Annotated in this window: 107 protein-coding genes, 4 tRNA genes, 1 other RNA gene and 1 pseudogene (1 of these 113 cut by a window edge); 40 read left to right on the forward strand and 73 right to left on the reverse strand. The window is 73.6% G+C overall.

Annotated features, from left to right (window positions below; genetic code table 11):
* Nucleotides 1-254 precede the first annotated feature (254 nt).
* The 7 genes from tyrS to pheS all read right to left on the reverse strand — a co-directional run bounded on the left by tyrS (nt 255) and on the right by pheS (nt 8,876).
* A complete protein-coding gene (tyrS, locus tag FJR00_RS02820; RefSeq protein ID WP_141337390.1) occupies nt 255-1,529 on the reverse strand; it encodes a tyrosine--tRNA ligase in 1,275 nt (424 codons plus the stop codon).
* A 91-nt stretch (nt 1,530-1,620) separates the two neighbouring features.
* Complete coding sequence (locus tag FJR00_RS02825; protein WP_141337542.1) at nt 1,621-2,274, reverse strand: DNA-3-methyladenine glycosylase; 654 nt, start codon at nt 2,272-2,274, stop codon at nt 1,621-1,623.
* A gap of 46 nt (nt 2,275-2,320) precedes the next feature.
* Entirely contained in the window at nt 2,321-3,742 is a 1,422-nt protein-coding gene (argH, locus tag FJR00_RS02830) for an argininosuccinate lyase (protein ID WP_141337391.1), read from the reverse strand.
* 52 nt (nt 3,743-3,794) lie between these two features.
* Nucleotides 3,795-4,307: an arginine repressor gene (argR, locus tag FJR00_RS02835; RefSeq protein WP_377465422.1), complete on the reverse strand. Its 513-nt coding sequence runs from the start codon at nt 4,305-4,307 to the stop codon at nt 3,795-3,797.
* A 117-nt stretch (nt 4,308-4,424) separates the two neighbouring features.
* Entirely contained in the window at nt 4,425-5,204 is a 780-nt protein-coding gene (locus FJR00_RS02840; protein ID WP_141337392.1) for an SDR family NAD(P)-dependent oxidoreductase, read from the reverse strand.
* 22 nt (nt 5,205-5,226) lie between these two features.
* Nucleotides 5,227-7,782 carry a phenylalanine--tRNA ligase subunit beta gene (gene pheT / locus FJR00_RS02845; RefSeq protein WP_141337393.1) on the reverse strand — a complete coding sequence of 852 codons (2,556 nt, stop codon included), beginning with the start codon at nt 7,780-7,782 and terminating at the stop codon, nt 5,227-5,229.
* Nucleotides 7,782-8,876 (reverse strand): phenylalanine--tRNA ligase subunit alpha, encoded by a 1,095-nt coding sequence (pheS, locus tag FJR00_RS02850; protein ID WP_141337394.1) that lies wholly within the window; start codon nt 8,874-8,876, stop codon nt 7,782-7,784. Before pheS ends, pheT begins: the two co-directional genes overlap by 1 nt.
* A 56-nt stretch (nt 8,877-8,932) precedes the next feature.
* On the opposite strand from pheS, the gene FJR00_RS02855 reads away from it, so the two are divergent.
* Nucleotides 8,933-9,799, forward strand: a complete 867-nt coding sequence (locus FJR00_RS02855) for a DUF368 domain-containing protein (RefSeq protein ID WP_141337395.1) — start codon at nt 8,933-8,935, stop codon at nt 9,797-9,799.
* Between the two features lies 1 nt (nt 9,800).
* Here the strand turns inward: FJR00_RS02855 and FJR00_RS02860 are convergent, their stop codons facing one another.
* The 4 genes from FJR00_RS02860 to infC all read right to left on the reverse strand — a co-directional run bounded on the left by FJR00_RS02860 (nt 9,801) and on the right by infC (nt 11,966).
* The gene (locus FJR00_RS02860; protein WP_141337396.1) at nt 9,801-10,613 is read right to left on the reverse strand and encodes a TrmH family RNA methyltransferase; all 813 of its coding nucleotides are present in this window, start codon (nt 10,611-10,613) and stop codon (nt 9,801-9,803) included.
* A 28-nt stretch (nt 10,614-10,641) separates the two neighbouring features.
* Complete coding sequence (gene rplT, locus FJR00_RS02865) at nt 10,642-11,028, reverse strand: 50S ribosomal protein L20 (RefSeq protein WP_141337397.1); 387 nt, start codon at nt 11,026-11,028, stop codon at nt 10,642-10,644.
* A gap of 46 nt (nt 11,029-11,074) precedes the next feature.
* Complete coding sequence (rpmI, locus tag FJR00_RS02870) at nt 11,075-11,269, reverse strand: 50S ribosomal protein L35 (protein WP_075957787.1); 195 nt, start codon at nt 11,267-11,269, stop codon at nt 11,075-11,077.
* A gap of 73 nt (nt 11,270-11,342) precedes the next feature.
* Nucleotides 11,343-11,966, reverse strand: coding sequence for a translation initiation factor IF-3 (gene infC / locus FJR00_RS02875; protein ID WP_075957827.1), 624 nt, complete (start codon nt 11,964-11,966; stop codon nt 11,343-11,345).
* Between the two features lie 342 nt (nt 11,967-12,308).
* On the opposite strand from infC, the gene FJR00_RS02880 reads away from it, so the two are divergent.
* Nucleotides 12,309-12,821 carry a Fur family transcriptional regulator gene (locus FJR00_RS02880; protein ID WP_141337398.1) on the forward strand — a complete coding sequence of 171 codons (513 nt, stop codon included), beginning with the start codon at nt 12,309-12,311 and terminating at the stop codon, nt 12,819-12,821.
* On the forward strand, nt 12,818-14,434 hold the full coding sequence (locus FJR00_RS02885; protein ID WP_141337399.1) for a catalase: 1,617 nt from the start codon (nt 12,818-12,820) through the stop codon (nt 14,432-14,434). The genes FJR00_RS02880 and FJR00_RS02885 overlap by 4 nt, the downstream gene beginning before the upstream one ends.
* 66 nt (nt 14,435-14,500) lie before the next feature.
* Here FJR00_RS02885 and FJR00_RS02890 read toward each other — a convergent pair whose 3' ends face one another.
* The 6 genes from FJR00_RS02890 to FJR00_RS02915 are packed head-to-tail and all read right to left on the reverse strand — an operon-like array spanning nt 14,501 to nt 21,590.
* The gene (locus FJR00_RS02890; protein WP_141337400.1) at nt 14,501-15,292 is read right to left on the reverse strand and encodes an SseB family protein; all 792 of its coding nucleotides are present in this window, start codon (nt 15,290-15,292) and stop codon (nt 14,501-14,503) included.
* Nucleotides 15,289-16,044 (reverse strand): HisA/HisF-related TIM barrel protein, encoded by a 756-nt coding sequence (locus FJR00_RS02895; RefSeq protein ID WP_141337401.1) that lies wholly within the window; start codon nt 16,042-16,044, stop codon nt 15,289-15,291. Before FJR00_RS02895 ends, FJR00_RS02890 begins: the two co-directional genes overlap by 4 nt.
* The gene (locus tag FJR00_RS02900) at nt 16,041-16,712 is read right to left on the reverse strand and encodes a hypothetical protein (RefSeq protein WP_141337402.1); all 672 of its coding nucleotides are present in this window, start codon (nt 16,710-16,712) and stop codon (nt 16,041-16,043) included. The genes FJR00_RS02895 and FJR00_RS02900 overlap by 4 nt, the downstream gene beginning before the upstream one ends.
* A gap of 9 nt (nt 16,713-16,721) precedes the next feature.
* Nucleotides 16,722-19,898 carry a bifunctional [glutamine synthetase] adenylyltransferase/[glutamine synthetase]-adenylyl-L-tyrosine phosphorylase gene (locus FJR00_RS02905; RefSeq protein ID WP_141337403.1) on the reverse strand — a complete coding sequence of 1,059 codons (3,177 nt, stop codon included), beginning with the start codon at nt 19,896-19,898 and terminating at the stop codon, nt 16,722-16,724.
* A gap of 11 nt (nt 19,899-19,909) precedes the next feature.
* Nucleotides 19,910-21,238, reverse strand: coding sequence for a glutamine synthetase family protein (locus FJR00_RS02910; RefSeq protein ID WP_075957794.1), 1,329 nt, complete (start codon nt 21,236-21,238; stop codon nt 19,910-19,912).
* A gap of 4 nt (nt 21,239-21,242) precedes the next feature.
* Nucleotides 21,243-21,590: an MGMT family protein gene (locus FJR00_RS02915; RefSeq protein ID WP_141337404.1), complete on the reverse strand. Its 348-nt coding sequence runs from the start codon at nt 21,588-21,590 to the stop codon at nt 21,243-21,245.
* Nucleotides 21,591-21,630: 40 nt separating this feature from the next.
* On the opposite strand from FJR00_RS02915, the gene FJR00_RS02920 reads away from it, so the two are divergent.
* The gene (locus FJR00_RS02920) at nt 21,631-22,632 is read left to right on the forward strand and encodes a TIGR03557 family F420-dependent LLM class oxidoreductase (protein WP_141337405.1); all 1,002 of its coding nucleotides are present in this window, start codon (nt 21,631-21,633) and stop codon (nt 22,630-22,632) included.
* Between the two features lie 9 nt (nt 22,633-22,641).
* On the opposite strand, the gene FJR00_RS02925 is transcribed toward FJR00_RS02920, so the two are convergent.
* Nucleotides 22,642-22,875, reverse strand: a complete 234-nt coding sequence (locus FJR00_RS02925) for a hypothetical protein (protein ID WP_075957797.1) — start codon at nt 22,873-22,875, stop codon at nt 22,642-22,644.
* Between the two features lie 87 nt (nt 22,876-22,962).
* Between FJR00_RS02925 and map the strand changes: the two genes are divergently transcribed.
* Nucleotides 22,963-23,823 (forward strand): type I methionyl aminopeptidase, encoded by an 861-nt coding sequence (map, locus tag FJR00_RS02930; RefSeq protein WP_075957798.1) that lies wholly within the window; start codon nt 22,963-22,965, stop codon nt 23,821-23,823.
* Nucleotides 23,824-23,871: 48 nt separating this feature from the next.
* Nucleotides 23,872-24,627, forward strand: coding sequence for a polyphosphate--glucose phosphotransferase (gene ppgK, locus FJR00_RS02935; protein WP_141337406.1), 756 nt, complete (start codon nt 23,872-23,874; stop codon nt 24,625-24,627).
* 52 nt (nt 24,628-24,679) lie between these two features.
* Here the strand turns inward: ppgK and FJR00_RS02940 are convergent, their stop codons facing one another.
* Nucleotides 24,680-26,137, reverse strand: coding sequence for a GuaB1 family IMP dehydrogenase-related protein (locus FJR00_RS02940; RefSeq protein ID WP_202876579.1), 1,458 nt, complete (start codon nt 26,135-26,137; stop codon nt 24,680-24,682).
* An 85-nt stretch (nt 26,138-26,222) separates the two neighbouring features.
* Between FJR00_RS02940 and FJR00_RS02945 the strand changes: the two genes are divergently transcribed.
* Nucleotides 26,223-26,888, forward strand: a complete 666-nt coding sequence (locus tag FJR00_RS02945) for an MBL fold metallo-hydrolase (protein WP_141337407.1) — start codon at nt 26,223-26,225, stop codon at nt 26,886-26,888.
* Nucleotides 26,889-26,913: 25 nt separating this feature from the next.
* Nucleotides 26,914-27,293, forward strand: an RNA gene (rnpB, locus tag FJR00_RS02950) — RNase P RNA component class A.
* Between the two features lie 72 nt (nt 27,294-27,365).
* Here the strand turns inward: rnpB and FJR00_RS15660 are convergent.
* Nucleotides 27,366-27,524: a hypothetical protein gene (locus tag FJR00_RS15660; protein ID WP_158068633.1), complete on the reverse strand. Its 159-nt coding sequence runs from the start codon at nt 27,522-27,524 to the stop codon at nt 27,366-27,368.
* On the reverse strand, nt 27,521-28,996 hold the full coding sequence (locus FJR00_RS02955; RefSeq protein ID WP_141337408.1) for an RNB domain-containing ribonuclease: 1,476 nt from the start codon (nt 28,994-28,996) through the stop codon (nt 27,521-27,523). Before FJR00_RS02955 ends, FJR00_RS15660 begins: the two co-directional genes overlap by 4 nt.
* Before the next feature lie 32 nt (nt 28,997-29,028).
* On the opposite strand from FJR00_RS02955, the gene FJR00_RS02960 reads away from it, so the two are divergent.
* Nucleotides 29,029-29,778 (forward strand): YaaA family protein, encoded by a 750-nt coding sequence (locus FJR00_RS02960; RefSeq protein WP_141337409.1) that lies wholly within the window; start codon nt 29,029-29,031, stop codon nt 29,776-29,778.
* Here the strand turns inward: FJR00_RS02960 and FJR00_RS02965 are convergent.
* From FJR00_RS02965 to FJR00_RS02990, 6 genes are all read right to left on the reverse strand, one after another.
* Nucleotides 29,775-31,079, reverse strand: a complete 1,305-nt coding sequence (locus FJR00_RS02965; RefSeq protein ID WP_141337410.1) for a histidine phosphatase family protein — start codon at nt 31,077-31,079, stop codon at nt 29,775-29,777. The genes FJR00_RS02960 and FJR00_RS02965 overlap by 4 nt on opposite strands.
* Complete coding sequence (locus FJR00_RS02970) at nt 31,076-31,813, reverse strand: zinc ribbon domain-containing protein (protein ID WP_075957803.1); 738 nt, start codon at nt 31,811-31,813, stop codon at nt 31,076-31,078. Before FJR00_RS02970 ends, FJR00_RS02965 begins: the two co-directional genes overlap by 4 nt.
* Complete coding sequence (locus tag FJR00_RS02975) at nt 31,810-32,748, reverse strand: Nif3-like dinuclear metal center hexameric protein (RefSeq protein WP_141337411.1); 939 nt, start codon at nt 32,746-32,748, stop codon at nt 31,810-31,812. Before FJR00_RS02975 ends, FJR00_RS02970 begins: the two co-directional genes overlap by 4 nt.
* Nucleotide 32,749: 1 nt before the next feature.
* Nucleotides 32,750-32,822 (reverse strand) — tRNA-Val (locus tag FJR00_RS02980).
* A 75-nt stretch (nt 32,823-32,897) separates the two neighbouring features.
* The gene (locus FJR00_RS02985; protein WP_075957805.1) at nt 32,898-33,362 is read right to left on the reverse strand and encodes a peroxiredoxin; all 465 of its coding nucleotides are present in this window, start codon (nt 33,360-33,362) and stop codon (nt 32,898-32,900) included.
* Nucleotides 33,359-33,793, reverse strand: coding sequence for a DUF3052 domain-containing protein (locus tag FJR00_RS02990; protein ID WP_075957806.1), 435 nt, complete (start codon nt 33,791-33,793; stop codon nt 33,359-33,361). The genes FJR00_RS02985 and FJR00_RS02990 overlap by 4 nt, the downstream gene beginning before the upstream one ends.
* Before the next feature lie 139 nt (nt 33,794-33,932).
* Between FJR00_RS02990 and aceE the strand changes: the two genes are divergently transcribed.
* The 7 genes from aceE (at nt 33,933) to FJR00_RS03025 (ending at nt 43,082) form a co-directional block, all read left to right on the forward strand.
* Nucleotides 33,933-36,692, forward strand: coding sequence for a pyruvate dehydrogenase (acetyl-transferring), homodimeric type (aceE, locus tag FJR00_RS02995; protein WP_141337412.1), 2,760 nt, complete (start codon nt 33,933-33,935; stop codon nt 36,690-36,692).
* An 86-nt stretch (nt 36,693-36,778) separates the two neighbouring features.
* The gene (locus tag FJR00_RS03000; RefSeq protein ID WP_238330271.1) at nt 36,779-37,960 is read left to right on the forward strand and encodes a PucR family transcriptional regulator; all 1,182 of its coding nucleotides are present in this window, start codon (nt 36,779-36,781) and stop codon (nt 37,958-37,960) included.
* 108 nt (nt 37,961-38,068) lie between these two features.
* Complete coding sequence (locus tag FJR00_RS03005) at nt 38,069-39,091, forward strand: ACP S-malonyltransferase (protein ID WP_141337413.1); 1,023 nt, start codon at nt 38,069-38,071, stop codon at nt 39,089-39,091.
* Nucleotides 39,088-40,137: a beta-ketoacyl-ACP synthase III gene (locus FJR00_RS03010; RefSeq protein ID WP_238330272.1), complete on the forward strand. Its 1,050-nt coding sequence runs from the start codon at nt 39,088-39,090 to the stop codon at nt 40,135-40,137. Before FJR00_RS03005 ends, FJR00_RS03010 begins: the two co-directional genes overlap by 4 nt.
* Nucleotides 40,138-40,255: 118 nt before the next feature.
* Nucleotides 40,256-40,504 carry an acyl carrier protein gene (locus tag FJR00_RS03015; RefSeq protein ID WP_075957810.1) on the forward strand — a complete coding sequence of 83 codons (249 nt, stop codon included), beginning with the start codon at nt 40,256-40,258 and terminating at the stop codon, nt 40,502-40,504.
* A 161-nt stretch (nt 40,505-40,665) separates the two neighbouring features.
* Entirely contained in the window at nt 40,666-41,928 is a 1,263-nt protein-coding gene (gene fabF, locus FJR00_RS03020) for a beta-ketoacyl-ACP synthase II (RefSeq protein ID WP_141337414.1), read from the forward strand.
* A gap of 35 nt (nt 41,929-41,963) precedes the next feature.
* A complete protein-coding gene (locus tag FJR00_RS03025; RefSeq protein WP_141337415.1) occupies nt 41,964-43,082 on the forward strand; it encodes a glycosyltransferase in 1,119 nt (372 codons plus the stop codon).
* 122 nt (nt 43,083-43,204) lie between these two features.
* Here FJR00_RS03025 and FJR00_RS03030 read toward each other — a convergent pair whose 3' ends face one another.
* Complete coding sequence (locus FJR00_RS03030; protein ID WP_075957812.1) at nt 43,205-43,720, reverse strand: DUF3145 domain-containing protein; 516 nt, start codon at nt 43,718-43,720, stop codon at nt 43,205-43,207.
* Between the two features lie 408 nt (nt 43,721-44,128).
* On the opposite strand from FJR00_RS03030, the gene FJR00_RS15935 reads away from it, so the two are divergent.
* From FJR00_RS15935 to FJR00_RS03065, 7 genes are all read left to right on the forward strand, one after another.
* A complete protein-coding gene (locus FJR00_RS15935; protein WP_238330273.1) occupies nt 44,129-45,145 on the forward strand; it encodes a C40 family peptidase in 1,017 nt (338 codons plus the stop codon).
* A gap of 132 nt (nt 45,146-45,277) precedes the next feature.
* Complete coding sequence (locus tag FJR00_RS03040) at nt 45,278-45,700, forward strand: CBS domain-containing protein (protein WP_141337416.1); 423 nt, start codon at nt 45,278-45,280, stop codon at nt 45,698-45,700.
* Between the two features lie 30 nt (nt 45,701-45,730).
* Nucleotides 45,731-45,804 (forward strand) — tRNA-Ile (locus tag FJR00_RS03045).
* Nucleotides 45,805-45,879: 75 nt separating this feature from the next.
* The gene (locus FJR00_RS03050; protein WP_075957814.1) at nt 45,880-46,653 is read left to right on the forward strand and encodes an amino acid ABC transporter ATP-binding protein; all 774 of its coding nucleotides are present in this window, start codon (nt 45,880-45,882) and stop codon (nt 46,651-46,653) included.
* A 12-nt stretch (nt 46,654-46,665) separates the two neighbouring features.
* A complete protein-coding gene (locus FJR00_RS03055; protein WP_141337417.1) occupies nt 46,666-47,586 on the forward strand; it encodes a glutamate ABC transporter substrate-binding protein in 921 nt (306 codons plus the stop codon).
* Between the two features lie 91 nt (nt 47,587-47,677).
* On the forward strand, nt 47,678-48,358 hold the full coding sequence (locus FJR00_RS03060; RefSeq protein ID WP_141337418.1) for an amino acid ABC transporter permease: 681 nt from the start codon (nt 47,678-47,680) through the stop codon (nt 48,356-48,358).
* The gene (locus tag FJR00_RS03065; RefSeq protein WP_075957816.1) at nt 48,355-49,296 is read left to right on the forward strand and encodes an amino acid ABC transporter permease; all 942 of its coding nucleotides are present in this window, start codon (nt 48,355-48,357) and stop codon (nt 49,294-49,296) included. Before FJR00_RS03060 ends, FJR00_RS03065 begins: the two co-directional genes overlap by 4 nt.
* Nucleotides 49,297-49,373: 77 nt before the next feature.
* Here the strand turns inward: FJR00_RS03065 and FJR00_RS03070 are convergent.
* From FJR00_RS03070 to dnaG, 3 genes are all read right to left on the reverse strand, one after another.
* Nucleotides 49,374-49,446, reverse strand: a tRNA-Asn gene (locus FJR00_RS03070).
* Nucleotides 49,447-49,537: 91 nt separating this feature from the next.
* The gene (locus FJR00_RS03075) at nt 49,538-50,083 is read right to left on the reverse strand and encodes a hypothetical protein (protein WP_141337419.1); all 546 of its coding nucleotides are present in this window, start codon (nt 50,081-50,083) and stop codon (nt 49,538-49,540) included.
* Between the two features lie 37 nt (nt 50,084-50,120).
* Nucleotides 50,121-52,022 carry a DNA primase gene (gene dnaG / locus FJR00_RS03080; RefSeq protein ID WP_141337420.1) on the reverse strand — a complete coding sequence of 634 codons (1,902 nt, stop codon included), beginning with the start codon at nt 52,020-52,022 and terminating at the stop codon, nt 50,121-50,123.
* A gap of 95 nt (nt 52,023-52,117) precedes the next feature.
* Between dnaG and ligD the strand changes: the two genes are divergently transcribed.
* A complete protein-coding gene (gene ligD / locus FJR00_RS03085; RefSeq protein ID WP_141337421.1) occupies nt 52,118-53,086 on the forward strand; it encodes a non-homologous end-joining DNA ligase in 969 nt (322 codons plus the stop codon).
* A 6-nt stretch (nt 53,087-53,092) separates the two neighbouring features.
* Here the strand turns inward: ligD and FJR00_RS03090 are convergent, their stop codons facing one another.
* Genes FJR00_RS03090 through FJR00_RS03105 form a run of 4 tightly spaced genes read right to left on the reverse strand, consistent with a single transcriptional unit; the run spans nt 53,093 to nt 56,230 of the window.
* On the reverse strand, nt 53,093-54,115 hold the full coding sequence (locus tag FJR00_RS03090; RefSeq protein WP_238330274.1) for an NAD(P)H-dependent flavin oxidoreductase: 1,023 nt from the start codon (nt 54,113-54,115) through the stop codon (nt 53,093-53,095).
* Nucleotides 54,112-55,380, reverse strand: coding sequence for a deoxyguanosinetriphosphate triphosphohydrolase (locus tag FJR00_RS03095; protein WP_141337422.1), 1,269 nt, complete (start codon nt 55,378-55,380; stop codon nt 54,112-54,114). The genes FJR00_RS03090 and FJR00_RS03095 overlap by 4 nt, the downstream gene beginning before the upstream one ends.
* A gap of 33 nt (nt 55,381-55,413) precedes the next feature.
* The gene (locus tag FJR00_RS03100) at nt 55,414-55,971 is read right to left on the reverse strand and encodes a hypothetical protein (protein ID WP_238330275.1); all 558 of its coding nucleotides are present in this window, start codon (nt 55,969-55,971) and stop codon (nt 55,414-55,416) included.
* Nucleotides 55,964-56,230 (reverse strand): DUF2277 domain-containing protein, encoded by a 267-nt coding sequence (locus tag FJR00_RS03105; RefSeq protein ID WP_075958339.1) that lies wholly within the window; start codon nt 56,228-56,230, stop codon nt 55,964-55,966. Before FJR00_RS03105 ends, FJR00_RS03100 begins: the two co-directional genes overlap by 8 nt.
* An 80-nt stretch (nt 56,231-56,310) precedes the next feature.
* Between FJR00_RS03105 and FJR00_RS03110 the strand changes: the two genes are divergently transcribed.
* A complete protein-coding gene (locus FJR00_RS03110) occupies nt 56,311-57,183 on the forward strand; it encodes a sulfurtransferase (protein ID WP_141337423.1) in 873 nt (290 codons plus the stop codon).
* A 25-nt stretch (nt 57,184-57,208) separates the two neighbouring features.
* Here the strand turns inward: FJR00_RS03110 and FJR00_RS03115 are convergent, their stop codons facing one another.
* The 4 genes from FJR00_RS03115 to FJR00_RS03130 form a co-directional block, all read right to left on the reverse strand.
* Entirely contained in the window at nt 57,209-59,914 is a 2,706-nt protein-coding gene (locus FJR00_RS03115) for a DUF4153 domain-containing protein (RefSeq protein ID WP_141337424.1), read from the reverse strand.
* On the reverse strand, nt 59,904-60,614 hold the full coding sequence (locus FJR00_RS03120; RefSeq protein ID WP_141337425.1) for a response regulator transcription factor: 711 nt from the start codon (nt 60,612-60,614) through the stop codon (nt 59,904-59,906). The genes FJR00_RS03115 and FJR00_RS03120 overlap by 11 nt, the downstream gene beginning before the upstream one ends.
* Before the next feature lie 87 nt (nt 60,615-60,701).
* Nucleotides 60,702-61,955, reverse strand: coding sequence for a tRNA dihydrouridine synthase DusB (gene dusB / locus FJR00_RS03125; RefSeq protein ID WP_141337426.1), 1,254 nt, complete (start codon nt 61,953-61,955; stop codon nt 60,702-60,704).
* A 104-nt stretch (nt 61,956-62,059) separates the two neighbouring features.
* Nucleotides 62,060-62,608, reverse strand: coding sequence for a type 1 glutamine amidotransferase domain-containing protein (locus FJR00_RS03130; RefSeq protein ID WP_141337427.1), 549 nt, complete (start codon nt 62,606-62,608; stop codon nt 62,060-62,062).
* 107 nt (nt 62,609-62,715) lie between these two features.
* Here FJR00_RS03130 and FJR00_RS03135 point away from each other — a divergent pair, with 107 nt between their 5' ends.
* On the forward strand, nt 62,716-63,324 hold the full coding sequence (locus FJR00_RS03135; RefSeq protein ID WP_238330276.1) for a LysE/ArgO family amino acid transporter: 609 nt from the start codon (nt 62,716-62,718) through the stop codon (nt 63,322-63,324).
* Nucleotides 63,325-63,327: 3 nt separating this feature from the next.
* Here FJR00_RS03135 and FJR00_RS03140 read toward each other — a convergent pair whose 3' ends face one another.
* Entirely contained in the window at nt 63,328-64,728 is a 1,401-nt protein-coding gene (locus FJR00_RS03140; protein WP_141337429.1) for a glycine--tRNA ligase, read from the reverse strand.
* Nucleotides 64,729-64,791: 63 nt separating this feature from the next.
* On the opposite strand from FJR00_RS03140, the gene FJR00_RS03145 reads away from it, so the two are divergent.
* The gene (locus FJR00_RS03145) at nt 64,792-65,151 is read left to right on the forward strand and encodes a DUF6703 family protein (RefSeq protein WP_237770185.1); all 360 of its coding nucleotides are present in this window, start codon (nt 64,792-64,794) and stop codon (nt 65,149-65,151) included.
* Here the strand turns inward: FJR00_RS03145 and FJR00_RS03150 are convergent.
* Genes FJR00_RS03150 through FJR00_RS03160 form a run of 3 tightly spaced genes read right to left on the reverse strand, consistent with a single transcriptional unit; the run spans nt 65,126 to nt 67,801 of the window.
* Nucleotides 65,126-65,947, reverse strand: a complete 822-nt coding sequence (locus FJR00_RS03150) for a metal ABC transporter ATP-binding protein (RefSeq protein ID WP_141337430.1) — start codon at nt 65,945-65,947, stop codon at nt 65,126-65,128. The two genes, FJR00_RS03145 and FJR00_RS03150, sit on opposite strands and share 26 nt — an antisense overlap.
* Entirely contained in the window at nt 65,944-66,783 is an 840-nt protein-coding gene (locus tag FJR00_RS03155; protein ID WP_141337431.1) for a metal ABC transporter permease, read from the reverse strand. The genes FJR00_RS03150 and FJR00_RS03155 overlap by 4 nt, the downstream gene beginning before the upstream one ends.
* 16 nt (nt 66,784-66,799) lie before the next feature.
* On the reverse strand, nt 66,800-67,801 hold the full coding sequence (locus FJR00_RS03160) for a metal ABC transporter substrate-binding protein (RefSeq protein ID WP_141337432.1): 1,002 nt from the start codon (nt 67,799-67,801) through the stop codon (nt 66,800-66,802).
* 72 nt (nt 67,802-67,873) lie between these two features.
* On the opposite strand from FJR00_RS03160, the gene FJR00_RS03165 reads away from it, so the two are divergent.
* A complete protein-coding gene (locus tag FJR00_RS03165) occupies nt 67,874-68,314 on the forward strand; it encodes a Fur family transcriptional regulator (RefSeq protein ID WP_075958348.1) in 441 nt (146 codons plus the stop codon).
* On the opposite strand, the gene FJR00_RS03170 is transcribed toward FJR00_RS03165, so the two are convergent.
* Both FJR00_RS03170 and recO read right to left on the reverse strand, forming a co-directional pair.
* Nucleotides 68,311-69,126 (reverse strand): isoprenyl transferase, encoded by an 816-nt coding sequence (locus tag FJR00_RS03170; RefSeq protein ID WP_141337433.1) that lies wholly within the window; start codon nt 69,124-69,126, stop codon nt 68,311-68,313. The genes FJR00_RS03165 and FJR00_RS03170 overlap by 4 nt on opposite strands.
* Nucleotides 69,127-69,128: 2 nt before the next feature.
* Nucleotides 69,129-69,860, reverse strand: coding sequence for a DNA repair protein RecO (gene recO / locus FJR00_RS03175; RefSeq protein WP_141337434.1), 732 nt, complete (start codon nt 69,858-69,860; stop codon nt 69,129-69,131).
* Between the two features lie 131 nt (nt 69,861-69,991).
* Here recO and FJR00_RS03180 point away from each other — a divergent pair, with 131 nt between their 5' ends.
* Nucleotides 69,992-70,627, forward strand: a complete 636-nt coding sequence (locus FJR00_RS03180) for an alpha-ketoglutarate-dependent dioxygenase AlkB (RefSeq protein WP_141337435.1) — start codon at nt 69,992-69,994, stop codon at nt 70,625-70,627.
* Here FJR00_RS03180 and ptsP read toward each other — a convergent pair.
* From ptsP to hrcA, 11 genes are all read right to left on the reverse strand, one after another.
* Nucleotides 70,593-73,151 (reverse strand): phosphoenolpyruvate--protein phosphotransferase, encoded by a 2,559-nt coding sequence (gene ptsP / locus FJR00_RS03185; RefSeq protein ID WP_238330277.1) that lies wholly within the window; start codon nt 73,149-73,151, stop codon nt 70,593-70,595. The two genes, FJR00_RS03180 and ptsP, sit on opposite strands and share 35 nt — an antisense overlap.
* Nucleotides 73,148-73,774 carry a dihydroxyacetone kinase subunit DhaL gene (gene dhaL, locus FJR00_RS03190; protein WP_075958351.1) on the reverse strand — a complete coding sequence of 209 codons (627 nt, stop codon included), beginning with the start codon at nt 73,772-73,774 and terminating at the stop codon, nt 73,148-73,150. Before dhaL ends, ptsP begins: the two co-directional genes overlap by 4 nt.
* A gap of 10 nt (nt 73,775-73,784) precedes the next feature.
* Nucleotides 73,785-74,789, reverse strand: coding sequence for a dihydroxyacetone kinase subunit DhaK (gene dhaK, locus FJR00_RS03195; protein ID WP_141337436.1), 1,005 nt, complete (start codon nt 74,787-74,789; stop codon nt 73,785-73,787).
* A 54-nt stretch (nt 74,790-74,843) separates the two neighbouring features.
* Nucleotides 74,844-75,782, reverse strand: coding sequence for a GTPase Era (gene era, locus FJR00_RS03200; RefSeq protein ID WP_141337437.1), 939 nt, complete (start codon nt 75,780-75,782; stop codon nt 74,844-74,846).
* Nucleotides 75,772-77,121, reverse strand: coding sequence for a hemolysin family protein (locus FJR00_RS03205; RefSeq protein WP_141337438.1), 1,350 nt, complete (start codon nt 77,119-77,121; stop codon nt 75,772-75,774). Before FJR00_RS03205 ends, era begins: the two co-directional genes overlap by 11 nt.
* Nucleotides 77,118-77,624, reverse strand: coding sequence for an rRNA maturation RNase YbeY (gene ybeY, locus FJR00_RS03210; protein WP_075958353.1), 507 nt, complete (start codon nt 77,622-77,624; stop codon nt 77,118-77,120). Before ybeY ends, FJR00_RS03205 begins: the two co-directional genes overlap by 4 nt.
* Complete coding sequence (locus FJR00_RS03215; protein WP_075958354.1) at nt 77,621-78,676, reverse strand: PhoH family protein; 1,056 nt, start codon at nt 78,674-78,676, stop codon at nt 77,621-77,623. The genes ybeY and FJR00_RS03215 overlap by 4 nt, the downstream gene beginning before the upstream one ends.
* Before the next feature lie 49 nt (nt 78,677-78,725).
* Nucleotides 78,726-80,096: an MFS transporter gene (locus FJR00_RS03220; protein ID WP_141337439.1), complete on the reverse strand. Its 1,371-nt coding sequence runs from the start codon at nt 80,094-80,096 to the stop codon at nt 78,726-78,728.
* The gene (locus FJR00_RS03225) at nt 80,093-80,860 is read right to left on the reverse strand and encodes a 16S rRNA (uracil(1498)-N(3))-methyltransferase (RefSeq protein ID WP_141337440.1); all 768 of its coding nucleotides are present in this window, start codon (nt 80,858-80,860) and stop codon (nt 80,093-80,095) included. The genes FJR00_RS03220 and FJR00_RS03225 overlap by 4 nt, the downstream gene beginning before the upstream one ends.
* Before the next feature lie 4 nt (nt 80,861-80,864).
* On the reverse strand, nt 80,865-81,992 hold the full coding sequence (gene dnaJ / locus FJR00_RS03230; protein WP_141337441.1) for a molecular chaperone DnaJ: 1,128 nt from the start codon (nt 81,990-81,992) through the stop codon (nt 80,865-80,867).
* Nucleotides 81,993-82,113: 121 nt separating this feature from the next.
* Nucleotides 82,114-83,136 carry a heat-inducible transcriptional repressor HrcA gene (hrcA, locus tag FJR00_RS03235; protein ID WP_141337442.1) on the reverse strand — a complete coding sequence of 341 codons (1,023 nt, stop codon included), beginning with the start codon at nt 83,134-83,136 and terminating at the stop codon, nt 82,114-82,116.
* 97 nt (nt 83,137-83,233) lie between these two features.
* On the opposite strand from hrcA, the gene fumC reads away from it, so the two are divergent.
* From fumC to FJR00_RS03250, 3 genes are all read left to right on the forward strand, one after another.
* Nucleotides 83,234-84,640 carry a class II fumarate hydratase gene (gene fumC, locus FJR00_RS03240; RefSeq protein ID WP_141337443.1) on the forward strand — a complete coding sequence of 469 codons (1,407 nt, stop codon included), beginning with the start codon at nt 83,234-83,236 and terminating at the stop codon, nt 84,638-84,640.
* Between the two features lie 118 nt (nt 84,641-84,758).
* Nucleotides 84,759-85,622, forward strand: a complete 864-nt coding sequence (locus tag FJR00_RS03245; protein ID WP_141337444.1) for a DUF3097 domain-containing protein — start codon at nt 84,759-84,761, stop codon at nt 85,620-85,622.
* A 51-nt stretch (nt 85,623-85,673) separates the two neighbouring features.
* Nucleotides 85,674-86,135, forward strand: coding sequence for a DUF4870 domain-containing protein (locus tag FJR00_RS03250; RefSeq protein ID WP_238330278.1), 462 nt, complete (start codon nt 85,674-85,676; stop codon nt 86,133-86,135).
* A 381-nt stretch (nt 86,136-86,516) separates the two neighbouring features.
* Here FJR00_RS03250 and hemW read toward each other — a convergent pair whose 3' ends face one another.
* Nucleotides 86,517-87,740: a radical SAM family heme chaperone HemW gene (gene hemW / locus FJR00_RS03255; RefSeq protein WP_141337445.1), complete on the reverse strand. Its 1,224-nt coding sequence runs from the start codon at nt 87,738-87,740 to the stop codon at nt 86,517-86,519.
* A 77-nt stretch (nt 87,741-87,817) separates the two neighbouring features.
* Between hemW and ppk2 the strand changes: the two genes are divergently transcribed.
* Complete coding sequence (gene ppk2 / locus FJR00_RS03260) at nt 87,818-88,708, forward strand: polyphosphate kinase 2 (protein WP_075958359.1); 891 nt, start codon at nt 87,818-87,820, stop codon at nt 88,706-88,708.
* Nucleotides 88,709-88,733: 25 nt separating this feature from the next.
* Here the strand turns inward: ppk2 and trmB are convergent, their stop codons facing one another.
* The 3 genes from trmB to FJR00_RS03275 all read right to left on the reverse strand — a co-directional run bounded on the left by trmB (nt 88,734) and on the right by FJR00_RS03275 (nt 91,911).
* Entirely contained in the window at nt 88,734-89,513 is a 780-nt protein-coding gene (trmB, locus tag FJR00_RS03265; protein WP_238330279.1) for a tRNA (guanine(46)-N(7))-methyltransferase TrmB, read from the reverse strand.
* Entirely contained in the window at nt 89,510-91,378 is a 1,869-nt protein-coding gene (gene lepA, locus FJR00_RS03270; RefSeq protein WP_141337446.1) for a translation elongation factor 4, read from the reverse strand. The genes trmB and lepA overlap by 4 nt, the downstream gene beginning before the upstream one ends.
* 104 nt (nt 91,379-91,482) lie before the next feature.
* Entirely contained in the window at nt 91,483-91,911 is a 429-nt protein-coding gene (locus FJR00_RS03275) for a GNAT family N-acetyltransferase (protein WP_141337447.1), read from the reverse strand.
* A gap of 176 nt (nt 91,912-92,087) precedes the next feature.
* Between FJR00_RS03275 and aceB the strand changes: the two genes are divergently transcribed.
* The 4 genes from aceB to FJR00_RS03295 all read left to right on the forward strand — a co-directional run bounded on the left by aceB (nt 92,088) and on the right by FJR00_RS03295 (nt 98,094).
* Entirely contained in the window at nt 92,088-93,713 is a 1,626-nt protein-coding gene (aceB, locus tag FJR00_RS03280) for a malate synthase A (protein ID WP_075958362.1), read from the forward strand.
* Between the two features lie 75 nt (nt 93,714-93,788).
* On the forward strand, nt 93,789-95,339 hold the full coding sequence (locus FJR00_RS03285) for an FAD-linked oxidase C-terminal domain-containing protein (protein WP_083664167.1): 1,551 nt from the start codon (nt 93,789-93,791) through the stop codon (nt 95,337-95,339).
* Nucleotides 95,339-96,628: an FAD-binding oxidoreductase gene (locus FJR00_RS03290; protein ID WP_141337448.1), complete on the forward strand. Its 1,290-nt coding sequence runs from the start codon at nt 95,339-95,341 to the stop codon at nt 96,626-96,628. The genes FJR00_RS03285 and FJR00_RS03290 overlap by 1 nt, the downstream gene beginning before the upstream one ends.
* The gene (locus FJR00_RS03295) at nt 96,628-98,094 is read left to right on the forward strand and encodes a (Fe-S)-binding protein (protein ID WP_337678381.1); all 1,467 of its coding nucleotides are present in this window, start codon (nt 96,628-96,630) and stop codon (nt 98,092-98,094) included. Before FJR00_RS03290 ends, FJR00_RS03295 begins: the two co-directional genes overlap by 1 nt.
* A 109-nt stretch (nt 98,095-98,203) precedes the next feature.
* On the opposite strand, the gene FJR00_RS03300 is transcribed toward FJR00_RS03295, so the two are convergent.
* Nucleotides 98,204-100,012, reverse strand: coding sequence for an L-lactate permease (locus FJR00_RS03300; RefSeq protein ID WP_141337449.1), 1,809 nt, complete (start codon nt 100,010-100,012; stop codon nt 98,204-98,206).
* Between the two features lie 162 nt (nt 100,013-100,174).
* Between FJR00_RS03300 and FJR00_RS03305 the strand changes: the two genes are divergently transcribed.
* Both FJR00_RS03305 and FJR00_RS16200 read left to right on the forward strand, forming a co-directional pair.
* Nucleotides 100,175-100,939: an IclR family transcriptional regulator gene (locus FJR00_RS03305; protein WP_141337450.1), complete on the forward strand. Its 765-nt coding sequence runs from the start codon at nt 100,175-100,177 to the stop codon at nt 100,937-100,939.
* On the forward strand, nt 100,936-101,424 hold the full coding sequence (locus FJR00_RS16200) for a type II toxin-antitoxin system PemK/MazF family toxin (RefSeq protein WP_158068667.1): 489 nt from the start codon (nt 100,936-100,938) through the stop codon (nt 101,422-101,424). Before FJR00_RS03305 ends, FJR00_RS16200 begins: the two co-directional genes overlap by 4 nt.
* On the opposite strand, the pseudogene FJR00_RS03315 reads toward FJR00_RS16200, so the two are convergent.
* From FJR00_RS03315 to FJR00_RS03340, 6 genes and pseudogenes are all read right to left on the reverse strand, one after another.
* Nucleotides 101,414-102,562, reverse strand: a pseudogene (locus FJR00_RS03315) (MFS transporter); the annotation flags it as partial. The gene FJR00_RS16200 and the pseudogene FJR00_RS03315 sit on opposite strands and share 11 nt — an antisense overlap.
* Before the next feature lie 124 nt (nt 102,563-102,686).
* Nucleotides 102,687-102,759, reverse strand: a tRNA-Ala gene (locus FJR00_RS03320).
* 142 nt (nt 102,760-102,901) lie between these two features.
* Nucleotides 102,902-103,555: a histidine phosphatase family protein gene (locus FJR00_RS03325; RefSeq protein ID WP_141337452.1), complete on the reverse strand. Its 654-nt coding sequence runs from the start codon at nt 103,553-103,555 to the stop codon at nt 102,902-102,904.
* Nucleotides 103,552-103,938 carry a ribosome silencing factor gene (gene rsfS / locus FJR00_RS03330; RefSeq protein ID WP_075958367.1) on the reverse strand — a complete coding sequence of 129 codons (387 nt, stop codon included), beginning with the start codon at nt 103,936-103,938 and terminating at the stop codon, nt 103,552-103,554. The genes FJR00_RS03325 and rsfS overlap by 4 nt, the downstream gene beginning before the upstream one ends.
* Nucleotides 103,935-104,507 (reverse strand): nicotinate-nucleotide adenylyltransferase, encoded by a 573-nt coding sequence (gene nadD, locus FJR00_RS03335; RefSeq protein ID WP_237770208.1) that lies wholly within the window; start codon nt 104,505-104,507, stop codon nt 103,935-103,937. Before nadD ends, rsfS begins: the two co-directional genes overlap by 4 nt.
* Nucleotides 104,508-104,521: 14 nt before the next feature.
* Complete coding sequence (locus tag FJR00_RS03340) at nt 104,522-104,749, reverse strand: hypothetical protein (protein WP_141337453.1); 228 nt, start codon at nt 104,747-104,749, stop codon at nt 104,522-104,524.
* A 38-nt stretch (nt 104,750-104,787) separates the two neighbouring features.
* On the opposite strand from FJR00_RS03340, the gene FJR00_RS03345 reads away from it, so the two are divergent.
* Nucleotides 104,788-105,801 (forward strand): glycosyltransferase family 2 protein, encoded by a 1,014-nt coding sequence (locus FJR00_RS03345; RefSeq protein WP_141337454.1) that lies wholly within the window; start codon nt 104,788-104,790, stop codon nt 105,799-105,801.
* Here FJR00_RS03345 and FJR00_RS03350 read toward each other — a convergent pair.
* From FJR00_RS03350 to FJR00_RS03375, 6 genes are all read right to left on the reverse strand, one after another.
* Complete coding sequence (locus FJR00_RS03350; RefSeq protein ID WP_141337455.1) at nt 105,789-107,072, reverse strand: glutamate-5-semialdehyde dehydrogenase; 1,284 nt, start codon at nt 107,070-107,072, stop codon at nt 105,789-105,791. The two genes, FJR00_RS03345 and FJR00_RS03350, sit on opposite strands and share 13 nt — an antisense overlap.
* A 73-nt stretch (nt 107,073-107,145) precedes the next feature.
* Nucleotides 107,146-108,270: a glutamate 5-kinase gene (gene proB, locus FJR00_RS03355; protein ID WP_075958370.1), complete on the reverse strand. Its 1,125-nt coding sequence runs from the start codon at nt 108,268-108,270 to the stop codon at nt 107,146-107,148.
* An 84-nt stretch (nt 108,271-108,354) separates the two neighbouring features.
* Nucleotides 108,355-109,860 carry a GTPase ObgE gene (obgE, locus tag FJR00_RS03360; protein WP_075958371.1) on the reverse strand — a complete coding sequence of 502 codons (1,506 nt, stop codon included), beginning with the start codon at nt 109,858-109,860 and terminating at the stop codon, nt 108,355-108,357.
* A gap of 129 nt (nt 109,861-109,989) precedes the next feature.
* A complete protein-coding gene (gene rpmA / locus FJR00_RS03365; protein ID WP_075958372.1) occupies nt 109,990-110,256 on the reverse strand; it encodes a 50S ribosomal protein L27 in 267 nt (88 codons plus the stop codon).
* 45 nt (nt 110,257-110,301) lie between these two features.
* Nucleotides 110,302-110,616, reverse strand: a complete 315-nt coding sequence (gene rplU / locus FJR00_RS03370; RefSeq protein ID WP_141337456.1) for a 50S ribosomal protein L21 — start codon at nt 110,614-110,616, stop codon at nt 110,302-110,304.
* Nucleotides 110,617-110,781: 165 nt separating this feature from the next.
* Nucleotides 110,782-112,327, reverse strand: the 3' portion of a protein-coding gene (locus FJR00_RS03375; RefSeq protein WP_238330280.1) for a ribonuclease E/G. It continues 1,262 nt past the right edge of the window; the window shows 1,546 of its 2,808 coding nt (coding positions 1,263-2,808); its start codon lies beyond the right edge, outside the window; it ends in the stop codon at nt 110,782-110,784.

Genomic DNA, 112,327 nt, shown 5'->3' on the forward strand with positions numbered 1-112,327 from the left:
CACACCACCAGAAACCCACACAACCGTGCGAGCCTCATCCGGGGCAACCTCTCCAGGTTATTCCCTCCATCGCTGCGGAGTCAACTCCGCGGGCGGTTCGAGACCGCCTGGACGATGAGGGGTGCCGACCCGGGACCGGCCACCGTTCCCGGTGTCCGTGCCTCCCTGTCGGTGCGGCGAGAGATAACTTTAGGCACGCGGACCGCGGAACACAAATCCGCAGGTCAGACGCCTGATCGCGGCGCGGTGGGACCTCAGGGCGTGGCTGGGCCGTCGCTGCGGCGGACCGCGGCGAGGTTCTTCCGGCCACGGCGCAGGAGCACGACCTCGCCGTGGAGGAAGTCCTGCTCCCGGAGGGTGCGCTCGACGTCCTCCACCTTGGCGTTGTTCAGGCTGACGCCACCCTCCGCCATCAGACGCCGGGCGGCGCCCCTGCTGTCCGCCAGGCCGGCGAGCACGAGCGCCTCCACGAGGCTGGCGCCCACGGGCACCTCGGCGCCGGGCAGCTCGGCCGTCGCGTCGCGCAGGGTGCCAGCGTCGACGGTGGCGGGATCCCCCCGGCCGAACAGGACCCGGCTGGCGGCCTCGACCTGAGCGGTGGCCGCCTGCCCGTGCACGAGGGTGGTGACGTCGGCGGCGAGGGCGCGCTGGGCCTCGCGCAGGTGCGGACGTTCCCTGGCGGCGACCTCCAGCTCGGCGACCTCCGCCTCGTCACGGTCGGTGAACACCCGTAGGAGCTTGCCCACCTCGCTGTCCGCCACGTTGATCCAGTACTGGTAGAACGCGTAGGGGCTGGTCATGTCGGCCGCGAGCCAGACCGCGTTGCCGGCGGACTTGCCGTACTTCTCGCCGTTCTCGTCGGTGATGAGCGGTGTGGTCAGCACGTGGGCCGTCCCGCCCTCCGCCCGGTGGATGAGGTCCACGCCGGCCGTGAGGTTGCCCCACTGGTCCTGCCCGCCCGTCTGCAGGGTGCAGCCGTGCTCGCGGTAGAGGTGCAGGTAGTCCAGCGCCTGCAGCAGCTGGTAGCTGAACTCCGTGTAGGAGATGCCCTCCTGGCTCTCGAGCCGGGCGGCGATCGCCTCCTTGCGGATCATCTGGTTCACCCGGAAGTGCTTGCCCACGTCGCGGAGGAAGTCGAGCGCGCTCAACGGCGCGGTCCAGTCGAGGTTGTTGACCACGACCGCCGGGTTGTCCCCCTCGAAGTCCAGGAAGGGCCGGACCTGCTCACGGATCCGTTCCACGTAGTGGGCCGTCGTCTCCTTGGTCTTGAGCACCCGCTCGGACGTGGGCCTCGGATCGCCGATGAGGCCCGTGGAACCGCCCACCAGGCACAGGACGCGGTGCCCGGCCCGCTGCAGGTGGCGCAGGACGATCAGCTGCACGAGGTTGCCGAAGTGCAGGCTGGGGGCGGTGGGGTCGAACCCGCAGTACACCGTCAGGGTGTCGTCCAGCGCCTCGCGGAGGCCGGCCTCGTCGGTGGTCTGGGCCACCAGCCCCCGCCACTGCAGCTCGTCGAGGATGTTGGTCACGCTCGCAGGTCCTTCCGGTGGGTGTGCTGTGCGGTGTCCCTGACGGCGGCACGGGGTGAGAGTGGTGTCATGGGACGGGTGCGGGCCCAGCCTACGTGCGGGGCGGGTCGGTCCCGGCCCGGCCGGGACGCCGTCGGGCCGTCCCGGGACGGTACGCGGACACGGTCGGGTCCCCGTCGATCCAGAAGCGCCACGGATGGAGCCGCCCGTCACCGCCCTCCCCCGCGACGCCCACCCGTGGGCCCTGGCGCACCGGCCCCACCTCGCCGTCCGCGACCCGCAGCTCCACCGGGCTGCCGGGGTCGAACAGGTCGAGGCCGTCGTGCTCGCGGCCGAGGCCGAGCGCGGAGGCCAGCCGAGCCGGTCCGCGGGCCAGGTCCCGGGCCGGGTGCGGCCGGGCCCGGCCCGCGTCGCGTCGGGCGCGCGCGGACTCCATACCCGCGACGACCTCCCCGGCCCGCAGCAGCACCGCGCTCGCCTCCCCGTCGGGGCCGCACACCACGTTGCAGCACCAGTGCATCCCGTAGGAGAAGTAGACGTAGAGGTGCCCGGGCGGGCCGAACATCACCTGGGTGCGTGGCGTGGGGCCGCGGAAGGCGTGCGAGCCCGGGTCGCGGGTGCCCGCGTAGGCCTCGACCTCGGTGAGCCGGACCGTCACCCCGCCGGCGCTGACGTGGGCCCCGAGCAGGGCGGGCGCGACCTGCAGGACCGGTCCTGCCAGCCAGTCGCGGCGCGGCTGCACCATCGGGGGCAGGGGCGGACGCGCACCCGGCGCTCCTGCCCCGACGTGCTCAGTCACGCACCTGCGGAACGTCCTGGACCCAGTGCCGGTGCCGCGCAACCTGCTTGAGCAGATGGGCGTGCTGCTCGCTGACCCGGGCCGGGGCGGTGCCCCCGTGGGCGTTGCGGGAGGCCAGCGACCCCTCGACGGTGAGCACCCCGCGCACCTGCGGGTCGAGGTGCGGGCTGATCGCCGCGAGGTCCTCGTCGGAGAGCTCCTCCAGGCCGATGCCGCGCTCCTCGCACACCCGGACGCAGCCGCCCGCGACCTCGTGGGCGACCCGGAAGGGCACTCCTTGGCGCACCAGCCACTCGGCCACGTCCGTGGCGAGGGAGAACCCCTGGGGGGCGAGCTGCGCCAGCCGGTCGATGTCGAAGGTCAGGGTGGCCACCATCCCGGCGACGGCGGGCAGCAGGACCTCGAGGGTGTCGACCGCGTCGAAGACCGGTTCCTTGTCCTCCTGCAGGTCGCGGTTGTAGGCCAGCGGCAGCCCCTTGAGGGTGGCCATCAGCCCGGCGAGGTCGCCGATCAGCCGGCCGGCCTTCCCCCGGGCCAGCTCGGCCACGTCCGGGTTCTTCTTCTGCGGCATGATGCTGGACCCGGTCGAGAAGGCGTCGTCGAGGGTGACGAAGCCGAACTCGGCGGTGGCCCAGAGGATGACCTCCTCGGCGATGCGCGACAGGTCGACCGACACCATGGCCGCCACGAAGGAGAACTCCGCGGCGAAGTCCCGGGAGGCCGTGCCGTCGATCGAGTTCTCGCTGGGCCGGTCCATGCCCAGGTCGTGGGCGATCGACTCCGGGTCCAGCCCCAGCGAGGACCCGGCCAGCGCCCCGGACCCGTAGGGGGACACGGCCGCCCTGACGTCCCAGTCGGCCCAGCGGTCCACGTCGCGCAGCAGGGCCCACGCGTGCGCCTGCAGGTGGTGGGCCAGCAGCACCGGCTGCGCGTGCTGCAGGTGCGTGCGGCCCGGCATGGCCGTCGTGGGGTGGGCCGCAGCCTGGTCGAGGAGCGCCTGGACGACGTCGAGCACCTTGGCCGAGAGCAGGCGGGCCTGGTCCCGCAGGTACATCCGGAACTGGGTGGCGACCTGGTCGTTGCGGGAACGGCCCGCCCGCAGCCGCCCGCCCACGTCGGGCCCGATCCGTTCGATCAGCCCGCGCTCGAGCGCGGTGTGCACGTCCTCGTCGTCCGGCGCCGGGACGAACTCCCCGGACCGCACGTCCTCGCCGAGCTGCCGCAGTCCGCCGAGCATGACGCCCAGGTGCTCGTCCGAGAGCAGCCCGGCCCGGTGCAGGACCCGGGCATGGGCGCGGGACCCCGCCAGGTCGTACGGCGCCAGGCGCCAGTCGAAGTGCGTGCTCTTGCTGAGCGCCGCCAGGGCGTCGCTGGGGCCGCCGGTGAAGCGACCTCCCCACAGGCTTGCCGTCATGGCCCCATCCTCCCCCATGACCGCCCGTGCCCGCCCGGCCCCCCGCGGCACGTCATGGGCCGACGTCCCCCAGGTCGGCGATCGAGAGCAGCCGCTCGGCGGTCTCCGGCCCGCCGTCCGGAGCCGTGGTGATGACCAGGATGGTGTCGTCGCCGGCGATGGTGCCGAGCACGTCGGGGTCGTCGCTGCGGTCGATCGCCGCCGCGAGGTACTGGGCGGCTCCCGGAGGCGTCCGCAGGACGACCTGGTTGCCGACCGCGCGGGCGCTCACGAGCAGCTCCTGCAGGAGACGGACCAGGCGGGCCGAGACCTGCTGGGCGTCCTGAGCGGGGCGGGGCGTGGTGTCCCCGCCCTCGCCGGGCACGGCGTACACGAGCTGCCGGCCGCGGCGCACCTTGACCGCCCCCAGGTCGACGAGGTCACGCGACAGCGTCGCCTGAGTCACGTGGATGGCGTCCTCGGCGAGGAGGTCCAGCAGCTGCGCCTGCGACCCCACCGCGTGCCGTTCGAGCAGGTCAGCGATCCGCTGGTGCCGGGCCGCCCGCGTCATCGGAATGCTGGTCACGGCGTGACTATACAAGAGCATGCATGAGTATGCGGTCACTCGCCGCCGTGCCGTCGTCGGCCGTGCGGTCGTGGGCCATGTGCCGGTGGCACCGTGCCGCCGTGGGCCGTGCGGGCGTCAGCCGCGGAGGGGGTCGTCCTCGCCCCACGGGCGCAGGCGGAGCATCCGCTCCCCCTCGCCCAGGCCCGCCCGGGAACGTGCGCGCAGCAGGTCGAGGTCGTCCGTGCCCGCCCGCAGGAAGCGGCCGCTGAACCCGTCGAGCTCGCCGTGGGCGATCGCCAGGACCAGCGCCTTCACGTCCTCCGGGTCGGTCCAGTCCGTACGCCCCTGGTGCATCCGCATCGAGTGCGTCATGTCGGACTCGATCACCCCCGGAGCGAGGTCGAACGCACGCACCCCGTGCTCCGCGCCGGCCAGCGCGACGCCGCCCGTCAGCCTGGCGAGGGCGGACTTGGAGGCGTGGTAGGAGGTCAGCACGTCGCTCTCCCGCGTCCCCGAGCCGGAGTTGAGGTTAACGACGCGCCCTCCCCCGCCGGCGATCATGTGCGGCACCACCGCGCGCATGAGCAGGAACGGCCCCTTGACGTTGGTGACCATGACCTGCCACCACTCGTCGACGTCGGCCTCCCACAAGGGCTGCTCGGTCTCGACCAGGCCCGCGTTGTTGACGAGCAGGTCGATCCGGCCGTGGCGGTCCACCACCTGCCGGACCGCCTCCTCGACGGCCGCGGCGTCGGTGACGTCGCACGCCAGCCCCTCGGCCCCGTCGGTCACCTGGCCCGAGCGGGAGAGGCCGACGACCGTCCAGCCGTCGTCGAGCAGCGCGGCGACGATGTGCGCACCGATGCCGCGCGAGGCACCGGTGACGAGGGCGACGCGGGCGGGAGGAGCGCTCATGCACCCCAGCCTAGTCGGCGGGTCAGCGCTGGGCGGCGCCGTGGTCCTGCGTGGCGCGGGCCACGGCGGCGTCGCGGGCGGTGTTGACCTCCTCGGTGGTCAGGGTGCGGTCCGGGGCCCGGAAGTGCATCCGGAAGGCCAGCGACTGCTGGTCCGGCCCGACCTGGTCGCCGACGTAGACGTCGAACAGCTCGATGCCCTCCAGCAGGTCCCCCGCTCCGGCGCGCAGCGACTCCTCCACGTCCCCGTACCGGGTCGACAGGGGGACCACCAGTGCTACGTCGGAGGCGGCAGTGGGGTGGGTCGACAGCGGGCGCGCCTGGGTGCGGTGGTCGCTGGCCCGGAGGAGCACCTCCAGGTCGAGCTCGGCGGCGGCGGTCCGGTCGGGCAGTCCGAGGCGCTGGACCACCTTGGGGTGCAGCTCGCCGGCCCAGCCGACGGTCGTGCCGTCGGCGAGCGTGAGCTCCACGCAGCGCCCGGGGTGGAAGGGTGCCCGGTCGGCCGGCCTGCGCCGGACGGGGACACCGAGGGTGTCCGCGACCGCGTGCGCCCAGGCTGCGACGTCGGTCACGTCGACGTGCCGGCCGCTGCCCCACCAGCCGGCGCGGTCGGCCTGGCCGGCGGCCATGAGCGCCACGTGCCACGGCTGGGTCGGCACGGCGTCGCGGATCGCCGCGAGGGTCTGGTCGTCGGGACGCTCGCCGACCCCCGGCACGGGCGCCTTGGCGGCGTGGTCGGGCAGGGTGACCGTGTCGATCTCGAAGAGGGCGACGTCGCGGTTGCCGCGGGAGACGTTGCGGCGCAGCGCCTCGGGCAGCGTCTGCAGCAGCTCGGTCCGCATCAGCGGTGCCTCGTCGGAGAGCGGGTTGGCGAGGCGCAGCGCCGCGCGTCGCGGGTCGTCGGCCGGCAGGGCGAGCTCCTCGAACCTGCTCTCGCCGACGAAGGGGTAGGTCAGCACCTCCTGCAGGCCGGATCCGGCCAGGGCGGCCGCCACGGCCCGGCGGGAACGCTGCGCGTGGGTGAGGCCGCGCCCGCCGGTGGCCCGCGGCACGACGGAGGGGATCTTGTCGTAGCCGTCGATCCGGGCGACCTCCTCCACCAGCGTGGGCGCGTCGGTCAGGTCGGGCCGCCAGGTGGGCGGGACGACCGTCAGCATGCCCTCGCCCTCGGCCCGGACGTCGCAGCCGATCGCCTCGAGCAGCTCGACGACCCGCGCGGCCGGGTAGTCCACCCCGACGTAGCGCGTCGGCAGGTCCACCTCCATCCGGATCGGCGCCATGCCCGTGGTCGGGCGCTCGTCACGGTCGGTGATCGCCGGGTCGGCGGTGCCACCCCCGTGCTCGACGAGCAGGTCGACGGCGAGCTGGGCCGCCGCCGCGGCCACCGCCGGGTCGACCCCGCGCTCGAACCGCTTGGCCGCCTCGCTCGAGAGGCGGTGGCGCCGCGAGGTGCGGGCGACGGTGCGGGGGTCGAAATGGGCCGACTCGATGAGCACGTCGGTGGTCGTCCCGGGCGTCACCTCGCCGTCCTCGCCGCCCATCACGCCGGCCACGGCCAGGATGCGCTCCCCGTCGGGGCCGCAGGTGATGAGCAGGTCCTCGGGGTCCAGCTCGCGGTCGACGTCGTCGAGCGTGCGCAGCCGCTCACCCGCCCGCGCCCGGCGGACCACGATCGGGCGCTCCAGCGTGGCCAGGTCGAAGGCGTGCAGCGGCTGGCCCAGCGCGAGCATGACGTAGTTGGTGACGTCGACGGCCAGGCCGATCGGGCGCATGCCGGCCTCGGTCAGGCGGCGGGCCATCCACTCCGGCGTCTGCCGGGTCAGGTCGAGTCCCCGCACGACCCGGGCCACGTAGCGGTCGCAGCCGGGCACCTCGCCGTGGGGGCGGTGCTCGTCGCGCAGCTCCACGGCATACCCGTCCCCCGTCGCCGGGTCGACCGGCAGGTCGGCGGGGTCACGGTATGCCGCGCCCGTCGCGTGGGAGTACTCCCGGGCGATGCCGCGGATGCTGAAGCAGTAGCCGCGGTCGGGGGTGACGTTGACCTCGACGACCTCGCGGTCCAGGCCGAGGACCCCGACGAGGTCGTCGCCGGGCGTCAGCCCCAGCTGCTCGACCCGCTCGTGGCCGAGCAGACGTGGGAGCACGATGATGCCCTCGTGGTCGTCGCCGATGCCCAGCTCGCGGACCGAGCAGATCATCCCGGCGGACACGTGGCCGTAGGTCTTGCGGGCGGAGATGGTCATCGGACCCTGCGGGGTCGGCAGCACGCCTCCGGGCAGGATGACCGCCACCAGGTCGCCGACCTCGAAGTTGTGCGCGCCGCACACGATGCCCTGGGGCTCGCCGGTGCCGTTGGCGTCCGCGACGTCCACCTGGCACCAGTTGATCGTCCTGCCGTTCTTCTGCGGCTCCGGGTGCTTCTCCAGCACGCGGCCCACGACGAGCGGGCCGCCGACGCCGCTGGTGTGCAGGCCCTCCTCCTCGAGGCCCACGGAGACCAGGGCCGCGGCGATCTGCTCGCCGGTGACGTCCTGCGGCAGCTCGACGTACTCGCCCAGCCAGTCGACCGGAACCCGCATCAGATCTCCATCCCGAACTGCGCGTTGAAGCGCACGTCTCCCTCGATCAGCTCCCGCATGTCGGTGATGCCGTGGCGGAACATCGCGGTCCGCTCCACGCCCATCCCGAAGGCGAAGCCCTGGTAGCGCTCCGGGTCCACTCCGCAGGCCCGCAGGACGTTGTGGTTGACCATGCCGCAGCCCCCCCACTCGATCCAGCCCGTGCCGCCGCACGTCCGGCACCCGGTGTCCTCCCCGCGGCAGACGAAGCAGCGGAAGTCCATCTCGGCGCTGGGCTCGGTGAACGGGAAGTAGGCCGGGCGCAGGCGGCTGACGATGCCGGGGCCGAACATCGCCTCGGCGAGCCGGTCCAGCGTGCCCTTGAGGTGGGCCATCGTCAGCCCCTCGTCGACGGCCAGCCCCTCGAGCTGGTGGAAGACGGGGGTATGGGTGGCGTCCAGCTCGTCGGTGCGGAAGGTCTTGCCGGGCACGGCCACGTAGAGCGGCACGCCCCGCTCGAGCAGGGACCGCGCCTGGACCGGCGAGGTGTGCGTGCGCAGGACCAGGCCGGCGTCGGCCGGGTCGACGAAGAAGGTGTCCTGCATCTGCCGTGCCGGGTGGTCCTTGTCGAAGTTGAGCGCGTCGAAGTTGAACCACTCGGCCTCCACGCCGGGCCCCTCGGCGATCTCCCACCCCATGCCGACCATGGCGTCGGCCATCCGCTCCGCGGTGACCGTCAGCACGTGCCGGCGGCCCAGCGGGCGGCGGGCGGGCACGGCCGTGAGGTCCATCGCCTCCTCGACGAGGATCCGCTCGTCCCGCTCGGCCTCCAGCTCGGCCTGCCGTGCGGTCAGCGCGGCGTTGACGCGGCCGCGCGCCTGCCCGACCCGCTTGCCGGCCTCGGCCTTGGCGCTGGGCGGAAGGGCGCCGATCTCGCGGTTGGCCAGGGCGAGGGGGGAGCGCTCCCCGGCGTGCGCCAGCCGGGCGGCCTTCAGGGCGTCGAGGGAGTCGGCGGCCTCGATCGCCGCGAGCGCGTCGGCGACGGCCTGGTCGACCGCCTCCGGCGCGAGGGCGGCGACCTCGACGGGGTCGTAGCTGGTGTTGGGTCCGGACACCTGCGCAAGTGTAGGCGGCGGCACGACGACCCCCGACGAGCGCCTAGTCTGACGCCATGCCCCCCGTGACGACCTCGGTCCTGCATGCCGCCCGCGGGGCGCTCATCGGCGCCGCCGAGGTGGTGCCCGGCATCAGCGGCGGGACCGTCATGCTCATCGTCGGCATCTACGAGCGGCTGGTCACCTCCGCCGGGCACTTCGTGGGCGGGCTGCGGCTGCTGCCGACCGACCGGCCCGCGGCCCGGGCCGAGCTGGCCCGGGTGCGCTGGGACGTCGTGCTGCCGGTGATCGCGGGCATGGTGCCGGCGGCGTTGCTCACCGCCGCGCTCGTGGCGCCGGTCGCCGAGCGGCACCCGGTGCCCACGCTGGGGCTGTTCCTGGGGATGAGCGCGGCCGCCGTGCTGGTGCCGGCGACCATCGTCGGGCGCGCCTGGTCGTGGCGCTACGTCGCGCTGGCGGCCGTGGTGGCCGTGGCGGCCGCCGTCCTGGTCGGCCTGCCTCCCCAGCACCTGCCGACGCACCCCGCCGTCGTCTTCGCGGCCGCCGCGGTCGCCGTCTGCGCCCTGGCGCTGCCCGGCCTCTCGGGCTCGTTCCTCCTGCTGACCCTGGGCCTGTACGAACCCACCCTGGCCGCCCTCAACGAACGCGACCTGGGCTACCTGCTCGTCTTCGGGGCGGGTGCGGCCGTCGGCCTGGCGTCCTTCCTCCGCCTGCTCCAGCGGTTGCTGGAGCACCACCACGTGCCCACCCTCGTCGTGCTCACGGGTGTGATCCTGGGGGCCTTGCGCGCGCTGTGGCCCTGGCAGGACGAGGACCGAGGACTGCTGGCGCCCGACGGACAGGTGGGGGTCACGCTCGCCCTGGCCGCACTGGGTGCCCTCGCCGTGCTGGTCCTGGCGCTCCTGGGCCGCCGGTCGGGCTGACTCAGACGGCGCCGGTGGCCACCGAGGAGGCGTGCAGGCACACGGTCGCCGCCATCGCCAGGTTGAGCGACTCGGCCCGGCGGATCGGCACCGACACCGCCGCGTCGCACCCCGCGAGCACGTCGGGAGGAAGGCCCCAGGCCTCGTTGCCCATCACCCAGGCGTGCGGGCCGGTGAGGTCGACGTCCGGCAACCGGGTCTGCCCCGACCCGTCGGCCGCGAGCAGGCGGATGCCCCGGGCGCGGCAGGCCTGCAGCACCTCCTGGACGGGGGTGCCCACGCTCACCGGCAGGTGGAAGAGCGAGCCCGCGGTGGACCTCACCACCTTGGGGTTGTAGACGTCGACCGAGGCCGCGCTGACGACGACGGCCGCGGCGCCGAAGGCGTCCGCGGCCCGCAGCACCGTGCCCGCGTTGCCCGGGTCACGCACGTGCGCGAGCACCACGACGAACCCCTGCTCCCCGACCGCCGCCAGCGCCCGCTCCAGCGGGACGTCGACCCGCCGGGCCACCGCCAGCAGCCCCTGCGGGTGCTCGGTCCCCGCCATGACGCCCAGGACGTCCGCGGTGCACTCCCGCACGGCCACCCCGAGGCGCACCGCCTGCTCGACGAGGTCGGCGTGGCGGTCCAGGGCCGCGGGGGTGACGTAGAGGACCTCGGCCGCGCCCGCGGCATACCCGAGCAGCTCGCGCACGGCCTGCGGCCCCTCGACGAGGAAGCGCCCCTGCCGGTCGCGGGCAGCACGACGCCCCAGCGCCGTGACCTGCCGGACGCGCTCGCTGCGGGTGCTGCTCAGCGGCGGGAGGCCGGTCACGGGGCTGGGGCGGACGTGGGGTGTGCGGTCAGGCGGCCGAGTCGGCCTTCTCGCCCTCGGCGGGGACGTTGGCCCTGGCCAGGTCGACGAGCGCGACGAAGGCGGCCTCGTCGTGCACGGCCAGCTCGGCCAGCATGCGGCGGTCGACCTCGATCCCGGCGGCCTTGAGGCCCTGGATGAACCGGTTGTAGGTCATCCCGTTGGCGCGGGCGCCGGCGTTGATCCGCTGGATCCACAGGCGACGGAAGTCACCCTTGCGCTTGCGCCGGTCGTTGTAGGAGTAGACCAGCGAGTGGGTGACCTGCTCCTTGGCCTTGCGGTAGAGCCGGCTGCGCTGTCCGCGGTAGCCGCTGGCGCGGTCCAGGACGACCCGACGCTTCTTGTGGGCGTTGACCGCCCGCTTCACGCGTGCCACGTGATGTCTCCTTGTGTGTGCTGGGAGGTGCGGAAGGTGCTGCGGCTCAGAGGCCGAGCATCTTCTTCACCTTGCGGACGTCGGACGGGGCGACCAGCTTGTCGTTCACGAGACGACGAGCCGCCTTGGAGCTGCGCTCCTGGAACTTGTGGACGTGGCGGGCCCGCTGGTGCATGACCTTGCCGGTCCCGGTCACCCGGAAGCGCTTCTTGGCGCCGCTGTGGGTCTTCATCTTCGGCATGGGCCGATCTCCTTCGTGCGTGGTCCCGCTGCTGCCGCGGGCGTGGTGGTGCGCAGGTGGACGCCGGGGCGTCTCAGGCCTGCTCGGTCTGGGTGGTGCCCGCCTCGGACGCGGCGGGAGCCTCGCCCCCCGGCTCGCCGGTGCGCGACCGCTCGGCCTCGCGGCGCTTCTCCTGACGGACGACCGTCTTCTTCTTGGTCGGCCCGAGCACCATGACCATGTTGCGGCCGTCCTGGCGCGGGGCGCTCTCGACGAAGCCCAGCTCGGCGACGTCCTCGGCCAACCGCTGCAGGAGCCGGAAGCCCAGCTCCGGTCGGGACTGCTCCCGGCCGCGGAACATGATGGTCACCTTGACCTTGTCGCCCCCCTTGAGGAAGCGGACGACGTGGCCCTTCTTGGTGCCGTAGTCGTGGTCGTCGATCTTGGGACGGAGCTTGATCTCCTTGATGACCGTGTTGACCTGGTTCTTCCGGGACTCCCGGGCCTTCATGGCGGTCTCGTACTTGTACTTGCCGAAGTCCATGAGCTTGGCGACCGGGGGACGTGCCTCGGGGGCCACCTCGACCAGGTCGAGGTCCGCCTCGGCCGCCAGCCGCAGCGCGTCCTCGACGCGCACGATGCCGACCTGCTCCCCGTTCGGTCCCACCAGCCGGACCTCGGGAACACGGATCCGGTCGTTGATGCGAGGCTCGCTGATGTGCTTGCTCCTTCGTCCGTCATGACGACCAGGCACCAGAAAGGCCTCCTGGCACCAGGTGCGCAAGAGGCCTGTCCACGGGTCCGTCCGGTCGCGGAAGCGCCGGCGGGTATGCCGTGGACGAACCACGTCATGCCCGTGCACCGAGGTGGTGCGGACCCGGACCCGGCGACCCGGAGGTCGACGCGGGTGGGGGCGGAAAGGCCCCTCTTGCACGTCGGACGCGCGGACGTCCGACTGGTCGATCCATCATGTTAGCAGATCTGCGTCCCCGCCCCGGGCGTCGGAGCGCGGTGCCGGTCTGTACTTGAACGATTCAAGGAAACGTGGTCCGATGGGCCCATGCCGACCGCCCCGATGGACCTGCTGCGCTCGGCCGGTCTGCGGGTCACCGGCCCCAGGGTCGCCGTGCTGGAGGTCCTCGCCGAGCACCCCCACGCCGACGCCGCCCAGGTGCTCGAGCGGGTCCGTGGCGGGTCCGCCGACGGGGCCCCCGGCGTGTCGGTGCAGGGGGTCTACGACGTCCTCTCCACGCTCGACGGGGCCGGGGTCCTGCGTCGGATCCAGCCGGCCCACTCGGTCGCCCGCTACGAGATCGACGGCGGGGACAACCACCACCACGTCGTCTGCCGCGGCTGCGGCCGTCTGCACGACGTTCCCTGCGCGACGGGCAGCGTCCCCTGCCTGGACCCCGCCGGCCCGCAGTCCCTCGGGTTCCTCGTCGACGAGGCCGAGGTCATCTACTGGGGCCTGTGCCCTTCCTGCCGCACGGACGGGGACCACTCCCCCGGCGGCGGGGCGGGGCCCTCCACCCGGACCACCCCGACCATCCACCACTCGAAGGAGAACGCATGAGCGAGACCCAGCACGGGTTCGTCAACCAGCTCCACCACGAGCAGCACCCCAGCACCACGGGGTCCACGACCACCGCGGGCGTGCCCTCGGGCTCGGACCGCAACTCGTTGTCCGTCGGCGCCGACGGACCGCTGCTCCTGCACGACGTGAGCCTCATCGAGACGCTGGCCCACTTCGACCGCGAGAAGGTGCCGGAGAGGCTGCCCCACGCCAAGGGTTCGGGTGCGTTCGGCCGGTTCGTCGTCACCGAGGACGTCTCCCGCTGGACCAAGGCCGCCGCCTTCCAGCAGGGCGCGGAGTCCGAGGCGCTCGTCCGCTTCTCCACCGTCGCCGGCGAGCAGGGCTCCCCCGACACCTGGCGGGACGTGCGTGGCTTCGCCGTGCGCCTCTACACCAGCGAGGGCAACCACGACGTGGTGGGCAACAACACGCCCATCTTCTTCGTGCGCGACCCGATGAAGTTCCCCCACTTCATCCGCAGCCAGCGGCGCCTGCCCGACAGCGGCCTGCGGTCGAACAACATGCAGTGGGACTTCTGGACCTCCACCCCCGAGTCGGCCCACCAGGTCACCTACCTCATGGGCGACCGTGGCCTGCCCAAGACCTGGCGGCACATGAACGGCTACTCCTCGCACACCTACATGTGGGTCAACGCCGAGGGCGAGCGCTTCTTCGTCAAGTACCACTGGCACAGCGAGCAGGGCGTAGAGAACCTGACGAACGAGGAGGCCGGGCAGCTGGCCGGCGAGGACGCGGACTTCCACCGGCGCGACCTGTTCGACGCGATCGAGCGGGGGGACCACCCCTCCTGGACGCTGTCGATGCAGATCATGCCGTACGAGGAGGCCAAGACCTACCGGATCAACCCGTTCGACCTCACCAAGGTGTGGCCGCACGCGGACTACCCGCTCGTGAAGGTCGGCACCCTGACGCTGGACCGCAACCCGGTCAACTTCCACGCCGAGATCGAGCAGGCCGCCTTCTCCCCGTCGAACCAGGTCCCCGGGACCGGGGTCTCCCCCGACAAGATGCTCCTGGCGCGCGTCTTCTCCTACCCGGACGCCCAGCGTCACCGCATCGGGGCCAACTTCCAGCACCTGCCGGTCAACCAGCCCAAGGTGCAGACCAACGCCTACCAGTTCGACGGCCCGATGGCCTTCCTGCACTCGGGCAACCAGCCCACCTACGCCCCCAACTCCTACGACCGCCCCTGGTCGGACGAGACCGGGCCGGTGGAGAACGGCTGGGAGGCCGACGGCGAGCTGGTGCGCTCGGCCTACACCCTGCGCGCGGACGACGACGACTTCACCCAGCCCGGCATCCTCGTCCGCGAGGTGTACAGCGAGGAGCAGCGCCAGCGTCTGGTGGAGACCGTGGTCGGCTCCCTCATGCCGGACGACGTGCGCGAGCCCGTGCTCTCCCGCGTCTTCGAGTACTGGCGCAACGTCGACGAGAACATCGGTCGTCGTGTCGAGGAGGCCTACCGGGCCGCCAAGGGTGACCAGGTCCCCGGCGCCGGCCCCAAGGACGAGGACTCCGGGACGCCCGACGCCGAGGGCGTGCGGCCCGAGGCGTCCGCCTCCGCCCAGCCGGGGCACGCCGCCGACAGCTGAGCGGCACCGCACCCGGCCGTCGACGGGCGCGTCGCTCCTGCCAGGAGCGGCGCGCCCGTCCGGACCTCAGGTCCGTCCCAGCCGGAAGGCCACGGCGTCGATCCGGGCCCGGGCCTCACCGTCGGCGGCGATCCGCTCGCCCACCCCGGTGACGAGCCGACGGATCTCCTCCTGCCCCAGGCCGGGGGCGAGCGTCAGCTCGACCTGCAGGGCCCCGTCGGGACCGGCGGTGCACCGGTGGTCCACCACCGCCTCCTGGTCCGCCACGGCCGCGGCGACGGCGCAGAGCACCTGGTCGTCCTCGTGCGCGGGACCCCACGGCCGCCCCATGGCCAGGGCCCACACCATGGATGGCCGGAGCAGGTATGCCGCGCTCCCCGGCGGGGAGGGCAGGTCCAGGGGGATGACCGAGCACCCTTCCTGCACGGCCGCCAGGGCGGCGCGCTGAGCGGTCACCGGCACCGGGCGGGCGTCGGCGTTCCACGCCGTCAGGGCCGCCACGGAGGTGAAGGCCGGCAGGGCGCGGGCGCCGTCGGGGGCGACGAGCGTCACCGACGCCATGTCGCTGCGGGTGTCGACCGGGACGCCCGAGGAGTCGTCGATCTCCCCCGGCACGGCCACGACGGGCACGATGAGCCGCGCCTGTGCCACGGCGGCGACGAGCTCAGCCGGGTCGACCGGCGGCCCGCCCCCGCCGTCGCCGGCCCGCCGGTGGGCCTGGAGCAGGACGGCCAGTCCCTCGTCGGCGGTGCCGTCGTCCTGGTCGAAACCGGTGCCCGTCAGGGTGCGTCCCTGCCACGGCACCCCGGCGCTGTCGGAGCCCTCCTGCGGGTCGTGGCTGCTGAACCGGTGGGTCATGCGACGGCCTCCTTGGCCTGGGAGAGGGTGAAGGCGCCGTGGTAGAGGGCGGACCCCAGGACCGCCCCCGCGGCGCCGGCGGCGCGGAGTGCACGCAGGTCGTCGAGCTCGGCCACCCCTCCGGAGGCGACCACGGGCGCGAGGGAACCCAGGTGGGCCACAACCCGGCGGACCAGACCGACGTCCACCCCCGTACGGCGTCCGTCGCGTCCGGCGTCCGCGAGCACGATCGCACCCGGGGGTGCCGGGCGCAGGGTCTCGACGAGGACGTCGAGGACCTCCGGCAGGGGCCCCAGGTCCACGCCCGACCCGCGGGCGACCACCCGGTCCCCGACGACGTCCACCCCGACCGCGACCCGCGCGCCGTGCTCGGCGACCAGGGCCTGGAGCGCGGCCGGGTCTCGGAGCGCGCCGGCCGCCAGGTTGACCCGCCACGCCCCGGTCGCCAGGGCCTCCAGGGCCGCCCCGGGACCGTCGAGCCCCCCGGAGAGCTGGGTCGGGACGGGAAGGGCATGGACGAGCCCGGCAAGGTAGGTCAGGTCCGAGCCCCGGCCGAAGGCACGGTCCAGGTCGACGACGTGGATGCGGTCGGCCCCCTCCCCGACCCACCGCCGTGCGACCGTGAGCGGGTCCGCGGGTCCGCCGCCGACGACCTGGACGGCCCGACGGCCGGACACGTCCACGGCGGGCAGCAGCTGGAACGGGCTCCCCGCGCCACCCGGTGCCGGGCTTCCCGCGAGGGCGCCGGTCACTCCAGGACCCCGAGCTCCCGCCGCAGCCGGACGGAGTCGGCGACGGCGTCCTCGAACCACGACACCTGCCGGGCCGACGGGTCGTGCCGCGTGGCCCCGGGCAGGTCGGCGGCCCGCACCGGGTCCTGGAGCAGCCGTGGCCCGGGCAGGCCGAGCGTGGCCATCACGGCCTGCAGCATCGTCACCGGACGTGGCCCGGTCTCGTGCAGCAGGTCGACCAGCTCCTCCCGGGTCCGCGCGGGACAGCCGGCCAGCCGCACGATCTCCCCCGGGCCGGCCAGGTCGAGACCAGGGGGCCGCACCAGACCCACCCCCGGCTCCCACACCACCCACCCCGGGCCCCGCCGGCGACCGGCGGCGTGGACCGTGATCACGGCGCGTCCGCCGGTCTCGGAGAAGCCCAGCGCCGGTCCGGTCCTGGCGGGCACGGGGCGACCGACGAGCAGGAGCGCACCGTCGTCGTACGGCGGCCCCGTGGGGGGACCGGCCGCCGCGACGGCGACGGTCCACCGCCCGACGGGGGCCACGACGAGCGGCACCACGGACCGGGAGACCCAGCCGGCCACCCGCTCCCGCGGCCCGCGCAGGAGCAGGAGCGCCGTCGGTGGGGGGACCGACGCCGGACCTGCTGCGCGGTCGTCCGTCGGACGCGTGCTGGGCGTGGTCACCCGGACATCCTACGAACGCCCCCGGCCGGTGTCCCGCCCCCCGCTCCTGGGTCCCCTGGTGGGGCGGGGGAACCGGGCGGCCGACGGTGGCGGCCCGTCCGCCGCCCGGGAGAACCCGGCGGCCCTGCCCGGCAGGCCCCGGTCCCGGCGCGTGGTCGCCGGCCCTCGGCCTCCGTGCGCCGGCGGGGCGTCCCCGTAGAACAACCGGGCGACGACCTGGCGGGCGTGCCGCGCGGTGCGCCGCCACTCCTCGGCCAGCTCGGACCCGTGCCCGGGAGGCCGCCCCATCACCCGTGACATGCCCTCCGCGTCCCGCAAGGCGCTGGGGACGGAGTCGACCGGCCGGCCCCGCCACATCACGCCGGCGTCGCGCAGCTGGGAAGCCGTCTCCCAGGCGCGCGCCAGCACGACCTGGTCCTCCTGGTCGAGCAGGCCGGCACCCACCGCCGCGTCCAGGGCCTCCACGGTGCTCGTCGTGCGCAGCCCGTCGTGCTCGTGCGCGTGCTGCAGCTGCAGCAGCTGCACGACCCACTCCACGTCGGACAGGCCGCCGCGGCCGAGCTTGAGGTGGGCGCGCGGGTCCGCCCCCCTCGGCAGGCGCTCCGACTCCATCCGTGCCTTCAGCCGACGGATCTCCCGCACCGCCTCGGGCGCGATCCCGCCCGCGGGCCAGCGCAGCGGCTCGACCAGCTCGGTGAAGGCGCGGGCCAGGTCCGGGTCCCCCGCGACCGGACGGGCCCGCAGCAGCGCCTGCGACTCCCACCCCGCCGACCAACGTGCGTAGTAGGTGGCATAGCTCTCCAGGCTGCGCACCAGGGGTCCGGACCGCCCCTCCGGCCGCAGGTCGGCGTCGAGCTCGAGCACGGGGTCGGGACCGGAACGGTCGGACAGTCCCGACCGGAGCTCGCCCACCACGTCCGCCGCCTGGCGGTTCGCCCGTTCCGCGTCCGCACCCGGGCGGGGCCGGTGCACGAAGAGCACGTCGGCGTCGCTGGCGTATCCCAGCTCCCTCCCGCCGAGCCGCCCCATCCCGACGACGAGCAGGTCGGTGACCAGCTCCCCGTCCCGCTCCCGGACCGTGCGGAGGGCGACGTCGAGCGCCCCGCGCAGCGTCGCCTCGGTGACGTCGGTGAGGGCACGGCGCACCTGCGTCCCCGACCAGCCTCCGACCAGGTCCCCCAGCACGACGCGGACGAGCTCGCGGGCCCGCACCGTGCGGACGGCGAGGACCGCCCCGGCCGGGTCGTCCCGGCGGGTCGCGGCAGCGGCCATGCGGGCCAGCAGGGCCTCCTGGTCGGGCACCTGCAGGGCCCCGGGGTCCCCGAGCAGGGCCACCGTCTCGGGCGACCGCAGCAGGAGGTCCACGGCGTAGCGGCTGGTCGACAGCACCCGGGCCAGGCGCTCGGCGGCCGTCCCCTCGTCCCGCAGCATCCCCAGGTACCAGTGGGTCGTGCCCAGCGCGTCGCTGATCCGCCGGAAGGCCAGCAGCCCGGCGTCCGGGTCGGCCCCGTCGGCGAACCAGGCCAGCATCACCGGGAGCAGGTGGCGCTGGATGGTGGCCCGCCGGCTGACCCCTTCCGTCAAGGCGGCGAGATGGCGCAAGGCTCCGTCCGGGTCCCGGAAGCCGAGTGCGGAGAGCCGCTCCCGGGCCGCCTCCGGGGACAGCCGGACCTCGTCGGTGGACAACCGGGCCACGGCGCCCAGCAGCGGGCGGTAGAAGAGCCGTTCGTGCAGCCGGCGCACGTCGCGCTGCACCGCTCGCCACCGCTGGACCACCGCACGGTCGGCCTCCCCCCGCTCGCCGAGCGACCGACCCAGGCGGCGCAGCTCGGCGTCCGCCGTCGGCATGACGTGGGTCCGCCGCATCCGGTGGAGCTGGAGGCGGTGCTCCAGCGCCCGCAGCAACCGGTAGGCCTCGTCGAGGACCCGGGCGTCGTCACGGCCCACGTAGCCTCCGTCCCGGAGGGCGGCCAGGGCCTCCAGGGTGGTCCTCGAGCGCAACGACTCGTCGGTGCGGCCGTGCACGAGCTGCAGCAGCTGGACGCTGAACTCGATGTCCCGCAGCCCACCCGGTCCCAGCTTCAGCTCCCGGTCCCCGTCTCCGGCACGCACGGAACGCTCGACGCGGCGTCGCATCGCCTGCACGTCGTCGACGAAGTTCTCCCGCCCCGAGGCCCCCCACACCAGCGGCTCGACCAGCTCGGACCAGCGCCTGGCCAGCTCCTCGTCGCCGGCGACGTGCCGGGCCTTGAGCAGCGCCTGGAACTCCCAGGTCTTGGCCCAGCGCTGGTAGTACTCCTGGTGGGAGTGCAGCGAACGGACGAGCGGACCGTTCTTGCCCTCGGGACGCAGGGCGGCGTCCACGGGCCACAGCGACCCCTCGGAGGTGGACTGCCCGCAGATGCGCATGACCGCGCTGGACAGGGTCGCCCCCACCGCCAGCGCCCGGTCCTCCGGCGTCCCGTCCCGGGGTGCGGCCAGGAAGATGACGTCGACGTCGCTGATGTAGTTCAGCTCGCACCCGCCGGTCTTGCCCATGGCCACGACCGCGAGCTCACAGCCCTCCTCCCCCTCCGTCTCCGCCCGGGCCAGCAGCAGCGCCCCGCGGAGGGCGGCCCCGGCGAGCTCGGCCAGCCAGGCGGCCACGGTCGGGACGAGCTCGACCGGGTCCTCGCTGGTCAGGTCCTGGGTGGCCACCCGCAGGAGCTGGCGCCGGTAGGCGACCCGCAGCGCCTCCGCCCCGTCCCGCCCGGACGCACCGTGGACCGACTCCTCGACCGCGGACGGGTCGGGGTCCTGACCGTCGACCACGTCGGGCAGGTGCTCCGGATGGCGGGCCAGGTGGTCGGCCAGGGCACCGCTGCCGCCCAGGAGCGCCAGCAGGCGCCGACGCCGCGTCCCGGTGTCCCGGACCACGGGCAGCACCGGCTCGTCGGTCCGGGACCCGTCGGCCGCGGTGGTGCGCGGGTCGAGCAGCCGGACCAGGCCCAGCAGGGCGGCGTCCGGGTCGGCCACCCGGGAGAGGTCGGCCAGCAGTGCCGCCACGTCGAACCCGGGCCCGGCCCGTCCGACGACCTCGGTGAGCAGGCCTCCGGACCGGCGGGTGTCCGCCACCCCGGCGCGCGCCAGCTCGGCCGCCGTCACCGACCCGTCGTCCTCCCCCGGCGGGCCGCCTCGTCGCCGCACGGGTCCGGACCTCACAGGTGGAGCAGGTAGCGGTCGAGCTCGAAGCGGGTGACCTGGGAGCGGTACTCGCCCCACTCCTGCCACTTGTTGCGCAGGTAGAAGTCGAACACCTGCTCCCCCAGGACCTCGGCCACCAGGTCCGAGTCCTCCATGACGGCCACGGCCTCGCCCAGGCTCTGCGGCAGCGGGTCGATCCCGAGCGCCCGTCGCTCCCCGTCGGTCAGGGCCCACACGTCGTCCTCCGCCTCGGGCGGGAGGTCGTAGCCCTCCTTGATGCCGCGCAGCCCGGAGGCGAGGATCACCGCATACGTGAGGTAGGGGTTGCACGCGGCGTCGATCGAGCGGACCTCGATCCGGCGGGAGTGGCCCTTGCCGATGGAGTACATCGGCACCCGGGCCAGGGCCGAGCGGTTGTTGTGCCCCCAGCACACGTAGGCGGGGGCCTCGCCGCCGCCCCAGAGCCGCTTGTAGGAGTTCACCCACTGGTTGGTCACCGCGCAGATCTCGCGGCTGTGCGCCAGCACCCCGGCCATGAACCGACGCCCCGTGGTCGACAGCTCGTAGGAGGCCCCGGGCTCGTAGAAGGCGTTGGCGTCCCCCTCGAACAGGGAGACGTGCGTGTGCATCCCCGAGCCGGGGTGCAGCGCCAGGGGCTTGGGCATGAAGGTGGCGAAGGCCTTCTCGTGGAGGGCGACCTCCCGGACCACGGTGCGGAAGGTCATGATGTTGTCGGCCATGGACAGCGCGTCGGCGTAGCGCAGGTCGATCTCCTGCTGGCCGGGGCCACCCTCGTGGTGGCTGAACTCCACCGAGATGCCCATCTGCTCGAGCATCTCGATCGCCCCCCGGCGGAAGTCGTGCCCGTCGCCCCGGGCGACGTGGTCGAAGTATCCCGCCTGGTCGACGGGCACCGGCCCGACCGCGGGTTCGTAGGGCTCCTTGAACAGGTAGAACTCGATCTCCGGGTGGGTGTAGAAGGTGAACCCCTCCTGACCGGCCGCGTCGAGGGCCCGGCGCAGGATGTGCCGGGAGTCGGTAGGGGCCGGGGTGCCGTCGGGCATGTGGATGTCGCAGAACATCCTGGCGGTCCGTTCCCGCCAGGGCAGCACCTGGAAGGTGTCGGCGTCGGGCTGGACGACCATGTCGGCCTCGTAGACGCGGGTGAAGCCCTCGATGACGCTGCCGTCGATGCCGATGCCCTCGGTGAAGGCCTGCTCCAGCTCCGCGGGCGCCACGGCCACGGACTTCAGCGTGCCCAGGATGTCGGTGAACCAGAGCCGGACGAACCGGATGTCCCGCTCCTCGATGGTCCGGAGGACGTACTCCTGCTGGCGGTTCATGGGCTCATCCTGCCGCATCCTCGAGGTCGGCGGTGGCCCGCCCGTGGTCCTCGGCGAGCCGGTCGAGGTCCGCCCGGTGGGCCCCGATCCGGCAGCCCCGCCCGTCGGGGTGCAGCCCGATGCCCTCCTGCTCCCAGCGTGGCCGGGCCCGGGCCAGCAGGTCGGGGCGCAGGCGGCCGGCGCGGTCGGTCACCCGCCACCACGGGACGGACCCGCCCCACCGGGCCAGGACCGCACCCACCTGACGGGGGCCGGTGCCCACGAGGGCCGCGAGGTCCCCGTAGCTGACGACCCGTCCGGGAGGCACCTGCTCGACGGCCCGGAGGACGCGTTCGACGAGAAGGTCGTCCATCCGCCGGACCCTACCCGGACGCGGCGCCTACGCTGCAGCCATGAGCACCCCCACCATCGGCTACGCCGCCATGCTCGAGCAGTTCCACCCCACGGAGGCCGTGCGGCTCACCGCCCTGGCGGAGGAGCACGGCTTCTCCGGCTGCATGGCCGCCGACCACTTCCAGCCCTGGGTCCCGGCGCAGGGGCAGTCCGCCTTCGTGTGGAACGTGCTCACGGCCGTCGGCGAGCGCACCCGGGGCGACCTGGGCCCGGGGGTCGTCTGCCCGAGCTTCCGGTGGCACCCGGCCATGGTGGCCCAGGCGGCGGCAACCCTCGAGGCGATGTACCCCGGCCGGACCTGGCTGGGGCTGGGCGTCGGGGAGGCGCTCAACGAGCACGTCGTGGGCGGCTACTGGCCGGAGGCCGGTGAGCGGTCCCGCCGGTTGTTCGAGGCGGTGGACCTGATCGCCCAGCTCTTCGCGGCGTCCCGGGAGGGCAGGGACACGCGCTGGTCGGGCGAGCACTTCCGGATGGAGACCACGCGCCTGTGGACGATGCCCGAGCAGGCACCTCCCATCCTCGTGGCCACGGCGGGGCCGGTGAACGCCCGTCGCACCGGCCGGCACGCCGACGGGATCATCACCGTCGGGGCCCCGCACGAGAAGGTCGGGATGCTGCTGGACCGCTTCGCCCAGGGCGCCCGCGACGCCGGCAAGGACCCCGACGGCATGACGAAGGTCCTCCAGCTGCACCTGTCCTGGGCGCCGACCGACGAGGAGGCCCTGGCCAACGCCCTCACCGAGTGGCCCAACGGCGGGATGGCCTTCCCCAAGGCCGACATCCGCTCCCCCCACGAGCTGGCCCAGATGGCCCGGCTCGTGCGGCCCGAGGACTTCGCCGGGCGGATGGTCATCTCCAGCGACCCGGACGTGCACCGGGCGACCGTGCAGGGCTACCTCGACCACGGGTTCGACCGCGTCTACCTCCACAACGTGGGCCGCAACCAGCGGGAGTGGATCGAGGTGTTCGGTCGCGAGGTGCTGCCCGCCCTGCGGCGGTGAGGCGACCGCTCAGCCGTTGAGCGGGTTGGCGTCCCAGTCACGGGCCTGCGGGTCACCCGTGCGCCACGCGTCCTCGGCGGCCTCCTCCTCGTCCCAGCGGGCGGTCCGTTCGGCGGCGATCTCCAACGCCCGGGAGGCCTCCTCCTCGGTCTCGTAGGGGCCCAGGAGGTCGTGGCTGCGCGCCCGCTCCGGGTCGTCGGCCGCCTCCACCTGCCGTGTGCGCGTGTTGAACCAGTACTGCATACCGACTCCTCTCCGGTGCACCCCCGCAGGGGCGCAGCCGTCTGCTCGACCGTGGGCACCCGTGGCGGGGCACCTACACTCGACCCTATGCCGACCAGCATCCCCCTCGCCCCCGGGAAGATCAGCCCGCGCCGCCCGGTCCCGGCCGGCATCGCCCGCCCCGAGTACGTCGACCGGCCGGCACCGGCGCCGTTCCGCGGCACGGAGGTCAAGGACGAGGAGACCGTCGAGCGGATGCGGCACGCCGGGCGCATCGCCGCCCAGGCGCTGCAGCTGTGCGGCGAGATGGTCCGCCCGGGCGTGACGACCGACGAGATCGACCGCGCCGGGCACGAGTTCCTGCTCGACCACGGGGCCTACCCCTCGACGCTGGGCTACCGCGGGTTCCCCAAGTCGCTGTGCACGTCGGTCAACGAGGTCGTCTGCCACGGCATCCCGGACGACCGCGAGCTGCAGGACGGCGACATCTGCAACATCGACGTGACCGCCTACGTCGGGGGGGTCCACGGCGACAACAACGCCACCTTCCTCTGCGGCGAGGTGGCCGAGGAGACACGACTGCTCGTGGAGCGCACCCAGGAGGCCCTCATGCGGGGCATCCGCGCCGCCCGGCCCGGACGGGAGATCAACGTCATCGGCCGGGTCATCGAGAGCTACGCGCGGCGGTTCGGCTACGGGGTGGTCCGCGACTTCACCGGTCACGGCGTCGGCGAGGCCTTCCACTCCGGACTGGTGATCCCGCACTACGACGCCGCCCCCGACTACGACACCCTCATCGAGCCCGGGATGACGTTCACCATCGAGCCGATGCTCAACCTCGGCACGCACGAGTGGGTCGAGTGGGACGACGGCTGGACCGTCCTGACGGCCGACGGCCGCCCCTCCGCCCAGTTCGAGCACACCATCCTCGTCACCGAGGACGGACCGGAGATCCTCACCCTGCCCTGACGACCGGGTCACCCACCCCTCCCAGCCCCCTTCGGAAGGACCAACACCATGGGCCAGCACATCCTCGGAGTCGACATCGGCGGCAGCGGCATCAAGGGCGCTCCCGTCGACCTGGACAAGGGCGCCTTCGCCGACGACCGCGTCCGCATCGACACCCCCGACGACGCGACCCCGGAGGCGGTGGCGGACATCGTGGCCGAGATCATCGAGGAGTTCGACGACATCGACGAGGAGAGCCCGGTCGGCATCACGGTGCCGGCGGTGGTGCATCACGGCGTGGTGCGGACGGCGGCGAACATCGACAGCAGCTGGATCGGCACCGACGCCGACGCGTTGTTCACCCGTCGGCTGGACCGGCCGGTGCACGTGGTCAACGACGCGGACGCCGCGGGGGTCGCCGAGATGCACTTCGGGGCGGGCCGGGGCAACGACGGCGTCGTGCTGCTCACCACGCTGGGCACCGGGATCGGCTCGGCGCTGTTCCGTGGCGGCGAGCTGCTCCCGAACACCGAGCTGGGGCACCTCGAGCTCGACGGGCACGACGCCGAGACCCGGGCCGCCAGCAGCGCCCGCGAGCAGGAGGACCTGTCGTGGGAGGAGTGGGCCGAACGGCTGCAGCGCTACTACTCGCACGTGGAGAACCTGCTGTGGCCCGATCTCATCATCGTCGGTGGGGGGGTCTCGAAGAAGGCCCACAAGTTCCTGCCGCTGCTCCACCTGCGCGCCCCCATCGTGGCGGCCGAGCTGCGCAACGACGCCGGCATCATCGGCGCCGCCTGGCACACCCGGCACCTGGAGGAGTAGGGCGGCGGTCCTCCCCGCCACGACCGCGTCCGACGGGGCCGGCCAGGAGCACCTACCAGGAGGTGTGGCGCGGCCTGCCCTCCTCGAACCCGGCCGCGCCCTGCACCCCGACGACCGACCGCGTGTGGAACTCCCCGATCGTGCGCGCGCCGGCGTAGGTGAAGGCGCTGCGGACGCCGGAGACGATGCGGTCGACGACGTCCTCGACCCCGGGCCGCAGCGGGTCGAGGAACATCCGTCCGGAGGAGATGCCCTCCTCGAACAGCGCCGAGCGGGCGCGGTCGAAGGCCGAGAGGTCCTTCGTGCGCTGCCGCACCGCCCGTGCGGAGGCCATCCCGAAGGACTCCTTGTAGGCGCGCCCCTCCGCGTCGCGCATGAGGTCGCCGGGCGACTCCAGGGTGCCCGCGAACCAGGACCCCACCATGACCGAGGCCGCGCCGCCGGCGAGCGCCAGCGCCACGTCCCGGGGGTGCTTGACCCCGCCGTCCGCCCACACGTGGATCCCGCTCTCGCGGGCCGCCTCGGCGCACTCCACGACCGCGGAGAACTGCGGCCTGCCCACCCCGGTCATCATCCGGGTGGTGCACATGGCGCCGGGTCCCACCCCCACCTTGACGATGTCGGCCCCGGCGGCGGCCAGGTCGTGGACCCCGGCCCGGGAGACGACGTTGCCAGCCACGACAGGGACCCGCACGCCGGTCCGGTCGGCGTGCTCGTCGCGGACCGCGACGACCTGCGGGAGCGCGTCGAGCATCTTCTCCTGGTGGCCGTGGGCGGTGTCCACCACGAGCACGTCGACGCCGATGCCGAGCAGCTCGGTCGCCTTGGCGGGCACGTCCCCGTTGATGCCCACCGCGGCCCCGATGCAGAGCCGGCCGTCACGGTCGACCGCCGGGGCGTAGATCGCCGACCGCAGCAGCCCGGTGCGCGTGACGATCCCGCGCAGCAGGCCGCCGGCCACCACCGGTGCCAGACCGGCCCGGGTCCGTTCGAGCTCGTCGAAGGCGACCCGCAGGTCGACCCCGTCCTCGAGGACCACCCGTGGCTCCTGCATGACCTCGGCGACGGAGGAGAACCGGTCGACGTCCTCGCAGTCGCCCTCGGTCACCACACCGACGGGACGGCCCGCCTCCACGACGACCGCGGCGCGGTGCGCCCGCTTGCCCATGACGGACAGCAGCTGGGCGACCGGGGCGGAGCGCTCGATGACGATGGGGGTCTCGTAGACCGGGTGGCTGCCCTTGACCCGCTCGACGGTGCGCCGCACCTCGGGCAGCGGGATGTCCTGCGGCAGCACGGCCGTGCCGCCCCGCCGGGCGACCGTCTCGGCCATCCGTCGGCCGGAGACGGCGGTCATGTTGGCCACGACCACCGGAATCGTCGTCCCCACGCGGTCCGGGGTGGTCAGGTCGACGTCGAGCCGGGAGGTGACCGCCGAGCGGGAGGGCACCATGAACACGTCGTCGTAGGTCAGCTCGTGCGTCGGCCGCATGCCGTTGAGGAACTCCACGGGGACCCAGCGTACGCACCCCTGGCGTCGGTCCTCCCGCCGTCCTAGCGTGGGGGTGACATCCACCCGAGACGGAAGGCGCATCATGCAGCTGACGCACCTGGGCCACGCGTGCCTGCTCGTCGAGGAGGGCGGGCAGCGGATCCTCGTCGACCCGGGCTCCTTCTCCGACCTCGACGGGCTGCGCGGCCTGACCGCCGTGGTCGTGACCCACCAGCACCCGGACCACCTCGACCCCCGTCGCGGGCCGGACCTGCTGCGGGCCAACCCCGACGCCCGGGTGCTCGTGGAGGCGCAGACCGCCGACCTGCTCGTGCGCGAGGGGCTGGAGGGCCGGGTGGAGCGCCTCGAGCCGGGCGGCCAGGTGGACCTCGACCCGGTCCTCGTGCGCCCGGTCGGTGAGCAGCACGCCGTCATCCACCCGTGGGTGGAACGCATCGGCAACACCGGGGTGGTGCTGGAGGCCGAAGGTGCTCCCGTGCTGTTCCACCCCGGGGACGCCCTGGACGCCGAGCCCGGGCCGGTGGACGTGCTGGCCGTCCCGGTCAACGCGCCCTGGGGAAAGGTCGCCGAGACCCTGCAGTTCGTCCGCCGGATCGCACCGCGACAGGGCGTGGTCCCCATCCACGACGGGCTGCTCAACGACACCGGCCGGTCGATGTACCTCGGGCACGTCGCAGACTTCGGCGCCGACGGCGGGGTCGAGGTGCTCGACCTGCGGGGGGCGGGCGCGACGACGCTGGGGCGGTAGAGGCGGTAGACTGGGTGGTCGAGGATGAGTCGGCCAGGCGGCCGCGTCGGACCCCCGGGTCCGCCGAGGAACGTCCGGGCTCCACAGGGCACGGTGGTGGCTAACGGCCACCCGGGGCGACCCGCGGGACAGTGCCACAGAAAGTAGACCGCCCACCGGTCCGCCGGTGGGTCAGGGTGAAAGGGTGGTGTAAGAGACCACCAGCACGCCAGGCGACTGGCGTGGCTCGGTAAACCCCACCGGGAGCAAGACCAGACAGTGCGTGCTCGAGGGCTACCCGCCCGAGCGCACGGGTAGGTCGCTGGAGGCGGTCGGCAACGGCCGTCGTAGATGGATGGCCGCCACCTCCGCAGGGCCGGCGACGGCGCGGAGGGACAGAACCCGGCGTACCGGTCGGCTCATCCTCGCCCCCGGGACGCACGGAAGGCGCCGCCGGCCTCGGCCGGCGGCGCCTCCGGGACGTCGTGGGTGGGCCGGTCAGAAGAGCGCGCCGGAGACCAGGTCGACGAGCACGAAGACCGCCGTGAAGGCGGCGACCCCGATCGGGATGACCGACAGGACCTTGTTCATCGACCGGGTGTCGGGAGAACCCGTCGGCAACGAGTCGGAGGTCGGGGCGGGCGCACGGAAGCTCATGCGGGCGATTCTGCCACACCGGCGGACGCCACCCCGCCGACCACCCGCAGGTCGACCTGCCCGGAGAGCACGTCGGTGCCGACCACCTCGACCCGGACCTCGGCGCCGGGCTCGGCGCTCCCCTCGGCGAACTCGCTCACCGGCGGGTCGACCAGCTGGACCACGGGGTCGCCACGTCGGCCCACGTCCACCACGACGGCGTCGAAGGTCCCCCCGACGTGGTCGGCCAGGACGGCCGCCTCGACCGCCGACAGGCAGGCCCGCTCGACCGAGCGGGTCCGCCGGTCCGCCTCGGCCATGAGGTCGGGCAGGACCGGCATCGCCGCAGCGGCCCAGCCGGGCACCTCCCGGCCGTGGACGAGCGCCTCGCACACGGCCAGGGAGAACCGGTCGACGAGACGGCGCAGGGGCGCCGTGGTGTGCGTGTAGGGGGCGGCGATGGCCGCCTGGACGACGTCCTCCTCCGCCGGGGCCACGCCGTCCAGCACCGTGTAGCCGGCCCCGCGGAACAGGCTGGTGGCGGCGTTGACGACGGCCAGGTGGGCAGGGTCGTCACGGTCCAGGGTCCGCAGGAACCGTCCGTAGCTGAGCTCCTCCGGCCAGGGCACCCCCAGGGCCTGTGCCTCCCGACGGAAGCGGGCCACGCTGCCCTCGTCGGGTGCGGGCATCGTGCGGAGGATCCCCGTGCCCGCCTCGAGCATGATCTGGGCCGCGACCATCCCGGTGAGCAGCGAGATCTGGGCGTTCCAGTCCTCCGCGGCCAGGAGGGGACGCAGCCTGAGGTGGTAGTGGCCCGCGTCGTCGACCTCCACGTCCTGCTCCGGCATCGGCAGGCTGGCACCGCCCCGGTCGTCCTCGCGCCGGACCCGGAGCTCGCCCACCTCCTTGAGCAGACGCAGGGTGGGCTCGGCCGTCCCGCCGTCCACCAGGCCCTGCACCTCCTCGTAGGTGTAGCGCCGCACGGACCGCACCATCGCGCGGTAGAGGTCGGCGTGGTCCCGCTCCCCCTCCGGCGTCAGGTGCATGTCCCACACGTAGGCGGGCCTCACCTGGTCGGGGAGCAGGCTGGCGGCGTCCTCGCTCAGCTGCGGGGGGTGCAGGGGCACGCGCACGTCGGGGCAGTAGACCGTCATGCCCCGTCGACGCACCTCCTCGTCGAGGGCACCCCCCTCCCGGAGGAACGCCGGGACGTCGGCGATCGCGTAGCGCACCCGGTAGCCCTCACCGGCGCGTTCGATGTGCATCGCCTGGTCGAGGTCCATCGAGCCGGGAGGGTCGATCGTGACGAAGGGGACCTGCGTCTCGTCCCGCTCCGGCAGGTCCGGGTCGGCCACGGCCCGCTCGACCTCGGCGAGCACCTCGGGGGGGAAGCCGGTCGGGAGGTCCTGCTCGGCCCGGGCCCGCGCGAAGGCCCGTTCGAGCAGCTGGGTGTGCTCACCGGTGCCGGTGAGCCGTGTCGCACGCTGAACCATGCCGTCACCCTACGTGGCCTACCCTGCCTGTCGTGCTGATCCTCCTGCCCCCGTCCGAGTCCAAGGCGACCCGGGACCGCGGGGCACCCGCGCGACCGCATACCCTCTCCTTCCCCGAGCTGGCCCCCGCCCGCGCGGAGGTCGCCAAGGCCCTGACGACGGTGAGCGCACGCCCGGACGCGGCGTCGCTGCTCGGGGTCGGGCCGGCCGTCGCCGGCGAGGTCGGGCGCAACCTGCGCCTGGCGGACGCGCCCGCGCTGCCGGCCCGGGAGCTCTACACCGGAGTGCTCTACGACGCTCTGGACCTCGCCTCCCTGGACGCCGCGTCCGCCCGTCGGGCCGCCCGCCGGATCGTCGTGGTGTCGGCGCTCTACGGCGCGGTGCGACCCACCGACCGGCTGGCCCCCTACCGCCTCTCCATGGGGGTGCCGCTGCCAGGGCCGGGGCCCCTGGCCACGTTCTGGCGCCCCCACCTGGGACCGGTGCTCGCCTCGGCGGCCGGCCGCGGCCTGGTCGTGGACTGCCGGTCCAGCACGTATGCCGCCGCCTGGGCCCCGGCGGGCGAGCTCGGCCGCCGGTGGGTCCAGGTGCGGGTGCCGGGTGCGACCCACATGGCCAAGCACACCCGGGGGCTGGTGGCCCGGGCCCTGTGCCGCACCCCCGAGGACCCCCGACGCCCGGAGGCGCTCGTCGAGCTCCTCGAGGAGGAGTTCGAGGTCGCCCTGCACAAGCCGGGGCGGGCCGGGAGGCCCTGGACGATGGACGTCGTCCACCGAGGCTAGGCCGGGGGGCCCTCCAGGGAGCTGTCGAGGATGCGCACCTGCGCCTCCAGCTGGGCGAGGTCCTCGGCGAAGGCGGGGTCGTAGAGGTGGTGGGTGTCGTTGACGAACTCCACCTGGACACCGCCGTCGGCCCAGACCTCGACCGCCGTCAGGGACGTGGGCGCCGTGGCGACCGACCAGGCCCGGGAGTGGTCGATGCCCAGCAGCCGGCCGAGCACCGACATCAGGACCACCCGGTGGGTCGCGACCACCACCGTCCCCCCGCGGGAGATCGCCCGACCCAGCGCCGCGCCCACCCGTCGGTCGAGCTCGCGACGGGTCTCCCCGCCGGGAGGGGCGAAGTCGAGGTCGTGCCGGAGGCGGGCCAGGTCCGCGGCGCTGTCCCGGACGAGGTCGGGCATGGCCCGACCGTCCCAGGAGCCGAACCCCTGCTCGTCCCAGTCCGCATCCTCCTCGCGGGCCACGCCCAGGTGGTCGGCGACGACCTGCCCCGTCTGCCGGGCCCGCCGCAGCGACGACGAGACCACCGTGACGCGCCCCGGGTCCGAGCGGTCCAGCAGACGCCGCACGGCGACGGCGGCGGCCCTGGCCTGCGCCAGCCCGGTGGCGTTAAGGGCGGGGTCGGCGCCTCCGCGTCCGTCGAGCCGGTGGCCCTGGGTGAAGTCGGTCACCCCGTGCCGCACCAGGACCAGCCGGGTCTGCCCCTCGAGGGTCGGCACGGTCTCGTCGGAGACGAACACGTCGGTGAGCGGCACGCGGGCGTCGCCGAAGACCTGCCCCGTGCCGGGCCCTGCCGCGGCGGGCGTCTCCTCCGCCGTCCCGGGTCCGTCCGAGCCCGCGCGCTCGCGCGCGAGGTCGCGGTGGACCGTCCGGCCGTCCATCGCGACGTTGGACAGCGCGTCGGCCGCCCCGTTGCGCTCGCGGGGGATCCAGGTGAACCGGACCGAACCACCTGCGGCCTGGATGCGGTCGACGAGGGCGCGGGCCTGGAGGGCCAGCCGGCGCATGTCCTCGTGCTTGATCTTCCACCGTCCGCACATCTGCTCCACGACCAGCTTGGAGTCCATCCGGACCTCCACGGCCGCGTCGGTGGCCAGGCCCAGGTCGAGCACGGCCTCCAGGCCCGCCACGAGGCCGCTGTACTCGGCGACGTTGTTGGAGGCCGTCCCCAGGGGCAGGGCCCGCTCGGCGAGCAGCTCGCCGGTCCGTGCGTCCTTGACCAGCGCCCCGTAGCCGGCCACCCCCGGGTTGCCCCGGGACCCACCGTCGGCCTCGACCAGCAGGGCGGGACGAAGGCTCACAGGCCGGACTCCTCGGTCCGGACGAGGATCCGGCCGCACTCCTCGCAGCGCAGGACCTCGTCCTCGGGGGCGTTGCGGATCCGGGAGAGGTCGACCGCGTTGAGGTCGAGCCGGCAGCCGCCGCACCGACGCTGCACCAGCGGGGCGGCACCGGTGCCGCTGTGCGCCCGTACCCGGTCGTAGAGGGCGAGCAGCTCGGCGGACAGGTCGGCCACGATCCCGGGACGACCCTCGGCGACCTGCTCCCGCTCGGCCCCGATGCGGGCGGCCTTCTCGTCGCGCTGCACCCTCAGCGCCGCCAGCTTCTCGGCGTGGGTGGCGTGCTCCCGCACGGCCCGGTCGGCGGCCGCCTGGGCCGCCTCGACACGTTCCATGACCTCGAGCTGCTCGTCCTCCAGCACCTCCTGGCGCCGGGCGAGCGAGGCGAGCTCGTGCTGCAGCCCCTGCAGCGACTTGGACGTGCCGCTGCCCTCGTCGAGGCGCGCCTGGTCGCGCGCGGCCCGGTCGCGCACCTGCTGGACCGCCGCCTCGGCCCGGGCCACCTCGCGCTGCAGGTCGGAGACCGCCGTCTCGGTGCGCACCACCTCGGCCTTCAGGTCCGCCTCGGCCGACTCGAGCCGGGCGATGTCCGTCAGCTCCGGCAGCGTGCGCAGCTGGTGGTCCAGCTGGGTGAGCCTGGTGTCGAGGTCGAGCAGGTCCAGGAGTCGGGACTGCATCTGCGGGCTGGCCTTCACGGCATACCTCCGGGTCGGGGGGCGGACGGACCGGCGGGCGGGTGGTCCTCCGCCGGTGGACGTGCGCCCACGACGAAGTCCCAGGGGTCGGTGCGCACGGTGGACAGGGAGAGGCTCACGCTACCGCCGAGCCGCTCGGTGAGCAGATCGCGCACGAGCGGCAGCCACAGCCACTCGCTGGCCCAGTGCCCGGCGTCGACGAGGTACGGCGTCCCCCTCCCCGGCTCCGCACCGCGGGCGCGGGCCTGGGCCCGGGCCTCCTCGCGCGCCTCCAGGGCAGGGTGGTGACGCAGGTCGGCCGTGACGTAGACGTCGGCGTCGCTGGCCCGCGCGGCAGCCAGGGCGGAGTCGCCCGCCCCGCCCAGCACGGCGACCCGGCGCACGAGCGCCCCGGGAGGACCGGCCACCCGCACCCCTCCCGCCGTGGGCGGCATGGCGGCGTGCAGCCGGGCGGCCAGGTCGGCCAGGGTCGTCGGCTCCGGCAGGTCGCCCACCCGGCCGAGGTCCTGCCCCTCTACGACCTGCAGGGGCTGCGTGGCTCCCAGGCCGCAGGCGCGCGCCAGGGCGTGACCCACGCCGGGGTCGGCCACGTCGGCGTTGGTGTGCGCGCAGTAGAGGGCGACGTCGTTGACGACAAGGTCGGTGATGGTGGCGCCCTTCGCCGTGGTCGTGGCCACGGAGTGGATCCCCCGCAGGAGCAGCGGGTGGTGGGTCAGGACCAGGTCCGCCCCGGTCGCGACCGCCTCCGCGACGACCTCCAGCGTCGGGTCGACCGCCAGCAGCACGTGCCGCACCCGCTGGTCCGGGTCGCCCGCGACCAGCCCCACGCGGTCCCACGACTGGGCGGTGTCGGGGGGGTAGAGCCGCTCCAGGACGGACACCACCTCGTGGAGCGGCAGCCCGTCCGGTCCTGCGGTCTCTCTGCTGTTGTCCACGTGGGCCCGGCCGGGCTCGAACCGACGACCTACGCGGTGTAAACGCGGCGCTCTACCAGCTGAGCTACAGGCCCCTTGGGGCGACCATTGTGCCAGCCCCGCGGGACCCCCGGCGTACACGGCGCACCGACGGCCTCCTCGCCTCTGAGCTACAGCCCGCGGACCGCCTCGTGCAGCAGCCCGATCGGCCGCTCCTCGCCCGGGCCGTGGACCAGGCTCCAGGTGACCACCCGGTCGGGGTCCACCAGGAAGGTGCCTCGCGTCGCCGCGCCGGTGCCCTCGTCGAGCACCCCGTAGGAACGGGCGGCGCGACCGTGCGGCCAGAAGTCCGACAGCAGCGGGAAGCGGTAGCCCTCCTGGGCGGCCCACGCGCGCAGCGAGGAGGTGGGGTCGCACGAGACGCCCACGACCTGCACCCGGTCGTTGACGAACTCGTCGATGTTGAGCTGGATCTCGAGCAGCTCCCCGGTGCAGATGGAGGAGAAGGCGAACGGGAAGAACACCACGAGCAGGTGCCGGTCGGCCACGAGCTCCGGCAGCAGCCGCCGTTCCCCGTGCTGGTCGGGCAGGTCCAGCTCGGGCGCGCGGTCGCCCACCCGGGGGACGGTCGTCACCGACGACCCACGAGCCGCTGACCCACCCAGGAGCCCAGGGGCACCGCTCCCGAGGCCGACAGCGAGCACGTGGTGCAGGCCTCCTGCACCTCGTGCGCGGCCACCCGGTCCGGGCGCCCCGCCCCGGGTGTGAGCAGGGCGATGAACCCGCCGTCCTCCAGCGTGGTGAGGGCGTCGACGAGCTCGTCGGCCAGGTCGCCGTCGCCGTCGCGCCACCACAGCAGGACGACGTCGACGACCCCGTCGTAGTCCTCCCCCTCGAGCGGCCCCTCCACGAGGGCCTCGACGGCCGCCCGCAGGTCCTCCTCGACGTCGTCGTCGTCGCCGTACTCCACCACGATCTGGCCGGGGGCGAAGCCCAGCCGTCGGGCGGGCCCGACGAGCGGGCCTGCGTCCGTGCCGATCTCGTTCACGTTCCTCTCACCGTCCATGGTGGGGACTACACAACTAGAGGGTGGGCCGGATGTAAAGGCGGCGCCCGCAGGTTGCCGTGCCGGTGCGGACCGACCGGAGGTCCGGTCGCCCCGGCGTGACAGACTGGCACCGTCACCACGACGGAAAGGTTGCCCCATGTCTTTCGAGCGTCCAGTCGGCCCGATCCTCAACGGGTTGCCGAGCCAGGTCCCGGACACGGACCCCGACGAGACCCAGGAGTGGCTCGAGTCGCTCGACGCCGCGATCGAGGCCGGCGGCCGGGGCCGCGCCCGCTACCTCATGCTCCGCATGCTCGAGCGCGCCCGCGACTCCCAGGTGGGTCTGCCGTCTCTGACGACGACCGACTACATCAACACGATCCCGCCCGAGCGCGAGCCGTGGTTCCCCGGCGACGAGGACATGGAACGGCGCTACCGGGCCTGGATCCGGTGGAACGCGGCCGTCATGGTCCACCGGGCCCAGCACCCCGAGATCTCCGTCGGTGGCCACATCTCGACCTACGCCTCGATCTCCACGCTGTGGGAGGTCGGCTTCAACCACTTCTGGCGCGGCCGTGACCACGAGGGCGGCGGCGACCAGATCTTCTTCCAGGGCCACGCCTCCCCCGGCATCTACGCCCGGGCCTTCCTCGAGGGGCGGCTCTCGGAGAAGGACCTGGACGGGTTCCGGCAGGAGAAGAGCCGCGGGCTCGACGAGGACGTCCAGCCGCTCCCGTCCTACCCGCACCCGCGCAGCATGCCCGAGTTCTGGCAGTTCCCCACCGTCTCCATGGGCCTGGGGCCGATGAACGCGATCTACCAGGCCGCGTTCAACAAGTACCTGCACAACCGCGGCCTGAAGGACACCAGCCAGCAGCACGTGTGGGCCTTCCTCGGCGACGGCGAGATGGACGAACCGGAGTCGCGCGGCCTGCTCCAGGTGGCGGCCAACGACGAGCTCGACAACCTCACCTTCGTCGTGAACTGCAACCTGCAGCGGCTGGACGGGCCGGTGCGCGGCAACGGCAAGATCGTCCAGGAGCTGGAGAGCTTCTTCCGCGGTGCCGGCTGGAACGTCATCAAGGTGCTGTGGGGCCGCGGCTGGGACGAGCTCATCGCCAAGGACACCTCCGGGGCCCTGGTCAACCTGATGAACTCCACCCCGGACGGCGACTTCCAGACCTTCCGCGCCAACGACGGGGCCTTCATCCGCGACCACTTCTTCGGCCGGGACCCCCGCACCAAGGAGATGGTCAAGGACTGGTCCGACGAGGACGTCTGGTGGAAGCTCAAGCGAGGTGGGCACGACTACCGCAAGGTCTACGCCGCCTACGCCGCCGCGCTGCGGCACACCGGCCAGCCGACGGTCATCCTGGCCCACACGATCAAGGGCTACAGCCTGGGCACGCACTTCGCGGGGCGCAACGCGACCCACCAGATGAAGAAGATGACCCTCGACGACCTCAAGGGCTTCCGCGACAGCCTGCGGATCCCGATCTCCGACGAGCAGCTCGAGGCCGACCCGTACAAGCCGCCGTACTACCACCCCGGTCAGGACGACGAGGCGATCCGCTACATGCAGGAGCGCCGCAAGGAGCTGGGCGGCTACCTGCCCAAGCGGGAGCCCGCCAAGGCCGGCGAGCTGAAGCTGCCGGACGCCAAGGTCTACGACGTCGCCAAGAAGGGCTCCGGCAAGCAGAACGTCGCCACCACGATGGCGCTGGTGCGCATCTTCAAGGAGTGGATGCGCGACAAGGAGTTCGGCAAGCACCTGGTGCCGATCATCCCCGACGAGGCGCGCACGTTCGGCATGGACAGCTTCTTCCCCACGGCGAAGATCTACAACGTCCACGGTCAGAACTACACCTCCGTGGACGCCGACCTCATGCTGGCCTACAAGGAGTCGACGAGCGGCCAGATCTGGCACGTGGGCATCAACGAGGGGGGGTCGGTGGCGGCCTTCACCGCAGCCGGCACCTCCTACGACACCCACTCCGTGCCGATGGTCCCGTTCTACATCTTCTACTCGATGTTCGGCTTCCAGCGCACCGGTGACGGCATCTGGGCCGCGGCCGACCAGCTGGTACGCGGCTTCATGATCGGGGCGACCGCCGGCCGGACCACGCTGACCGGCGAGGGGCTGCAGCACGCCGACGGCCACTCCCCCCTGCTGGCGTCCACCAACCCGGCCTGCGTCTCCTACGACCCCGCCTACGCCTACGAGATGGCGCACATCCTGCCCGACGCCCTCGAGCGGATGTACGGCGAGAACGCCGAGGACGTCTTCTACTACCTCACCGTCTACAACGAGCCGATGCGCCAGCCCGCCCAGCCGGAGGACGTGGACACCGAGGGCATCGTCAAGGGGATGCACCGCATCAAGGCGGCGGAGTCCGGCGACGAGGGCCGTCGTGTCCAGCTGCTGGCCTCCGGCGTGGGGGTGCCGTGGGCGCTGGAGGCCGAGGAGCTCCTCCGGGAGGACTGGGGCGTGCACGCCGACGTCTGGTCGGTCACCTCCTGGTCCGAGCTGCGCCGGGAGGCGATGGCCTGCGACGAGGACGCCTTCCTCCACCCCGACCAGGAGCGGCGGGTGCCCTACGTGACCCGGCGGCTGTCGGAGGGCAGCGGCCCGATCGTCGCGACGAGCGACTACATGCGGGCCGTGCAGGACCAGATCGCCCCGTGGGTGCCCGAGGACTACCACGCCCTGGGCGCCGACGGCTTCGGGTTCGCCGACACCCGTGCGGCGGCGCGCCGGTTCTTCCACATCGACGGTCCGTCGATGGCGGTCAAGGCCCTGCAGATGCTCGCCGACCGCGGGGAGCTCGACCCCCAGGTGCCCCGGGAGGCGGCCGAGCGCTACCGGCTGCTCGACGTCAACGCCGGCACCTCTGGCAACGTGGGCGGGGACGCCTGAGCACGGCACCTTCGCACGCCCGGGCGGGGCGGCCGGTGCGACTGCCGGCCGCCCCGCCCCGTGCGTGCGGTCACTAGGCTGGACCGGTGCACCCCTCCCCGCCCCCGGGCTCGACCGGTCGCCCCGAGCCCCTGCAGCGACGCGCAGGAGAGCTGGCGACCCGGGTCACGCGGAGGATGGCCGAGGAGCACGACTGGTTCACGGCGCTGAGCCCCGACGACCGCTCCTGGGTCGGTCTGATCGCCCAGGGGGGGATCACCAACCTGCTCACCTGGTATGCCGCTGGAGCCCCCGAGCGCAGCATATCGGGGGACCCGTTCGCCGCAGCCCCCCGTGCCCTGGCCCAGACCATCTCCCTGCGGCAGGCCCTGGACCTGACCCGGACGGCGGTGGCGACCGTCGAGGACGCCGTCGACGACCTGGTGGGGGCGGAGGAACGCCCCCGCCTGCGGGAGGCGGTGCTGCGCTACTCGCGGGACGTGGCGTTCGCCGCGGCCACGGTGTACGCGAGGGCCGCGGAGCAGCGGGGCGGCTGGGACGCGCGGCTGGAGTCCCTGGTCGTCCACGCGATCGTGCGGGGCGAGGCCGACGACACCCTGGCCTCCCGGGCCGCCGAGCTGGGCTGGGAGGACGTGACCGGGGTGGCCGTCGTCGTCGGGTCCCTGCCCGAGGGCGGGTCCGGACCTGCCCTCGACGGGGTCCGGTCCGCGGCGCAGCGGGCGGGACGGCACGTGCTCACCGCGGCCCTGGGACGCCGGCTGGTGTGCGTGCTCGGCGGGACGGACGACCCCCTGTCCGACGCCAATGTCCTCGCGCCGCTCCTCGGGCGCGGCCCCGTCGTCGTCGGCCCGCGGGTCCCCCACCTGTTCGCGGCCGGCCGCAGCGTGCGCGCCGCCCTCTCGGCCTGCGACGCCGCGCCCGGCTGGCGGGAGGCCCCCCGGCCCGTGGGCGCCGACGACCTGCTCCCCGAGCGCGCCCTGCTGGGCGAGCAGCCCGCCCGCCGGATGCTCAGCGACCGGGTCTACCGTCCGTTGCGGGACCACCCCTCCCCGCTGCTGGAGACCGTCCAGGCCTACCTGGACCACGGCCGCGCCCTCGAGGCCACCGCCCGGTCGCTCTTCCTGCACCCCAACACGGTCAGGTACCGCCTGCGAAGGGTGGCGGACGTCGTCGCCCTCGATCCCCACGACCCCCGGGACGCCTGGGTGCTGCAGGTCGCGCTCGCCCTGGGGCGGATGACGGGTCGGGGCCGCCGGCCCGCCCACTGAGACCACGACCGGCACCACCGTCTTTGGAGGATTCCTCCAAGGGCACTCCCTGGTTCTCGTCGAGAACCCTGAGGCCGATCCGGGTCCTCGGCGGGCAGAGTGGGGGTCGTGCTCGTCATCGTCGCGCCCGGACAGGGCTCCCAGGCCCCTGGCTTCCTCTCCCCCTGGCTGGAGCTTCCCGGCCTCGTGGACCGGCTCGGCCGGCTCTCGGAGGTCGCCGGGACCGACCTGGTGGCTCACGGCACCGTCTCGGACGCGGAGACCATCAAGGACACGGCCGTGGCCCAGCCCCTCATCGTCGGCTCCGGGCTGGTCTGCCTGTCGGCGCTGGGAACGGCGGCCACGACCGAGGGCGCCCCGCTGCTCGACCTGGTCGGCGCGACGGCCGGCCATTCCGTCGGGGAGATCACGGCGGCGGCGATCGCGGAGGTGCTCACCGACGACGAGGCGACGGCCTTCGTCCGCGAGCGGGGACTGGGCATGGCCGAGGCCTCGGCCGCCGCGGCGACCGGCATGAGCGCCGTCGTCGGCGGCGAGCCCGTCGAGGTGCTCTCGACCCTGGAGTCCCTCGGTCTGACGGCGGCCAACAACAACGGTGCCGGCCAGGTCGTGGCCGCCGGCACGCTGGACCAGCTCTCCGCCCTCTCCGACGCCCCGCCCGCACGGGCCCGGGTCATCCCCCTCCAGGTTGCCGGGGCCTTCCACACGCGGCACATGCAGCCGGCGGTGGAGCGGCTGAGCAGGCACGCGCGCGAGCTCGCCCCGATGGACCCGTCGCTGCCGCTGCTGTCGAACGCCGACGGCCGCGTGGTGGACGACGGGCAGGAGGTGCTCCGCCGGCTGGTGCAGCAGGTCTCCAGCCCGGTGCGCTGGGACCTGACGATGGAGACGTTCGTCTCGATGGGCGTCACCGGTCTGATCGAGCTCCCCCCGGCCGGCACCCTGGTCGGTCTGGCCAAGCGCGGCCTGCGCGGGGTGGAGACCCTCGCCCTGCGCACCCCCGACGACCTCGACGAGGCGCGCCGCATGGTCCGCGACCACGGCCGGCCCCGGGACGCCGTCGCGACGGACGGATCCGCCCACCCCCCCACCCAGTCGCCGCGGCTGCACCCTCAGGAGGACACCCCGTGACCCCTACCCGTCCCGGTCGTCCCGTCCCCACGCTGACGAGCCCGCAGACCCTCCGGCACGCCCGGATCCTCGGCCTGGGCGGCTACCGCCCCGAGCGCGTGGTGACCAACGAGGAGATCTGCCGCCACATCGACTCCTCGGACGAGTGGATCCAGCAGCGGTCCGGCATCGTCACCCGCCGGTTCGCCCGGCCGGACGAGACGGTGGTCGACATGGCCGAGGCCGCCTCGCGGCAGGCCGTCGACCGGGCCGGGATCGACCCGGGACAGATCGGCGCGGTCATCATGGCCACGGTCACCCACCCCTACCAGACGCCGGCTGCCGCGCCCGAGCTCGGCCACCGCCTCGGGATCCCCGACCCGGCCGCCTTCGACATCTCGGCCGCCTGCGCCGGCTACTGCCACGGCATCTCGCTGGCCAACGACATGGTGCGCGCCGGGACGGTCGACCACGTCCTCGTCGTGGGGGTGGAGAAGCTGTCCGACTTCACGGACAAGCACGACCGGGGTTCGGCCTTCATCTTCGGCGACGGGGCGGGGGCCGCGGTCGTAGGGGTCTCCGAGACGCCCGGCATCGGGCCCACCCTGTGGGGCAGCCTGGGCGACAAGACCGACGTGATCACCCAGCGCGAGCCCTGGACCGAGCTGCGCCCGGCGATGGAGGACCCCTCCCACCACGGGGAGATCGCCTGGCCCTCCTTCGTCATGCAGGGACAGACCGTCTTCCGGTGGGCGGTGTTCTCCATGGCCCAGGTCGCGATCGACACGGTGGCCGCGGCCGGGATCACCACCGATGACCTGGATGCCTTCGTCCCCCATCAGGCCAACATGCGCATCACCGACGCCATGATCAAGGCGCTCAAGCTGCCCGCCCACGTGCCGGTGGCGCGGGACATCGCCGAGACCGGCAACACCTCAGCGGCCTCGATCCCGCTGGCCATGTCGCGGATGCTCGACGAGCGGGAGGCTCCGCACGGTGGCCTCGCCCTCCAGATCGGCTTCGGCGCGGGCCTGGTCTACGCCGCCCAGGTCGTGGTGATGCCATGACCGTCCGCCCCTGGCCGGACCGGCGCGACGACGTCGCCGGGGACCGGCCTCAGGACCTGACCACCCGAGGCCCGGCGGGACGCACCCGGGTCATCCCCTCACCGAAGGAGCAGCACACATGGCCATGAGCGAGCAGGAGATCCTGGCGGGTCTCGCGGAGATCGTCAACGAGGAGACCGGGCTGGAGCAGGAGGAGGTCCAGATGGACAAGTCCTTCACCGAGGACCTGGACATCGACTCCCTGTCGATGATGACCATCGTGGTCAACGCCGAGGACAAGTTCGGCGTCCGGATCCCCGACGACGAGGTCAAGAACCTCACCCACGTGCGCGACGCCGTCACCTACATCGCCAACAACCAGGGCTGAGCCTGCCGGTCCCGGCGCGACCCGACAGGTCGCGCCGGGACGGCGCGGCACCCGTCGCTCAGGTCCTCCCCGGACCGGGCCGGTGCCCGCACCCCAGCCCACCCCATACCCCGTCCTGTCGGCGGCCCCGCCGCCGCGAACCTGCCCCGGAGGCCGTGCAGATGTCCCCCAGCCCCAGCCCGACCCCCCGCCGCGTCGTCGTGACCGGCCTGGGCGCCACCACCCCCGTCGGCGGCACCGCCCCCGCCACCTGGGACGCGGTCCTGGCGGGCCGGTCCGGCGCCCGTCCCATCCCCCAGGAGTGGGTCGCCGAGCACGAGCTGCCGGTCACCTTCGCGGCGCAGATCCACACCCCGCCGAGCGAGGTGATGCGCAAGGTCGAGGTCCGCCGCAACGACCCCTCGGGGCAGTACGCCCTCCTCGCGTCCAGGGAGGCCTGGGCCGACGCGGGCAGCCCCGAGATCGAGCCCGAACGTCTCGGCGTGGCGGTCGGTTCCGGGATCGGCGGCGTCTGGACCCTGCTCGACCAGTGGGAGAACCTGCGCACCCGCGGGCCCCGCCGCGTGTTCCCGCTCACCGTCCCCATGCTCATGCCCAACGGGCCGGCCGCGGCGGTCTCCCTCGACCTGTCCGCGCGGGCCGGGGCGCACTGCCCCGTCAGCGCCTGCGCCTCGGGCGCGGAGGGGATGGGGCTGGCCTTCTCGATGATCCGCAGCGGACGCGCGGACATGATGGTCGCCGGGGGGACCGAGGCCGCCATCCACCCGCTCCCCATCGCCGCGTTCGCGGCGATGACCGCCCTGTCCTCGCGCAACGACGACCCCGAGCGGGCCTCCCGCCCCTACGACGTGGACCGCGACGGGTTCGTCATGGCCGAGGGTGCAGCCGTCATGGTCCTCGAGGCCGAGGAGCACGCGCTGGCCCGCGGCGCCCGCATCTACGCAGAGCTCGTCGGCGTCGGCATGTCCAGCGACGCCTACCACATCACCGCCGGCGAGCCCGACGGCGCCGGGGCCGCCCGCGCCATGGCCGAGGCGGTGGCCGACGCCGACCTGTCCATGGGCGACATCGGCCACATCAACGCCCACGCCACCTCCACGCCCGTGGGCGACGCCGCCGAGGCGCGCGCCATCCGGCGGGCCTTCGGCGACCACGCGGACCGCATCCCGGTCACCGCCACCAAGTCGATGACCGGGCACCTGCTGGGCGCGGCCGGGGCCCTGGAGGCGGTCCTGACCGTCCAGACCCTGCATCAGCGCCAGGTGCCGGCCACGATCAACCTGGACCGGCAGGACCCCCAGATCGACCTGGACGTGGTCACCGGGGCCCCCCGTGCCCTGCCCGAGGGTGACCTGGCCGCGGTCAACAACTCCTTCGGCTTCGGCGGCGTCAACGTGGCGCTGGCCTTCCGCAGCCGCGGGTGAGGGTCCGGCCGCGGGCCGGGTAGGCTCGCCGTCCCATGCACATCCTCCGCGTCGCCAACTTCGTCAGCCCGACGTCCGGTGGCATCAAGACCGCCCTGCGGGCGTGGGGGGAGCACTACCGGGAGCTGGGCCACGAGGCCTCGCTGATCATCCCCGGACCCGGTCCGGAGATCAGCCAGGAGGCCCAGGGGACCGTCTACCGGGTGCCGGCCACCCCGGTGCCGGGCACCGGATACTCCCTGATGTTCGAGCGCCGGGCGCTGTCGCGACTGATGGATGCGGTGGCACCGGACGCGCTGGAGGTCTCCGACCGGTCGACGACCCGCTGGATGGGTCGCTGGGCTCGGCGTCGGGGCGTGGGGTCGGTGATGATCAGCCACGAGCACATGACCGGGATCCTGGTGCGCCGCACCCCGATCCCGGAGGGAGCGGCCGTCCGCACCGCCGACCTGATCAACCGGCGCAGCGCGCACGACTACGACGCCATCGTCTGCCCGAGCCGGTTCGCGGCGGAGGAGTTCCACCGCAACGGCATCGACGCCCGGGTCGTCCCCCTGGGCGTGGACCTGCACACCTTCCGCCCGAGCCGGGACCTCGCCACCTACCGGCCGCCCGGCCCCGGCGAGCCCCTCCGGCTCGTGCACTGCGGGCGGCTATCCCCGGAGAAGCGGCCCGCGCTGTCCGTGGAGACCGTGCGCGAGCTGGGAAGGCGAGGGCACGACGTGGAGATGACCGTCTTCGGCCACGGGCCCATGCGGGAGGAGCTCATTGAACGGGCCCGCGACCTGCCGGTCGTCTTCCACGCCTACATCACCGACCGGGCCGAGCTGGCCGCCCGGATGGGCACGGCCGACGTCGCGCTGGCCCCCGGCCCGCTGGAGACCTTCGGCCTGGCCGCCCTGGAGGTCCTCGCCTGCGGGGTGCCGGCCGTGTGCCCGGACGAGGGAGCCCTCCAGGAGGTGGTCGGGGACGCCGGCGTGGTGGCCCCGTCCACCCCCGCCGCCTTCGCCGACGGCGTGGAGACGCTGCTCGCGCGGCCCGGGGCCGCCCCCCGTGCCCGTGAGCAGGCCGAGCGGTTCAACTGGCGTGCGTCGGCGCAGGCCATGCTGGACGTGCACGCCGAGGTCGCCGGACGCCGTCCGCGCCCGGCCTGACCCTGCTGCCCCCGGGCCTCACAGGCGGCCCTGGGCGAGCAGGTAGGTGCGCGGCGGACCGTCGTAGGGACGACGTCCCCTCGGACCCGCGGGGCCGCGGACCCACAGGACCCGCGGCCGTCTCAGCCGACCTTGTGCAACCAGGTGACGGGGGCTCCCTCGCCGGCGTGCCGGTAGACCTCGAGCTCGTCGTCCCAGGCGGAACCCAGGACACGGTCGAGCTCGGCCGCGAGCACGGCCGCGTTGCCCGCAGCCTGCTCGACGACCGTGCGCAACCGGTCCTCGTTGACGACGACGTCGCCGTTGGCGGACAGCCGCGCCTGGTGGATGCCGAGGGAGGGCGTGTGCGTCCACCGCATCCCGTCGCTGCCGCGGCTGGCTTCCTCGACGACCTCGTACCGCAGGCCGTCCCAGCCGCGCATCGCACTCGCGATGAGGGCACCGGTGCCCGCCTCACCGGTCCACGAGAACTCGGTGCGCACCAGCCCGGACTCGACCGGTTGGGGCACCCAGTCCAGGCTGACCCGCGTGTCGAGGACCCCCTCCAGGGCCCAGTTGATGTGCGGGCACAGCGCAAGTGGCGCGGAGTGGACGAACACCACTCCGCGGGTCATGACTCGGGGCATGACGACGGACATCCTGGCCTCCTGTGTGGTGAGGGACGTCTTCCCCAACGCCTCGTCACACGCCGGCCACCGGCATCGGACCCACTGTACGGTTGTTCGTCACATTGTGCTCTGTCGTCACTCCAGTATCAAGTGCGGCCGGTCACGACTCACCCAGCCCGGACGGCAGAGGTGATGGACGTCACGGACAGTGCGCTGACCAGCACAGATGCCAAGATGGACGGCTCGAACGGCAGGACGATCCACACGACACGCCGCAGGGACTTGGCCATTTCGTGATCTTTTCGTAACCTGATTCCAGGCGCACCTGTCCCCCGACCCTCCGGTACGCCCCCGCCCTGACCATGGCGCCCAGGTCCTCCCTGTGCCTGCGTGCCCCGCACAACGAGGTCGTGCCCCCCGCACGGCCCCGGAGGTTCTATGAAGTTCACCGGCAAGCACCGACTCTCCAGCACCGCACCGCGCAGCAGCGCCGCCGCACTGATGATCGGCGGACTCGTGGCCGGCACGGTCGCCACGGCGGGCGCGGTCACCCTCAAGCAGGACCCCGGGACGTCGGACGACGTCGCCGCGGCCGTCACCGGTGACCTGGTCGGCGCCGTCCGCGACGCCGAGGCTCCGCCCGCCCCTTCCGAGGAGGCCGCCCAGCTGGCCAGCCTGCGCAGCGCGTCGCTCTCCGAGCTGCGTGACCAGGGCGCCGCGGACCGCAGCGAGGCCCGGGAGGCGCCCGAGGACGCCGCCACCGTGAGCACCCTGCTCGGCGACTCCGGCTTCTCGGCCCGTACGGTCGAGGTGGCCCCCGCCGAGGAGAGCCAGGAGCCCGCCCAGGACGCCCCGGTCCAGGAGGAGGCTGCTCCGGCCCAGGAGCAGCCGGCCCCCGTGCAGGAGCCGGCCCCCGTGCAGGAGCAGACCACCCCCGCGCGGCAGGCGGAGCCCGAGCCCGAGCCGGTGCAGCAGACCCAGGTCCAGGCCGCCCCCGCGCAGCAGGCCGAGCCCGAGCCGGTGCAGCAGACCCGGGTCCAGGCCGCCCCCGCGCAGCAGGCGGAGCCCGCGCCCGAGCCGGTGCAGCAGACCCAGCCCGTGCAGCAGGCGGCCCCCGCCCCGGTCGGCGGGTCCGTGCTCTCGATCGCCGCCAGCTACGTCGGCTACCCCTACGTGCTGTACGGCACCCCGCCGCAGGCCTTCGACTGCTCCGCCTACACCTGGTGGGTGTTCAAGCAGGCTGGTATCGACATCCCCCGCACCGTCGCCGGGCAGGAGGCCGCCGTCACCCGCGTGTCCAACCCTCAGCCCGGCGACCTCGTCTTCTACTACGACTTCTACCACGTCGGCATCTACGCCGGGAACGGCATGACGTACGAAGCCATGAACCCCAGCACCGACGTCCGCTACGGCCCCCTCATCACCTCCAACGTCTGGTACGGCCGCATCGGCTGACCGACCGCCGCTCCGCGAGGACCCCCGACCGACCAGGTCGGGGGTCCTCGTGCGTCCCGGCCGGACCCGAGGGGAGGCGGGATGCGTGGTCGGTGCCGGGCACCCGGCGGCTGCTGCGTGCTAACGTCGAGCATGCGCGTCTCCGACCTGATCAGGAAGAAGGGCTCCTCGGTGGTGACCCTCCCGCCGACGGCCACGGTGGCCGACCTGCTGGAGGCCCTCGACGAGCACCGCATCGGCGCCGTCGTGGTCGTCGACGAGGGCGGCGCCGTCACCGGGATCGCCTCCGAGCGGGACGTCGTCCACCACCTGCGAGGTGGAAGCGGCACCCACTCCCCCGTCACCGAGCTCATGACTGCCGAGGTGCACACCTGCACCGCAGGTGACGACCTCGTGCAGCTGGCGACCGTCATGACCGAGCGCCGGCTGCGGCATCTTCCGGTCGTCGAGGATGGCCGGCTCCAGGGCATCGTGTCCATCGGCGACGTCGTCAAGGCCCGCCTGGACGCCCTCGAGGCGGAGCGGGACATGCTCGAGGACTACCTTCGCCGATGAGCCGACGGCCCGGCTAGGATCGTGCCTCCCGGGCCAGTAGCTCAGCCGGTCAGAGCAGCGGACTCATAATCCGTCGGTCGTCGGTTCAAGCCCGACCTGGCCCACCCAAGGTCACAAGTCGGTGACACTGTCTCCTCAACCGGTGACGCCGCAGGTCACCTGCCGTTAGTGTGCCCGACATGACGGACACCCCCTCCCCGGCCGGACGGGCGCCCGGTGCGCCGCTGGTCGTCCTGACGGACGTGAACAAGCACTTCGGTGACCTGCACGTCCTGCAGGACATCAACCTCACGGTGCACGAGGGTGAGGTCGTGGTCGTGATCGGGCCCTCGGGGTCGGGCAAGTCGACCCTGTGCCGCACCATCAACCGGCTGGAGACCTACGAGTCGGGCACGATCACGATCGACGGCCAGGACCTGCCCCAGGAGGGCAAGGCGCTCGCCCGGCTGCGGGCCGACGTCGGCATGGTGTTCCAGTCCTTCAACCTCTTCTCCCACAAGACCATCCTGGAGAACGTCACGCTCGGTCCCATCAAGGTCCGGGGCCTGAAGCCGAAGGAGGCCGAGAAGCAGGCCATGGCGCTGCTCGAGCGCGTCGGGGTCGCGCACCAGGCCAAGAAGTATCCCGCACAGCTCTCGGGCGGCCAGCAGCAGCGCGTGGCCATCGCCCGCTCCCTGGCGATGGAGCCACGGGTCATGCTCTTCGACGAGCCGACCTCGGCCCTCGACCCCGAGATGATCAACGAGGTCCTCGACGTCATGGTCTCGTTGGCCAAGAGCGGCATGACCATGATCGTGGTCACCCACGAGATGGGCTTCGCCCGCAAGGCCGCCGACCGTGTGGTCTTCATGTCCGACGGCGCGATCGTCGAGGAGAACACCCCCGAGGAGTTCTTCACCAACCCCCAGTCACCCCGTGCCAAGGACTTCCTCGGCAAGATCCTCACCCACTGAAGGAGAACCACCGTGAAGAAGCACTCCCCCTTCCGCATCGCCGCCGTCCTGGCGGCCTCGGCCCTCGTGCTCAGCGCCTGCGGCGACGACACCGGCACCGAGGACGCCGGTGACGGCGGCACCGCCGCCGAGGACACCGCCGACGACGACAGCGGCACCGGCGAGGGCACCGAGGACGCCGCGGCCGCCGGGGGCTCGGGCGAGGGCCTGACCATCGGCATCAAGTTCGACCAGCCCGGCCTCGGACTGCAGGAGGGCGACGAGTACTCCGGCATGGACGTCGACGTCGCCATCGCCGTCGCCGAGGCCCTCGGGGTCGCCGAGGAGGACATCACCTGGCGTGAGGCACCCACGCCGCAGCGTGAGAACCTCCTGACCACCAACCAGGTCGACATGATCTTCGCGACCTACTCGATCACCGACGCCCGCAAGGAGGAGGTCCAGTTCGCCGGGCCCTACTTCGTCGCCGGGCAGGACCTGCTCGTCGCGGCGGACAGCGACATCGAGGGTTTGGACGACCTGGACGGCAAGCTGCTGTGCTCCGTCACCGGGTCGACCTCGGCGACGAACGTCCAGGAGGAGGTCCCCGGCGTCCAGCTGCAGGAGTACGGCACGTACTCCGAGTGCGTCGAGCAGCTGGCCAACGGCACCATCGACGCCCTCACCACCGACGACACCATCCTGGCGGGGTATGCCGCCCAGGACCAGTACGCCGGTCAGCTGCGGGTCGTGGGCGCGCCCTTCAGCGAGGAGCACTACGGCGTCGGTCTGAACAAGGACTCCGAGCGCTGCGAGGAGATCAACGAGATCCTCCAGGGCTTCTGGGACGACGGCACGATGGAGGGCATCATCGAGGACAACCTCGGTGCCGCCGACTACACGGCCAACCCGGACCTGAACCCGCCGTCGGAGATCGGCGGTCACTGCGGCTGAGCCGCGCTGACCCCCCTCCTCCCGGCCGGCACCCCGGGCGACCGCCCACGGGTGCCGGCCGGACCCCGTCCGCCCCAGCCGAAGGATCTCGATGCTCGAGCTGATCAACGACTTCAACGTCCTGGCGGCCTTCTGGATGACCATCCGGCTGGCCCTGTGGTCCTCGATCTTCGCCCTGCTCATCGGCACGGTCGTGGCCATCATGCGGCTCTCGCCCGTCGGCGTGCTCCAGCGGGCGGGGGCGGCCTACGTGACCCTGCTGCGGAACACTCCCCTGACCCTGATCATCATCTTCTGCAGCCTCGGCCTGTGGGGCCAGCTCGGGATCGAGCCGGCCTCCCGTGAGTCGGACACCTTCATCGCCGACCTCAACTTCCGCCTGGCCGTCATCGGCCTGGCCTTCTACCACGCCGCGTTCGTCACCGAGGCGATCCGCAGCGGGGTCAACACCATCCCGGTGGGTCAGGCCGAGGCGGCCCGCTCGATCGGGCTCACGTTCTCCCAGAACCTGCGCCACATCATCCTGCCGCAGGCCTTCCGAGGGGCGATCACGCCCCTGGGCAACGTCCTCATCGCGCTGATCAAGAACACCACCGTCGCCGTGGCGATCGGCGTGGCCGAGGCCGCCTACGCGCTGCGGAACATGATCGAGTTCCGCCCCGACGTCATCCTGCTGAACTTCTTCCTCATCGCCATCGGCTTCGTCATCCTCACCCTGCCCACCGGACTTGCCGTCAGCTACTTCTCCCAGAAGCTGGTGGTGCGGCGATGAGCGCACAGCAGGTCCTCTTCGACGCACCTGGTCCTCGGGCGGTCCGGCTCTACCGGATCATGGCACTGGTCGGCACCGTCGTCGTGCTCGGTGTGCTCGGCTGGATCGGCTGGCGGATGTGGGACCGCGGACAGCTCACGGCGGACAAGTGGATGCCGTTCCTGGAGTGGAGGACCTGGCAGAACTACTACCTGCCCGGCTTCTGGGACACCGCCCGGGCGGCCCTGACCGCCATCGTCGTGTCGATGTCGCTCGCCCTCGTGCTGGCCATGGGCCGCATGTCCGACCTAGCCCCCCTGCGCTGGGTGACGACGGTCTTCGTCGAGTTCTTCCGGGCCGTGCCCGTGCTGATCATGATGATCTTCACGTTCTTCTTCCTGTCCCGTCAGGGCTGGTTCCCCGACGAGCTCAACCCGTTCATCGCCACCGTGACGGGCCTGGTGCTCTACAACTCCTCGGTGCTGTGCGAGGTCATCCGCAACGGGGTGGGCTCCCTGCCCAACGGGCAGCGGGAGGCCGGGCTGTCGATCGGGCTGAGCTCGTCCCAGACCCGCCGCATCATCCTCATCCCCCAGGCGTTGACCGCGATGCTGCCGACCCTGGTCAGCCAGATCATCGTCATCGTCAAGGACACGGCGTTGGGCTACATCATCCTCTACCCCGAGCTGCTGACCCGGGCCCGCCAGCTGGGGTCGGCCGAGGCGAACGTGGTGCCGGCCTACCTCGTCGCCGCAGCCCTGTTCATCCTCATCAACTACGGTCTGGGCCGGGCCGCCGAGGCCATCGAGAACCGCCAGCGCCGACGCTCGCGCAGCGCGGCCAAGGCCGGGCAAGGCAGCGCGACGATGGGCGATGCGTCGGGAGTGGCCGCCGGCGTGGGCATGCACGGCAAGATCGGCACCGGCAGCACCTCGGGAACGGCCGAGGACGGCTACTGAGGGCCGGGGACGGCGCGACAGCCCGAGACGACGAAGGGCCCGGCACCATCTCGGTGCCGGGCCCTTCGTCGTGGGTGCTCCCCCGGTTGGACTCGAACCAACAACCTGCCGGTTAACAGCCGGCTGCTCTGCCAATTGAGCTACAGGGGAATATCGCAGCGAGGACAGACTCTAGCAAAGGCCACGACGGCGTCGAAATCGGTGCCCGGGCGCCGTGGCGTCCGCCGTGTCGTTCCGTCCGTCAGACGAGCTGCGGCGGGTCAGGGTCCAGACCCGCCTGGTCACGCACGTCCCGCCTCGCCTCGTGGACGGCACGAGCGAGGTCCCGGTCGACGGTCCGGGCACCCGGCCCCAGCAGCACCTGCTCCACCAGCTCACGGGTATGGAGCACCTTGCGCACGGTCACCCGTGCGGTGCGCCGGGGCCCCAGGTCGATCGCCCGGGTGAGCACCACGCTGGCGGTCGTCCGGTCCCGCAGCACCACCGGCACCGAGCCGGGGCCGGTCCGGTCGCGCAGCCGCCACCGCCGCGGGTCCGCGCCGTCGACGAAGTCCACGGTCAGCAGCCACTCGTCCGGGTCCCAGGAGCCGGTGTCCACCTCGTGCCAGGGCCGTTCGACCACCGGGTCGCCCTCGGCCGTCCGCTCGAAGAGGCGCCAGGTCGTCAGCACCACCCAGTGGCCGCTGCCGTCCTCCTGGGCGGTCGCCAGGACCTGCTCGCCCCGGGCCAGCTCGGGCAGCGCCCCGCGGGGCACGTCCTTGGGGGATCGCTGCGGATCCGGTCCCACGGACCGGTCCGTACGCGCTCGTCGCCACCATGCCATGTCAGTTCATCCTGTCCTTGAGCTTCGCGTGCTCGCGCTGGAGGGCCATCAGCTCCTCGTCGACCCGCCGGGCCTCCGGGGTTCCGGGCGTCAGCCGCTGGAGCCGGCTGATGGTCTGGGCGATCCGCTGCTCGGACGCCGCGAGCCGCACCCGGAGCACGAGCGAGTCGACGTAGGCCTCGGTGGGCGTCCCGGTCTCCGGGTCGAGCCTGGTCGGCAGCGGGGCCACGGCGAGCTCGTGCACCAGCCCCTGCACGGCTGGCGGTGTCCGAGCGAGCACCGCCCGGGTCCAGCCGGCCACGCTGGCCCCCTCCGCGGCGTAGACGCCGCCCGCCTCCTTGACGGCGTGCCAGACCGCCTGGTGCACCGGTGCCCGCAGCTCGGCCGCAGGCAGCTCGTCCATGTCCGCCGGGTAGATGGCGAGGGGATACTGCAACGCCACCTGGAGCAGGTGCCGCTCGGCGACCTGGACGGGGTCGGACAGGTCGGCCCCGGGCACCCCGTGCTCGGCGGCGACGGGTGGTGCGGCCGTGCGGGACCCGCCGGACCGGGCCGGGGCAGCGGCGGCCCGGGTCACCTCCACGGTCAGCGCCGTGGGGTCCACCCCCATCCATCCCGCCACGTCGCGGACGTACTCGGGGCGCAGCGTAGGGTCCTTGACCCCGGCGAGGATCGGGGCCACGGCCCGCATCGCCTGCACCCGTTCGCTGGCCAGGCCCAGGTCGTAGGGGGCCAGGGTGGTGCGCACCGCGAACTCGAACATCGGGGTGGCCCCGTCCACGAGCGCGCGCACGGCCTCCGGACCGCCCCGCAGCCACAGGTCGTTGGGGTCCTGGCCCTCCGCAGCGACGGCGACGAACGACTGGGCGGCCCACCGCTCGTCGTGCTCGAAGGCCTTCATCGCCGCCTTCTGCCCGGCGGCGTCCCCGTCGAAGGTGAAGATCACCCGGGCCGGCGCGCGACCGGCCTCGTCCCGCAGGATGCGGCGGAGCATGGAGATGTGGTCGCCGCCGAACGCGGTCCCGCAGGTGGCCACGGCGGTGCCCACGCCGGAGAGGTGGGCGGCCATGACGTCGGTGTAGCCCTCGACGACGACCGCCCGCCGTTCGGTCGCGATGGCCCTCTTGGCCAGGTCGAGCCCGTAGAGGACGCTGGTCTTGCGGTAGATCGGGGTCTCGGAGGTGTTGAGGTACTTGGCCGCCACCCGGTCGTCGTCGTAGAGCCGGCGGGCGCCGAAACCGACGGTGTCACCGGCGATCGACCGGATGGGCCAGACGACCCGGCCCCGGAAACGGTCGTACAGGCCCCGGGAGCTGCGGGCGGACAGCCCGCCGAGGACCAGCTCCTCGTCGGTGAAGCCCTTGCCTCGCAGGTGTTCCGAGAGGACCGAGCCGCCGCGCGGGGCATACCCGACCATGAACTGCCGGGCGTGCTCCCCGGTGAAGCCCTTCTCGCGGAGGAAGGCCCTGGCGGCCCGCCCCTCGCCGGAGGAGAGCAGCTGGTCGTGGTAGAACTCCTCGGCCACCCGGTGGGCCTCCATCAGCCGCATCCGCTGGCCGGCCGGCGCCTGGGGCCCGCCCCCGTCCGCTCCCCCGCCCTCCTCGTAGCGCAGCGTCAGGCCCAGCTGCCCGGCGAGGCGTTCGACGGACTCGGTGAAGGTGAGGTGGTCGATCTTCTGGACGAAGTCGAGCACGTCCCCGCCCTCCCCGCAGCCGAAGCAGTGGAAGTAGCCCACGGCCGGCCGCACGGTGAAGGAGGGCGTCCTCTCGTCGTGGAAGGGGCACAGGCCCTTGAGCGTGCCCACGCCCCCGCCCCGCAGGGTCACGTGCTCCCTGACGACCTCCTCGATGGAGGCACGCTCCTTGACGGTCTGGACGTCCTCGTTCCTGATCCGTCCGGCCACGCGCACCTCCTCCTGGGGCTGTCCGGGGCAGTCTAGGCGGCGCCGCCGTCCACGACGCGCGGCGTCCACACCGGCGCCCTCGCTACTGTGGGCCGATGGCCAAGCAGAGCACGCCGGCCACCGAGCTGGAGGTGGACGGGCGGACCGTGCGGATCTCCAACCCGGACCGGGTCTACTTCCCGGAACCGGGCATCACCAAGCTGGACCTGGCCCGCTACTACGTGTCCGTCGGCGGGGGCATCGTCAACGCCCTCCGCGAGCGGCCCTGCATGATGCACCGGTTCCCCGACGGCCTCACCGGGGAACGGGTCCACCAGAAGCGGCTCCCGCGCGGCGCTCCCGACTGGGTCGAGACGGTGCACGTCACCTTCCCGCGCTGGAACCGGACCGCCGACGAGCTGTGCGTCACCGAGGTGGCCCAGGTGGTGTGGGCGGTCCAGATGTCGTGCGTGGAGTTCCACCCCTGGAACAGCCGGAGGGGGCACGTCGAGCAGCCCGACGAGTGGCGGATCGACCTGGACCCGGGCGAGGACTGCGACTTCGCGACGGTGCGTCGGGTGGCCGGCGTCGTGCGGGAGGTGCTGGCCGAGCTGGGGGCCGTCGGCTGGCCCAAGACCACCGGCAGCAGGGGGATCCACGTCTACGTCCGCATCCCGCCGACGCACGGTTTCGGCGACGTCCGTCGTGCCGCCCTGGCCTTCGCCCGGGAGGTGGAACGGCGCACCGACGAGGCGACGACCGTCTGGTGGCGCAAGGACCGCGATCCCCGCGCGGTCTTCGTCGACTTCAACCAGAACGCCCGCGACCACACCATCGCCGCGGCCTACAGCGTCCGTGCCACCCCGGACGCCCGCGTGTCCGCGCCGCTGACGTGGGACGAGGTCGGCGACTGCGACCCGGCCGACTTCACGGTGCTGACGATGCCGGGACGCTACGCCACGGTGGGCGACCTGCACGCGGGCATCGACGAGGCGGTCTTCGACCTCGGGACGCTGCTCGCCTGGGCGGAGCGGGACGAGGCGGAGGGACGGGCCACCCCGGAGGACCCGGGGCCCGGCGCCTGAGCGCGCCTACGGCGCCAGCTCCCGCACGATCTCCCCGGCCGGCCGGTCCTGGCAGGCCCGCCAGCCGCTGCCGGCCCACACGTGGATGCCGTGCACGTCCCCGGCCGCGGCGGCCGCCGTGCGCACCGGCCGGCTCACCTGGTCGAGGACCGGGAAGGCCGGCGGGGCCAGCGGTGCGAACCGGTCGACGAACCTGTTGCGCAGCGCGCCGGCCACCCGCCCGCTGAACGCCCGGGTGGTGACCCGCTCGGTGAGCGAGGGATCCCGGAGGGCGGCCCGGTAGGTGCGCGAGGCCCCCGACTCGGTCGCCAGCAGCAGCGCCGTGCCGACCTGGACGGCCGCGGCACCCGCGTCCTGCGCACGGCGGACGTCCCCGGGGGTGGTCACCCCGCCGGCCGCGACGAGCGGCAGGGACGTCGTCGGACCGACGGTCTCCAGCAGCCCGAGGTGGTCGATCACCGCCGGCTCGACCTCGGGGTCGTGCGAGGCACGGTGGCCCCCGGCCTCCTGCCCCTGCAGGACCAGGACGTCGGCGCCGGCCGCCTCGGCGGCCGCCGCCTCCTGCAGCGAGGTCACGGTGACGTGCACCTCGCAGCCCACGGCCTGCCACCGCTCGACGGTCTCCCGGTCCGGCACGCCGAAGGTGCACGAGACCACGGCCGGCCGGAAGGTCTCCACGAGCAGGACCTTGTCCGCCCAGTGGTCGGTGTCCCCCCAGGACGGCGTGCCCGGCTCGACCCCCAGCCGAGCGGCCTCGTGGGCCAGCGCCTCCCGGTAGACGGCCACGGCCTGCTCGTGCCGGGCCCGGTCCACCGGCCGGGGCACGAACAGGTTGACGCCGAAGGGGCGGTCGGTCAGCTCCCGCGCATGCACCAGGTCGGTGGCCAGCTGCTCGGGGGTGCGGTAGCCGGCGGCGAGCATGCCCAGACCGCCGGCGTCGCTCACGGCGGCCACGAGCAGGGGGCTGCTCACGCCACCGGCCATGGGGGCTCCCACCACGGGGACGTCGAGGGCGTCGAGCACGGTCACGGCATACCTCCGGGGGCGGTGCGGGACAGGACGGACAGGGCCCGGGCGTCGGAGAGGCTGGCCACCTGGTCCAGGACGGCGCGGCGCGCCCCGCCGTCGTCGGTCGCGGCCTCGTAGGCCTCCCGGTGGAGCGGGTCCAGCAGCCCAGGGTCGAGCGTGTAGCGCTCGACGAGCGTGGCCAGCACCTCGCGCTCGGAGTGCATCACCACCCGTCGCTCCTCGCTGAGCATGACGAAGTGCGCGGCGACGGCCTTCAGACCGGCGGCCTGGGCCCGCACGCCGTCGGGGACGACGAGGTCGGCCGCGTAGCGGCGCAGCGGTCCCGGGCCATGCCGGTCACGGGTGGCCGTCTCGACGGTGTGCACGAAGTGCCCGATCAGGCGGGAGGTCATGTCCTTCAGTGCGGCCAGGTCGGACCGGGTCCCGGTGTGCTGCAGCGGGACCCACCCGCTGTCGAGCACGTCGCACAGTCCGTCCCGGACCTGCTCGGGGTCCAGGTCGGGGGCGTACCACCGGTGGGCCAGGTCGGCGACGTCCGCCTGCACGTCGGCCGAGCGCAGTGCCCGTGGGTCCACCCGTCCGGAGGCGATCGCGTCCTCGACGTCGTGCACGCAGTAGGCGACGTCGTCCGACCAGTCCATCACCTGGGCCTCCAGGCACCGACGTCGTGGCTGCCCGGACGGGGCACCCTGCCGGACCCACTCGAAGACCGGCGTGTCGTCGGCGTACACCCCGAACTTGGCGGTCCCGCTGCCGTCGCGGTGCCAGGGGTACTTCAGCACCGCGTCGAGGCTGGCCCGGGTGAGGTTGAGACCGGACGGGCGCCCGTCCGGGTGGGACCTCTTGGCCTCCAGCCGGGTCAGCACCCGCAGCGTCTGCGCGTTGCCCTCGAAGCCCCCGACGTCCGCGGCAAGCTCGTCCAGGACCTGCTCCCCGTTGTGCCCGAAGGGCGGGTGGCCGATGTCGTGGGCCAGGCAGGCGGTGTCGACCACGTCGGCGTCGCAGCCGAGGGCAGCGCCGAACTCCCGCCCGATCTGGGCGACCTCCAGGGAGTGGGTGAGCCGGTTGCGCACGAAGTCGTCGCTGGTGGGCTGGACCACCTGCGTCGTCGCCGCCAGCCGCCGCAGGGCCGCGGAGTGGACCACGCGGGCGCGGTCACGGGCGAAGTCGTGCCGGTCGGCCCGCTTCTGGGCCGGGTCCTCGGCGACCCAGCGCTCCCGGTCGGCGTCGGTGTAGCCCGCCGCTGCCTGCGTTCCCTGGTCCACGACAGCGAGGGTATGCGGTCGACGGGCACCGACCTAGGCCGGGAGGGTCCCCTTCGGGCCACCCCGGTGCGGCTCCGGGGCCGGTCCGGCAGGCCGGCGACCGAGTGCGGCGGCGAGCACGGCGCCGACGGGGCGGACGGGGACGTCCCGGTAGCCCCCGTCGGCGAGCCCCGCCTGGCGTTCGAAGACGCTGCGGGCGGCCCGGTCCCCGGTGCGGATCCAGGACCATGCCATCGAGGCGAGGTAGAGCGGCAGGAAGGGAAGGCCTCCGCAGAACGCCCACTGGGCGCTGTGGACCAGCTCGTGGTCCAGCAGGGAGGGGCGCCGAGCCATGAGCCGGTCGAGGTCGTGCCGGCTGACCACCACGTCGCCGACGGTGAAGGCACCGGCGACGGGGAAGCGCCAACGGTAGTGGTCGGCCAGGAAGCAGTGTCGCGGACCTCGGCGGATCCTGGCCCCGCCGGCCGCGGCCACGCCCAGCCCGAGCGGCGTCGACAGGTTGACCCAGTTCAGGACGTGCCGGAGGCGGTCACCACGTCGGCCTGACCCGGTCGTCCCCGGCGAGCCCGCCCCGTGCAGGGGGTCAGGCATACCGGGCCCTGGCCCGTGCCCGGGCCTTCTCGGCCTCCACCTCCCGGTCCTTCGGCGGCGCGGAGCTCACCAGGGAGTCAAGCAGCTCCCGGGTCGCCCGGGCCACCGCCTCGACCGCCGCCTCGTAGGCGGGCTCGTTGGCCCGGGACGGCCGCGGGGTCCCGGCGACCTTGCGGACGTACTGCAGGGCCGCGGACCGCACCTCCTCGTCGGTCGCAGGCGGCTCGTAGTTGAACAGCGGGCGGATGTTGCGGCACATCCGTCCACTGTGCCACGCCCCACCGTGTCCGGTCAGGGATCCGAGGACCCTGGGGCCCGGGGCGGTGGCAGCATGGGCGCATGACCACGGACCCCTCCCCCGCCACCCCCTCCCCCCTCGTCACGGCCCCCGCTCTCGCCGACGAGCTCGCCGCCGGCGCCGCACCCGCGCTCCTCGACGTCCGGTGGAGCCTCGGCGCGGGCACCGCCGCCAACCGCGCCGCCTACCTGGAGGGGCACCTGCCGGGGGCCGCCTTCCTCGACCTCGAGCAGGCCCTGTCGGACCCGGTGTCCCCCGACGGCCGGGGCGGGCGCCACCCCCTGCCGTCCCGCACGCGGGTGCAGGAGGCCCTGCGGACGGCCGGGGTCCGGGAGGACGCACCCGTCGTCGTCTACGACGCCCGCACCTCGCTCGGTGCCGCGCGGGCCTGGTGGGTGCTGCGGCACTACGGGATCTCCGACGTGCGGGTGCTCGACGGCGGGCTGGAGGCGTGGCGGGCGGCCGGGCTGGCCGTCGAGGAGGGACCGGTGGACACCGGCGTCGGCGACGTGGTCCTGGGTCCGGGAGAGGACGACCTGCTGGACGCCGAGGGGGTGCGGCGCTGGCTGGCCGCGGACCGGCAGCTGCTGGACGCCCGCCCCGCGGACCGCTACCGGGGGGAGAACGAGGTGATCGACCCGGTCGCCGGCCACATCCCCGGCGCCCTGTCGCTGCCGGCCCTCTCGTTGCTCGCCGAGGACGGCACCTTCCTGCCCGCGCCGGCCCTCCGCACCCTGCTGGAGCAGGCGGGTGCCGACCCGGACGCGGCGACGGCGGTCTACTGCGGCTCCGGCGTGCAGGCCGCCCACGCCGCCCTGGCCCTGGAGGCCGCCGGCCTGGGGGCCGGACGCTCCGCCGTCTACGTCGGCTCGTGGAGCGACTGGATCAGCGACCCCGGGCGTCCGACCGCCTGACCGGTCACGGGCGACCGTTCCGCGCCTACCGGCCGTCCTCCCCGATCACCCGCAGGCAGCCCTGGCCCCCCTCCTCCGGCGGGGACTGGGCGTCGAACCCGGCAGGCACGGCCTCCGCGGCCCGTGCCCTCCCGAGGTTCCAGCCCCACAACGGGTCCGGGTCGGTGTCATGGCGCAGGTTGGCCAGCACGCAGGCGGCCAGGTCGTCGGGCAGCCGCTCGGCGATCACGGGGGTGGCGTCGGGGCCGAGCGAGGCGAGATAGACCAGGTCGAGCCGCCCGGTCTGCTCGAAGCGCTCGATGTTGGCGCCCGCGACCCGGGCCTCGGGGTCGGCCACCCCCAGCACCAGCAGCATCGAGGCCCCGGCGAGGAGCGCGGCCCGGGGGACCCAGCGGCCGGAGAGCCGGATCCCCGCCACGAGGACCATGACGACGACCAGCCCCAGCCACAGCTCGAACAGGTCGACCAGGACCCGGGTGACCGTGTAGCCGTAGGCCTCCTGGTAGACCGCCATCCGGAACAGCGCGGAGGCCACGACGACCAGGGTGAGCACCCCCAACGTGCCCAGCAGCCCCCTCAGGAGGATCCGGTCCCCCCGGGTGCGCCGGGGCGCCACGCGGACGGCGAGGCCGATCGTCCCCAGGGTCAGGGCCGTGGCCACCGTGAGCTGGGCGAACCCCTGGTGGACGTACTCGGCGTAGGTCAGGCCGGTGCTGCGCCGGACGAAGTCGTGGCCGCCCCACATGGCACTGGCCTGGGCGACGAGGAACCCCAGGAGCACCGCCACGACCGCACCGACCGGCACGGCCCACTCCCAGGGACGGGTCACCGTCCGTGGCGACGGGCCGGCAGCACGCTCCACCGGGGGCGGGTTGAGCGCCAGGTAGGTCCCGGCGAGCACCACACCGGCGACGAAGAACCACAGGAAGGCACGCAGCACCAGGGTGTCGGCCAGGACCAGGTCGACGTCGGGCAGCAACCGGTCCACCCAGGCCCCGAAGACGGCGTCGCCCGAGGCGAACAGCCCGCCGAAGACCACGAGGGCCACCGCCGACAGCATGACCGTGCGCACGACCGGCCACAGCAGCCGGTGGCCGCGGGTGGTCGCCAGGGTCCGCTGCAGCAGGGGCAGTCCGCGCACCGCCGAGAGCACCCAGGCCGGCGGCCCCAGGAGCAGCGCACCCAGCCGACGGGCACCCGTGAGGGCCGTGGTGACGAGCAAACTCACGACGAGGAGCACGAGCACGGGCAGCCAATCCGCCGCCCGCAGGACGACGAGGGCGCCCAGCCCCACGCTGAGCAGGGCGCTGACGACCGTCCAGGCCGCGCGCCGGCGCACCGAGGACCAGAGCACCAGGGCGCCCCCGGCGAGCAGGACCGTCAGCAGTCCGAGACCGGCGTCGTGATCGGGCAGGACCAGCGCCGCGAACGCACCGATCCCGACCGCACCGACCAGCTGGACCGGCGCGGCGGGCACGCGCTCCGGCGGCCAGAGCCGGCCGAAGATCGGGTCCACCGCGTGGGCGGCGGGCCCGTCGGCGACGGGGACGGCCACGGGGCCAGGCGTCGCCGCCCCGGTGGACGGGCGCTCCGTGCTCCCGTCCACGCCGCTGCGGACGGGGCGGCCGGACGGCGGGCGCACCGGAAGCTCCACCCGCAGGCACGCACCGGGACGTCCGTCCGGGCGCGGGTGCGCCGACACCGAACCGCCGTGCAGCTCGCAGATCCACCGGGCGATGGCCAGGCCCAGCCCCGTCCCGCCGCCGCGGTCGTCGCCGCGGCCGTACCGGGTGAACACCGCCTCGGCACGATCGGGCGGTATGCCGGGGCCCTCGTCGACCACCTCCAGGCGCCAGCGGTCCATGGGCACCGGGTCCTCGGACCCGTCCGGTGACGTCCCCGTCTCGCCGGGGCCACGGACGTGCAGCGTCACCGTGCCGCCGGTCGGGCTGTGCCGGCTCGCGTTGTCCAGCAGGTTGCCCACGACCTGCGACATCCGGGCCGGGTCGACGAGAACCTCCAGGTCCGTCGGCGTCACGACCGTCCGGTGCTGCACGTCCCGGGCACCGAGCCCGGCCTCGGCCACCGCCTGGTTGAGCAGGTCGGCCGCCGAGGTGTGCGTCAGGACCAGGGGCACCGCCCCCGACTCGAGCCGGGTCAGGTCGAGCAGGTCCGTGACCAGGTCGCTGAGGCGTTCGGCCTGGGCGAGGGCCCCCTGGAGGGCCGCGTCGTCCGGCTGGACGACCCCGTCGACCAGGTTCTCCAGCAGGGCCCGCTGGGCGGCGAGCGGGGTGCGCAGCTCGTGGGAGACGGTCTCCAGCAGCTGCCGGCGGGTGGTGTCGGCCCGGTCCAGGTCGCCGGCCATCCGGGTGAACGCGTCCGCCAGCCGCGTGACCTCGTCGTGACCGGTGGCGGTGACCACGGTGCTGTAGTCGCCGGCGGCCATCCGGTCGGCGGCCTCGGTCATCGCCCGCAGCGGAGCCGTCATCCCCCGGGCCAGCCACTGGGTGACGACCAGCGCCACCGCCAGCGTGACGGGCAGGGTGAGCCATCCCGGCACGCCTGCCCCACGGCCGACCTCGAGCACGACGACCGCCGCCAGGACGCTGCCGGCCACGAGCAGCCCGATCTTGGTGCGGACCGTCCCGACACCGCCCAGCGGGCCAGGGGCACGGTCGGCCGTGCCCGGCGTCACGGGGGCCGGGCCGGTGCGAGCCTGCTCAGCGGGCATCCTGGGCCTCCAGCGCGTAGCCCACGCCGTGGACCGTCCGCAGCCGCTCGGCCCCGATCTTGGCCCGCAGCGCCTTGACGTGGCTGTCGAGGGTCCGGGTACCCCGCGCGTCGGCCCATCCCCAGACCTCCTCCATGAGCTCCGCCCGCGTGCGGACGGTCCCGGGGGCCTGCGCCAGGGTGGCCAGCAGCTCGAACTCCAACGGTGTCAGGTGGACCTCGCGGCCCGCCCGGAGGACCCGACGCTCGGCACGGTCGACGAGCAGGTCGCCGCAGCGCAGCACCGGCGGAGGGTCCACGGCCAGCGCCCGGGCACGGTCCACGCGCCGCAGGAGGGCGCGCACCCGCGCGACGACCTCCCGCATCCGGAAGGGCTTGGTGAGGTAGTCGTCGGCGCCCACCCCCAGCCCGACGAGGACGTCCGTCTCCTCGGCCCGGGCGGTGAGCATGAGCACGGGGACCGGCCGGCGGGCCTGGATGCGGCGGCACACCTCCAGGCCGTCCATCCCCGGCAGCATCACGTCGAGCAGGACCAGGTCGGGCGGGGTCGCCTCGCACGCCTGCACCGCGGCCGGCCCGTCGTGCACCTGCTGCACGCGCAGCCCGTCGGCCCGCAGCCGGTCGGCGAGCGCCCGGTTGATCGTCGGGTCGTCCTCGACGACGAGCACGAGCGGCGCGTCCGGCGCGGGCTGGGGAGGCATGTCCTCAGGCTAGGAGGGTGGGCGTGGACGGGGGGCGCAGGACGTGTGCAGATCGTGTGAAGGTCGGCCGTCGACCCGGTGGCGCCGTCAACCGCCGGAGACCGACAGCTCGGCCTGCGCCACCGACGCCGCCTGCTCGGCGTCGAGCTCGCGTGAGTCGAGCCAGCGGTCCGGGAGCGCGACGACGCGGGCCGACCCGGCCCGGCCGCGCTGCCCCTCGGCCGCCTCCCCGGGCCACGGCTGGTCGAGGTCGAGGGTGTCGACGAGCCGGTCCAGCGCGGCCAGCGAGTCCACGAGGCCCAGCTGGTGCCGCAGGTCGCCGCCGACGGCGAAGCCCTTGAGGTACCAGGCGATGTGCTTGCGGATGTCCCGGCACCCGCGGGCCTCGTCCTGGTGGAACTCCACGAGGAGCTCGGCGTGGCGGCGCAGCACCCGGGTGACCTCGCGCAGGTCGGGCACGACCCGTACGTGGGAGCCGGCGAAGGCGGCCGCCAGGTCGGTGAACAGCCAGGGTCGCCCCAGGCAGCCGCGTCCCACGACCACCCCGTCGCAGCCGGTGCGTTCGACCATGGCGACCGCGTCGTCGGCGGACCAGACGTCCCCGTTGCCCAGCACGGGGATGCTGGTCACCGCCTGCTTGAGCTCGGCGATGCGGTCCCAGTCGGCCTGCCCGGAGTATGCCTGCGCCGCGGTGCGCGCGTGCAGTGCCACGGCGGCGACCCCCTCCTCCTCGGCGATCCGGCCGGCGTCCAGGAAGGTCTCGTGCTCGGCGTCGATCCCCACCCGCATCTTGACGGTGACCGGGATCCCCGCCGGGGCGGCCTCGCGGACGGCCGCCCGCACGATGCCGCGGAAGAGGTCGGTCTTCCAGGGCAGGGCCGACCCGCCTCCCTTGCGGGTGACCTTGGGCACGGGACAGCCGAAGTTGAGGTCGACGTGGTCGGCCCGGTCCTCGTCCACGAGCATCCGCACCGCCGCGCCCACCGTGGCGGGGTCCACGCCGTAGAGCTGGACCGAGCGCGGGTCCTCCCCCGGGCCGTGCTCGATGAGCTTCATCGAGATCGGTGTGCGCTCGACGAGGGCGCGGCTGGTGATCATCTCGCTGACGTAGAGGCACCCGGCCCCGGACCGGGCTCCGGCGGTCCCGGCGTGGTCCAGCCCCTGGTCGCCGTACTCCCGGCACAGCTGGCGGAAGGCCCGGTTGGTGATCCCGGCCATCGGCGCAAGCACGACCGGCGCCTCGATCCGGTGCGGGCCGATCTGCAGCGGGGGCAGGATCGGGCGGCCCCCGGGGACCGGGGTCTCCGGGGCGGGCGGTGCGAGCGGGTGGGTCAGCGTCATGACGTCAGCGATTGTCCCATCCCCGCCGGGGTGCCCAGAACTCCTGGGAACGCGGACGCGCCCGGCCACCCGGCCGGGCGCGCCCTGCGCCGGGACGGGCGCGGTCAGGCCTGCTGACCCTCGTGCCGTCCCTCGGCGAACTCCTCGACGATCTTGGCGTTGAACGCCGGGAGGTCGTCGGGCGTGCGGCTGGAGACCAGGCCCTGGTCGACGTGGACCTCCTCGTCGACCCAGGTGGCCCCCGCGTTGCGCAGGTCGGTCTTCAGGCTGGCGTACGAGGTGAGCGTGCGGCCCTTCAGCACGTCCGCGTCCGCCAGGATCCAGGCGCCGTGGCAGATCACACCGACGGGCTTGCCGGCCTCGAAGAAGTGCCGGGCGAAGGCCACCGCGTCCTCGTCCATGCGGATGTGGTCGGCGTTCACCACGCCACCGGGCAGCACGAGCCCGTCGAAGGCCGACGGGTCGCTCGTCGACGTGGTCTGGTCGACGGTCGCCTCGTGCCCCTTCTTGCCGGTGATCGCCCCCTCCTTGGCGGAGACCAGCACCGCGCGGGCACCGGCCCCGGTCACCGCGTCCCAGGGCGAGGTCAGCTCGCTGTCCTCGAAACCGTCGGTCGCCAGGAAGGCGATCGTGCGTCCGTCCAGGTCTGCCATGGCAGATCCTCCTCGTTCTCGGGGTCCTCGGTCCCGTCCACCGTATGCCGCGTCCGTGCCGGTCGCACGCGCGCGGCGTACCCACCCGCACCGCATACCCTGTGCCGGTGCCGCTCTCCCTCGCCGTCGCCGGGCTGCTCACCGGGTGGGCCCTCATCGCCGCCGTGGGCGCGCAGAACGCCTACCTGCTGCGGCAGGGGATCGTGCGCCGTCACGTGGGTCCGCTGGTCGCGCTGTGCGCCCTGTCCGACGTCGTCCTCATCCTGGCCGCGGTCCTGGGGATCGGTGCCCTCGTCGAGGCCTGGCCCCCCTTCCTCCAGGTCGCCCGGTGGGGCGGCGGGGCCTTCCTCGTGGCGTACGGGCTGCTGGCCGCCCGGCGCGCGCTCCGGGAGGAGGAGTCGCTGCGCGCCGCCACGACCGCCGACCGGGGCCTGGGGCCGGCTCTGGCGACCATGGCCGCCCTGACCTGGCTCAACCCGCACCTGTACCTGGACATGGTCGTCCTCGGCGCGATCGCCAACAGCCACGGGCCGGGCGACCGGTGGTGGTACTACGCGGGTCTCGTGGTGGCCAGCGTCACCTGGTTCACCGCCCTCGGCTACGGCAGCGGCCGGCTGCAGCCGCTCTTCGCCCGGCCCCGGGCCTGGCAGGTGCTCGACGCCCTCATCGCCGTGGTCATGGTCTCGCTGGGCGTGGGGCTGGTGCTCGGCGGCTGAGGGTCAGCAGCCGAGGAGCCGCTGGGCCAGGTAGCCCTCCACCTGGTCGAGCGCCACCCGCTCCTGGGCCATGGAGTCCCGCTCACGGATGGTCACGGCCTGGTCGTCGAGGGTGTCGAAGTCCACCGTCACGCAGAACGGCGTGCCGATCTCGTCCTGGCGGCGGTAGCGACGGCCGATCGCGCCGGCGTCGTCGAAGTCGACCATCCAGTGCTGACGCAGCCGGGCGGCGAGGTCCTTGGCCTTGGGGGTCAGGTCGGCGTTGCGGGACAGCGGCAGGACGGCCACCTTCATCGGCGCCAGCCGGGGGTCGAGCCGCAGCACGGTGCGCTTGTCCACCCCGCCCTTGGCGTTGGGAGCCTCGTCCTCGGTGTAGGCGTCCACGAGGAAGGTCATCAGCGAGCGGGACAGCCCCGCCGCCGGCTCGATGACGTAGGGGATCCAGCGCTCCCCGGTCGCCTGCTCGAAGTAGGACAGGTCCTGGCCGGAGTGCTCGCTGTGCGTGCCCAGGTCGAAGTCGGTGCGGTTGGCCACGCCCTCGAGCTCGCCCCACTCGGACCCGGTGAAGTTGAAGCGGTACTCGATGTCCACGGTGCGCTTGGAGTAGTGCGAGAGCTTGTCGGCCGGGTGCTCGTAGTGGCGCAGGTTCTCCGGGCGGATCCCCAGGTCGGTGTACCAGCGGGTCCGCTCGTCGATCCAGTACTGGTGCCACTCCTCGTCCTCGCCCGGCTTGACGAAGAACTCCATCTCCATCTGCTCGAACTCGCGGGTGCGGAAGATGAAGTTGCCGGGGGTGATCTCGTTGCGGAAGCTCTTGCCGGTCTGCGCGATCCCGAACGGCGGCTTCTTGCGCGAGGCACCCATGACGTTGGCGAAGTTGACGAAGATGCCCTGGGCGGTCTCGGGGCGCAGGTAGTGCAGGCCGGACTCGTCCTCGACGGCGCCCAGGTAGGTCCTGAGCATCATGTTGAACTCCCGCGGCTCCGTCCAGGCCTTGTTGCCGCAGTTGGGACAGGTGATCTCGGCCAGCGGCACGTCGTCGGGGTTCACCTCCTTGCCCTTGCGGGCGGCCCTGTCGGCCACCGCCTCCTGCAGGTGGTCCACCCGGAACCGCTTGTGGCAGGACTGGCACTCGGTCAGGGGGTCGGAGAACTCGCCGACGTGGCCGGAGGCCACCCAGGTCTGGCGGGGCAGGATGATCGAGGAGTCCAGGCCGACGACGTCGTCGCGGGTCTGCACCATCGAGCGCCACCACTGCCGCTTGATGTTCTCCTTCAGGGCCACGCCCAACGGCCCGTAGTCCCAGGCCGACCTGGTGCCGCCGTAGATCTCCCCGCACGGGAACACGAAGCCACGGCGCTTGGCGAGGGAGACGACGAGATCGACGGTGGAGGTCTGCGACATGGGCGCCAGTGTACGGTCCCGCCCGGGCCCGGCCGGACCCTGCACGGGACTTACGCTGGTGCGGTGCCCGACACGTCCCCTCCCTCAGATCCCCACCCCCGGCGCGCCTCCGCGACCCCCGACGGGGGGCCGGGACCCGGTCCTCTCCGGTATGCCGTGGAGCAGCGCTCCCTGCCCGTCCTGACCCGGTTGGCGCGGCTGCCGGTGTGGCTGCCCTTCCTCGTCCTGCTCGTCCTGATGCTGGTCGGCGGCTTCGTCGGCGGGGCGGTCGGCTGGGTCCTGGTCGGCCTGGCGCTGGCCTTCATCCTGTGGCTGCTCTACCTGTCGTGGCCCCGGCTGACCACCGTGGAACGCCTGATGCGGGCCACCGTGCTGCTGCTGTTCGCCGTCGTCACCGTCACCCAGCTGGTGCCCCGGGGCTGATCCCGTCGTCGCGGGCGGGGTCGTGCGCGTGCGGGTCGTCGAGGAAGGGTCCCTGCGCGTCCCCGTGCAGCGCTCCCAGCCCGTAGGCCGACGTGAGGTGGGTGGGGGTGAGCACCTCCTCGGGCCGCCCCCAGGCCACCACCCGGCCGGCCATCAGCACCACCTGGTCGGCCGCCCGGGCCTCCTCCAGGTCGTGGGTGGTCAGGACCACGGAGTGGCCGGCCTCGTGCTCGGAGTGGATGATCCGGTCGATCGCCCTGGCCGAGACCATGTCCAGGCCGGTGAGCGGCTCGTCCAGGAAGATCGCCACGTGGTCCTGGGCCAGCGCCTGGGCGACGTAGACCCGTTGCCGCTGGCCCCCGGAGAGCTCGCCCAGGTGCCGGGCGGCCAGGTCCTCGATCTCCAGGGCTGCCAGGGCCGCACGGACCCGCTCGCGGTCCTCCCGCCGGGGGCGGCGCCACCAGCCCAGCGTGGGGTAGCGGCCCATGGCCACGACCTCGCGGACCGTGATCGGCACCCCCTCGGGGACGGCCACGTGCTGCATGACGTACGCGATCTGCGACTGGGCCCTCGCGGCGCTCGTGCCGAGGACCTCCAGCCTCCCTGCGGCCACCTCGTGCAGGCCGGCGAGGGCGTGCAGCAGGGTCGACTTGCCCGACCCGTTGGGTCCGATGATCGCGGTCACCTGGCCGGCCGGCAGCTCGAGGCTGGACCGGTCGACCGCCAGGTGTCCGTCGTAGCGCAGGACCAGGTCGGTTGCCCTGGCCAGGGGCGTGCACCCGGTGCCGGCGCTCATGCCGTCACCGCCCTGGCGCGCGCCCGCCGACGGAGCCGGGTGACGGGCAGGATGACGAAGAAGAGCACGATGGGCACCAGCGCCATCGTCGCCGAGGCGGCCGTCTGGAGGTGGTAGCTGACCACGAGCCCCAGCCAGACGGACAGCGCCCCGACGACCATCGACACGACGAACATCTGGGGGATCGTCCGGCTCACCAGGGCCGCGGTGGCGGCCGGCCCGACGAGCAGGCCGAAGACCAGCAGGGTGCCGACGGTGCGGAAGCTGCCGATGACCGCCACCGCGATGAGCACCAGGAGCAGCGCGTGCGCCAGGCCAGGGCGCATCCCCAGCGAGCTCGCCTTGGTCGCGCTGAAGCTCAGCGAGAGGAACGGCCGGTAGAGCAGGGCGGAGGCCACCAGCACCACGACGACCACGCCCGCCTGCCAGCGCAGGTCGGTGGCGGTCACCCCCAGCGCGTCCCCGAAGAGGATCGAGGTCAGGCTGCCGGTGTAGGAGCTGCTCCGGGAGATGATGACGACCCCGAGCGCCAGCATCCCGACGAAGAGCAGCCCGATGCCGGTGTCCTCCTTGAGCAGGGTCGCCCGGTGCACGTAGTGGATGCCGGCGACCATGACGACGGCGGCCACGGCCGCCCCGAGGTAGACGTTGAGGTCCAGCACGACAGCCAGGGCGATGCCGGGCAGCACCCCGTGGACGAAGGCGTCCCCGAAGAAGCTCATGCCCCGCAGCACCAGCCAGACCCCGACGACGGAGGCCATCAGCGCCGCGAGCAGGCCGCCGAGGAGGGCTCGCTGCTGGAAGCCCAGGAGGAAGGGCTCGACCCACCACTGCATACCGTGATCCTTCCCGTCAGCCCAGCGCGTCGGCGATGAGCCGGGCGTCGGTGAGCATGAGGTCGGCGTAGGTGGTCGCCCCCGACCCCTCCGGCCCGACCGACCCCACATAGAGCTCGACGACCTGGACCTCCCCGCCCGCCTCGGCGGCGACGGCCTCGACCAGGCTGGAGCTGACGGCGGTGTTGGAGAAGACGGCCGGGACACCGGCGTCCCGGACGACCTCGACCAGCTCGGCCAGCTCCTGCGACGACGGCTCCGCGTCCGTCGAGCCACCGGGGACGACGACGCCCAGGAGGTCGAAGTCGTAGGCCTGGGCGAAGTAGCCGAACGACTGGTGGTCGGTGACCAGGACGCGACGCTCCTCCGGGACGGCCGCCAGGATCTCCACGACCTGCTCGTGCACGTCCCGCAGCTCCGCGGCGACCTGCGTCCCGCACCCGGCGTAGCCGTCGTCGCCGGTCACGGTCGCGAGCTCCTCGCCGACGAGCTCGGCGGCCGTCGCCATCCGTGAGGCGTCGAGCCACACGTGCGGGTCGTCCCCGTCGTGCGCGTGCCCGTCGTCGTCGGCGTGCTCGTCCTCCTCCCCCTCGTGGTCGTCCTCGGCGGGCCCGGTCGTGCCGTCGAAGGGCAGCGGGTCGAGCAGGGGGGCCAGCTCCAGCACCCGTGCCCCGTCGGACCGGGCGTTCTCGATCGCCGCGCCCAGGCCCTCCTCCAGGCCCAGGCCGATCGCCACCACCAGCTCGGCCTGGGTCAGCTGCGCGAGCTGGGCCGAGGACGGCGCGAACGTGTGCGGGTCGTCGCCCGGTGCCATGAGGGTGCTGGCCGTCCCGCCGTTGCAGGTCACCACGTCCTGCACCACGCTGCCCAGCGGTGTCGTGGTGCTGACGGCGACGGGGGCCGACGTGCCGGTGCCGCCGGTCCCGGACGCACCGTCCGGCGCGTCGGCGGACGGGGTGCCGCAGCCGGCGACGACGAGGGCGACTGCCGCGGCGAGGGCGGTGCCGGAGGTCCGCATGGTCTGGCTCCTGATAGTTACTGAGATCGGTTATCATTAGCGTAGCACCGTCCCGAGCCAAGGAACGCCACCATGAGCACGAGCCCCGAGGAACCACGCCGCCGGACCACCCGTCAGCAGCTCGCCGTCGCCGACGAGCTCGGCCGCCACAACGACTTCTGCTCCGCCCAGGAGCTGCACGCCCGTCTGCGTGAGCGCGGGACCAGGGTGGGCCTGGCCACGGTCTACCGGGTGCTGACCGTGATGGCGGCGGACGGCGAGGTCGACGTGCTGCGCACCGACGAGGGCGAGGCCCGCTACCGCCGCTGCTCGACCGGCCACCACCACCACCTGGTATGCCGGGACTGCGGCCGCACGGTCGAGGTCGCCGGACCCGGGGTGGAGACGTGGTCCGAACGGGTCGCCGCCGAGCACGGGTTCGTCGACGTCGACCACACCCTCGAGCTCTTCGGCACCTGCTCCGGGTGCGCCGGGCCGGGCCCGGGCACGGCGAGGACCGAGGCGTCCGGCTAGCCCTCCGAGGGCGTGGACGGGCCGGCCGACCGGTCCACCGCTCCCCCGTAGCGCCGGTCGCGCGCGGCATACTCCTCGATCGCCTGCCACAGGTGACGCCGGTCGTAGTCGGGCCAGAGGACGTCCTGGAAGACCATCTCGGCGTACGCGCTCTGCCACAGCAGGAAGTTGGAGGTGCGCTGCTCCCCCGAGCTGCGCAGGAACAGGTCCACGTCGGGCACCTCGGGGTGGTAGAGGTAGCGCGCCACGGTGCGTTCGTCGATGCCCCGGGGCGAGAGCCTCCCCGCCCGCACGTCCTCGCCGATCCGACGGACCGCGTCGGCGATCTCCGCCCGGCCCCCGTAGTTGACGCAGAAGTTGAGGGTGATGACGTCGTTGTCCCGGGTCCGGCGCTCGGCGTCCTGCAGCTCGGAGACCACCGACCGCCACAGGCGGGGCGCGCGGCCGGACCAGACCACCCGCACCCCCCAGGAGTCGAGCTGGTCGCGGCGGCGGTGGATGACGTCGCGGTTGAAGCCCATGAGGAAGCGCACCTCGTCCGGGCTGCGCCGCCAGTTCTCGGTGGAGAAGGCGTAGGCGCTGATGCAGCGCACCCCGATCTCGATCCCCCCGGCGATGACGTCCAGCAGGGACGCCTCCCCGGCCTCGTGACCCTGCGTCCGGCGCAGCCCCCGCTGGTTGGCCCAACGGCCGTTGCCGTCCATGACGATCGCCACGTGCCGCGGCACCAGCTCACGCGGGACGTCCGGAGGGCGCGCCCCCGTGGGGTGCGGGTCGGGCGGGACTGGGACCCGGCGGGAACCTGCGGCCATGCTCAACGGATCCTCTCCAGGTGGCGGAGCGAGCGCACGCCCCGTTCGAGGTGCCACTGCAGGTATGCGGCCACCAGGCCGCTCGCCTCCGCCCGGTGCCGGCTCTGGCTGGCGTCGGCGAGCTCCCAGTTCCCGGTGAGGAGCGCCCCGAGCAGGGCCAGCGTCTCGGGGGCGGGGGCCGTCGACCCCGGCGGCCGGCACACGGGGCACACCGCACCGCCGGAGGGGACGTGGAAGGCCCGGTGGGGGCCGGTCATCCCGCACCGGGCGCAGTCGACGAAGCTGGCCCGCCAGCCGGCGACGGCCAGCGCCCGGACGAGGTAGGAGTCGAGCACCATCCGCGGCTCGTGCTCCCCGGCCGCCAGCGCCGCCAGCCCCCCGGCGAGCAGGCGGAAGTGCTGGGGAGCCACCTGCCCCTCCTCGGTGAGCTGCTCGCAGGTCTCCAGCATCACGTGGGCCGACGTCCACGCCGGGTAGTCGCGCGCGATCATCTCCCCGTACGCGGCCAGCCCGTCGGCCTGGGTGACGGTGTCCAGCGTGCGCCCCTCGTAGCACTGGACGTCGACGACCATGCCCGGCTCCAGCCGGGCACCGAACCGGCTCTTCGTCCGCCGGACCCCCTTGGCCACGGCCCGCACCTTGCCGCGCCCGCGGGTCAGCAGGATGACGATGCGGTCGGCCTCCCCGAGCTTGTAGGTCCGCAGGACGATCGCGGCCTCGCGGTAGGTGGGCATGCCCCCATCATCTCCCACGTCGCCCGTGGACGGCGGGAGGACCGCCCCGTGCCGGCCCGGGGCGGACGACCCCCGCACCTCACCCGCAGCCACCCTTGCGCGGGGTGTCGAACATGTGTTCCAATCCTGGCATGATGCTGCAGGGTTCGTTGCTCGACCAGGTCGACGAGGTCGGGGTGCGCCCGCTCACGGGCGCTGTGCGCCGGACCGTGCTGGACGCCGGCTCCTGGGTCGACCTGCGGCCCGGCTGGGTCACTGGCTCCGACGAGCTCTTCGCCCGGCTCTTCCTCGGCGGACCGGCCGGCGTGGAGTGGCGCGGGGAGCGACGCCAGATGTGGGAGCGGGAGGTCCAGACTCCCCGGCTCCTGCGGTTCTACGGCGAGGGCGAGACGCTGCCCGACCCGGTCCTGGCCAGGGCCCGGGACGAGCTCAGCGCGCACTACGCCGCCGAGCTCGGCGAGCCGTTCCGCACCGCGGGGATGTGCCTGTACCGGGACGGCCGGGACAGCGTCGCCTGGCACGGCGACCGCCACGGACGCAGCTCGCGGGCCGACACGATGGTGGCCATCGTGAGCCTGGGCGCCCCGCGGGCCCTGCTCCTGCGCCCGCGCGGTGGCGGGGCCAGCACGCGGTTCGTCCTGGGCCACGGCGACCTGCTCGTCATGGGCGGGGCCTGCCAGCGCACCTGGGACCACTGCGTCCCCAAGACCGGCCAGCCGGTCGGGCCACGGATCAGCGTGCAGTTCCGACCGCGCGGGGTCCGCTGAGCCGCACCGTCGGGGTCGGCTGCGCCTCCTGGACCAGCGCGCGCACGGATGCGCCGTCGGGGCAGGCCAGCGCCCGGGCCGCCAGGTCGCCGAACTCGGCGGTGCTCCCGGTCCGCAGACGCTGCTTGACGAGGGGCACCGAGGCGGCCGACGCGCTGAGCTCCTGGACCCCGAGCCCCACGAGGAGGCCGGCCAGGTCCGGGTCGCCCGCCATCGCCCCGCACAGCCCGACCCGGACCCCCTCCGGGACCCCGGCGGTCACGGACCGGACCAGGGAGAGCACCGCCGGGTCGAGGGCGTCCGACCACGCCGCCAGCCGCGGGTTCCCCCGTTCCGCGGCCAGGGTGTACTGCACGAGGTCGTTGCTGCCGATCGAGACCAGGTCCAGACCCTGGGCCAGGTGGGCGATCCCGAGGGCCGCCGCAGGCACCTCCACCATGATGCCGACCTGCAGGCCCGGTGGCGGGGCGCTCAGCCCGGCCCTGCGGGCGGCCGTGGCCAGCAGCTCCCGGGCCCACCGCACGTCCTGGACGGTCGTGACCATCGGGAAGAGCACGGCGAGGGGGTGGTCCACCGCCACCGTGCAGACGGCCTGCAGCTGGTCGAGCAGCAGGGAGGGGTCCTCGACAAAGGCCCGCAGCCCCCGGGCGCTGAGGAAGGGGTTGCCCTCGACGGGCAGCGGGTGGAACGGCAGCGGCTTGTCGCCGCCGACGTCCCAGGTCCGGATGGTCACCGGGTGCGGGTGGTAGACGGCAGCCATGGCTGCGTACACCTGGACCTGCTGGTCCACCGACGGGGCCTGGCGCCACTGGGCGAAGACGGCCTCGGTGCGCACCAGCCCGGACCCCTCGGCGCCCAGGTCGGCCCCGAGGCGGGCGACGGCCAGGGACGAGACGTTGGCCTTGACCCGCACCCGCACCCCGTCGGTCGTGACCGCCGGGGAGCGCGCGTGCCGCAGCGCCCGCCCCCGCTCCCGGCTGCGTGCCAAGACCATCTCCTCGAAGGCCTCCCGCAGCGCGGGCTCGGGATCGACCACGAGGTCGCCGCTGCGGGCGTCGAAGGCCACGACCGTGCCGTCCGGGACGTCCGCCCGGTCCCCGACCCCGGTGAGCACCGGCACCCCGCGGGCGGTGGCGATGAGCACCCCGTGGCCGGTCGTCCCCCCGTTCCGGGTCAGGACCCCCTGGACCTTCGAGGCGTCCAGCGAGATGGCCAGCGCCGGGTCGAGCTCGTCGACCACGAGGACGCCGTGGGCCGTGCTCTCCGGCTCCTCGAGCCCCAGCAGCATCCGCACCACCCGGTCCCCGACGCCGTGCACGTCCTGCCCCCGCTCGCGCTGGTAGGGATCGGCCAGCGTGGCGAACGCCTCCGCCGCCGCGCGGACCGCCGCCGACCACGCCTCGGTCGCCGGCTCGCCCGCCTCGATCCGGGCATGGGCGGCCTCGGTGATCCGGGGGTCCTGCAGCAGGGTGGCGTGCGCCTCGAACACCTCGGCCTCCCCCTGGCCCAGGTGCCGACGGGCCTGCTCGGCGAGCTCGGCGAGCCGTGCCCGCACGCCGACGACGGCGTCGGCCAGCCGCTGATGCTCCTCGGGGACGGAGCCGGCGTGGTCGTCGGCGGTCTCCAGCACCGACTCCATCCGGACGGCCGGTCCGATCGCCGCCTCCAGGCCCGACCCGGCCACCCCGGGCTCGGTGGACACGGCTGGTGCGGGGACGTCGACCTCCGCGAGGGGCTCGGCCGGACCGGGAAGGTCCCCGAACCCCATCAGCGCGAGCTCCTCGAGCTCGGCGAGCAGCTGCTCGGCCTCCGGGCCGACGGCCTCCGCGAGCAGCACGTGCCCCTGCTGCGCGTCGAGGGTGGCGACCGCCGACAGCGACAACCCGTCCACCGGTCCGCGTCCCGCGGTCAGGTTGCGCAGACGCAGGGTCGTCCTCGGCGCCCGCCCTGCCGCGCAGGCGACCAGGCGGGCGGCCGGGCGGGCGTGCAGGCCGTGCTCGGCGGTGACGGCCAGCTCGAGCGAGGACGCAGAGGGTGTCGTCGTCGTCCCCGTCTCCGACGCCTCGGCGGGCGCGGACGACACGCCGCCCCGGGGGTCCCGCAGGTGCTCGTCCTTGGCGCGCAGACCGGCGTCCGCCTCGCGGGCGCACGTGTCCAGGTCGGCGCCGCCGGCCGCGGTGACCACCGCCGCGAGCAGGCCCTCCACCAGCGGGGCGGGGCTGAGCCGCACCCGGGCGGCCACCTCCGGATCGAGCAGCTCCAGCGCCATCTCGGCGGAGAGGACGGCGCTGCCCAGGTCGACCAGGACGAGCACCCCCGCACCGCCGCCGAGCGCGTCCGCCCGGGACACGGCCCGGGCCACGGCCCCGGCGTCGGTGCCCAGACCACCGTCCTCCAGGCCGGCGGCCACCTCGACGTGCGGACCGGTCGGGCCGTGCAGCATCTGCGTCGCCAGTCCGACGGCAGCCTCCGCGAGGGCACGGCTGTGCGAGACGACGACCAGGGAGACCACCGCCGGCCTCACCCCAGCGTCCGCGCGGCCGCGCGCAGCAGGATGGCTGCGCTGGCCGCCCCGGGGTCGAGGTGTCCCGCGCTCCGCTCCCCCAGGTAGGAGGCCCGGCCCTTGCGTGCCACCAGGGGGACGGTGGCGTCCCGTCCCTCCTCGGCGGCGGCCGCCGCCGCCGCCAGGCAGTCGCCGAGCCCGTCTCCCCGGGCCACCGCCGCGGCGAACGCGTCCACCGCAGGCGCGAGCGCGTCATACATGGTCTTGTCGCCCCGCTCGGCCTTGCCTCGCGCGACGACCCCCTCGACCCCGGCGCGCAGCCCTTGGCCCAGCTCGAAGGCGCCACCGTCCGCGGTCGCGGACAACGGTCCGGCCATCCGGAGGAAGAACGTGCCGTAGAGGGGCCCCGACGCACCACCGACGGTGCCCACCAGCGTCATCCCGACCTTCTTGAGGTAGGCGTCGATCCCGGCGAACTCCTCGTGGTCCGCCAGCTCCGCGCACCGGCCGAACCCGCGGGCCATGTTCGTGCCGTGGTCGCCGTCCCCGACGGCCCGGTCGAGCTCGGTGAGGTGGTCCGCCTGGTCGGTCAGGTCGGCGGCGGCCTCGCCGATCCACCGCTGGAAGGACTTCAGGTCTGCCATCGCGTTCCTTTCAGGATCCCCATCGCAGCCCGGGGGTCGCCACCGGGGCGTCCCACAGGCGCACGACGTCGTCGTCGGCGCGCAGGAGGGTGACCGTGCAGCCGGCCATCTCCAGCGACGTGATGTAGTTGCCCACCAGCGTCCGGGCCACCCGGATGCCGGCCCGGTCCAGGAGGGCGTGGACCTCGTGGTGCATGAGGTAGAGCTCCATGAGGGGCGTCCCGCCGAGCCCGTTGACCAGGCACAGGACCTGGTCACCGGCCCGCAGGTCGAGGTCGGCCACGACCGGCTCGACGAGCGCGGCGGCGACCTCGCGCGCCGGGAGCGACGCGATGCGCTCCCGGCCGGGCTCGCCGTGGATGCCCACGCCCAGCTCCATCTCCCCCTCCGCCAGGACGAAGGTGGGGGCACCCCCGGCGGGGACCGTCGGCGACCCCAGACCGACCCCCATCGACCCGCCCCTCCCGGCGAGGCTGCGGGCGAGCGCGGCGCACTCCTGCAGCGACCTCCCCTCCTGGGCGGCGGCACCGACCACCTTCTCCAGCAGGACGGTCAGTCCCGTCCCTCGCCGACCGGCCGTCCAGGTGCTGTCCCGCACCGCGACGTCGTCAGCCACGACGACCACCTCGATCGGCGGGCCCCCGGCCAGCTCGGCGAGCTCGACGGCCATGTCCGCGTTGAGCACGTCGCCGGTGTAGTTCTTGACCAGCAGGACCACGCCCGCACCCCCGTCCGCCGCGCGGACCGCGGCGAGCCACTGCTCGGGGACCGGCGAGGTGAAGACCTCTCCGCAGCAGGCGGCGTCGAGCATGCCGGTGCCCACGTAGCCGGCGTGCATCGGCTCGTGGCCCGAGCCTCCCCCGGCGACCACCCCCACCTTGCCCCTGACCGGGCCGCCCCGACGGCCGACGACACGGGCCTGAAGGTCCACGGCGATCAGGTTCGGGTGGGCCAGGCCCATCCCGGTCAGCGCCTCGACCACCACGTCGGCGGGGTCGTTGAGGAGCTTCTTCATGGGCTCACTCTGCCACCTGCCGGGCGGCGGCACACGACGACGGGACGGGAACCCCTAGAAACCGAGCCGGTCGAGCTGCTTGGGGTCCCGCTGCCAGTCCTTGGCGACCTTGACGTGCAGGTCGAGGTAGATGCGGTGGCCCAGGAGCTCCTCGATGGCCCGGCGGGCGGTCGTGCCGACCTCCCGCAGGCGGGTGCCGCCGCGACCGATGACGATGGCCTTCTGGCTGGGCCGCTCCACGAACACGTTCACCCGCACGTCGCTCATCGGGTCGCCCTCGGGCCGGCCCTCGCGCGGGACGATCTCCTCGACCTGGACGGCCAGGCTGTGCGGCAGCTCGTCCCGCACCCCCTCCAGGGCCGCCTCCCGAACCAGCTCGGCGATCATCACCACCGTGGACTCGTCGCTGACCTGGTCGAGCGGGTACAGCGGCGGGGAGGGCGGCAGGTAGGACGCCAGCAGGTCGCCGACCTGCTCGACCTGTTCGCCGCCGACCGCCGAGCAGGGGATGATCGCGTCCCAGTCGCCGAGCCGGTCGATCGCGACGAGGTGCTCGGCCAGCCGGTCCCGGTCGACCGCGTCGGCCTTGGTCGCGATGGCCACCACGGGGACCTTCCGGACGCGGTGCAGCTCGGCCAGGTCGTTGGCGATGTAGGTGTCCCCCGGGCCCACCCGCTGGTCGGCGGGCAGGCAGAAGCCGATGACGTCGACCGAGAGCAGGGTCTCGCGCACCAGGTCGTTGAGCCGCTGGCCCAGGAGGGACCGGGGCCGGTGCAGCCCAGGGGTGTCGACGAGCACCAGCTGGGAGCCGGGCGTCGTGCGGATCCCCCGGATGGTGTGGCGGGTCGTCTGCGGCTTGGAGGAGGTGATGGCCACCTTGCTGCCGACGAGGGCGTTGGTAAGCGTGGACTTGCCGGCGTTGGGGCGGCCCACGAGGCAGGCGAACCCGCTGCGGTGCTCGCCCGCGCCCTCGGCCGGGGTGTCAGGATGCACGGGTGACCTCCGTGGGATCGTGGTCGGTGCCGGTCGTCTCCTGCGGCTCGTCCCGGCCGCCGGGCTCGTGGGGGTGCGGGAGCCGGCGGACCAGCACGGTCGCCACCCGCCGCCGTCGGCCGGCCATCCGCTCCGCGGTCAGCTCGAGCCCGGCGACCTCGGCGACGGCGCCCTGGATCGGCACCATGCCCAGGACGGTCGCCAGCAGGCCACCCACCGAGTCGACGTCCTCGGTCTCGATCTCCACCTCGAACATCTCGGCGAGGTCGTCCACCGGCAGGTTGGCCGGGACGCGGACCCTTTCCTGCCCGTCCTCGTCCACGACCCGCTCGATGTCCACGGTGTCGCGGTCGTACTCGTCGGTGATCTCCCCGACGATCTCCTCGACGATGTCCTCGATGGTCACCAGCCCTGCGGTGCCGCCGTACTCGTCGATGACCACGGCCACGTGCTGGCGGGCCCGCTGCATCTCACGCAGGAGCTCGTCCACCCGCTTCATCTCCGGGACGCGCTGCACCGGCCGCATGACCTCGGTGACGGCGACGGACCTGGCCGCGTCCGGGTTGGCGTTCACCTGCCGGGCCACGTCCTTGAAGTACAGCATCCCCAGCACGTCGTCGGTGTCCTCGCCCACGACCGGGACCCGGGAGAAGCCGGACCGCAGGAACAGCGACATGGCCTGCTTGAGCACCTTCTCGTCCTTGACGGTGACCAGGTCGGGTCGTGGCACCATGACCTCGCGCACCACGGTGTCCCCCAGCTCGAAGATCGAGTGGATCATGTCCCGTTCCTCGTCCTCGATCACCGCCGAGTCCCCCGCGATGTCGACCAGCTCGCGCAGCTCGGACTCGGTCGCGAAGGGGCCCTCGGCGTAGCCGCGTCCCGGGGTGACCGCGTTGGCGAAGACGACGAGCAGCTTGGCCACGGCCCCGAGCAGCAGACGCAGCAGACGCACCACCGGGGCGGCCGTGAGGGCGACCGCCTCGCTGTGCTGGCGGCCGAGCGTGCGGGGGGAGACCCCGACGACGACGAAGGAGACGACCGCCATGATCCCGGTCGCGACGAGGGCCGTCTGCCAGTGGGAGTCGGTCACCATGTCGACCGCGACGGTCACCGCGACGGCCGTGGCGGCCTCCGCGGTCACCCGCACGAAGGTGGCCACGGCCAGGTAGGGGGCCGGTTCCGCGCTGATCCGGAGCAGCGCTCGGGCACCGCCGCGCCCCTCGTCGGCCAGCTGCTCGGCACGGTGCCGGGTGACCCGTTGCAGGGCGGTCTCCCCGGCGGTGAGAAGGAAGGCCACGACGGTGGCCACGATCGCCACCAGCACCAACGGCGTCACGTGCGGCCCGCCTCCGGCGCCGCCGTCGTCGTCCGTCCGCGCTGCGCCAAGAACGTGAGCAGCAGCGTGCGCTGCAGGTCGAACATCTCCCGCTCCTCGGCCGCCTCGGCGTGGTCGAAGCCGAGCAGGTGCAGGATGCCGTGGGTGGTCAGGAGCAGCAGCTCGTCGCCGACCGCGTGCCCGGCGCGGGCGGCCTGGGCCCGCGCGACCGAGGGGCAGAGCACGACGTCGCCCAGCACGCCCTCGACGAGGTCGTCGTCGGCCTCGCCCCGGCCGGGCCGCAGCTCGTCCATCGGGAAGCTCATCACGTCGGTGGGACCGGGCAGGTCCATCCACCGTTCGTGCAGCGCGCTCATGGTCCGCTCGTCGACGAGGGTGACGGTCAGCTCGGCGCGCGGGTGGACGCGCAGCTGGTCGAGCACGTGCCGGGCGAGGTCGGCCAGCTCCTGCTCGGGGCAGGGTGAGGGCACCTCCCCGGACTCGTTGAGCACCTCCACGCTCACCGCGAGGTCCCCTCGGCGGACCGCCTGCCCGGGCCCTGCCGCGCGGGGCGCGAGCGCTCGTGCCCGGGCCGCCGGGCGTCGTAGCGGCCGTAGGCGTCGACGATGTCGCTGATCAGGCGGTGACGGACGACGTCGTCGCTGGTGAGGTGGGCGAAGTGGATGTCGTCCACGTCGTGCAGGATCTCCTGGACCACCTTCAGGCCCGAGGTCGTCCCGCCGGGCAGGTCGACCTGCGTGGTGTCCCCGGTGACCACCATCTTGGAGCCGAAGCCCAGGCGGGTCAGGAACATCTTCATCTGCTCCGGCGAGGTGTTCTGGGCCTCGTCGAGGATGATGAAGGCCGAGTTGAGCGTGCGGCCGCGCATGTAGGCCAGCGGGGCCACCTCGATCGTCCCGGCCGCCATGAGCTTGGCCATCGAGTCCGGGTCGACCATGTCGTGCAGCGCGTCGTAGAGCGGCCGCAGGTAGGGGTCGATCTTGTCGTTGAGGGTGCCGGGCAGGAAGCCCAGCCGTTCGCCCGCCTCGACGGCGGGGCGGGTCAGGATGATCCGGTTGACCTGCTTGGCCTGCAGGGCCGCGACCGCCTTGGCCATGGCCAGGTAGGTCTTCCCCGTGCCGGCCGGCCCCAGCCCGAAGACGATCGTGTGCTCGTCGATGGCGTCGACGTAGTGCTTCTGGTTGAGCGTCTTGGGGCGGATCGTCCGGCCCCGGCTGCTGATGATGTTCATCGTCAGCACGTCGGCGGGGCGTTCCGTGGTGCTCGTGCGCAGCATCCCGATGGACCGTTCCACCGCGTCCCGGTTGAGCGGCTGGCCGGTGGCGGCCACGGCCAGGAGCTCGTCGACGAGCCGCTCCACGAGGGCGATCTCGCCGGTGTCGCCGGTCAGCCGGAACTCGTTGCCCCGCACGTGCACGTCGACCTGCGGGAAGGCCCGCTCGATCGTGCGCAGCAGCTCGTCCCGGGGCCCGAGCAGGCTGACCATGGGCACGTCGTCGGGCACGACGACGGTGTGGGTGGGGACCACGCGGGGTCCGTGCTGTGGTTCGGTCATCAGGTCCTCCAGTCTAGGCGGCCGCCCCGGGCCACCCTGGTCGTCGTCGTCACGGTCGGGTGCGCCAGGCGCTCAGCACCGACACCGCCCCCACGGACACCGCCACGGCCAGGGTCCCGACGAAGGCCGCGTGCGGCTGCGAGGCGTAGAAGAGGCCGAAGACCACCCCTGTCACGGCCAGCGTCACGGCGCCGGTCAGCGACTCGCCCACCTGGAGCGCCGAGCTGTTGCGCCCGATCTCCGCCTCGGGCGACAGCCGCATCGTCAGCAGCGAGGTCGTCGGGTAGGCCAGCCCCACCCCCAGGGTGGCGGCGCCGTAGAGCAGCACCACGCTCCACCCGGGCCACCGCAGGGCGACGGCCAGGATGAGCCCCACCATGAGGGCGAGGAACACCGTCACCCCGACCCGCATCAGCGTGTAGCGGTCGACGGACTCCCCCAGACGGCCCTGGGCCCAGGAACCCAGCGCCCAGGCGACCGACGCGACGGCGAGCACGGCCCCCGCCTGCGCCGGGGAGTAGCCGTGCTCGTCACGCAGCATGAGCGGCAGGTAGGCCTCGGCCGCGAGGAAGGACCCGCCCATCGCGGCCCGGACGCCGATGACCGAGGGCAGCCCCCGCCCGAGCGTGAGCGTGCCCGCCGGGAGCAGGTGCCAGGAGGCCGCGAGCAGCAGCAGGAGCAGCACCGGGCCGACGGCCCGCTCGAACCCGTCGACGGAGTCCCCCGCCAGGTTGAGCGCGCCCACGGCCACGGCGGCCACGACGGCCCAGAGGATGGTCCGGGGGCGCAGGTGCGGCGCACCGGCACCCGGTCGGGTGCCGGCCAGGGCCCGGCGCAGCACGAGCACCGAGACCCCGACGAACGGGACGACACCGAGGAAGACCCAGTGCCAGGTGAACCGTTCCACGACGACACCGGTCAGCAGCGGACCGGCCAGCCCGGGCACCACCCAGGCGGCGGCGAGCAGGGAGAAGACCGAGGGACGGCGCTGGTCGGGGATGCGCTGGGCGATGACGACGTAGAGGGCGACCGTGGACAGGCCGCTGCCCAGTCCTTGCAGGCCGCGGCCGACGACGAAGACCTCCATCGAGGCGGCGAGCCCGGCGACGAGCAGGCCTGCCGTGAACAGTCCGGTGCCGGCGAGGACGACCGGACGGGGTCCGGACCGGTCCGACCACCATCCGCCGACCACCATGCCCACGACACTCGCGGCCACGGTGGCGCCGAAGGCCATGTTGTAGAGGTGGTACCCGTCCAGGTCCGCGGCGACGGTCGGCATGGCCGCCCCGACCGCGATGTACTCGAGGGCGAACAGCGAGATGAGGGCCGCGGCCCCGAGCGAGGTGCTGCGCAGGCCCGGGGAGAAGATCGAGGGCGGGACCTGGGGTCGGACCGGACGTTCCGGGGAGGTGGTGCTCACCGCCACCGTCCGGCCGCGTTGAGCAGGGCGAGGGCCGCCGCCCCGGCCGTGGAGGTGCGCAGGACCGCCCGACCCAGCCGGACCGGGCGGGCTCCGGCGGAGACCAGGGCGGTCAGCTCGTCGGGGGTGATCCCCCCCTCGGGACCGACCACGACGAGCACCTCCGGGCCGGCGGCCGCCGCGTCCCGGTCCGGGGTCGGCAGCCCGGCCAGGGCGGTCGTGAGGGGCTCGTCGGCCTCCTCGTGCAGGACGAGCGCCAGGTCCGCCGCCGCGACGCGTTCCAGCAGCGCGGGGCGGCCGACGAGCTCGGCGACCTCGGGCACCCGGGTCCGGCGCGCCTGCTTGGCGGCGGCGAGCACCTGCTGCTCCCACCGGCGGCGCGACTTGGCGCCCCGCTCCCCCCGCCACCGCACGATGCTGCGGTCGGCCTGCCACGGCACGACCTCGTCGACCTCCAGCTCGGTGGCGCTCTCGACGGCCTGCAGGTCGCGGTCGCCCTTGGCCAGGGCCTGGACGAGCACGTGGCGGACCGCGGGGGCGGGGTGGGTGCCGCGGGACTCGATCCGCAGGTCCAGCGCGCCCCGGTGGGCGCTCAGGACGGTGCACCGGGCCCAGGTGCCCGAGCCGTCGGCGAGGAGGAGCGACTCCCCCGGCCCGATCCGCTGCACGTCGGCGGCGTGCCGACCCTCGGACCCGTCCAGCCGCACGGTGTCCCCGCCGTCGGCCAGGAGGTCGGCGCCGACGACGAAGAGGGGGGCCGTCACGCCGTCACCGGCCGCGCAGGGCGTCCCAGAACTTGCCCGCCCTTCCCGCGTGCGAGCCCGTGGTGGCCATGCGGCCCTCGGGGTCGGTCTCCCCGCGCTCCGCCGCCAGCTGCACGAGCAGCTCGCGCTGGGCGGCGGTGAGCCGGGTGGGCACCCGCACGTCGAGGTGGACGACGACGTCTCCACGACCCTGCGAGCGCAGGTGGCCCACACCCAGGCCGGGCAGCGTGACGGTCTGCCCGGGCTGCGTGCCCTCGGGCACGTCGACCTCCACCGGACCGTCGAAGGTCTCGACCGGCAGGGTCGCGCCCAGCGCGGCGGCGGTCATCGGCACCTCCACCCGGCAGTGCAGGTCGTCGCCGCGGCGGGTGAAGCTCTCGTGGGGGGCTACCGCGATCTCGACGTAGAGGTCTCCGGCCTCCCCGCCGAAGGGTCCCACCTCGCTCTCGCCGGCCAGCTGGATGCGGGTGCCGCTGTCCACGCCCGCCGGCACCTTGATCGTCAGCTCACGGCGGGTGCGCACCCGCCCCTCGCCGGAGCAGTCGAAGCACGGGTGCTCGATGACGTCGCCGTAGCCTCGGCAGGCCTGGCAGGGGCGCGAGGTCATCACCTGGCCGAGGAAGGAGCGCTGCACCTGCTGCACCTCTCCCCGCCCGGAGCACACCGCGCAGGTCCGGGTGCCGCTGCCCGGCTGTGCGCCGGACCCGGTGCAGGTGGTGCATCGGACGGCCGTGTCGACGGTGAGGTTCTCCTCGCCGCCGAAGACGGCCGTGGCCAGCTCGACGTCCAAGCGCACGAGCGCGTCGTGCCCGCGCTGCACCCGCGAGCGCGGCCCCCGGGCACCGGCCGCGGTGCCGCCGAAGAAGGCGTCCATGATGTCGGTGAAGGTGAAGCCCTGCCCGAAGCCTCCGCTGGCGCCGGCGTAGGGGTCCTGTCCCCGGTCGTAGGCCGAGCGCTTGCCCTGGTCGGAGAGGACGTCGTAGGCCTGGGAGACCCGCTTGAACTCGGCCTCGGCGTCCGGGCCGGGGTTGACGTCGGGGTGGAGCTGGCGGGCCTTCTTGCGGTAGGCCTTCTTGATCTCCTCGGCGCTGGCGTCGCGGGAGACCCCGAGGTCGGCGTAGTAGTCGTTCACGGCGTAGGAGTTCCTTGGTGGTGGGGGGCAACGGGAAGGACAACGGCGCGGGCGGTCGAACTATGCCGCGGCAGCCGCCGGGTGTCGGACGGGAGCACCCGCCCGTCGGGGACGGACGGCCTCACCCGTCCAGGATCTCGGCGACGTAGCGGGCCACGGCCCGGACCGCGGCCATCGCCTGGGGGTAGTCCATCCGGGTGGGGCCGACCACCCCCAGGCCCCCGGCGTCGCCGTAGCTGGTGGCCACGACCGAGGTGGTGCGCAGGGGTTCGTAGGGATTCTCCATCCCGATGCTGACCGCGACCTGGTCGCCGTCGAGGGTGGCCATGCTGCCCATGAGACGCAGCAGGACGACGTGCTCCTCGAGGGCGTCGAGGACGGAGGAGAGCGAGGTGGGGAAGTCGTTGCCGGACCGGGCCAGGTTCGCGGTGCCGCTGAGAACGACCCGCTCCTCCGACTGCTCGGCCACGGCGTCGGCCAGCGCCCGGGCGACCGCGGTCGCCACGTGGCGGTCCTCCGGGGCGACGTCCTCGAGGAGGGCGTCCAGGCGGGCCGGGACCGACGGCAGGGGCAGGCCCACGGAGACGGAGTTGACGCGGGAGCGCAGGTCGGCGACGAGGTCGGCGTCGGGGGCCAGCTCGCGCCCGGTGTCGATGACGCGTTGCTCGACCCGGCCGGTGTTGACGATCAGCACGACCATCAGACGCGGACCGCCGATGGGGACCAGCTCGACGTGCCGGACGGTGGACCGGGACAGGCTGGGGTACTGCATGACCGCCACCTGGTGGGTCAGGCTGGACAGCAGCCGGGTGGTCCGGGCGACCACGTCGTCCAGGTCGACCGCCCCGTGCAGGAAACGCTCGATCGCGCTGCGCTCGCCCCGGCCGAGGGGCTTGACGGCGCTGAGCCGGTCCACGAACAGGCGGTAGCCGGCGTCCGTGGGCACCCGGCCCGCGCTCGTGTGGGGGGCCGTGATCAGGCCCTCCTCCTCCAGCACCGCCATGTCGTTGCGCACCGTGGCTGCGGACACCCCCAGCTGGTGGCGCTCCAGCAGCGCCTTGGACCCCACCGGCTCGGAGGTGCGCACGTAGTCCTGGACGATGGCGCGCAGCACGTGGAGGCGACGGTCGTCGCTGACGCTCATGCTCTCGCCCACCTCCCGCTGCTGGCACTCCGACGGTCTGAGTGCCAGTCTACGCGGCCGGTGCAAGCCGGCCGGACCGCACACCTACGATGAGCCCATGAACCAGGTGCGCATGGAGACCGACAGCATGGGACAGGTCGAGGTCCCCTCCGACCGTTACTGGGGCGCGCAGACGCAGCGCAGCATCCACAACTTCCCCATCGGCCGGGACACCTTCGTCTGGGGGCGTCCGGTGATCAAGGCGCTGGGGATCCTCAAGAAGGGCGCGGCGCAGGCCAACGCGGAGCTGGGCGAGCTCCCCGCGGACGTCGCCGACCTCGTCGTCCGCGCCGCCGACGAGGTCATCGCCGGGGACCTGGACGAGCACTTCCCGCTCGTGGTCTTCCAGACCGGCTCGGGGACCCAGAGCAACATGAACAGCAACGAGGTCATCGCCAACCGGGCCATCGAGCTGGCCGGCGGCGAGCTGGGCAGCAAGACCCCGGTCCACCCCAACGACCACGTCAACCGGGGCCAGAGCAGCAACGACACCTTCCCCACGGCGATGCACATCGCCGTGCTCCTCGAGCTGCGGGACCGGCTCGAGGGTGGGGTCGGCGTGCTGCGCGACACGCTGGCGGCCAAGGCCCAGGAGCATGCCGACGTCGTCAAGGTCGGGCGCACGCACCTGCAGGACGCCACCCCCATCACGCTGGGCCAGGAGATCGGCGGCTGGGTCGCCCAGATCGACTACGCTATGGGTCAGGTCCGCCATGCGGGCGAGGGGCTGCACGAGCTGGCCATCGGCGGCACCGCCGTCGGCACCGGGCTCAACGCCCACCCGCGCTTCGGGGACCTCGCCGCCCGGAAGATGGGCGAGGAGGCCGGGCTGGAGCTGCGCTCGGCGGAGAACAAGTTCGCCGCGCTGTCCGCGCACGACGCGCTCGTGCAGACCTCGGCCGCGCTGCGCACCCTCGCCGGCGCGCTGATGAAGATGGCCAACGACGTGCGCTGGCTGGCCTCCGGGCCGCGCAACGGCATCGGCGAGCTGAACATCCCCGAGAACGAGCCGGGATCCAGCATCATGCCGGGCAAGGTGAACCCGACGCAGGCCGAGGCGCTGACGATGGTGGCCACCCGGGTGTTCGGCAACGACGCCACCGTCGCCTTCGCCGGCACCCAGGGCAACTTCCAGCTCAACGTCTTCAAGCCGGTCATGGTGCACGCGGTGCTGGAGAGCATCCGCCTCCTGGCCGACGCGTGCCGGGCGTTCAACGACGGCTGCGCCGTGGGGCTGGAGCCCAACACCGCGCGCATCGAGGCCAACCTGGCCAGCAACCTCATGCAGGTCACTGCGCTCAACCCGCACATCGGCTACGACAAGGCGGCCGCGATCGCCAAGAAGGCGCACAAGGAGGGCCTGACCCTGCGCGAGGCCGCGGTCGCCAGCGGCGAGCTGTCCGAGGAGCAGTTCGACGCATGGGTGGTGCCCGCCGACATGACGCAGCCCCGGCAGGTCGACTGACACCGCGACGCACGGCGAGGGCCCGGTCGGCGACGACCGGGCCCTCGCCGTTCCCGTGCGCCCGTCCGCGGGCGCGCCTCACCGGGCCCAGGTGCCCCACGGCATAGCCTCGGACGCTGTGAACGACCGCTACGGGACCGATGTGCTCTCCGGCGACTGGCGTGCCCCCCGGAGGGGCCGCGCGCAGCCGGTGGAGGCCGAGCCGGGGCTCGTCGTCGAGGACGTCGACACCGGCTGGTGCGGGGCGGTCGTGCGGGTGGAGAAGGCCGGGGGGATGCAGGTGGTGCACCTGGAGGACCGGCGGGGCCGGACGAAGGGGTTCCCGCTCGGGCCCGGGTTCCTCCTCGACGGACGACCGGTCGTGCTCACCGTGCCCACCGGCGAGCGCCGCGCCCAGGTGGAGGCGGCCCGGAAGGCGGCCTCCCGGACCGCGAGCGGCTCGGTGGCGGTGCGCGGGCAGGCGGCGCGGGTGGCCTCCGGGTCCCGGATCTGGGTGGAGGGCCGGCACGACGCCGAGCTGGTGGAGAAGGTGTGGGGCGACGACCTGCGGGTCGAGGGCGTGGTCGTGGAGATGCTCGACGGGGTCGACGACCTCGCGGGCGAGATCCGCCGGTTCGCGCCGACCCCCGACCGTCGCCTGGGGGTGCTGGTCGACCATCTCGTGCCGGGCACCAAGGAGAGCCGCATCGTCGCCGAGGCCGAGCGGGTCAGCCCCCACGCCCGGATCCTGGGCCACCCCTACGTGGACGTGTGGCAGTCGGTCAAGCCGGCCCGGCTGGGCCTGGACGTGTGGCCGGTCGTGGAGCGGGGGCGCTCCTGGAAGCACGGGGTGCTGCAGGAGCTGGGCTGGCCGCACGCCTCGCAGGCCGACGTGGCCCGCGGGTGGAAGAAAATCCTGGCCGCCGTACGTTCCTACAGTGACCTGGAACCAACGCTGCTCGCCAGCGTCGAAGAACTGATCGACTTCGTCACCGTTCCCTGAGAAGGGGCGGGCGGGTCGAGGTTCCGTCCGGTCCTACCCCAGGAGTGACACATGAGCACCGCACCCCCGCCTCCCCCGCTTCCCGGCGACCGCCCGTCCGAGCCCCGGCAGGGCCAGGAGTGGGCCCCGACCCGGTCCGGGCAGGTCCCGGTCGAGGGCGAGGAGCGCACGATGATGCTCCTGGCCCACCTGTCGGCGCCGATCTCCTTCCTGCTCAGCGGCGCCTGGCTGCCGTTCCTGGGACCGCTGCTGGTCTGGGTCTTCTACAAGGACCGCAGCCAGGCGGTCCGGACCGCCTCCGCCGGGGCGTTCAACTTCAACGTCTCGATGACCATCGCCAGCTGGGCCCTGTGGCTCAGCGTGATCCTCACCCTGGGGATCGGGTTCCTCTGGGCGCTCCCGCTGTGGCTCGTGCTCTTCGTCGTCCAGATCTGGGCCCACGTCAAGGGGGCCATGATGGCCTCCCGCGGAGAGGTCTTCGAGTACCCCTTCCAGATCCGCATCCTCAGCTGAGGACGACTTCGGGCCAACCTCTTGCCAACCTCCGGGCCCGAGGAGTAGACAAGGACCACGCCCTTTCCGCAAGGCAGGGCGGGTCGCAAGACAGTCGAGGATTCGAACGGCGGACCGCGTGCCTCCGGGCACACCGTCGCCACCTCCGGTGACGCGGAGGTCGAGCCTCCGGACCCCTTGCGCACCGGTCGGGACGTCACGTCCGACCGTGGCCCGCTTCGCGACCTCATACGCCGCGAAGCGGGCCACCATCGTCTGGGGCCAGTCCCTGCCGGCTCATACCCGGCAGGGGCTGCTCCTCGTTCCCGTTCTACCGGCGCCCGCTCCCGGCGGGGCGCAGCGGGCACCGGCGTGTCGAGGACGGGGGACCCGGATCTCGGCTCAGCCCGGCAGCAGCCGGTGGACCACGGTGTCGGCGAGCAGCCTACCGCGCAGGGTCGGCACGACCCGGCCCCGCACCGCCGCCGGACCGTCCACGAGCCCGTCGGCGACGAGGCCGGCCACGGCCGTCCGCGCCGGGGCGCTCAGCAGGTCGGTCGGCAGGCCTTCGGCCAGCCGCGAGCGCAGCAGCACCGTCTCGTCGTGGCGCTGCCCGTCGTCCAGCACCTCCCGGGCGTGGGCCGGGCTGAGGCCTTCGGCCAGCCGGTCGGCGTAGGCCCGTGGGTGCTTGACGTTCCACCACCGCACCCCGCCGACGTGGCTGTGCGCCCCGGGTCCGACCCCCCACCAGTCGCCACCGCGCCAGTAGGCCACGTTGTGCCGGCACCGGTGCGCGTCGCCCCGGGCCCAGTTGGAGATCTCGTACCAGTCGTAGCCGGCCCCGGCGAGGACACGGTCGGCCAGCTCGTACTTGTCGGCCTCGTCGTCGTCCTCCGGGGCGGGCAGCTCGCCGCGGCGGACCTGGGCCGCCAGGCGGGTGCCCTCCTCGACCACCAGGGCGTAGGCCGACACGTGGTCGGGCTCCAGCGACACCGCCGTCTCGAGGCTGCTCCGCCAGTCCTCCAGGGACTCCCCCGGCGTGCCGTAGATCAGGTCGAGGCTGACCTGGAGCCCGGCCGCCCGGACGGCGGCGACGGCCCGCTCGACGTTGGCGGGGTCGTGGGTACGGTCCAGGGTGCGCAGGACGTGCGGGACGACCGACTGCATGCCGAGGCTGACCCGGGTGAACCCCTGGGCGGCCAGCTCCTCGGCCACCCTCGGGGTCACCGTGTCGGGGTTGGCCTCGGTCGTGACCTCGGCCTCGTCCGTCAGGCCGAGGGTGTCGCGCACGCGTCCGAGCAACGCCCCCAGGGCCGCCGGGGCGAGCATCGTCGGGGTCCCCCCGCCAACGAAGACCGTGCTGGCCGGTGGCGGGTCGCCCGGCGCCAGGACCCGGCCCGCCAGCTCGACCTCGGCCAGCGCCGCCCCCAGGTAGCGGCCCGTGTCGGCGTCGGCCCCCAGCTCGGGGAGCGTGTAGGTGTTGAAGTCGCAGTAGCCGCACCGGACCCGGCAGAAGGGCACGTGCAGGTACACCCCCAGGGTGCGCGCGGCCATACCCTCCAGGGCGGTGGCGGGCAGCGCCCCGTCCGGGGGCGCGGGGTCTCCGGGCGGGAAGGTCGAGGGCATTCCCCCATTGTCGCCGACGGCCGGGGACGGACCGCCCCGTCCCGCGACGCACGGGGGCCGGGCGATAGGGTCGGAGGGTGCAGCAACGTCTCCGGGAGTACATCGACCGGCTCCGCGACGAGGGGTACACCGTCCGGGACGACCAGGGGTCGGACCCGGACCTCATCACGCCGGACGGCAGCGCGGTCGACACCTGGCGCGAGGACTACCCCTACGCCGAGCGGATGACCCGGGACTACTACGAGGTCGAGAAGTGGCTCCTGCAGGTGGAGCTGCTCAAGTTCCAGTACTGGGCCAAGGACAACGGCAGCCGGCACGTGCTGGTCTTCGAGGGGCGAGACGCGGCCGGCAAGGGCGGGTCGATCAAGCGGTTCATGGAGCACCTCAACCCGCGCGGCGCCACCGTCGTGGCCCTCAACAAGCCGACCGAGGTCGAGGCCGGGCAGTGGTACTTCCAGCGGTACATCGAGCACCTGCCCACGAGCGGCGACATGGTGCTCTTCGACCGGTCCTGGTACAACCGGGCCGGGGTGGAACGGGTCATGGGGTTCTGCTCGGACGCCGAGTACGAGCTGTTCATGGAGCAGGCGCCGCAGTTCGAGAAGATGCTCGTCGACTCCGGCGTCTCGATCACCAAGTTCTGGTTCTCGGTGACCCAGACCGAGCAGCGCACCCGGTTCGCGATCCGTCAGCTGGACCCGGTGCGGCAGTGGAAGCTCTCCCCCATGGACCTGGAGTCGCTGGACCGGTGGGACGACTACACCGCCGCCAAGGAGGAGATGTTCCGACGCACGGACACCGACTGGGCACCGTGGATGACGATCAAGTCCAACGACAAGAAGCGGGCCCGGATCAACGCGATGCGTCACTTCCTGTCCCAGTTCGACTACGAGGGCAAGGACCACGACGTCGTCCTGCGGCCCGACCCGCGGCTCGTCAAGCGGGCCCGCAACACCGTCGGGGACTAGAGGCCCCCGCCCCGCGCCGCCGGGATCAGTCGACCCGCACGTAGGTCAGGTCGGTGATGCGCCGGCCGGCCTCGGTGCCGCGGCGCTCGAAGCGGGTGACCGGGCGCAGCGGGAAGCGGTCGGTGGACTCCAGCTCCAGCCGCGGCTCGGCACCGACGACGTCCCTCATCACCCGGGCGTAGTCGTCCCAGTCGGTGGCCAGCCGCCACCGGCCGCCCGGGCGCAGCAGGTCGGCCACCGCGTCGGTGAAGTCGGGGCCGACCAGCCGACGCTTGTGGTGGCGGGCCTTGGGCCACGGGTCGGGGAAGAAGGTCCACACCTCCTCGACGGTGCCGGGCTCGAGCATGGTCCGCAGGGCAAGCGCCGCGTCCACCTCGACGACCCGGACGTTGGGCAGGGCCTGCCCACCGGTGGCCGCAGCCATCTTGGCGAGCGCGTGACCGGTGCCCGGACGCCATACCTCCAGGGCCAGGAAGTCCCGGCCCGGGGAGGCGAGCGCCCCGGCGACCAGCGCGTCCCCGGCCCCGGACCCGACCTCGACCACGAGCGGTGCGCACCGCCCGAAGACCTGCTCCGGGTCGAGCCGGAAGGACGGGTCCACGACCGTGGAGGCGTCCCCCGCGGCGCGGGGGACCTCGAGGACGACCTGCGCCGAGAGCTGGTCCCAGGCGCGCTGGTGGGTGTGCGGCATCCGCCCGCCCCGGCGGGTGAAGGACCGGGTCCGGGCCAGCGGACGGGGTCCGATGACCGGGTGGCCGAGGGCGTAGTGCCCGCGGAGGGAGACCGGCGGGTCCTCCCGGGTCACTTCTTGGCCTTCTCGGCCGCCCCGCCGTCCTGGGAGAGCGCGGCGATGAAGGCCTCCTGGGGCACCTCGACGGACCCGACCATCTTCATCCGCTTCTTGCCCTCCTTCTGCTTCTCCAGCAGCTTGCGCTTGCGGCTGATGTCCCCGCCGTAGCACTTGGCCAGCACGTCCTTGCGGATGGCCCGGATGGTCTCGCGGGCGATGACCCGGGCGCCGATGGCGGCCTGGACGGGCACCTCGAACTGCTGGCGCGGGATGAGCTCCTTGAGCTTGGTGGCCATCTGGACCCCGTAGGCGTACGCCTTGTCCCGGTGCACGATCGCGCTGAAGGCGTCCACGGTGTCGCCCTGCAGGAGGATGTCCACCTTGACCAGGTCGGCCTCCTGCGAGCCGTCCGGCTCGTAGTCGAACGAGGCGTAGCCCTTGGTCCGGGACTTGAGGGCGTCGAAGAAGTCGAAGACGATCTCGGCCAGCGGCAGGGTGTAGCGCATCTCGACCCGCTCGGGCGAGAGGTAGTCCATCCCCTTGAGGGTCCCCCGACGGGTCTGGCACAGCTCCATGATGGCGCCGATGTACTCGCTGGGGGCCAGGATCGTCGAGCGCACGACCGGCTCGGTGATCGAGGCGATCCTGCCGGAGGGGAACTCGCTGGGGTTGGTCACCTCGACGACGGTGCCGTCGTCCAGCCGGACCTCGTACTCCACGTTGGGCAGGGTGGAGATCAGGTCGAGGCCGGACTCGCGCTCGAGGCGCTCGCGGACGATCTCCAGGTGCAGCATGCCGAGGAAGCCGACCCGGAAGCCGAACCCCAGCGCGGCCGAGGTCTCCGGCTCGTAGACGAGGGCCGCGTCGTTGAGCTTGAGCCGGTCGAGGGCGTCCCGCAGCAGCGGGTAGTCGGACCCGTCGATGGGGTAGAGCCCGGAGAAGACCATCGGGCGCGGGTCGTGGTAGCCGCCCAGGGCCTTCGTCGCCATCCGCCCGGCCCCGGTGACGGTGTCCCCCACCTTGGACTGGCGCACGTCCTTGACGCCGGTGATCAGGTAGCCCACCTCGCCCACGCCCAGACCCTGGGAGGGCACCGGCTCGGGGCTGATGACGCCGATCTCGAGCAGCTCGTGGGTCGCCTTGGTCGACATCATCGCGATCTTCTCGCGGGGCGACAGCCCCCCGTCGACGACGCGGACGTAGGTCACCACGCCCCGGTAGGTGTCGTAGACCGAGTCGAAGATCATCGCGCGGGCGGGCGCGTCGGCGTCCCCGACCGGGTGCGGCACGAGCTCGACGATGCGGTCCAGCAGCTCGGGCACGCCCGCGCCCGTCTTGCCGGAGACCTGCAGCACCTCGGCCGGGTCGCAGCCGATGAGGCCGGCCAGCTCCTCGGCGTACTTCTCCGGCTGCGCCGCCGGCAGGTCGATCTTGTTGAGCACCGGGATGATGACCAGGTCGTTCTCCATGGCCAGGTACAGGTTGGCCAGGGTCTGCGCCTCGATCCCCTGCGCGGCGTCGACCAGCAGCACCGCCCCCTCGCAGGCGGCCAGGCTGCGGCTGACCTCGTAGGTGAAGTCGACGTGCCCGGGCGTGTCGATCATGTTGAGGATGTGGGTGGACCCGTCGACGGCCCACGGCATGCGCACGGCCTGGGACTTGATGGTGATCCCGCGCTCGCGCTCGATGTCCATGCGGTCCAGGTACTGGGCCCGCATCAGGCGCTGCTCGACGACCCCCGTCTCCTGCAGCATCCGGTCGGCCAGCGTCGACTTGCCGTGGTCGATGTGGGCGATGATGCAGAAGTTGCGGATGAGCTCCGGCGGGGTGGACGCCGGCTGCGGCACGGAGTCGGTCTTGCTGCGGGCGAGCGGGGACACGCTGGGTCTCAACCTCGGGTATGGAGTGGGGGCGGGCGGTCCCGCCAGTCTCCCACGGACCGGGGGCGAGGACGGAACCCGCGACCGTGCGGGCGCGGGACGGCTCAGGCGATCTGCACGAAGGCCCGCAGCCGGCCGTCGCCGTGCTCACGGACCTCGACCCAGCCCAACGACTCGTAGAAGGCCCGCTGGGCGGGGTCGTCGTCGGTGAGCAGCACCTTCTGACGGCAGTGGGCGAACGGCTCCATCGCCGCGTGGACGAGTGCTCGGCCGACCCCCTCCCGCTGCAGCTCGGGCCGGACCAGCACGTCCTGCAGGTAGGCGATGGTGGCCCCGTCGGAGACGACCCGGGCCAGGCCCAGCAGGTCCTCCCCGTAGCGGGCCACGACCACCCGGGTCGACCCGCGCACCGCGGCCTCGAGCACCTCGGGGTCGGTGGTGTACCTCGACCACCCGACCGCGTCGTAGAGCGTGACGAGGTCCTCCCGACCCGGCACCTCGTCGGCCGTGATGACGATCTCGTGCGCACCCACCCCGTCACTGTAGGCGACCCGCCGCCCGACGGACGGGCGGGCCACCACCCCGCGGGTGACGGGGGCCACATGCCGGGCCGGGCGCGGGGGGTGGTCGGGGACCGACGCGGCCGGTAGACTCTCATTCCACACGACGGACGCTTCATTCCATTATGCGGAACACCAGGAGGACTCGGATGACCGATGCGACGACGCCCGTGCTGGACCTGCCCGAGGGTGTGGAGGTGACCGGCGCGCTCCGGCCCGGCTACGAGGAGATCCTCTCCCGGTCCGCCCTCGAGCTCGTGGCGGCCCTGCACCGGCAGCTGGAGACCCGGCGGCAGGAGCGGCTGGCTGCCCGCGCGGAGGTCGTGGCGGCGGTGGCCGACGGTCAGGACCTCGACTTCCTGCCCGAGACCCGCCAGATCCGCGAGGACGACTCGTGGCGGGTGGCCGAGCACGCGCCCGGCCTCGTCGACCGACGGGTGGAGATGACCGGCCCGACCGACCGCAAGATGACGATCAACGCCATGAACTCCGGGGCCCGGGTGTGGCTGGCCGACCAGGAGGACGCCAACACCCCGATGTGGGAGAACGTGGTCGAGGGGCCGCTGAACCTGCGCGACGCCGTCCTGGGCACCATCTCCTTCACCTCCCCCGAGGGCAAGGAGTACGCGCTGGCCACCACCGACCAGTCCCGGCTGCCGACGATCGTCGTGCGCCCCCGGGGCTGGCACCTGGACGAGAAGCACGTCCTCGTCGACGGGCAGCGCACCTCCGGCGGCCTCGTCGACATGGCCCTCTACATGACCGCCTGCGCGCAGCCGCAGCTGGACGCCGGCAAGGGCCCCTACTTCTACCTGCCGAAGATGGAGCACCACCTCGAGGCCCGGCTGTGGAACGACGCCTTCGTCATCGCCCAGGAGCACCTCGGCATCCCCCGCGGCACGGTGCGGGCCACGTGCCTGATCGAGACGCTCCCCGCCGCCTTCCAGATGGAGGAGATCCTCTACGAGCTGCGCGAGCACTCCGCGGGCCTGAACGCCGGCCGCTGGGACTACCTGTTCAGCGTGATCAAGACCTACCGCACCCGTGGCGGGGACTACGTCCTGCCGGACCGCAACGCGGTGACGATGACGGCGCCGATGATGCGCGCCTACACCGACCTGCTCGTGCGCACCTGCCACAAGCGCGGCGCGCACGCCATCGGCGGGATGGCCGCGTTCATCCCGTCCAAGGACGAGGAGGTCAACGCCGCGGCCTACGCCAAGGTGCGGGGCGACAAGCAGCGCGAGGCCGAGGACGGGTTCGACGGGTCGTGGGTGGCCCACCCGGGCATGGTCGGGACCTGCATGGAGGTCTTCGACGCCGTGCTCGGCGACCAGCCCCACCAGGTGGACCGCACCCGGGAGGACGTGCAGGTCACGGCCGACCAGCTGCTCGACGTCAAGGGCACCCCGGGCGAGGTGACCGAGGAGGGGCTGCGGGCCAACATCGACGTGGCGGTCCAGTACCTGGCCGTGTGGCTCACCGGCCGCGGCGCCGTCGGCATCCACAACCTCATGGAGGACGCCGCCACCGCCGAGATCTCCCGCAGCCAGATCTGGCAGTGGATCCACAACGACGTGACCCTCGCCGACACCGGGGAGACGGTGACCCGGGAGCTCGTGCGGCGGCTCGCCGACGAGATCGTGCCCACCCTGCCGGGGGCCGCGGACGGCAGTGTCGACTACGGCCCCGCCAAGGACCTGTTCCTGCAGGTGGCGGTGGCCGACGAGTTCGCCGACTTCCTCACCGTCCCGGCCTACGAGACCATGCCCTGAGCGCCGGCGACCCGACGGGCGGCCCCCACCGGGGCCGTCCTAGGGTGGGACCAGCGACGACGAGGAGGTCGAGGTATGACGCTCGAGCCCGAGGTGCGTGGACCGGCCCCCCAGGCTGACGTGCGGGCCCGCGGCGGGGAGGGTGCCCAGGAGGGCGGCCCCGCCCGGGGCGGGACGGTGGCGCAGGTCCTCGCCGACCTGCGCGGCGCCGTCCCCGACCCCCTGCTGCTCACCGACCCGGCCGAGCTGGAGACCTACGCCTGCGACGGGCTCGCCGCCTACCGGGTGACGCCTGCGCTCGTGGTGCTCGCCGACTCCGCCGACCACGTCACCGAGACCGTGCGGGCCTGCGCACGGCACCGGGTGCCCTTCGTGGCCCGCGGGTCCGGCACCGGCCTGTCCGGGGGCGCCCTCCCCCGCGCCGACGGGGTGCTGCTGGTCACCAGCCGGCTCCGGACGCTGCACGAGCTGCGGCCCGAGGACCAGCGGGCCGTCGTGGACCCTGGGGTGATCAACCTGCAGGTCACCAAGGCGGCCAACCCCCGGGGATACTACTTCGCGCCCGACCCGAGCAGCCAGCAGATCTGCTCGATCGGCGGCAACGTCGCGGAGAACTCCGGCGGCGCGCACTGCCTCAAGTACGGCTTCACCGCCAACCACGTGCTGGCGCTGGACCTGGTCACCCCCTCGGGCGAGGAGGTCCGCCTGGGCACCGAGGCCCCCGACGCCCCGGGCTACGACCTCGTGGGCGCCTTCGTCGGCTCGGAGGGGACGCTGGGCGTGGCGACCCGGGCCGTCGTGCGGCTGACCCGGCTGCCCGAGGAGGTACGCACCGTCCTGGCCGGTTTCGCCACGATCGACCAGGCGGGGGCCGCGACGAGCGCGATCATCGCCGCGGGCATCGTGCCGGCCGCGATCGAGATCATGGACGCCCTGGCCATCGAGGCGGCCGAGAAGGCCGTCTCCTGCGGCTACCCGGCCGGCGCCGGGGCCGTGCTCGTCGTCGAGCTGGACGGTGCGGCCGAGGAGGTGGCCCACGAGTACGACCAGGTGGAACGGATCTGTGCCGAGCAGGGCGCCTTCGAGTTCCGGATGGCCACCGACGCCCTCGAGCGGGCCGAGATCTGGAAGGGCCGCAAGTCGGCCTTCGCGGCCGTCGGCCGCATCTCCCCCGACTACATCGTGCAGGACGGCGTCGTCCCCCGGACGGCGCTGCCGGAGGTGCTGCGCGAGATGTCCCGGATCAGCGCCGAGCGGGGCGTGCGCGTGGCCAACGTCTTCCACGCCGGCGACGGCAACCTGCACCCCCTCGTGCTCTTCGACGCCGCCGAGGAGGGCGCCACCGAACGCGCCGAGGAGGTGTCCGGGATGATCCTCGACCTGTGCATCCGGCACGGCGGGTCGATCACCGGCGAGCACGGCGTGGGCGCCGACAAGGCCCGCTACATGCCGCGGATGTTCACCGAGGAGGACCTGGACACCATGCAGCTGGTGCGCTGCGCCTTCGACCCCGACGGCATCGCCAACCCCGGCAAGATCTACCCCACGCCCCGGCTCTGCGGAGAGCGGCCCCGGGTCGTCCAGGGCGCGCACGCCCTGGCCACCGACGGCGTGGAGCTCTTCTGATGACCCCGCTCGAGCAGCTGGCGGGCACCTGCCCGGTCCGGGAGGCCGGACCCGAGGACCAGGTCGACGGGGTCCCGGCCCGCGTCGTCGCCCGGCCGGGGTCGACCGAGGAGACCTCGGCCCTGCTGCGCGCCTGCCACGCGCAGGGCCTGGCCGTCGTCGTGCGCGGGCACGGGACGAAGGTGGCCTGGGGCCGGCCCCCGGAGCGTCTCGACGTCATCCTGGAGACGACGGCGATGGACGCGCTCGTGGAGCACTCCCGGGGGGACCTGATCGCCATCGCGGGCGCGGGCATGCCGCTGGCCCGGCTGGCCGAGCGGCTCGCCGAGGGCGGCCACCAGCTGGTCGTCGACGACCTGGTGGCGGACGCCGCCCCTCCCGTGGCGGGTGCCGGGGGGGCCGAGGTGCGCGGCTCCACCCTGGGCGGTGCCGTGGCCACCAACCTCTGCGGCCCCCGGCGGCTGTGGACCGGCTCGGTGCGCGACCTGGTCATCGGCGTCCGGTTCGTGCGGGCCGACGGGACGGTCGCCAAGGCCGGCGGCAGGGTCGTCAAGAACGTCGCCGGCTACGACCTGGCCAAGCTGCTCACCGGGTCGTTCGGCACGCTGGCCGTCGTCACCGAGGTGACCGTCCGGCTGCACCCCCTGCCGCAGGCGCAGCGGTGGGTGGTCCTCGACGTCGCCGAGGAGGACCTGGCCACCGTGCTGGGCTCGGCCGTCCACTCCCAGACCGTGCCGCAGGCCCTGGAGGTGCACGCCCGCCCCGGCCAGGCCCCCCAGGTGGCCGTCCTGCTGGGGGGCACCGACGGCGGGGTGCAGGCGCGCGCGGCCCGCCTCGTCGACGTGCTGGCCCCCCTCGCCTCGCGCGGCGCCCCGTCCGTGTCGTCCACCGACCGGGCCCCCGGCTGGTGGGCCCGTCCCCTCGCGGCCGCGCACGACGAGCGGCCCGTGCTCGTGCGCGCCACGGCCCGCATCTCCGGGGTGGCCGAGCTGGTCGCCGCGGCCGTCGCCCACGGGATGACGGTGACCGGGTCGGCGGGCGTGGGGGTGCTGCACGCGCTCCTGCCCGCAGCATCGGCGCCGGAGGATGCCCGGGCCGCCCTCGACGACCTGCGGGCCGTGAGCGAACGGCTCGGCGGCTCCACGGTGGTGCTGGACGCCCCGCCCGAGGTCAAGGCGGTCACGGACAGCTGGGGCGAGGTGCCCGGCCTGGACCTGATGCGCCGCGTCAAGGACGAGTTCGACCCCACCCGGGCGTTGGCGCCCGGACGCTTCGTCGGAGGACTGTGATGGACCGCCCCCGCCCCCGCCCGACCATGTCGCCGGCCTCGACCAGCCTGCCGACCACGACCCAGCCCGCCCGGGTGCCCGCCGCGCAGGACGTCACCCACCTGGGGATGCCGGCCGTGCGCGGCCTGAGCTCGGGCGTCGTGGCGGACCCGGCGTTCGACGACCACCGTCCCCCCAGCACCGAGCTGCTCGACGACTGCGTCCACTGCGGGTTCTGCCTCACCACCTGCCCGACCTACCAGCTCTGGGGCGAGGAGATGGACAGCCCCCGCGGACGCATCGACCTCGTCCGCGCGGCCCGGGAGGGGGCGCCGCTGACCGGCTCCACCGTGGCCCACCTGGACGCCTGCCTGGGCTGCATGGCCTGCGTGACCGCCTGCCCGTCCGGCGTGCGCTACGACCGCATCCTGGAGACGACCCGGGCGCAGATCGAGCGCCGGGTCGAGCGGCCCGCCCGCGAGCGGGCGCTGCGGTCCCTCATCTTCGGGCTGTTCCCCCACCCGGCACGGCTGAGGGCGCTGCGTGGTCCCCTGCGGCTGGCCCAGCGCACCGGAGCCCTGCGGCTGGTCGGACGGACCGGCCTGGTCGGCCGGGTCAGCCCCGAGCTGGAGGTCATGCAGTCGCTGGCTCCCCCGCTCGGTCCCCGCGTGGAGGTGCCCGAGCGCACCCCGGCCCTGGGGCCACGGCGGGCGGTCGTGGGCATGCTCACCGGGTGCGTCCAGCGGGAGTTCTTCGGCGAGGTCAACGCCGCCACCGCCCGGGTGCTGGCCGCCGAGGGCTGCGACGTCGTCGCGCCCCGGCGCCAGGGGTGCTGCGGCGCCCTCTCGGTGCACACGGGCCGCGAGGAGGAGGGTGCGGAGTTCGCGCGTCGTCTCATCGACACCTTCGAGGAGGCCGGGGTGGACTCGGTCGTGGTCAACTCCGCCGGCTGCGGCTCCACGATGAAGGAGTACGTCCACCTGCTCTCCGACGACCCCGACTACGCCGACCGGGCCCGGGCGTTCAGCGACAAGGTGCGGGACCTGTCCGAGATCCTCGTCGAGCTGGGTCCCGTCGCCCCGCGCCACCCGGTGGGAGCCGCGCCGGCGGACGACGACCGGACCGACGGCGAGGTCGTCATCGCCTACCACGACGCCTGCCACCTCCGGCACGCCCAGCAGGTGGTCCGTCAGCCGCGGGAGCTGCTGCGCGGCATCCCCGGGGTGCGGCTGGTCGAGATCCCGGACGCCGAGATCTGCTGCGGCTCCGCGGGCGTCTACAACATCCTCAACCCCGAGCCGGCGGCCGAGCTCGGCGACCGCAAGGCGGCCAACATCCTGTCCACCGGGGCCGACCTGCTCGTCACCGCCAACCCCGGCTGCCTGATGCAGATCAGCCAGGCGCTGGAACGGGCCGGCCGGCCGGTGCCGTTCGTGCACACCGCCGTCGTGCTCGACGCCGCCATCCGGGGCGAGCGCCTGCTCTGACGGGTGGTCCTCCCGGCCCCACGGCCCGGAGGACCGCCTCGCGCGGGGACGCCGCCCCGCCCGGTCGGTGCGGGCGGGACGGCGTCGTCCGCGGGTCGTGCAGCCGGCGTCAGCGCGGCGTCTGCACCTGGGGGATCTTCTTGTCGCGGTCGATCATCCACACCACGAGGCCGGCGAGGAGGGCCACCAGCAGCACCAGCTGGATCAGCCCGGCGTTGAACCCGATGCCGTAGATCCACAGGAAGCTCACGGCGCCCCCGACGAGGCTGTAGTAGGTGGTGATGAGCACCGTCTTGCGGATCAGGTCGCCCTCCCGGCCCAGCAGGCCGACCGTGGCCGAGGCGGCCACGATGTTGTGGATGGCGACCGGGTTGCCGGCCGCGCCGCCGATGGCCTGGGCCGCCACGACGCTCTCCGGCGCGACCCCGATCTCGTTGCCGGTCGCGAACTGGAACAGCGAGAACGTCAGGTTGCTCACGGTGTTGGACCCGGCCACGAAGGCTCCCAGGGCCCCGATCCACGGTGCCACGAGCGGCCAGTTGGCCCCGGCCACGGCGGCCGCCCCCTCGGCGAGGGTCACCGGCATCGAGGCCAGGTCGGAGTTGGTGAAGTCGGGACCCGACCGGATGAGCAGCCGCACGAGGGGCACCGCGAAGCCCAGCGCGACCGCGGTGCCGAGCAGCTGCTTGGCCGCGACCGACCAGGTCGCCCTGATCTGGCGGCCGTTCATCTTGTGCAGGGCGTAGGTGATCAGGACGGTGACGATGAAGACCGTCCCCGGGCTGTAGAGCCACTGCCAGGTGGTGCTGATGCCCGTGCCGAGGATGTTCTCGAACGGGATGGTCACCCACGGTGCGTCCGAGCGCAGGGCGTTGGTCAGCGGCTCGATGAGGCGGGTCGCCAGCAGCAGGACGGCGATGACGACGTAGGGGCTCCAGGCGGTGACGATGCCCATCCGCTTGCGGGTGTCCAGCTCCTCGCCGAGGTGGTCGGTGTCCAGGGAGCCCATCCAGCGCTCCTCCCAGGACGCCCGGGGCCCGAAGTCCCAGGTGTCCTTGGGCATGAGGAACCCACGGCTGGAGGTGAACATCACCAGGGTGAGCCCGAGCAGACCACCGATGAGGGAGGGGAACTCGGGACCGATGAAGCGCGCGACCAGCACGTAGGGGACCGTCATCGCGAGGGAGGCGTAGAGGGCGAACGGCCAGATCCGCAGCCCCTCGGCGAAGGAGCGGCGCTCCCCGAAGAAGCCGGTGAGGAACACCGCGATGGCCAGGGGGATCAGCAGACCCGCGATCGCGTGGATGGCGGCGGTCTGGAAGGCGATCTCGGCGACCAGGCCGTCGTAGCTCAGCCCCAGCTCGGCCGCACGTTCGTCGACGCCGGCGCCGTCCTGCAGCCCGCCGCCGACGCCGACGATCATCGGCGTGCCGACGGCTCCGAAGGACACGGGCGTGGACTGGATGATCAGACCGACCATGACGGCGGCCATGGCCGGGAAGCCGAGCGCCAGCAGCAGCGGTGCGACGACGGCCGCCGGCGTGCCGAAGCCGGACGCGCCCTCGATGAAGGAGCCGAAGAGCCAGCCGATGATGATCGCCTGCACCCGGCGGTCGGGCGAGATGGAGGTGAAACCGGCCCGGATGGTGCTCATCGCCCCGCTGGAGATGACCGTGGCGAGCAGCAGGAGTGCGCCGAAGACGATGTAGAGCAGGGTGACCGCGATGATCACGCCCTCGATGGTGGCCGCGGCCACGGCCGCCGGTCGCATCTGCCACACGGCCATGGCGATGACCACGGTGACCACGTAGCCGACGGGCATGGCGTACTTGGCCGGCCAGCGGAAGCCGGCGAGCAGCACGCCGACGACCGCGATGGGCGCGATGGCCAGGAGGCTGAGCACTGCGAGGTTGTCCACGTCGACACCTTTCCGGGCGGTGACGTCGGCCCACGACCCGCGCCGCCACCGGGTTATCCGGCCGTCCGCGCGGGAATGGACTGACCATTCCGGGACGCACTATGCCCCTCCCCGGTTGGTGCGTCAAGGGTGGCGTGCGGGTGTCGCCGATAGGGTGGCCCCATGACGCTGGAGGAGGCCGGACGGGGGCGCGGCGTGCAGTCGGTGGACCGCACCCTGGCCATCCTCGAGGCCCTCGCGGGGCACCCGGGGACGCTCGGTGTCACCGAGGTGGCCCGGGCGACCGGCCTGCCGACGGGGACCGTCCACCGCCTCCTCGCGGCGCTGGCCCGCCGCGGGTGGGTGCGACAGGACCCGGACCGCCGCTACGGGCTGGGGCCGAGCGCGCTGCTGCTCGGGGACGCCGCCTCCCGCGAGCTGTCCGTCCTGGCCGCCCCGGCGCTCCGGGCCGCGGTCGAGGCCACCGGGGAGACGGCCAACCTGGCCGCCTTCGACGGGGAACGCATGGTCTACCTGGCCCAGTCCCCCTCGCCCCACACCCTGCGCATCTTCGCCGAGGTCGGCCGGCGTGTGCCGGTCCACTCGACCGCCGTCGGCAAGGTGGTGCTCGCCGGGCTCCCGCCGGAGGAGGCGGGGCGTGTCCTGGCGACGGTCCCGCTCGAGGCGCGCACGCCCCATACCCTGACCTCGGCGGAGGCCTTGGAGGAGGAGCTCGAGCGGGTCCGGGGGCAGGGGTATGCCGTGGACGACGAGGAGCAGGAGCTGGGGGTGCGCTGCGTGGCCGTGCCGGTCGACCTGCACGGGGGCCGGATGGCGCTGTCGGTCAGCGGTCCCACGGAGCGGATGACGCAGGAGGAGGCCCGACGGGTGGTCGCCAACCTGACCAGGGTGGCCCAGGACCTGGCCGGCCGGGCCCGCGGGTCGTGACCGACGCGCACGGCGCCACCGGCGACGACCCGCCGCAGGTCGGGTGGGCGCCGGTGGCCGACGACCGGGCCGACCCCGGGGAGGTCGTGTGGGCCTGGGTGCCGTTCGAGGAGGAGCCGCAGCGGGGCAAGGACCGGCCGGTCCTGGTCCTGGGACGCGCCGACGACACCCTGCTGGCCCTGCAGCTGACCAGCCGCGACCACGACCTGGACGAGGAGCAGGAGGCGGCCGAGGGCAGGCTCTGGACGGACATCGGCACGGGTGCCTGGGACCGGTACCGGCGGCCCAGCGAGGTGCGCGTCAACCGTCTGCTGCGTCTCCCGTCGGCGGCGGTGCGGCGGACCGGGGCGTCGGTCGACCGGCACGTCTTCGAGCACGTCCTGGACGAGGCCGCCCGGCACCTGCCGGAGCTGGGCCTGCGGCGGGACGCCGACGCCGGTCCGCCCGCGCCACCCAGTGACGGACCCACGCCGCCCCGGCCATGAGGCTCAGGCCGGTGACGACGCAGGCCGTGCCGAGCGGGACGATCGCGGCCAGGCCGGCGACCATGAGCGGGCCGCCCGAGCTGCCCAGGTCTCCGGCGAGCCGCCAGCCGCCCAGGTACTGCGACCGGCCCTCGGCAGGGGCGGTGTCGGCCCCCAGGGTCATGACGATGCCCGAGCCCATGCCGTTCCCGACGGCCATGAGCACGGCCAGGGCGACGAAGGCGGGCAGTCCCCCGGCCAGGGGCAGCAGGCTGACGCCCAGGCCGATCGTGGCCACGACCGGGACGGCCACGACGGTGCGCCCCGCGTGGTCCATCAGCCAGCCGGCGGGGTAGAACAGCGCGATCTCCACCAGGGCCGCTACGCCGAAGACCAGTGAGGTGACCTCGGCGGAGATGCCGACGTGGTCGGCCCACAACGGCAGCACCGTCGCGCGCAGCGACCGGGCGGCCCCGATCACCACCACGGCGCTGCCCAGGGTGAGCAGCACGTGCCGGTGCGCGGCCAGGACCGACCCGACGGTGGGCCGGGCGGCGGGCACCGGGTCGGCACGGGTGCCGACGTCGCGGACGAGCAGCACGACCAGCCCCGAGAGCAGAGCCAGGGCCGCGGCCATCCAGAAGACCGACCGCAGCGACCCGGTGGCTGCCAGCAGCCCGGCCCCGGCCACCGGCCCCAGGAAGGCGCCGACCCGGTGGCTGCCGCCCAGCGTGGACATCGCCCGCGCGAGCAGGTGGGCGGGCGCCACCGAGATGAGGAAGCCCTGCCGGGCCAGGAGGAAGACCGACCAGCTGGCGCCACTGAGGACGACCGCGCCGGCGAGCACCGGGACCGACGGGGCGGTGGCGGCGACGACCATGGCGGCGGCGTCGACCACGCCCGCCCCCACGAGGGCCCGCCTCTCCCCCACCCGTGCCACGAGGGCCCCGGCCGGCAGCGAGGTCAGCAGGCTGCCCACCCCCAGCAGGGCCACGACGAGGGCGGCCTGGCCGACGCCGGCACCCAGGTCGCGGGCGAGGAGGGCCAGCACCGGCAGGAGGGCGGCGTGCCCGGTACCGCTGACGACGGTCGGCAGGAAGGCCGCGAGCGCGACGTCGCGGAGCCGGAAGGGCACCGTCCCCGACGGCCCGCCGTCCATGCGTCCCTCCTGTCCGGTCGGGTCCGTCCGCTGCTCCCGGCCCGGGGCCGACCCGTCGGCCTGCCGGCGGGACCCGACAGCCAGAAGGCCGCCTCCCGGCTGGGAGACGGCCTTCCGTCCACGGTGGAGCTGAGGGGATTCGAACCCCTGACCCCCTCCATGCCATGGAGGTGCGCTACCAACTGCGCCACAGCCCCGAAGGGCCCCGTTGAGGACTGGAACACAATACCCAGCCCGGTCGACATTTCCCAAATCGCAGGTCACGGGCGGTGCCGGGGCCTCCCGCCTGCGTGCCGGGGTCCGCGCCGGTCCCCGGGGCGGCCCCGGGGCGGGCCCAGGTCAGCGGTCGGAGACCGAGGCGGGTCCGGGAGGGCCCACGCCCACGTTCCAGGACTCCAGGCGCCAGCCCGTGCGGTGCTCGACCAGCTCGGCCCAGTGGCAGTTGTGCAGCCCCACCAGCGACAGCCACGCCTGCCGGGCGGACAGGCCGACGACGTCGGCGACCAGGGCCCGGCTCGCCATGCCGTGGGTGGCCACGACCGCGGTCTCCCCCGGCCCCAGCCGGGGGAGCAGCTCCTCGAACACGGCCCGCACCCGCACCTGGACGTCGGCCACCCGCTCGCCCGTCTCCCCACGGACCGGGTCCTCCCCGCGGTCGAGCGCCGCGAGGGCCTGCGGGAACCGGGCGAGCACCTCGGTGTGCGCCAGCCCCTGCCAGCGGCCGACGTGGATCTCGCGCAGCCGTGCGTCGTGCTCCACGGGCAGGCCGGTGAGCGCGGCCAGCTCGTCGGCGGTGTCTGCCGCCCGCGATAGGTCGCTGGAGAGCAGCCGGGCCACCGGACGCTCGGCCAGGCGGGCGGCCGCTGCCGCGGCCTGTCGGCGGCCCCGCGCGGACAGGTGGCTGTCCAGCTGGCCCTGGTAGATCCCGCCGGCGTTGTGCTCCGTCTCGCCGTGCCGCCAGACCACCACCCGACGGGGCGGCCGCCGGCTCACGCCTCGTCGGCCGGGGCCGGGGGAAGCACGACCGTGGGGCAGTCCTTCCACAACCGCTCGAGGTCGTAGAACTCGCGGTCCTCGCTGTGCATGACGTGCACGACGATGTCACCGAAGTCGAGGAGCACCCAGCGGCCCTCCCGCTGTCCCTCGCGGCGCAGCGGCTTGGCACCGAGCTCCTTGAGCCGGTCCTCCACGGCGTCGACCACCGCGCCGACCTGGCGCTCGCTCGGCGCGGAGGCGATGACGAAGACGTCGGTCAGCGCCAGCTGGCCGGAGACGTCCAGCCCCACGACGTCGCGCGCCAGCTTGTCCTGGGCGGCGGCGGCGGCGGCCTGCGCCAGCTCCACCGCCCGGGGGGTGGCACGGGGGGTGGCACTCACGGGGTCTCCTCCTGGTACAGGGCGTACTTGTGGATGTACTGGACGATGCCGTCCGGGACGAGGTACCACACCGGCTCCCCGGCAGCGGTCCGCTCACGGCAGTCGGTCGAGGAGATGGCCATGGCCGGCACCTCGAGGAGCGTCACCTTGTCCTGCGGCAGTCCGCTGTCGGTCAGGTCGTGGCCGGGGCGGGTGACCCCCACGAAGTGGGCCAGCTCCCACAGCTCGTCGACCCCCTTCCAGGACAGGATCTGCCCGAGGGCGTCGGCGCCGGTGATGAAGAACAGCTCGTCGTCCGGGCGGAGCCTGCGCAGGTCGCGCAGGGTGTCCCGGGTGTAGGTCGGCCCGGGCCGGTCGACGTCCACGCGGCTGACCGTGAACCGCGGGTTGGAGGCGGTCGCCACGACCGTCATGAGGTAGCGGTGCTCAGGTGCGCTGACCTCCGCGGCGTCCTTGCGGTAGGGCTGGCCGGTGGGAACGAACACCACCTCGTCGAGGTCGAGCAGGTGGGCCGCCTCGCTCGCGGCCACGAGGTGCCCGTGGTGGATGGGGTCGAAGGTCCCACCCATCACCCCCAGGCGCATCAGTGCGCGCTGGAGCCGCGTGCGCTGTCCGGGTCGTGCCCCTCGGCGACGCCGTGCGGGTCGAGCGCGAGGGTGTTGCGGAAGGACCACAGGAGGCCGAGCAGGCCCAGGAAGATCGCCAGGGCGATGACCCCGAACCAGATGGGGTCGAACAGCAGCTCGTTGACCACGTGGTGGCCCCCCTCCTCCTCGGAGGCGGCCAGCAGCTGGGAAGGCACAGACGTCATGCGGGCCACTGTACCCGCAGGCCACCTACAGTGGAGCCATGTCCGCACCTGCGAGCCCCCGTCCCGCCGGGGACGGCGCCGTGCCGCCGACGCTGTCGGTCGTGGTCCCCATGTTCGACGAGGCCGAGGTGCTGCCGCTGTTCGTGGAGCGGGTGCGCGGCGTGCTGGACGGCCTGGGCGAGCCCTACGAGGTCGTCGCGGTCGACGACGGCAGCCGGGACACCACCCCCGTGCTGCTCCAGGCGGCCCGACGGACCTGGCCCCAGCTGCGGGTGCTGCGGCTGCGGGCCAACGCCGGCCACCAGGCGGCCCTGTCCGCCGGCCTGGTCGCCGCGCGCGGCGACTGGGTGGTCACCCTGGACGCGGACCTGCAGGACCCGCCCGAGGTCGTGCCCGAGATGCTGCGGGCGGCCCGCGACCAGGACGTCGACGTGGTCTACGGCGTCCGCACGGACCGCTCGTCCGACTCGGTGTTCAAGCGGTCCACGGCCCGCGTCTACTACGCCCTGATGCGAGCCCTCGGGGCCGGGGGCGCCCCGGACGACGCCGGGGACTACCGGTTGATGTCCCGGGCCACGGTGGAGGCGGTGAACGCGCTGCCGGAGGACCACCGCGTGCTGCGGCTGGTGGTGCCCGCGCTGGGCTTCCCGGCCACGACGGTGGGCTACGTGCGGGCCGAGCGGGCCGCGGGGACGAGCAAGTACCCGCTCGCCCGGATGCTGCGGCTCACGGTGGACTCGGTCACCGGCTTCTCCGCGGCCCCGCTGCGGCTGGCCACCTGGTTCGGGCTGGTCGGCTTCCTCGTGGCCCTCGGGCTCCTGGGCTACGCCCTCGTCGCCAAGCTGGGCGGCCAGACGGTCGCCGGGTGGACCTCGACCGTCGTCATCGTCGCCGGGTTCAGCGCGCTGCAGCTGCTCAGCCTCGGCGTCATGGGCGAGTACGTCGGCCGCATCTACGCCACCCTGCAGCGCCGACCGTCCTACTACGTGGCCTACGACTCCCTCGCCGAGCCCGCCGACGAGCCGCTCGGGCGTCCGTCTCAGCGCACCTGACCGTCGCCCTCGACGACCCACTTGGTCGTCGTGAGCTCGGGCAGGGCCATCGGTCCCCGGGCGTGCAGCTTCTGCGTCGAGATGCCGATCTCGGCGCCGAACCCGAACTCGCCCCCGTCGGTGAACCGGGTCGAGGCGTTGACCAGCACGGCGGCGGCGTCCACCTCGGCCGTGAACCGCCGTGCGGCGTCCCGGTCGGCGGTGACGATCGCCTCGGTGTGCCCGCTGGTGTGCTCCTGCACGTGCGTGATCGCCGCGTCCAGGTCGTCCACCACCCGGGCGGAGATGTCCAGCGAGAGGAACTCGGTGTCGTCGTCCTCCGGGGTGACCGGGACCCAGCGGGCGCCGGCGGTCTCGGCATACCCCCTGGTGTCCTCGTCGCCGTGCACCGTGACACCTGCTGCCGCGAGCTCGGCCATGACCCCCGGCAGGACCCGTGCGGCGGCGTCCCGGTGCACCAGCAGCGACTCGGCGGCGTTGCAGACCGACGGGCGGTGGGTCTTGGAGTTGGTGACGATGCGCACGGCCATGTCGGCGTCGGCCGAGCCGTCGACGTACACGTGGCAGTTGCCCACCCCCGTCTCGATGACCGGGACGGTGGACTCGGTCACCACCGTCCGGATCAGGCTGGCACCGCCCCGGGGGATGACCAGGTCGACGAGGCCCCGGGCCGTCATCAGCGCGCGGGCGGCGTCGTGCCCGCCCTCGGAGAGCAGGTTGACCGCGTCGGGGTCCAGCCCCTGCGCCTCGAGCGCCGACCGCAGCACGCCGACCAGGGCGGCGTTGGTGGAGGAGGCGGCGGATCCGCCCCGGAGGATGACCGCGTTGCCGCTCTTGAGCCCCAGACCGGCGGCGTCCACGGTGACGTTGGGCCGAGCCTCGTAGATCATGCCCACGACCCCCATCGGGACGCGCACCTGCCGGATCTGCAGGCCGTTGGCCAGGGTCGAGCCGCGGACCACCTCGCCCACCGGGTCCGGCAGGGTGGCGATCTGCCGCAGCGCGTCCGCGACCGCGTGGACCCGGTCCGCGTCGAGGGTGAGCCGGTCCAGGAGGTTCTCGGACAGGCCCGAGGCGCGGCCGCGGTCCAGGTCCTCGCCGTTGGCCGCCACCACCGCGGCGGTGGCCGCGTCCACGGCGTCGGCGAGGGCCAGCAGGGCCGCGTCCTTCTCCCCCCGGGTCAGCTGGGCCAGCTGACGCGAGGCCCTGCGCGCCCGGCGGGCGACCTCGTGGACGTGGTCGACGACCTCGGGGGCGATGGGGGTGCTCATGGGGACTGCTCCTTGGTCTGTGGGTCCATGCGTCGGTGCGGTGGGTGGTGGGGAAGGCTTCCGGCCGGTGTCGTCAGAGGACGACCAGGTCGTCCCGGCGGACGACGGGGCGGGGTGCGGGTGCGCCGTTGCGCAGCCGCGGGCCGCGCGCCAGCCGCTGACCCACGAGGGGCCGCAGCTCCTCGGCGTCGTAGCCGACGAGGCCGCGGGCCACGACCAGGCCCCTGTCGTCGCACAGGTCGACGGTGTCCCCGGCGGTGAACCGGCCCTCGATGCGGGTGATCCCCACGGGCAGCAGGGAGGTGCGGTGGGAGACGACCGCATCCACCGCACCGTCGTCCAGGACGATCCGACCGGTCGCGCTGCTGGCGTGCGCGAGCCATCGCCGGCGGGCCGGACTCTTGCTGCCGGTGGGGACGAACAGGGTCCCCACCTCGTCGCCGGACAGGGCCGCGGTGACCTTGTCGGCGCTGGTGAGCAGGACGCTGACGCCCTCCTCCGTGGCCATCTGGGCGGCGGCCACCTTGGTGGCCATGCCGCCGGTGCCCACGGCGGACCCGGCGCCCGAGATGTCGACCGCGGCGATCTGCTCCGCGGAGGTGACCGTCCGGATCGGGCGGCTCCCGGGCTCCGTCGGATGGCCGTCGTAGAGCGCGTCCACGTCGGACAGCAGCAGGAGCGCGTCGGCGTCCACGAGGTGGGCCACGAGGGCGGCCAGCCGGTCGTTGTCGCCGAAGCGGATCTCGTCGGTGGCCACCGTGTCGTTCTCGTTGATGATCGGCACCACCTCCAGCTCCAGGAGCCGTTCGAGGGTGCGCGAGGCGTTGACGTAGTGGCTGCGACGGTGCATGTCGTCGGCGGTCAGCAGGACCTGCCCGACCCGGACCCCGTGCAGGGTGAAGGCGTTGGTGTAGGCCGCCATGAGCTGGCCCTGCCCCGCGCTGGCCGCCGCCTGCTGGGTGGCCAGGTCCTTGGGGCGCCGGGTCAGCCCCAGCGGGCCCATGCCGGCCGCGATCGCCCCGGAGGAGACCAGGACCACCCTGACCCCGGAGAGGGCCTGCCGGGCCAGGGCGGTCGAGAGCGCCTGCAGACGGAACCCGTCCAGACCACCGGTGGGGCTGGTCAGGGAGGACGAACCGACCTTGACCACGAGCCGGCGGGCGTCGCGGATGACGCTGCGGTCGACGGAGAGGGCCATGACAGGATACTAATCCACGACCGTGCATACTCATGCATCGTGCGTCGTCCTCCCGACGGCGCACCGGGCCCGCCCGGTCCGGGTTCAGTCCTCCTCGGTCCACTTTCCGGCGCGACGCTCCGCGGCCAGCTCCTCGCGGGCCGCCGCCGCGGCGTCCATCTTCTCGTGGAAGGCCTCCCGCTTCTCCGAACGGGTCGGCCGGGCGCGGTCCTCCAGCCGCAGGTCGCTGCCCCGCTGGCCCAGCAGCTCGGCCCCCGCGCTCACCGTGGGCTCCCAGTCGAAGACGACCGCGTCGTCCTCGGGCCCGACGAGCACGGTGGAGCCGGAGACCGCCCCCGCCTTGAGCAGCTCCTCCTCCACCCCGAGCCGGTTGAGCCGGTCGGCCAGGTAGCCGACCGCCTCGTCGTTGGTGAAGTCGGTCTGGCGCACCCAGCGGGTCGGTCGGTCGCCCAGCACCCGGAAGACCTCGCCGTCCGGGGTGTTCTCCCGACGCACCGTGAAGCCTGTCTCGTCCACGGCACGCGGTCGCACGACGACGCGGGCCGGCTGCTCGACGAGCTGCTCCTCCCGGGCCCGACGGACGTGGGCGGCGAGGGAGAAGGTCAGCTCCTTGAGCCCCTGGTGCGCCACGGCGGACACGACGTGCACCTCGTACCCCTGCGCCTCCAGGTCCGGACGGACCATCTCGGCGAGCTCGCGCGCCTCGGGCACGTCGGCCTTGTTGAGGACCACGACCCGCACGCGCTCGGCCAGCGGGATCCCGCCGAGACGACCGTGCGGGACGTAGGCCGCCAGCTCCTCCTCGATGACCTCCAGGTCGGTCAACGGGTCCCGTCCCGGCTCGAGGGTCGCGCAGTCGATCACGTGGACGAGCACGTGGCAGCGCTCGACGTGACGCAGGAACTGCAGTCCCAGCCCCTTGCCCTCGCTGGCGCCCGGGATGAGCCCGGGCACGTCGGCGACGGTGAACCGCTCACCGCCGGCGGTGACCACGCCGAGGTTGGGCACGAGGGTGGTGAACGGGTAGTCGGCGATCTTGGGGCGGGCGGCCGAGAGCACGCTGACGAGGGAGGACTTCCCGGCCGATGGGAACCCGATGAGAGCCACGTCAGCGAGCGTCTTCAGCTCCAGGACGACCTCGGCCTCCTCCCCCGGCTCGCCGAGCAGGGCGAAGCCGGGGGCCTTGCGCCGGGCCGAGGCGAGGGCCTTGTTGCCCAGGCCGCCCCGACCGCCGCGCGCGGCCACGTACTCGGCCCCGTCGCCGACGAGGTCGGCGAGCACCTCCCCGGAACGAGTGGTCACCACGGTGCCGCTGGGGACGGCCAGGACCAGGTCCTCCCCCTGGGCGCCGTTGCGCTCGTCACCCTCCCCCGGACGGCCGTTGGGCGCGCTGCGGTGGGGGCCGTGGTGGTAGTCGATGAGCGTGGTGACGGAGGGGTCGACCCGCAGGACGATGTCCCCGCCGCGCCCGCCGTTGCCGCCGTCCGGCCCGCCGAGCGGCTTGAACTTCTCGCGGTGCACGGAGGCGACGCCGTGGCCGCCGTTCCCGGCCCGCAGGTGCAGCACGACACGGTCGACGAAGTTGGCCATGGACCGATCCTCTCAGCAGGGGGACGAACAGGAAGGCCGCCAGGGAGGCCGGCGGGGAAAGCGAACGACGCCGGTGGGGCGCTGGGCCCCTCCGGCGTCGTCTCGTCAGGCGTCGTGACGCGTCGCGCGTCAGGCGTCGGCGGTCTCCCGCGCGACGATGTTGACGGTCTTGCGGCCCCGCTTGGAGCCGAACTCCACCACTCCGGGGACGAGGGCGAACAGGGTGTCGTCGCCGCCGCGGCCAACCCCCTCACCGGGGTGGAAGTGGGTGCCGCGCTGACGGACGATGATCTCACCGGTGCCGACGACCTGGCCGCCGAAGCGCTTCACGCCGAGACGCTGCGCGTTCGAGTCCCGACCGTTGCGGGACGAGGACGCGCCCTTCTTGTGTGCCATCTGAAGTCTCCTGGGAAAGGACGGGGTGGGCGGTGCGCCGGCGCCTCAGGCGTCGATCGCGGTGATCTTGACCTTGGTCAGCGGCTGGCGGTGGCCCTGCCGCTTCTTGTAACCGGTCTTGTTCTTGTACTTCTGGATGATGATCTTGGGGCCCTTGACAGCCGCCATGACCTTTGCGCGGACCACGGCCCGGCTCAGGGTCTCGGCGTCGGTGGTCACGGTGGACCCGTCGACGAGCAGCACGGGAGCGAGCTCCACGGTGTCCCCGGCGTTGCCGTTGCCCTGGACCTTGTCGATGGTCAGGACGTCGCCGACGGAGACCTTCTCCTGGCGGCCGCCAGCACGGACGATCGCGTACACGTTCAACTCACTTCCTGCAGTCGTGGAGGGGTATGCAGCTCCCGCTGGACCGGGTCGAGGCGCCGCCGGGGCGACGTCTACCAGACCCGTCCCGATCACGGGGCGAACCGACGCACCAGCCTACCCTGGCCCGGGCGTGCTGACAAAACCGGTGGATGTCGTCCCTCACTCCTCGGAGGGGTCGACGACGGTGACGGCCTCCGCGCCGGTGGGCGGACCCGCCGGGGCCACCACCCGTCCGCGCGGACGGCGCCGCCGCGGCTGCGGGGCGGGCTCGGGCTCGGGCGCGGGCTCGGGCTGCTGCAGGACGTTCTCGGCAACCTCCACGTCGGTCACCCCCTCGACGGCCACCTCCACGTCGGTCACGGCGTCGGCGGTCACCTCCTCGGCGGTCACCTCTTCGGCCGCCGCCCGGGCGGCCGCGTCCGCGGCCGGCGCCGGAGCACCGGCGTGCAGGGCCGCGGCGTGGGCCGCGGCGGCGATCTGGGCCGGGGTCGGGCCGTTGGGGTTGGGCGGCGGGAGGACGTTGCGGCTCTCCTGTCCCACACCGTTGCCGTTCGAACCGGACCGGCCCTTTCCGCGGCCGCGGCGACCGCCGTTGCCGCCGGAGCTGTCGTCCTGCCCGCCCCCGCGGGTGGCCACCGGCTCGGTGTGCACGACCACGCCACGGCCGGAGCAGTGTGCGCAGGGCTCGGAGAAGACCTCGATGAGCCCGGACCCCACCCGCTTGCGCGTCATCTGCACCAGCCCCAGCGAGGTGACCTCGGCGACCTGGTGCTTGGTCCGGTCACGGCCCAGGCACTCCAGGAGCCGACGCACGACCAGGTCGCGGTTGGACTCCAGCACCATGTCGATGAAGTCGATGACGATGATGCCGCCGATGTCCCGCAGCCGCAGCTGGCGGACGATCTCCTCGGCCGCCTCGATGTTGTTCTTGGTGACGGTCTCCTCGAGGTTCCCGCCGGACCCGGTGAACTTGCCGGTGTTGACGTCCACGACGGTCATCGCCTCGGTGCGGTCGATGACCAGGGACCCGCCGGACGGCAGCCAGACCTTGCGGTCCATGGCCTTGGCGATCGCCTCGTCGACCCGGTAGGCGGTGAAGATGTCGGTCGACCCGGTGTGCTTCTCGACCCGGTCGGCCAGGTCAGGGGCGACCTCGTCGATGTAGCGCTTGACCTCGCTCCAGGCGCCGTCGCCGGAGACCACGAGCTTGGAGAAGTCCTCCGTGAAGACGTCGCGGATGACCCGGACGGTCATGTCGGGCTCGCCATGGAGCAGGGCGGGTGCGTTGGCACCCTTGGCCTTGGCCTGGATGCGCTCCCAGGTCGCGGTGAGCCGTTCCACGTCGGCACGGAGCTCGGCCTCGGAGGCACCTTCCGCGGCGGTGCGCACGATGACGCCCGCGTCGGAGGGGACGACCTCCTTGAGGATCTTTTTCAGCCGGGCCCGCTCGGTGTCGGGCAGCTTGCGGGAGATCCCGGTCATGGAGTTGCCGGGGACGTAGACCAGGTAACGGCCGGGGAGCGAGATCTGGGAGGTCAGCCGGGCACCCTTGTGCCCGATCGGGTCCTTGGTCACCTGGACCAGGACCGACTCCCCCGACTTCAGCGCATTCTCGATCCGCTTGGGCTGGTTGCCCTCGAGCCCGGCAGCGTCCCAGTTCACCTCGCCGGCGTACAGGACGGCGTTGCGCCCCTTGCCGATGTCG

Source organism: Ornithinimicrobium kibberense, assembly GCF_006519705.1.
Taxonomy (GTDB): Bacteria; Actinomycetota; Actinomycetes; order Actinomycetales; family Dermatophilaceae; genus Ornithinicoccus; species Ornithinicoccus kibberensis.

Coding starts and splice junctions, on each gene's coding strand:
- FJR00_RS03340 (WP_141337453.1), bottom strand. CDS start 104,749: ATGACGTCTGTGCCTTCCCAGCTGCTGGCCGCCTCCGAGGAGGAGGGG.
- aceE (WP_141337412.1), top strand. CDS start 33,933: ATGTCTTTCGAGCGTCCAGTCGGCCCGATCCTCAACGGGTTGCCGAGC.
- proB (WP_075958370.1), bottom strand. CDS start 108,270: ATGGCCCTCTCCGTCGACCGCAGCGTCATCCGCGACGCCCGCCGGCTC.
- FJR00_RS02885 (WP_141337399.1), top strand. CDS start 12,818: ATGAGCGAGACCCAGCACGGGTTCGTCAACCAGCTCCACCACGAGCAG.
- FJR00_RS03140 (WP_141337429.1), bottom strand. CDS start 64,728: ATGTCGCAGACCTCCACCGTCGATCTCGTCGTCTCCCTCGCCAAGCGC.
- FJR00_RS02855 (WP_141337395.1), top strand. CDS start 8,933: ATGCCCCCCGTGACGACCTCGGTCCTGCATGCCGCCCGCGGGGCGCTC.
- obgE (WP_075958371.1), bottom strand. CDS start 109,860: ATGGCCAACTTCGTCGACCGTGTCGTGCTGCACCTGCGGGCCGGGAAC.
- FJR00_RS02840 (WP_141337392.1), bottom strand. CDS start 5,204: ATGAGCGCTCCTCCCGCCCGCGTCGCCCTCGTCACCGGTGCCTCGCGC.
- map (WP_075957798.1), top strand. CDS start 22,963: ATGCCGACCAGCATCCCCCTCGCCCCCGGGAAGATCAGCCCGCGCCGC.
- FJR00_RS03060 (WP_141337418.1), top strand. CDS start 47,678: ATGCTCGAGCTGATCAACGACTTCAACGTCCTGGCGGCCTTCTGGATG.
- FJR00_RS03025 (WP_141337415.1), top strand. CDS start 41,964: ATGCACATCCTCCGCGTCGCCAACTTCGTCAGCCCGACGTCCGGTGGC.
- FJR00_RS03120 (WP_141337425.1), bottom strand. CDS start 60,614: ATGCCTCCCCAGCCCGCGCCGGACGCGCCGCTCGTGCTCGTCGTCGAG.
- FJR00_RS02915 (WP_141337404.1), bottom strand. CDS start 21,590: ATGGACGACCTTCTCGTCGAACGCGTCCTCCGGGCCGTCGAGCAGGTG.
- FJR00_RS03105 (WP_075958339.1), bottom strand. CDS start 56,230: ATGTGCCGCAACATCCGCCCGCTGTTCAACTACGAGCCGCCTGCGACC.
- ligD (WP_141337421.1), top strand. CDS start 52,118: ATGGCCAAGCAGAGCACGCCGGCCACCGAGCTGGAGGTGGACGGGCGG.
- argH (WP_141337391.1), bottom strand. CDS start 3,742: ATGACGGCAAGCCTGTGGGGAGGTCGCTTCACCGGCGGCCCCAGCGAC.
- FJR00_RS03155 (WP_141337431.1), bottom strand. CDS start 66,783: ATGCAGTGGTGGGTCGAGCCCTTCCTCCTGGGCTTCCAGCAGCGAGCC.
- FJR00_RS02825 (WP_141337542.1), bottom strand. CDS start 2,274: ATGGTGCAGCCGCGCCGCGACTGGCTGGCAGGACCGGTCCTGCAGGTC.
- FJR00_RS03165 (WP_075958348.1), top strand. CDS start 67,874: ATGAGCACGAGCCCCGAGGAACCACGCCGCCGGACCACCCGTCAGCAG.
- FJR00_RS03160 (WP_141337432.1), bottom strand. CDS start 67,801: ATGCGGACCTCCGGCACCGCCCTCGCCGCGGCAGTCGCCCTCGTCGTC.
- FJR00_RS03180 (WP_141337435.1), top strand. CDS start 69,992: ATGATGCTGCAGGGTTCGTTGCTCGACCAGGTCGACGAGGTCGGGGTG.
- hrcA (WP_141337442.1), bottom strand. CDS start 83,136: ATGAGCGTCAGCGACGACCGTCGCCTCCACGTGCTGCGCGCCATCGTC.
- FJR00_RS03100 (WP_238330275.1), bottom strand. CDS start 55,971: ATGCCTGACCCCCTGCACGGGGCGGGCTCGCCGGGGACGACCGGGTCA.
- FJR00_RS03295 (WP_337678381.1), top strand. CDS start 96,628: ATGGACCGCCCCCGCCCCCGCCCGACCATGTCGCCGGCCTCGACCAGC.
- FJR00_RS03285 (WP_083664167.1), top strand. CDS start 93,789: ATGACGCTCGAGCCCGAGGTGCGTGGACCGGCCCCCCAGGCTGACGTG.
- FJR00_RS03110 (WP_141337423.1), top strand. CDS start 56,311: ATGACCACGGACCCCTCCCCCGCCACCCCCTCCCCCCTCGTCACGGCC.
- FJR00_RS02925 (WP_075957797.1), bottom strand. CDS start 22,875: ATGCAGTACTGGTTCAACACGCGCACACGGCAGGTGGAGGCGGCCGAC.
- dhaK (WP_141337436.1), bottom strand. CDS start 74,789: ATGAAGAAGCTCCTCAACGACCCCGCCGACGTGGTGGTCGAGGCGCTG.
- hemW (WP_141337445.1), bottom strand. CDS start 87,740: ATGCCCTCGACCTTCCCGCCCGGAGACCCCGCGCCCCCGGACGGGGCG.
- FJR00_RS03215 (WP_075958354.1), bottom strand. CDS start 78,676: ATGACCGAACCACAGCACGGACCCCGCGTGGTCCCCACCCACACCGTC.
- pheT (WP_141337393.1), bottom strand. CDS start 7,782: ATGCGGGTTCCGGTCGACTGGCTGGGCGAGTACGTCGAGCTGCCGCAG.
- FJR00_RS02990 (WP_075957806.1), bottom strand. CDS start 33,793: ATGGACGGTGAGAGGAACGTGAACGAGATCGGCACGGACGCAGGCCCG.
- FJR00_RS03015 (WP_075957810.1), top strand. CDS start 40,256: ATGGCCATGAGCGAGCAGGAGATCCTGGCGGGTCTCGCGGAGATCGTC.
- aceB (WP_075958362.1), top strand. CDS start 92,088: ATGACCGATGCGACGACGCCCGTGCTGGACCTGCCCGAGGGTGTGGAG.
- recO (WP_141337434.1), bottom strand. CDS start 69,860: ATGCCCACCTACCGCGAGGCCGCGATCGTCCTGCGGACCTACAAGCTC.
- fumC (WP_141337443.1), top strand. CDS start 83,234: ATGAACCAGGTGCGCATGGAGACCGACAGCATGGGACAGGTCGAGGTC.
- FJR00_RS03050 (WP_075957814.1), top strand. CDS start 45,880: ATGACGGACACCCCCTCCCCGGCCGGACGGGCGCCCGGTGCGCCGCTG.
- ppgK (WP_141337406.1), top strand. CDS start 23,872: ATGGGCCAGCACATCCTCGGAGTCGACATCGGCGGCAGCGGCATCAAG.
- FJR00_RS02890 (WP_141337400.1), bottom strand. CDS start 15,292: ATGACCCACCGGTTCAGCAGCCACGACCCGCAGGAGGGCTCCGACAGC.
- dusB (WP_141337426.1), bottom strand. CDS start 61,955: ATGACGCTGACCCACCCGCTCGCACCGCCCGCCCCGGAGACCCCGGTC.
- FJR00_RS03305 (WP_141337450.1), top strand. CDS start 100,175: ATGACGCTGGAGGAGGCCGGACGGGGGCGCGGCGTGCAGTCGGTGGAC.
- FJR00_RS02955 (WP_141337408.1), bottom strand. CDS start 28,996: ATGGTTCAGCGTGCGACACGGCTCACCGGCACCGGTGAGCACACCCAG.
- FJR00_RS02920 (WP_141337405.1), top strand. CDS start 21,631: ATGAGCACCCCCACCATCGGCTACGCCGCCATGCTCGAGCAGTTCCAC.
- FJR00_RS03115 (WP_141337424.1), bottom strand. CDS start 59,914: ATGCCCGCTGAGCAGGCTCGCACCGGCCCGGCCCCCGTGACGCCGGGC.
- fabF (WP_141337414.1), top strand. CDS start 40,666: ATGTCCCCCAGCCCCAGCCCGACCCCCCGCCGCGTCGTCGTGACCGGC.
- FJR00_RS03350 (WP_141337455.1), bottom strand. CDS start 107,072: ATGAGCACCCCCATCGCCCCCGAGGTCGTCGACCACGTCCACGAGGTC.
- dhaL (WP_075958351.1), bottom strand. CDS start 73,774: ATGGCAGACCTGAAGTCCTTCCAGCGGTGGATCGGCGAGGCCGCCGCC.
- rpmI (WP_075957787.1), bottom strand. CDS start 11,269: ATGCCGAAGATGAAGACCCACAGCGGCGCCAAGAAGCGCTTCCGGGTG.
- FJR00_RS03150 (WP_141337430.1), bottom strand. CDS start 65,947: ATGAGCGCCGGCACCGGGTGCACGCCCCTGGCCAGGGCAACCGACCTG.
- FJR00_RS03250 (WP_238330278.1), top strand. CDS start 85,674: ATGAGCACCGCACCCCCGCCTCCCCCGCTTCCCGGCGACCGCCCGTCC.
- FJR00_RS02880 (WP_141337398.1), top strand. CDS start 12,309: ATGCCGACCGCCCCGATGGACCTGCTGCGCTCGGCCGGTCTGCGGGTC.
- FJR00_RS03040 (WP_141337416.1), top strand. CDS start 45,278: ATGCGCGTCTCCGACCTGATCAGGAAGAAGGGCTCCTCGGTGGTGACC.
- FJR00_RS02945 (WP_141337407.1), top strand. CDS start 26,223: ATGCAGCTGACGCACCTGGGCCACGCGTGCCTGCTCGTCGAGGAGGGC.
- FJR00_RS03170 (WP_141337433.1), bottom strand. CDS start 69,126: ATGGCCGCAGGTTCCCGCCGGGTCCCAGTCCCGCCCGACCCGCACCCC.
- FJR00_RS03130 (WP_141337427.1), bottom strand. CDS start 62,608: ATGGCAGACCTGGACGGACGCACGATCGCCTTCCTGGCGACCGACGGT.
- FJR00_RS03345 (WP_141337454.1), top strand. CDS start 104,788: ATGTCCGCACCTGCGAGCCCCCGTCCCGCCGGGGACGGCGCCGTGCCG.
- FJR00_RS03030 (WP_075957812.1), bottom strand. CDS start 43,720: ATGTCCGTCGTCATGCCCCGAGTCATGACCCGCGGAGTGGTGTTCGTC.
- FJR00_RS03065 (WP_075957816.1), top strand. CDS start 48,355: ATGAGCGCACAGCAGGTCCTCTTCGACGCACCTGGTCCTCGGGCGGTC.
- nadD (WP_237770208.1), bottom strand. CDS start 104,507: ATGGGTGGGACCTTCGACCCCATCCACCACGGGCACCTCGTGGCCGCG.
- rpmA (WP_075958372.1), bottom strand. CDS start 110,256: ATGGCACACAAGAAGGGCGCGTCCTCGTCCCGCAACGGTCGGGACTCG.
- FJR00_RS02910 (WP_075957794.1), bottom strand. CDS start 21,238: ATGAACCGCCAGCAGGAGTACGTCCTCCGGACCATCGAGGAGCGGGAC.
- FJR00_RS15935 (WP_238330273.1), top strand. CDS start 44,129: ATGAAGTTCACCGGCAAGCACCGACTCTCCAGCACCGCACCGCGCAGC.
- FJR00_RS15660 (WP_158068633.1), bottom strand. CDS start 27,524: ATGAGCTTCCGTGCGCCCGCCCCGACCTCCGACTCGTTGCCGACGGGT.
- FJR00_RS03290 (WP_141337448.1), top strand. CDS start 95,339: ATGACCCCGCTCGAGCAGCTGGCGGGCACCTGCCCGGTCCGGGAGGCC.